The sequence below is a fragment of the Pseudarthrobacter sp. MDT1-40-2 genome, assembly GCF_059383595.1.
The window spans coordinates 57,672-170,702 of the sequence record NZ_JBWZCL010000003.1; the positions used below are offsets into that span (position 1 = coordinate 57,672).

Consider the following 113,031-nt stretch of genomic DNA (forward strand, 5'->3'; position numbering starts at 1 on the left):
GGCAGATTCGCTGCTCATGACGTGATTTCCTCGCTCCTGTAAACCTTGGCCGCAGGTGGGGCCAGCATGTAACTCTACCGGCCGGCCTGCCCGGGTAACTATTTGCGTGCCCCGGGCCTTCCGGTAAGTGCTGACAAAACGGCCGCCTGGCCGAGGAGGCCTGTCACCTGGCCGTGTTCGTTGATGACTGCATATTCCTGCCCTGCCAGCCCTGAAAGATACTGAATGAGCTCCGACCCGTTTGCCTTCTCAGGAACATAGGCACCGGGCGCAAGCGGATAGCTCACAGCGGTGACGGGAGTGGATTCCAGGACCGACGGCGGCACGGCTGATAGCGCTCCCTGGTCCACCACCGCCTGCGGCCGCCCGTCCGGCCCAAAGAGAACCACGGCAGCGCCGCCGGCCGCAGCCGCACGGGCCTGTCCTGCAGTTGCTGACGAGGCCAGCCCCCTGGCAGGGATGGCGAGGGCTCCGGCGCTGACCAGGTAAAGGCGTCCCCGCAGGGTGCCCTGCCGGACAGCTGCGGATGCCCCCATCCAGAGGAATCCGCCCACCAGTACGGTAACCACCACCAGTGTCATGTCCAAGGGCGCACCGCTCGCGTAGGGAAGCGCAATGAACCACACGACGAGGCCGATAACGATGATGCGTCCGGCCCAGCCGGCGGCGACGGTGCCCTTCGCCTGGCTGCCAGTGATGGTCCAGACCAGGGACTCGACCAGTCGGCCACCGTCCAGAGGCAGGCCGGGGAGGACGTTGAAGACGGCGATCAGGAAGTTTGCCCACATAAAGATATTCGTCAGCAGTTCCGCAACGCTGGGCAGGCTGGTAGTGGAGAGCACCAGCCACGCGCCGCCGGCAAGAACAAAGTTGGCCGCGGGACCAGCCATCGCCACTAGGAGGGAGCGCCCCGGAGTGGCCGTAAAATTCTCGAACTGTGTGTGCCCGCCCCACAGCGTGAGGACGATCTTCTGCGTGGGCCAGTCAAAGATCTTTGCCGTCAGGGCATGGGACAGTTCATGGACCAGCACCGAGATAAGGAGCAGCAACGCATAGGCGAAAGCAACGTAGTAGGCCATGATGCCAAGGGCCGGATTGTTTGCCTGCAGGACGGGTCCGTACGCGATGACCGTAAACGCGGCAATGATGAACCACGAGTAGGCCAGAATCACAGGGATGCCGGCGATCCGGCCCAGTGGAATGCCTTCGCGTTTAGTGGCAGGCGCGGGATTGCCGGGCCTGGTTTCAGCCATGGGAGGAGCCTCCGGACAAGGTGGCAGCGGCCTGTCCCGCCGGGAAGACACGCGCTACGGCGGCGGCCTCAAGGTCTGCCACGGTCCGGCCGGCAAGCGTGTCCCAGGTGATTCTTCCGGCGTCCGGCGGCAGCGGGGTGATGTGGGGAACCGCGATCGTTGTGACGCCTGATGCCATGGCCGCGGCCACACCCGGAACGGAGTCCTCCAAAGCAATGCAATGGTGGAAACTCAGGTCAGGGTCAGCAACCTGCAACTGCTCCACGGCGCGCAGGTACGCTTCCGGATGGGGCTTGCCCTGGGTAACGGTGTCTCCGGTGACCAAAAACTCGAAATATGGTTTGTCGAGGCTGGCAACAATTTCGCGGGCCAGGGGCGCCTCCGACATCGTCACCAGAGCGCAGCGGATACCCGCGCCATGAAGTTCGTCAAGCAACTCCCTGGCACCGGGACGCCACGGCACCTCCTCGCGGACATTGGCAATCACCGAGGCTGTCAGGGTGTCAATGATCTCGCGGATCTCCAGTCGGACTCCGGCCTTTTGGAGGAGCCCCGCAGAATAGTCAAGGGATTGCCCAACCAGTTGCATGGCCTGTTCGTGGGACCAGGTTCCGCCGTGATCGGCAACAAGGGCACGTTCGGCTGCCATCCAATACGGCTCCGTATCAACGATGGTCCCGTCCATGTCCCACAGGACGGCACGGAGGGTATTGCCGGACTGGACGGGGTTCAGAGCAGGCAGATGCATATGCTCCACTTTACGGGGGCGCAACCCGGCGGGCCGCCCGGTGTACGCCCTCGGCGTACACCCCCGCAGATCATCATCAGTCTTGGCTCAACCCTGTGCATCCGGCGCCGTCTTGGACGTAGGGTGTTGGAATGAACAGCTTTGACGGAGACACCGTAGATCCCGGCACCCCGCCCGAGCCTGAGCGTCTTTTGCAGCCGGTGGCGGAAGGTGAGCGCATAACGGTCATGCTGGCCGCTTTCGAAGGCTGGAATGATGCAGGAGAGGCCGCCAGCGACGCCCTCCGGTACTTGAACAAGCTATGGGACGGCAAAAAGATTGCTTCGATTGATGCCGATGAGTACTACGACTTCCAGTTCACCCGTCCCACCGTGCGGCGCAATGCTGCCGGCCAGCGGAAGATCAAGTGGCCCTCCACCAGGATTTACAAGGCGACGGCCCCCGGCACGAACATCGATGTAATTTTTGTGCAGGGCACGGAGCCTTCCTACAAATGGCGGGCCTACACGGCAGAACTGCTGGTCCAGGCCGAGGCACTGAACGTGGACTACGTCATACTGGTGGGCGCGCTCCTTGCGGACGTTCCGCACAGCAGGCCAATCCCCGTCAGTACCTCCAGTGACGATGCTGCCCTGCGTGAGCGCCTTAACCTGGAAGCATCCCAGTATGAGGGGCCCGTCGGGATCGTTGGCGTGCTCGCCGAGGTAGCACTGCTGGCAGGATTGCCGTCATTGTCGCTGTGGGCAGCAGTACCCCACTATGTGGCGCAGGCGCCTTCGCCCAAGGCCCAACTGGCTTTGCTGCATCGCGTCGAGGAATTACTCCAAGTTCCCTTGGACACCACTGAACTGGCTGAGGAGGCTGAAGCTTGGGAACGCGGAGTCGATGAGCTTGCCACCGAAGATCCCGAAATTGCCGCTTATGTCCGCCAACTGGAAGAGGCGAAGGACACCGCCGATCTCCCCGAGGCCAGCGGCGAGTCAATTGCGCGAGAGTTTGAGAGGTACCTCAAGCGCCGCGGCAAGGACAAGCCGTAGCTTAAAGTTCCACGCCCAAGAGTGCGCTCAACGCGTCATAGACCAACGCCTCGTCCGTTCGGCTGGGCGTGACTCCCGCGCCGACGAGCGCGCCTTTGGCAAGGGCAGCCACATTCCCGGAATCACTCGCAGCGTTCTCTGCCCAGCGATCCACCGCGGCCAGCGCGGCCGGTGCGTCAAGATCGTTGGCAAGGGCCGATCGCATCTGGTCAATCAAGGGTGCTGCAGAGCCTGCGGGAGCACAGGAAGCAGCTTCGCGCCAGCGCTTGAGGCGGGCCTTGGCGTGCAGGAACGCCTCCTCTGTCCAGGACCAGTCGCTGCGGTAGTGGTGTGCCAAGATGGCCAAACGGATGGCAGTGGGTTCCTCACCGGCGGCCCGTAGCTTGGAGACGAGGACCAGGTTACCCTTGGACTTACTCATTTTCTCGCCGTCCAGCCCTACCATTCCTGTGTGGGCGAAGTGGGTGGCCAGTGGAACCCCGGCGAGAGAGTAGGCGTGTCCTGCCCCCATCTCATGGTGCGGGAAGATGAGGTCGGAGCCACCGCCCTGAACCGTGAAAGGCGCCGGCAGATACTTTTGGGCTATGACGGTACATTCGATGTGCCAGCCGGGACGCCCCTCCCCCAGCGAAGCGCCGGGCCAGCTTGGTTCGCCTTCGCGGGCAACACGCCACAGCAGCGGATCCAGGGCGTTCCTCTTCCCGGGGCGCTCCGGGTCCCCGCCACGTTCGGCGAACAACGCCAACATTTCGCTTTCCGAAAGGTTGGACACCGTCCCCAGCTTCCACGCCTCAGGGTGTTCAGGGTGGTCGCCGGCAGCTACGACGTCGTAATAGACATCCCCGGCAGGCTCACTCGCGGAGGCCCCAACACGGTAGGCGATTCCGACGTCGATGAGCCTCTCAATTTCCGGAACGATAGCCGGCACAGCCTCGACGGCGCCGACGTAATGGTCCGGGGCGAGAACGTTGAGAGCTTCCATGTCCGCATGGAACAAATCAATTTGCTCAGCGGCGAGATCCCGCCAGTCCACTCCGGTAGCGGTGGCCCGCTCCAGCAGGGGGTCGTCAACGTCCGTGACGTTCTGGACGTATTGAACTGACAAACCCGCATCCCGCCAGGCTCTGTTAAGAAGGTCAAAAGCCACGTAGGTGGCGGCATGGCCCATGTGGGTCGCATCGTAAGGGGTGATGCCACAGACATACAGCGACTGCCCGCCATCCCCCGGCAGCGTCACTTCACGGCGCAGCGCAGAATCGAAGATCCGGATAACCGGCATCTTGCCGGGGACTTCGGGAACAGGGAGGGATGACCATGACTTCACACATCAAGCCTAGACCTAGGCGGTGATGACGTTGAAACCGAGCAGCAAATACAGGGCGAGGCCGAGCAGGATCCGGTACCAGACAAACAGCCTGTAGCTGCGGGTAGAGACGTATTTGAGGAACCAGCCAATGATGATGTAACCCACAACGAACGCGATGATCGTGGCCAGCGCTGTCTCCGGCAGGCCATATGGCCCGGTGATTCCTTCAGCCGAGGCGACCTTGTAGAGCTGGTACAGGCCACTGCCGAAGACGGCCGGGATGGCGAGCAGAAACGAGTAGCGGGCAGCAGCCTCCCGGGTATAGCCCATCAGGAGCCCTGCCGTGATGGTGCCACCGGAACGGGAAACCCCTGGAATCAGCGCCATGGCCTGGGCAAGCCCGTAGAGAAGCCCATGCTTGTAGGTCATCCGGGAGAGCTCCCGTTCCTGCTTTCCGACGGCGTCAGCCACTGCCAGCACCAGGCCAAACACGATGAGGCTGGTGGCTACGATCCAAAGACTTCGCAATACAGACTCGATCTGGTCCTGGAAAAGGAGCCCCAGCACAATAATCGGCAGGCTTCCGAGTATTACCAGCCAGCCCATGCGTGCATCGGGGTTGTTACGCTCGACCTTTCCGAACAGGGATCCCCACCATGCTCCAACGATCCTGACGATGTCGCGCCAGAAATAAACCACAACGGCAGTCTCCGTGCCCAGTTGGGTAATGGCTGTAAATGCAGCCCCGGGATCTTCAGCGTTAGGTAGGAATTGCCCCACGATACGCAGATGCGCACTTGAGGAAATCGGCAAAAATTCGGTCAGTCCCTGCACAAGGCCCAAAAAGGCCGCTTCAAACCAGTTCACGCTAAGACCCTACGTCATAGGACCGGCTGTTCAGCCGTAAGCTTGCTGCTATGCAGCAGCGCTATGTCGGAAACAGCGGATTAAGGGTATCCGCCTTGTCCCTTGGAACCATGTCCTGGACTCCGGAAACTGATACCCAGGACGTGGCAGACATGCTGCGGATGTTCCTCGATGCGGGCGGTTCTATGGTGGATACCGCGGCGTGGTATGCGGGAGGTGGCACAGAAGCGTTGCTCGGTTCCCTGATCGGCGACATCGTCTCCCGCACCGAGGTGTCCATCTCCACCCGGGCGGGGCTGCTGACGCGCAGTGGCCGGCAGTCCGTGGACACCTCCCGGCACGCCATGCTGTCAGCGCTTGATGCCAGTCTTGCCCGGCTGGGGACCGACTATGTGGACGTGTGGTTTGCCCAGGCGTGGGACCCGAACGTGCCCTTGGATGAGACGCTGGGGGCCCTGGACTATGCCGTCCGAAGCGGCCGTGCCCGGTACGTGGGCGTTGCCAACTTTTCCGGCTGGCAGACCGCCAAGGCGGCCGCCCTGGCCAACTTTCCGCTCGTCGCCTGCCAGGCAGAGTATTCGCTGCTGAACCGGGCGGTTGAAGCCGAGCTGGTTCCCGCCGTGGACGACGCCGGCCTGGGACTGATGGCATGGGCACCGTTGGGACGAGGCGTGCTGACCGGAAAGTACCGCGGGCATATCCCTGCCGGATCCAGGGCCGCCATGGACGGTACGGCTTCCTACGTCGAGGCGTACCTTTCGGAGAGCTCCTCTGGAGTTGTGGAAGCTGTGGCCATGGCGTCCAAGGGCCTGGGCAGGAGCCCCGCCGACGTTGCACTGAGCTGGCTCCTTGCAGGGGAAGGCGTAGCTACGGCAGTCGTCGGAGCGCGGAATCCTGTACAGCTCAAGGAGATCCTCGATTCCCGGCTCACAGCTTTGCCGGCCGAGATCCATACGGCCCTAAGGGACGTTTCCGCAGTCTCCGCCTAAGCGCAGCGCCGCAAGAAGGAGGTACCGCTACTCGACGATGTCGAGGTCCTCTTCGTCAACTTCATCGGCATCGTCCTCGTCTTCCTCATCCTCAAAGACCTGGAGAGGGGTGACTTCGTTGTAGGCCTCGTACAAGGCGTCCTCGTAAACCTCAAAGGCGTCGGCAACAGCAAAAAATGCCGTTTCCACTGCCGGGTCGCCATCACCACGGCGGTTTGATGCTGCTATAAGGTGTTCTTCCAAGGCGGAAGTCAGGGACTGAAGCGCGACACGCGGATCGATGCTCATGACTTCACGTTAGCCGGAAAAGGACGAAAATGGAGAGCAAATGAAGGAACAATTTCTCACCAGCTCGGTCCAGAGGGAACGGGATTACCTTCGTCAGTACGAGTACCTCGTGCTGACGGTCCGCCCTGACGATTCCCTCCACGAAGCGCGGCGCCGGCTCGTGGAACACTCCGAATACGGCAAGTGGGAACTGGAGCGGAGCATTCTCTATGTGGGCGGCGGCCGGCGCTTCTGGCTGCGCCGGCGGGTGATGCAGGTCCAGCGAACGGTCTAGTCCAGCGGGCCCAGCCAGGCGCTTGCCACTGTGTTGTGGGCTGATTCGTCGTCCGAGGGGTGGAACATTCCCGCCAGCACGTCCCGGTAGAGACGTTCCAGCTCGGATCCGCTGAAATAACTGGATCCGCCGGCCACCCGGATGGCCAGGTCCACGACCCGCCGCGCGGTCTCTGTTGCATTAACCTTCAGTCCCACCAGCTTGGGAAACCACAGTGCCCCGTGATCGGCCAATTCGTCGACGTCGCGGGCTACCTGCGAGAGCTGTGGGTAGAGGTTTTCCATCGCCATTGCAGCCTCTGCCACTTTCCAGCGGATATCCGGATCCTGAGCATAGCTGCGGCCGCCGTTCTTGAAGGACGTGCGTTTCTGGACGGCAGCAACACCGAGGGCCAGCGCCCTCTCTCCGATGCCTGCATAAACAGCCGCCAGGAGGGACTCGAAGCAGGCGAAGATGGCGAAGATCAGCGGATCGGCGTTCGGGCCAACCGGCAGCTTCCGGAAGATCCGGTCGGGCGGAACGATGGCATTCTCCAGGACCGTGGTGTTGGACTGGCTGGCCCTCATGCCCAGGGTGTCCCAATCCTCCAGGATCCGGTAGCCGGGCGAATCCCTGGTGATGAAGCCGTGCACCAGTTCCCCTGCGCCGTCGTGGCCCGCCGGGTCCTTGCCGAAGACTCCCAGCCGGGTCCAGGCCGGCGAAAGGCTCGTGAAGATCTTCGTACCCGTGAAGCTGTAGCCGCCGTCCGGAAGTGGCGTGGCCGTGGTCCTGGAGTCGAACAGGACAGAATCGTTGCCGGCCTCCGAGTTTCCAAAGGCAAAGATCTCACCCCGGCCGGCCTCCTGCAGCACGTACTCCAGGGAGTGGTCTCCCCGGGCTGCCAGGACATGTGCGACGCCGGTCCACACCAGGTGCATGTTGACCGCCAGGGCGGTGGCAGGGGCGGCCGTAGCCAGCCTTCGCTGGCACAGTGCTGCCGCTTCCAGCCCAAGCCCCCGCCCGCCGTCGGCCTTCGGAACAAAAAGCCCGAGGTATCCCGCCTCCGCCAAATCAGCAAGATCCTCGTGGAAGAAGGTGTTTTCCCGGTCGTAACCGGCAGCGCGGGACCGGATCCGGTCCAGAAGGGCGTCGGGCAGGACTTCTTCGGGGGTCATTGCAACAAACTCCGTGGGCTAGTAGTTGGTCAGGAGTGTATTGAGCACCCGGGCGCCGAACTTCAACGAGTCTGCGGGCACCCGCTCGTCGACGCCGTGGAACATTCCTGTGAAGTCCAGGTCATCGGGAAGCTGCAGCGGGGCAAAGCCGTAGCCGGTGATTCCGAGCCGGCTGAGCGACTTGTTGTCAGTGCCGCCTGAGAGTGTGTACGGCAGGACTTTGGCACCGGGGTCCTCGGAGTGGAGTGCATCGATCATGGAATCGACCAGGTTACCCGCGAATGGAACCTCCAATGACACGTCGCTGTGCACATAGCCCACATCAACGCCCCCACCGGCCAGCTCACGCACCACTTCCAGGACATGCTCGGCTTGACCGGGCAGCGTGCGGCAGTCGATCAGCGCCTCCGCGGACTCGGGGATGACGTTGTGTTTGTAGCCGCCCTTGACCAGCGTGGGGTTGGTGGTGTTCTGCAGGGTGGCCCCCACAAACCTGGCCACGGTTCCCAACTGGTTGAGCAGGACGTCCGGATTATCGGCGTCGAACTCCACCCCGGTGAGTTCCGTCACACCGTCCAGGAACTGGCGGGTGGTGGGTGTCAGTTCGATGGGCCACTTGTATTCACCAATGCGGGTGACGGCCGCGGCAAGTCGGGTGACGGCATTGTCTGTGTTGATCTGGGAGCCGTGTCCTGCCCTGCCATGGGCAACCAGCCTGAGCCAGGAGATGCCTTTCTCCGCAGTCTGGAGGAGATAGGTGCGCTGGCCGCCGATAGTGGCAGAAAAGCCGCCTACCTCGGAAATGGCCTCGGTGGCACCTTCGAAAAGCTCCGGCCGGTTGTCTACGGCATACCGTGCGCCGTACTGTCCGCCTGCTTCTTCATCGGCGAAGAAGGCGAAAATGATGTCCCGTTTAGGCTTGCGGCCGGTCCTGGCGAAGTCCCGCAGTACGGACAGGATCATGGCGTCCATGTCCTTCATGTCCACCGCTCCACGGCCCCAGACGAGTCCATCGCGCAACTCGGCGCCGAACGGATCCACCGACCATTGCTCCCTGAGTGCGGGAACAACGTCCAGGTGTCCGTGGACCACCAGGGCACTGGCGGCCGGATCCGTGCCCGCCATGCGGGTGATCACATTGGCGCGGCCGGGTGCCGATTCGAAGATCTCGGCTTCCAGTCCAACCTCGGTTATCAGGCCCGCCGTGTACTCAGCAGCCTTCCGCTCCCCCGGTCCGCTTCCATCACCGAAATTGGAGGTATCGATGCGGATCAGGTCCTGGCAGATCTGAACAACTTCATCCTCAGGGCGGATGTCGGACATGATCACTCCTCGGTGTGGTGGTACACGCGGCAGGGCGGCGGACAATCTTTCAGTCCGGCAATTGCGGGCCTTGACACTCAGCCTACCCATTAGGCCCGATTCCATGTTTACCGAAACTTCGTGTTAGAGTTTTTCTCGCTGCTTCGGAGAAATGCGAAACGCTGCAAAGCAAAATCGTTGTCCGAATTACCACCTGCGCGGGTGGCGGAATGGCAGACGCGCTAGCTTGAGGTGCTAGTCCTCGAAAGGGGGTGGGGGTTCAAGTCCCCCTCCGCGCACAAGTAGAAACCCCTGGAATCCAAGGATTCCAGGGGTTTTTTCTGTCCTACACCACGTCCGCCCGGTTCTTTCCCCTGGCACTAAGACATTCCCTGCGGCGCGCACCCGAAACCGGCAGCGTGGTGCAATAGGACCTATGACAGCCATCATTCTCGGGTGGAATCCTGATCGTTGGAATGCCTGGAATTACGACGCAGTCGTGCGACAGGTTAGCGAAACCGGCCAGGTCCGGGAGCGATGGAGGGTCGGCAGGCGACGCAGCATTCTGCCCGGCAGCGAGGCATGGCTGTTTCTGCAGGGTAGAAGCGAGCATGGCCGGGGCCTCATCGGACATGGCATCGTGACCTCTGAGACATACGGGTCCAGCCATTATTCCGATCCGCACGAGACACTGCGGTTCGTCAGTGTGACGTTCGACGCCCTGCTGCCCCTTGGCTCACAGCTCCCCTGGGACGTCCTCGCCGAGGCGGCACCGGGGATTCCCTGGAGCAGTTTCCGCGGTTCGGAGAGGTCCGTTCCTCCTGCTGAAGAGGCGAACCTGAGGCGTCTGTGGCAGGACGAGGGCCCCAAGGCTAACGGTGACCCGATCAGCCTGGTTCCGGGAACCTATCCCGAAAGCTCCATCGCCCGTGTAGAAGTCAACCGGTATGAACGGAGCCCGGAGGCCCGGCGCGTTTGCCTGGCTTTCCATGGAACCGTCTGTGCGGCGTGCGGGTTCTCTTTCGAGATCCATTATGGCGAGGTGGGCAAAGATTTCATCCACGTCCATCATGTAGTTCCGGTTTCGCAGCTTGGCCCCGGATACCAGCTGGACCCGGTCACCGATCTCGTTCCCCTGTGCGCCAACTGCCACACCGTGGCCCACCTGGGCGTCGGCACACCAAGATCCGTCCCGGAAGTACGGGAACTGATCGCCGCTGCTGGTCACCTAACCGGCCAGCTGGTGGACCAAACCGCCGTAGATGCCCAGCACGATGCGAAAAGGATTCTCGAACAGCAGTAGAGATCATCCGCTCACACGTCGCGCAGTCGGGAACGTTGCACATTCGTGACGCAATCCCTTGCCCCGGCAGCTTATGGCACATAGGCTCGTTCTGTGAGTGGCGGGGACGGTAATCCGACAAGCGGAACCGACTCGCGACCCGTGAAGGAAAACAGCATGGCTCAAGGTACTGTCAAGTGGTTCAACGCCGAAAAGGGCTTCGGATTCATCGCCCCCGACGACGGAAGCGCTGACGTGTTCGCACACTATTCCGCAATCGCGTCCAGCGGTTACCGGTCCCTCGAAGAGAACCAGAAGGTTCAGTTCGACGTCGTACAGGGCCCCAAGGGGCCCCAGGCGGAGAACATCCAGCCCCTCTAAAGGCTCTACTGAAGGCTGGCCGGCAGCACGCCCGGCCAGCCTTTTGCCATGTCCGGGCACGGCATCAGCCTTGGCAGGCATGTTCCGGCATCGACGTACAGAATCTTCTGTCTACAATCGAATGTCAATCAACGTGTGAGGGAATCATGAAGAAAATCACCACGGCCGTATTTGCCGCCGGACTTGTGCTGAGCGCCAGCGCCTGTACAGCCACCACGCAGCTGAGCACGAAGGAAACCTGCGAGCGGGTGCAGACCGTGCTGGCAAACCCGGGCAACAACGTGGGAAAGACCGGCGCCACGCAGCTGGCCAACCAGATCCGCCCCATCGAAACGGTGGCGTCGGATGAGCTGAAGCCGGCTCTCGCCTCCATCATCGAATACACCGATGAGGCCTCCAAGGCAGAGCCCAACGAGGACGTTTTGACGGAGCTCTCAGAAGCTTACGCAGAGGCCACCAGCACCTTCTCAGCATCCTGCAGCTAGTCCCGCCGCAAACCCCGGGTGATCGGCTGCTGGCGGCCTTCGCCCAAGGGCCTGCACCTGAGTTCAGTCCGGGCGTTGTTCTGCTGATCCTTGCGGTCGTCGCCGCGCTGTCCCTGCCCCGCGGCAGCTGGCGGTACGTGGGCCTGTTGACCACTGTGGTTCACGAACTGGGCCATGCGTTCGCGGCGTTGATGAGCGGGCAGCGCCTGCACAGCATTGTCCTCAGGGGCGATCATTCGGGCACCACGACGTCCCTCAGCCGGGGGCGCTGGCCGGCAGTATGGTCAGGGTTCTGGGGCTACCCGACGCCGGCTGTTGCTGGTGCTGCCTTCGTTACGTGCGGTTTCGCAGGCTGGGGCAGCGCCGCGATCGCCGTCGCCAGCGCTGTAGTCCTGGCGTCCCTGCTGTTCATCCGCAACGTCGCCGGGGCGGCCATCACCCTTACGACGGCGGCACTTGGCTTGGGAATCGTCCTGCTGGCACCTGCAGTGTCGACCGGCTACGTCGCGGTTGTCCTGGGGCTCGTGCTCTTGGTGGGCTCCGTTCGCGCCCTCGGAAACCTCATCCATCTTCATATGCACCGCCGCACCTTGTTGCGAACGTCCGACGCTCACCTGCTGCACCGGGCAACGGGCGTTCCTGCGCTGTTGTGGATCCTGCTTTTTGCGGTCATCATCTGCGCGTCCTGGTACATAGCCTGGTTGCCGGCTGCTGCAGTCACCCTCCGCGGAGCATAGGCTGGACGGATGAATGACAGCAGCCAGAATAATGCCGTAGCCGAATACAGCACCCGTGGCGCCTATGTCACCGGCGGTGAAGAGTTCAACCGCGACACCAACTACATCGAAGACCGCATTACCCGTGATGGCCGTCCCGGCGACAACGGTGAGCCCGGTTGGAAGGTCGAACCGGGCAAATACCGGCTTATCGCCGCACGGGCGTGCCCCTGGGCCAACAGGGCGGTCATCGTGCGCAGGTTGCTTGGCCTGGAAGACGCCATCTCGCTGGGCCAGCCCGGCCCCACCCATGACGTGCGTTCCTGGACCTTCGACCTTGACCCGGGAGGAGTGGATCCCGTGCTCGGCATCGAACGCCTGCAGGAGTCGTACTTCCGGCGTTTCCCGGATTACCCGCGGGGAATCACGGTTCCGGCCATTGTTGACATCGCCAGCGGTGCCGTCGTCACCAACAACTTTCCCCAGATCACCCTGGACTTTTCCACTGAATGGACCGATTTCCACCGCCCGGGGGCTCCGCAGTTGTACCCGGAGCACCTCCGCGGTGAAATTGACGCCGTCAATAAGCGCATTTTCACGGAGGTGAATAACGGCGTGTACCGTTGCGGATTCGCTGGGTCCCAGGCAGCTTATGACGCCGCGTATTCACGGTTGTGGGCCGCTATGGACTGGTTGGAGGAACGGCTCGCCGGCCAACGTTTCCTCGTAGGGGATACCATCACCGAGGCCGATGTCCGGCTCTTCACAACGCTGGCCCGCTTCGACGCCGTGTATCACGGCCACTTCAAGTGCAACAGGCAGAAGCTTAGCGAGATGCCTGTGCTGTGGGCCTACGCACGGGACCTTTTCCAGACACCCGGTTTTGGGGACACCACCGATTTCGTCCAGATCAAGCAGCATTATTACATCGTCCATGAGGACATCAACCCTGCAGGAATAGTCCCCCTGGGGCCGGAGCCCGGCACCTGGCTGTCACCCCACGGCCGGGAGGAACTGGGCGGGCGTCCGTTCGGTGACGGCACTCCCCCGGGCCCGGTCGCCCCAAATGAAAAGGTGGCCGCCGGCCACGGCGCAGACGGTTAGGCCGAAAACGCTTTCTTCCTGCCGCCCTCCTGGCTATAGTCTTGGGCCATGCGCACTTCCAGAGGCACAGCCCTGCCCGAATTCTCAGCGGTTCAGGAACTCTTCGAATCGTTCCTGGCGGACGATCCCGAGTACAGCGCCCAGGTTGCTGTTTATCACCACGGCCGCCGGGTGGTGCACCTGGATGGGGGCCCGAACATCACCAGTGACTCGATCACCGGCGCGTACTCATGCTCCAAAGGTATTGCCGGAATGGTTATCGCCCTCATGGTCCAGGACGGTGCCCTCGATCTTGACCTGCCGATGGCTCATTATTGGCCGGAGTTTGCCCAAAGCGGGAAGGGCGCCGTTTTGGTCCGGGAGGCCTTGTCGCATCAGGCGGGTGTTTTAGGCGTTCCCGGCGGCATCCCGCTGGACCGTATCCACACGGCGGAGGCTGCAGCCATGCTTGCTTCAGTGGCACCGCTGTGGCGGCCCGGCAAGGCTTTTGGATACCACGCGCTGACCATAGGCATCATGATGGAAGAACTCTGCCGTCGTATCACCGGGTTCTCCCTTCAGCACAATTACGATGAACTGCTTCGGATTCCCTACGCGCTGGACTTCTTCCTGGGACTTCCAAAAGATGAGGAACCCAGGTACCGCGATGTACTCTACGACGCCGGAGATCAGTGGGTGGATCCCCTCAGTTTCGAGGGCCTTAACTCCAATAGCGCCGTCAGCAGTGTTATGGAACTCCCCAACCGCCGCGAAGTCCGAGCCGGTGGGATGAGTGCAGCCGGTGGCGTGGGGTCCGCTGATGGCCTGGCCCGTGCCTATGCTGCTGTAACGACCGGCGTCGAGGCGCAATCAGGCCTGCTGGCCCCGGCGCTTGACCAAAACACCCTCGGCGTCGTGACCGAGGAACAGGTATGGGGCCTGGATCGGAGTTCAGGGCTGGACAACGCGTTTGCCGTCGTATTCATGAAGCCGCATCCATCGCGCAATTTCGGGAGCCATCGTGCTTTCGGCCATGAAGGAGCCAACGCTGCCCTTGGTTTTGCAGATCCCGCCTACGGTTTGTCCTTTGGTTACATTCCCCAGCGGGCCGAAGAGGGCCGGACGCAGGGACGGGCGCATCTGCTGGCAGCGGCGGCCCGCCGGGCCGCTTGGCACCTCTCCTTGGCTCCTGCCGGCTAAGGCCCTGCAGCCCTGATCCGAGGGGCGCCGTCTTGTACCGGCCTTCGCTGGCACCTAGTGTGGGCGGATGCGTGATAGCGAACCACACGACCGCGGTGCCAGGGCGGCCGGGTTCCTGAGGCGGGCAGTGACAGGTGTTTCCGATGCGTTCAGCCTGTATCGGCTGCAACTGGCGGCCAAGGCTGCCTTGGCCGCCGGCCTTGCTTTCGCGGTCGCCCCGCTGATGCCCGGTTCGGCCGCGGACTACCCGTACTACGCGCCGCTCGGCGCACTCGTAGCGATGTACCACAATGTTGCGGGTTCAGTCAGGCAGGGCCTGCAGGCGCTGGTAGGGCTGGCCCTGGGCGTGGTACTGGCCTTCATGCTGGTCAATCTTGGTGATCCGTCCCCGCTGACCGTAGCGATCGTGATGGGCCTGGGCGTCATCCTGGGCGGACTTCCGCGGATGGAATCGGGCCGGGACTGGATTCCGACGGCGGCACTGCTGGTACTGCTGGTAGGCGGAAACAACCCGAACGACTTTTCCTTCGGCTACCTCATCCAAATGGGCGCCGGAGTGGTGGTGGGCATTGCAGTGAACTTCCTCATCTTCCCACCGCTGCATTTGAGTGCGGCCGCTGCCAGCCTGGATGAGCTTCGGACGGCGTTGGGCAGACAGCTCACTGATATGGGCCAGGCGCTGAAGGAGAAGTGGCCACCCGAAGACGAGGATTGGGCCAGGCGCTCTGACGAGCTTGCCGCGGCGGCCAGGACCGTCCGTCATCTGGTGCAGGAAGCGGATGAAAGCCGCCGGGCCAACCCGCGCCGGAAACTTCATCCCCGGGACGTGGACCTCGACTACCGGAATCTGAGGGAACTCGAACGGGTGACGTTCCACGTCCAGGATATGACCGAGGTGCTGGCCGACGTTATTTGGGAAGAAGACGCGCCTTACACGGTGCCTTATGCAGAAAGCGGTCCCCTGGCCGAAGCCGTGCTGGCAACGGGTGAACTCCTCTCCTCCTTCCGTGGAGAAGACCCCCAAAGGCAGCGCGAGCTCTTTGCTGAGGCCGAGGCCGCGGTGCAGGCGTGCATGGCAGCACCTGCAGCGCGGGAGCCCGGTGATTCGGCAGTGACCGCCACGAAGTCCATTCTCCTCAGCCTCCACCGGATACTTAGGGCTGCGCGGCCCGCATCCTAGAGCCTGCCCACAACTCCACTGAAATGACGGCGTCCGGACCGGGGATTCCAGGCGACAAACGCAGACCGTTGCCATCCGCCGTCGTCCGGTGTTTCCGTGGTGATTTCCAGGGCTACTTTAGCCGGCAGGTAGACAGGAGCCTCAAAGGCGACCTCCCATTTGAAAGGCGCCTCCCTCGGAACTCCAATATCGGCGAGCGCCCGGGAAGCCAGATACATGCCGTGGGCGATGGAACGCGGCATACCCAGGGCTTTGGCGGACAGCATGCTGAGGTGGATCGGATTGTAGTCACCGGAAACGGCGGCATAACTGCGCCCTGTTTCCACTCCCAGCTGCCAGAGCGCCGTAGGGTTGGGCGGCACAAAGTCCTCCTTCGCCTGCCCCTGGGCAATCTTGTCTACTGCGGGCAAATACACCCCCTTGGCAAGATACGTAGATGTGCCCGTCCAGCGGAGGATACCGTCCGAGGTGCCGCGGACTTCCGCCACGACGTCCACTTGGGTTCCCGCCCGATGGCCTCGCAGACCCTGCACACCGGCTGTGATGTCCACGGGTTCATCGAACCTGATGGAAAGGTATTGTTCGATGACGTTCTGCAGGTGGATCATGCCCAGCAGGGGCAGCGGGAAGTCGTCGCGGGCCAGGACGCTCATGGCCACCGGAAATGCCATGGCGTGGACAAAGCCGGCCGGCAGCACGTCACTGGCCGGCTCGCCCAGAAGGTGCTGGAACGACGTCAGGGTCTCAACGTCGCACCGGACGTTCCGAACCTCGTGCTGCTCGCCAGGCAGACGCACGGCGCCGTTACTGCCGCCCAGCCTGCGTCTTGCGGCCATGGCAGCCGCGTTGACATAAAGCCTGGACAGCGATGGCAGTTCGGCCAACACTACGTTCCCGGGGGTACTCATGCCCCCACCAGGTTCTGTCCGCACACCCTGAGCACGTCGCCGGTGATTCCGCCGGCTGCGTCACTGGCCAGGAAAGCAATGGCCTCGGCGACGTCGACCGGCTGGCCGGCCTGCTGCAGGGAGTTCAGGCGCCGGGCTACTTCGCGGGTAGCGAAGGGCATCCGCGCCGTCATCTCTGTTTCGATGAAGCCTGGGGCCACAGCATTGATGGTGCCGCCAGCCGAAGCCAGCAGCGGCGCTGTTCCACGCACCATACCGATCACGGCGCCTTTAGATGCTGCGTAGTTCGTCTGGCCACGGTTGCCGGCGATGCCGCTGGTGGAGGCTACAGAGACGATCCTGGGCGAATTCTGGAACTCCTTCGATGCCAGCAGCACTTCGTTGATCCTCAGTTGGGCTGCGATGTTGATATTGATCACCGAGCTCCACTTTGCCTCGTCCATGTTGGCCAACAGCTTGTCCCTGGTGATGCCGGCGTTGTGGACGACAACGTCAAGGTGGCCATGCCGGCCAATCGCGTGCTCCAGGATCCGGCTGCCGGCGTCATCACTGGTGATGTCCAGCTGCAGCGCCGTGCCCCGGATACTATTCACCACCCGGGCAAGCTGCTCGCCTGCTGCAGGCAGGTCGACGGCCACTACAGTGGCACCGTCACGGGAGAGAGTACGTGCGATGGCTGCGCCGATTCCGCGGGCAGCCCCGGTGACGACGGCCACCTTCCCTGCAAGCGGCTGATCGAAGTCCTCAGGCAGGGAACCGTCCGCTGTGGACACCGTCAGGAACTGACCATCCACGAATGCCGAACGGCCGGACAGATAGAAGCGCAGAGCTCCGAGGGCAGCCGGGCTGGTGGCAGCGGCTTCGGCGGCGAGGAGGATGCCGTTTGCGGTTGCACCCGAGCGCAGTTCCTTGGCCAGCGACCGAACAAAGCCGTCAACTGCCTGCCGCGCCGCGGCCTCAGCCGGACCACCCGAGTCGACAGGGCTTCTGGACAGTGTGACCACGCGGCCATTGCGTGCCAGGTCGCGGAGCGCAGCCCCGGCAGCAAGAACGGGCTTCTCAAGGTCGGCCGGGGAGGAAATGCTGTCCAGTACCAGGATGATGGCGCCCAGCTTTTCTTTGGGAACGGCATGACGGCGGACATCGAGTCCCCAGCCCAGCAAAGTCGATGCAAGGTCTTCGCCCCCTTCTCCGGTTCCCTCCACCAGCACTGGCCCTTCCACCAGCGGCTGGCCCGGCCTGTAGCGCCTGAGCTCCACGGGCTGTGGCAGGCCCAGTCTCCGGGCAAAGTCCCGCCCGGTGCCATGGCTGACGAATTTGGTGTACTTGTCAGTCATCAGTCCCCCTACGCTGCTTCCAGTAGTGCGACGACGCCCTGGCCGCCTGCTGCACAGATGGAGACCAGGCCGCGGGCGGGGCGCCCTTCGACAGTTCCCTTGGCGGCCAGCATCTTGGCCAGCGACGCCACGATGCGGCCACCCGTGGCGGCGAAGGGGTGCCCGGCGGCCAGCGATGAGCCATGAACGTTAAGGCGGCTCCGGTCCACCTTGCCGAAGGCCCCATCGAGGCCCAAGCGGTCACGGCCGAAATCCTCGTCTTCCCAGGCGGCCAGGGTGGTGAGCACGGTACCGGCGAAAGCCTCGTGAATTTCGACGAAGTCCATGTCATCCAAGGTGAGGCCGTTGCGGGCCAGCAAGCGGGGTACGGCAAAGGCGGGCGCCATCAGGAGGCCGTCTTTGCCGTGCACGAAGTCCACCGCCGCCGCTTCACCGTCCACAACCGTGGCGAGCTTGGGCAAGCCGTGAGCGTCGGCCCACTCCGCAGAGGCCAGCAATACGGTGGAGGCACCGTCTGTCAGAGGAGTGGAATTGCCGGCGGTCATCGTTGCCTCGGCGCCGAGGTTGCGGCCGAACACGGGCTTGAGGGACGACAGCTTTTCCATGCTGGTGTCCGGGCGGAGATTTGAATCCTTGCTCAAGCCCCGGTAGGGCGTGATCAGGTCGTCGAAGAATCCTGCGTCGTAGGCAGCAGCCATGTTGCGGTGGCTGTTGAGGGCCAACTCGTCCTGGGCTTCCCGGCTGATCTTCCATTGGGCAGTGGTGAGTGCCTGATGCTCGCCCATGGACAGGCCGGTCCTGGGCTCACCCGTTCCTGGCGCGTCAGGTGCCAGGTCCTTTGGCCTCAGGCGGCTCAGCACCTGCAGGCGCTGCGGCAGAGTCTTGGCCCGGTTGAGGTCCAGCAGTACCGAGCGCAGGCCCTCACTGACGGCTATGGGGGCATCAGAAGCGGAGTCGACGCCACCGGCGATGGCGGATTCAATCTGACCGAGCTTGATTTTGTTGGCCAGTCCCAACACCGTCTCAAGGCCGGTGGCGCAGGCTTCCTGCACGTCGTAAGCCGGGGTTTCGGCCGAAAGGGCCGAGCCCAGGACGGCCTCGCGGGTCAGGTTGAAGTCTCTGGAATGCTTCAGCACTGCACCGGCGGCGACGTGGCCAATCCGCTCGTTCTGCAGGCCAAAGCGGGCAATAAGCCCATCCAGGGCGGCCGTCAGCATGTCCTGGTTGGAGGACTTCGTGTAGGCACCGCCGGAGCGGGCAAAGGGAATCCGGTTCCCGCCAACGATCACTGCCTGACGGAGTCCGGACGCGGGGGCGGGTGAGAGTCCTTCTACGGACATGGGAGTGTCTCCTCTACTTGGCTGGGTTACCAGTACCCAGCGTACCTGATACGCTGGGTATCGTGAACACAATTTCCACGGAGATCCCCGATGGCCGTGCCACACGCTGGCAGAGCCACCGCGAGGAACGCCGCCGCGAACTGATTAAGGCGGCCAGGAAGGCCGTGCACGCCCTGGGCAGCGATGCCTCCATGGACGAGATCGCTGCCGCCGCCGGCACATCGAAGTCCGTGTTCTACAGGTACTTCGGGGACAAAGCGGGGCTGCAGCAAGCCGTAGGTGAGGTTGTGCTGCTGCAGATGCAGCGAAAGATCGCAGAAGCAGCGCAAAGTGCCCAGACGCCCAGGCAAGGACTTTTCGCAATGGTTTCCGCCTACCTCCAGATGGCCGAAACCAGTCCCCATGTCTATGCCTTTGTCACCCAGAACGCGGGCGCCGACGCAGGGACACCGCAAACACTGGCCACAGCGGGGGCCCTGGGCCACTTCTTCGACGCCATCAGGGACATGATCGCAAGGCCCATGCGGACCCACCTCAAGGTGGAGCCGGCTCGGGATGCCGTCCTGGGCTATTGGCCCACAGCCGCAATCGGCCTGGTCCGCAACGCCGGTGAACTGTGGCTCAATTCCCCTCCGGCACCGGGCAAGCCGGCACAGGAAGCCATGGCCCGGCAAATCACTGCCTGGCTGTGCGTCGGCATCGCTCCGGAAATGGATCCTGCGGCCATTGAATAAGGAACTGAAGGACAAGCCGTTGAATAAATGGCCCGCCGCCCGTAAAGACCTCCCCCAGCAACGAAGGATAATTCCAATGACAGAAGTCGTGGCCCCTCGCGTCAGCACCGCTCCCGGCTCCCCTGCCCGCAGCCAGTCCGCTCCCGCCGCCGATGTAGCAGCCGTCGATGTTGCCGCCCTCGGCGAGCAGCTGCTTGGCAAATGGGCTGATATCCGCCGGCAGGCACGGAACCTCGCAGCCCGTCCGGAATTGCACAAGATCGAGGGTCAGACGCACCTGGACCACCGCTCCCGGACGTTTGACCAGCTGAAGTTCCTGGTGGACCATGGCGCGGTCCACAGGGCCTTTCCGGCAGCACTCGGCGGCAACGATGACCACGGCGGCAACGTAGCCGGCTTCGAGGAACTGGTCACGGCTGATCCGTCGCTGCAGATCAAAGCCGGAGTGCAGTGGGGCCTCTTTGGCTCGGCCGTTATGCACCTGGGCACTGCCGAACATCATGCCAAGTGGCTTCCCGGCATTATGAACCTAGATATTCCCGGCTGCTTCGCCATGACCGAGACCGGGCATGGGTCCGACGTTGCGAGCATCGCTACGACTGCCACCTATGACGAGGCCGCCGAAGAGTTCGTCATCAATACCCCCTTCCGAGCCGCCTGGAAGGATTACATCGGCAATGCCGCCAACGACGGCCTCGGCGCGGTGGTGTTTGCCCAGCTGGTCACCAGGGGCGTCAACCACGGCGTCCATGCGTTCTACGTTGATCTTCGGGACCCGGACACCAGGAAGTTCCTGCCTGGTGTGGGCGGTGAGGACGACGGCGTCAAGGGCGGGCTCAACGGGATCGACAACGGCCGGCTGCACTTTACGGCCGTCAGGATTCCCCGCACCAACCTCCTGAACCGCTACGGCAACGTCGACGCTGACGGCACTTACACCTCGCCCATATCCAGTCCGGGACGCAGGTTCTTCACCATGCTCGGCACCCTTGTGCAGGGCAGGGTGTCGCTGGACGGTGCGGCCGTGGCAGCATCGAAGCTCGCCCTCAAGACAGCAATCCAATACGCCAGCGAACGCCGGCAGTTCAACGCCTCTTCACACACAGAAGAGGAGGTCCTGCTCGATTACCAGCGCCACCAGCGCCGGCTCTTCACCCGGCTGGCCACCACCTACGCGGCGAGCTTCGCGCACGAACAGCTCCTGCGGAAGTTCGACGACGTCTTTTCCGGTGCGCACGACTCCGACGAAGACCGCCAGGACCTTGAGACCCTGGCCGCTGCCCTTAAGCCTCTAAGCACCTGGCATGCCCTGGACACCCTCCAGGAATGTCGCGAGGCGTGCGGCGGTGCCGGTTTCCTGATCGAGAACCGTTTTGCCTCGCTGCGCGCCGACCTGGATGTGTACGCGACATTTGAGGGCGACAACACAGTACTGCTCCAACTGGTGGCCAAACGCCTGCTCTCCGACTATGCGCGCGAGTTCCGCAACGTGGATGTCGGGGTGTTGGCCCGCTACGTGGTTGGGCAGGCGGCCGGCGCCGCCATCCACCGCACAGGGCTGCGGCAGGTAGCGCAGTTTGTTGCGGACACCGGACTGGTTCAAAAGGCGGCACTCGCCCTGCGCGACGAAGACAGCCAGCGGGCGCTGCTCACCGACCGCGTGCAGACCATGGTGGCCGAGGCCGGATCGGCCCTCAAGGGCGCCAGTCGACTGCCCCAGGACAAAGCTGCTGCCGTGTTCAACCTGCATCAGGACGAGTTGATCGATGCCGCACACGCCCATGCGGAGTTGCTTCAGTGGGAGGCCTTCACCGAAGCCCTCGCCGAGGTGCAGGACCCGGGCACCCGTAAGATCCTGACCTGGGTCCGCGACCTCTTTGGGCTTTCCCTGATCGAGAAAAACCTGTCCTGGTATTTGATGAACGGCCGGCTGTCCATGCAGCGGGCACGCACCGTTGGCGATTACATCAACAGGCTGCTGGTCAAGATCCGGCCCCACGCGATTGACCTGGTGGACGCGTTCGGGTACGGCCCGGACCACCTGCGGGCTGCGATCGCCACCGGCGCGGAGAGAATCCGCCAGGACGAGGCACGCGCCTATTTCCGGGCGCAACGCGCCAGCGGAACGGCGCCCGTTGAAGAGAAGGTTCTGTTGGCGCGGAAGGCAGCTGCAGGCAAACCACAGCGGTAACAGGAGACCCCGGCCGGTGCTGCGCTGGGCTCAGCGCAACACCGACCGGTAGACATCCAGGGTTGTCTCGGTGATGGTCTGCCAGGAGAAATGCTCCTCGGCCCGACGGCGGCCCGCCTCACCCATAGCGCGGGCCCGCGCGGGATCGTTGACAACCTCCACCAGCGCCTCGGCAAACTGGCGAACGAACTTTTCCGGATCCAGAGGGGTACCGGTGCCGTCGGTCATCTGCTCCAGCTCCACCAGCAGGCCGGTAACGCCATGGTCCACTACTTCCGGTATGCCGCCGGTGGCACTGGCCACCACAGCCGCCCCACAGGCCATGGCCTCGAGGTTCACAATTCCCAGGGGCTCGTAAATGGACGGGCAGGCAAAGGCGGTGGCGTGGCTGAGGACCTGGATGAGTTCGTGACGGGGCAGCATCCGTTCAATGAGGACGACGCCGGTCCGCTGGCTCTGCAGCTCGGCAATCAGACGGGCAGTCTCCGCGGCGAGTTCGGGTGTGTCCGCTGCCCCCAGGCACAGCACGAGCTGCACGTCCGGCGGCAGTTGGGCGGCAGCCCGCAACAGGTAGGGAACCCCCTTCTGCCGGGTGTTCCGCCCTACGAAAACCACGCTGGGAAGGTCCGGATCAATGCCCAGGGCCCTGACGGCGTCGTCGTTTTCATCCCTGGACCAGAGTTCAACGTCTACTCCATTGTGGACTACCCGGACCTTCGCCGGATCCACCTCCGGGTAGCTGCGGAGGATGTCCTGGCGCATACCTTCCGAGACCGCGATGATGGCGGCCGCTGCTTCGTAGGCTGTCTTCTCCACCCACGACGACAGCGCATAGCCGCCGCCAAGCTGCTCAGCCTTCCAGGGGCGTAACGGCTCGAGGCTGTGCGCGCTCAGCACGTGCGGGATGCCGTGGAGCAGGGACGCCAGATGGCCCGCCATGTTTGCGTACCACGTGTGCGAGTGGACCAGGTCAGCTCCTGCCACATCAGGAACAATCCGAAGGTCGACGCCGAGGGTCTGGACAGCTGCATTGGCGCCGGCCAGGTCTTCAGGGACCGCGTAGGAGGTGACCTCCGCCCCGTGATAGTCGGAATCGCGGGGTGCCCCGAAGGCACGGACCCGCAGGTCAACGTGTTTGCTCAACACCCTGGCCAATTCCGCCACATGGACGCCGGCGCCGCCGTAGATCTCCGGCGGGAACTCTTTAGTCACAATGTCTATTCGCACGGTACCCAAGGTAGTCCTTCGGCGGGAACTGTTCTAGTGTGAAGGAATCCGGGTCCTCTGGGCTGTTGGGGAGAAACGAAGACGTGCAGGGAGTTCCATCATGGCTATCAAGAAAGTTTTGGCTATTGTCCTGGCTGGTGGTGAGGGGAACCGCCTGATGCCGCTGACGGCAGACAGAGCCAAACCGGCCGTGCCGTTCGCCGGCAGTTACCGCCTGATCGACTTCGCACTGTCAAACCTGGTGAATTCGCGCTACCTGCAGATCGTTGTGTTGACCCAGTACAAGTCCCACAGCCTTGACCGCCACATCTCCGAGACCTGGCGGATGTCCACCCAGCTGGGCAACTACATCGCCTCGGTACCGGCCCAGCAGCGGGTGGGCAAGAGCTGGTTCCTGGGCAGTGCGAACGCTATCTACCAGTCCCTGAACCTGATCCGTGACGCCAACCCGGACATTGTGGTGGTGGTGGGAGCGGACCACGTCTACCGGATGGACTTCGCCCAGATGGTGGATCAGCACGTTGCCAGCGGAGCCAAGGCCACGGTAGCTGCCGTCCGCCAGCCGCTGCACATGGCCGACCAGTTCGGCGTCATTGAAGTTGATCCCAACGACGCCGGGAAGATTGCGGCCTTCGTTGAAAAGCCCGCCACCACCCCGGGTTTGGAAGCAGACCCCACCCAGTTCCTTGCGTCCATGGGCAACTACGTCTTCGACGCTGACGCGTTGGTTGCAGCACTCCATGTGGATGCCGAGCGTCTGGATACGAAACACGACATGGGCGGCGACATCATCCCCTACTTCGTCAACAACGGCGAAGCGGGCGTGTACGACTTCACCCTGAATGAAATCCCGGGCTCCACCGAACGGGACCGCACATACTGGCGCGATGTCGGCACTATCGATTCGTTCTATGACGCGCACATGGATCTCATCTCACCGCTGCCCGTGTTCAACCTCTACAACTCGGCGTGGCCCATCTACACCCGGCAGAGCATCTCGCCGCCGGCAAAGTTTGTCCGCGGCGAAGACAATACTGTGGGCACCGCGCTTGACTCGATCGTCTCCAGCGGCGTAGTGGTTTCCGGCGGAGTGGTGGAAGGCTCTGTCCTTTCCAACGACGTGTATGTCGACAAGGCCACCCGCGTGCTGGACTCGGTGCTCATGGACAATGTGATCGTCGGTCCCGGCGCCGTGGTCAAGCGCGCCATCATCGACAAAAACGTCAAGATCCCCGCAGGGGCAGCGATCGGACTGGATCCCGCCCTTGACCGGGCCCGCGGCTTCAAGGTCACGGACTCCGGCATCACTGTGCTGTCCAAGGGCCAACTCGTTCCCGAGCCCGACGCCGAGGAGCTCGCGCTGTCCGCGGCCAACCTTCACCTGGTGCCGAATGCCGTCAAGGCGGCAACCGCTAACAATCCGGAAGTTTGGTCCACTGTCAGCAAGGTTGCCAAGGCGCAGGCTGAATCCGTGGTACGCAGCTAGCGGGTAAAATTGGGGCAATGAGCTCCCCCGATCTGACTCCCGAGGAAATTCAGGCCTGCCTGAAGGTCCTGAATACCATCCACGTCTACGACGAGGAGCATCCCGACTACGTTTCCGTGCGTCGCGCCACCGGGAAAATGTTCAAGGCCGTGAAAAGGCACCGGCGTGTTACCAAGCGGGATGAAATCGCAGAATCGGACCGGGCGGTGCTTGCCCGTACCGCCACGGCGGCCCCTGACCGGATCGATGATGAAACACGTGGCAACAAGCTGGAGTCATCGGCCAGTGGCGCGGTTGCCGGTCACCTCATCCGGTCCCGGCCCTGCTACATCTGCAAGCAGCACTACACACAGGTTGACGCCTTCTATCACCAGCTGTGCCCTGAGTGTGCAGTGTTCAGCCACAGCAAGCGCGATGCCCGCACAGACCTCACTGGTCGCCGGGCACTGCTCACCGGCGGGCGGGCGAAGATCGGCATGTACATCGCCCTGAGGCTGCTTCGCGACGGTGCGCACACCACCATCACCACCCGGTTCCCCAAGGATGCCGTGCGTCGGTTCGCCGCCATGGATGACAGCGCGGAATGGCTGCACCGGTTGCGCATCGTCGGGATCGACCTCCGTGACCCCTCCCAGGTGATGGCGCTGACCGATTCCCTCGACGCCGCCGGCCCGCTGGATATCATCATCAACAACGCCGCGCAGACGGTGCGGCGCAGCGGCAATGCCTACAAACCGCTGGTGGACGCGGAAGATGAGCCGCTTCCCGCTGCGTTGGAGGCCGCGAACGGTGGCCCGGAACTGGTAACTTTCGGCCACGCCCACGACAAGCATCCGCTGGCCCTGGCCAGCAGCGTCACGGACCACCCGGTTCTGGCCGGCGATGCCATTACCTCCTTGGCACTTTCCACAGGATCGGCGTCGCTGGAGCGGATCGCGGCAGGGAACGCCATCGACGCCGGCGGCCTGGTGCCGGATCTCGCAGACATCAACAGCTGGACCCAGGTGGTGGACGAGGTGGACCCCCTTGAGATGCTGGAAGTGCAGCTCTGCAACGTCACCGCTCCGTTCCTGCTGGTCAGCCGGCTGCGCGCGGCCATGAAGCGTTCCACAGCCCGCCGCAAATACATCGTCAATGTTTCTGCCATGGAAGGCCAGTTCTCCCGCGCCTACAAAGGTCCCGGCCATCCCCACACCAACATGGCCAAGGCGGCCTTGAATATGATGACCCGCACCAGCGCCCAGGAGATGCTGGAGTCGGACGGCATCTTGATGACCGCGGTGGACACCGGCTGGATCACCGACGAACGGCCGCACTACACCAAGGTCCGGCTCATGGAAGAAGGCTTCCACGCCCCGCTTGACCTGGTGGATGGCGCCGCGCGCGTCTACGATCCGATCGTCCGTGGCGAGGATGGCGAGGACCAGTACGGCGTCTTCCTGAAGGACTACAAGCCCAGCCCCTGGTAAACCCTTCCCGGGCGTCCCGCATTACCTACAGCTAGGCCAGCCGGGTGATCTCAACAGAGACGCTCAGCGCCGAGCCGCCGCCACCGGAGAGAATTCCCTTCAGCGGCGGCACGTCGCGGTAGTCGCGGCCCCGGGCCACTGTGACATGGAAGTCTCCCGCCGGCTTGTGGTTGGTGGGGTCCCAGCTGCGCCATGCCCCGTCCCAGAACTCCAGCCAGGCGTGTGACTGGCCGGCAACCGTCTCGCCGAGTTCCGCCGTCGAACGCGGGTGCAGGTAACCGGACACATAACGCGCCGGGATCCGGCAGCTGCGGAGGGCACCGATGGCAAGGTGTGCCAGGTCCTGGCACACCCCTTGGCGCTGTCCCCAGGCTTCCTCGGCATTGGTGGTGACGGCGGTGGATCCGGACATATAGGTCATTTCGCCGCGCATCCATTCAAAAATGGCCATTGCGGCATCGTGGGGGGCCTTGCCTGCCACGACGCCTGGAACAATGCCAAGCACTTCTTCACCCGGGGCGCTCAGCCGCGACTGCGGTATCCAGTCACTGAACTGGTTTGCGGTTTCCGCCGAATGGATGACGTCCCAGTCCACCAGATCCGCCGGCGTGGGCACCTTCTCGGTACGGTGTACCTCGACGGTGATGCTGGAGAGGACGTCCAGGTGGTCGTGCGGCATTTGCATGTCAAAAGTGGTAACGCGGCTGCCCCAGTAGTCCTTGTAGCTGCTGACGGCCGCCTGCGCCGGGGAGACTTTCACCTGGGACTCAAGCACTACCTGCTGGGCGTCCGACAACGGGGTCATGCGGGCCTCGTTGTAGGAAAGCGTGACGCGCTTGTTGTAGTTGTACGTGGTCCTGTGCTGGATACTCAGCCGGGTCATGAAACTTCTCCCACCCAGGCAAGCTCGTCGGCCTGATTGAAGTACTTACGGGATATGGCGTCGGACGCCTGGGACACTGCCTTCTGCACGCGCTCCATGTGCTCGGGCAGCTCGGCCATGAGATCATCCGTCCGGTGGAACTCCAGGAAGGTCCGCGCCTGGCCCACAATCCGGCGGGCATCATTGATGAACCCGACGCGTTGGGCGGACGGGTCGAGCTTGGCCAGGCATTCGTCGGCATCGCGCAGCGCATACACGATGGAGCGCGGGAACAGCCGGTCCAGCAGCAGGAACTCAGCAGCGTGCTGGTCGCCAAAAGCAGCCCGGCGGGTCCGTAGGAATGACTCGTACGCTCCGGCGCAGCGCAGCATATTCACCCAGGACATGCCCGCGCTGAGGACGTCGCGGGTGCTGAGCATGCGGGCTGTCATATCCGCCCGCTCCAGTGACCGGCCCAGGACCAGGAACAGCCAGCTCTCGTCATGGCTGACCGTAGTGTCGGCCAGGCCACTAACCATGGCCGTGCGTTCCAGTACCCAGTTGCAGTAGCGGTAGGTGCCCACCACATCCTTGCGGTGCTGGTTCAGGCCGTAATAGGTGGTGTTGAGGCTCTCCCAGAGGCCGGAGGAGACAGTTTCCCGCGCCCGGCGGGCATTCTCCCGTGCGGCCCCAAGGGAGCCGGCTATGGAGGTGGCGCTGGTTTTGTCATAAGCCAAGGCGTGGAGCAGTTCGGGTAATCCGAACTCTGCACTGTCCGGGCGTGCGCCCATCACAGCCAGGAGCTCCTGGGCCACTGCCCGGCGCTCTTCCAGCGGGAGGTGGTTCAACCGTTCGAGGTGGACGTCCAGGATGCGTGCGGTTCCATCCGCCCGTTCGACATAACGGCCGATCCAAAAAAGGGACTCGGCAATACGGCTAAGCATTCCTGGCAACCTCCTGCGTGTCCGCAACTACACCACATGGTGCAGAAAAATTCGAAAGGGGAACGATCCGGCCGCAACAGCGCATCACTGCTGCTGCTCCGACTGGCGGTCGCGCCAGATGCTTTCCACAGGCCAAACCGAGACCCGTTCACGGACAGCTATCGATTGGCGCGGCAGGGTTTCAACCGGCACCTGCGGCGAACCCGCCAGGACCCAGGTGTCTTTTGAACCACCGCCCTGGCTGGAGTTGACGATCAGCGAGCCTTCCTTCAGGGCCACCCGGGTAAGGCCGCCGGGCAGCACCCAGACGTCGTCACCGTCGTTGACCGCGAAGGGGCGCAGGTCCACGTGGCGCGGTCCGAACCTGTCTCCGACAAGCGTTGGAACCGTGGAAAGCTGGAGGACGGGCTGGGCGATCCAGCCACGGGGATCGGCGATGATCCGCTGACGCAGTTCATCAAGTTCGGTGCGGGAGGCGTCGGGACCAATCACCAGGCCCTTGCCGCCGGAACCGTCCACAGGCTTGACGACAAGTTCGGCGAGGTTGTCCAGGGTGAATTCCCTGGCCTCCTTCTCCTCGAGCCGGTAGGTGTCCACGTTGGCAATCACCGGCTCTTCATTGAGGTAGTACCTGATGAGTTCAGGTACGTAGCTGTAGACGAGTTTGTCGTCTGCCACGCCGTTCCCTACCGCGTTGGCGATAGTCACTCCCCCGGCCCGGGCGGCGTTTACCAGCCCGGGACAGCCCAGCATGGAGTCGGAGCGGAACTGCAACGGGTCCAGGAACTCGTCATCGATGCGCTTGTAAATGACGTCCACGCGTTGCTCGCCCGCTGTGGTGCGCATGTAGACGCGGTTGCCGCGGCAGATCAGGTCACGCCCTTCCACCAGTTCCACGCCCATCAGTCCGGCCAGCAGGGTGTGTTCGAAGTAGGCGCTGTTGAACACACCCGGGGTGAGGACCACCACCGTGGGATCGTCGACGCCGGACGGTGCCGTCTTGCGCAGTGCGGACAGGAGCCGGCGGGGGTACTCCTCCACGGGACGGATGAGCTGCTGGCCGAAGGCCTCCGGCAAGCCCTTGGCCATGGCGCGCCGGTTTTCAAGCACGTAGCTGACGCCGGACGGTACCCGCACGTTGTCTTCAAGGACGCGGAAGGTTCCGGCAGCATCGCGGACGACGTCGATGCCGGAAATATGCACCCGGACGCCACCTGCGGGTTCGAAGCCGTGCACCTCGCGGTGGAAGTGGGCGCTGGTGGTGATCAGCTGGCGCGGTATGACGCCGTCGCTCACCACGGCCATCTTGTCGTAGACATCGTTGAGGAATGCCTCCAGCGCACGGACGCGCTGCGCGACGCCGCGTTCCAGCACATCCCATTCGTCGGCGGGAATGATCCGCGGCACAATGTCCAGCGGAAAGGGCCGTTCCTCGCCGGCAAAATCAAAAGTCACACCGCGGTCCAGGAAGGTCCGTGCCATCGAATCGGCCCGTGCGGTCACGTCCGTCAGTGACAGCTTCTGCAGGGCATCCGCAACCTGGGTGTACGAGGGCCGGGCCTGCTGCTCCGCGGCAAACATCTCGTCATAGGCGCCGCTTTTGCCGGCGGCCTCGGAGTAATCCTGGAAAAGGTCTGACATGCCCCTTAGCCAATCATTCTTTTGTTTCGAAATCATTACCGTCGCCCATTGTGGCGTGTTGGCCGTTCCTCCCGGAGTTCGTGATTACGCCCGCGGTACTGCAAAGTAGGTGAGTGCGCCACCACGGAACCCCCCGACTGCTGCCTGGCCTTGCCTGCGCCGCACTGTCGCTGGTGGCGGCATTCGCCGTCCATGCGGCGGTGCCGGCCCTGCCCGCCATGACCGTCGCCGTTGCCCTGGGTCTGCTGGCAGCAAACCTCCCTCCCACGGCCGGGGTGATCGCAGGCCGGGCCCGGCCGGGTCTGGATTTCGCCGGAAAAAGCCTGATGCGTGGCGGGATCGTACTGCTTGGCCTCAAAGTCGGAATCGTCGATGTGGTGAATCTCGGTTGGGTATCCCTGGGCCTGATCACCGCCGTCGTCCTTGCCGGGTTCGGCGGTACCTACGTCATCGCCCGGCTCTTCCGGCTGGCTCCTCCGGTGTCCCTGCTCATCGCTACAGGCTTCTCCATCTGCGGTGCTTCCGCAATCGGCGCCATGGCCGATGCCCGCAGGATGAAGCAGTCGGACACCGTGCTCCCCGTCGCCCTCGTGACGCTTTGCGGTACCCTCGCGATCGGAGCGCTGCCGCTGCTGATGCACCCCTTGGGCCTTGACACGGCGACGTTTGGCGCCTGGGCGGGCGCCTCCGTCCATGATGTGGGTCAGGTAGTCGCCACGGCGCAAACAGCCGGTACAGCGGCGCTGGCCGTCGCCGTCGTCGTCAAACTCACCAGGGTGCTGCTCCTGGCACCCGTGATCGCTGCAGCCGGACTGGAACAGCGGCTTATGGCCAGGCGTACGGCCCGGCAACATCAACAGCTTCCGGACGCAGCAGTGCTGTCCGGGCCGGTAAAACTGCCGCCCGTCCTGCCGTTGTTCATCGTCGGCTTCCTGCTCATGGTGGCGCTGCGGTCCTCCGGGGTGTTGGCTGCCGGCTGGCTGGAGGCAGGCGCCGTCCTGCAGGACATCCTCCTTGGCGCCGCGCTCTTCGGCCTGGGTTCAGCTGTCCGGATCCGCACCCTGCTGCATACCGGGTTGCCCGCGCTGGCCGCGGCGTTGCTGTCCTGGCTGCTGCTGGCGCTGTTGGGACTGGCCGCCGCCCTGGGTATCACAGGTCAGGGCACATGATTAGATAGCGGGGTGTCATCTGAGAATCTGCGGCGGGATGAAGCCGCGCACCGGTCCACCCTGATCACCACGCATAGCTACGACGTCTCCCTTGACGTCCGTAACGCGGAGAATCTGGACGTCCCCGGGTATCCAAGCCGGACGATCATAGACTTCTCCGCCGCAGAGCCCGGGGCTGAAACGTTCCTCGATTTCATCCACGGGGACGTCCATAGCGTCTTTCTCAACGGTAAGGAACTGGACCTGGCGGAGGCCGTAGACGGCGCCCGGATCCGGCTGGCCGACCTGCAGGCTGACAACCAGGTGACCGTCACCGGAATTGCGCTCTACAGCCGTTCGGGTGAGGGCATGCATCGGTTCTTCGATCCCGCGGACGGCCAGTGCTACCTGTACACGCAGTACGAACCCGCTGACGCCCGCAGGGTGTTCGCCAACTTTGAACAGCCGGATCTGAAGGCAGAATTCACCTTCCACGTCACGGCGCCGGCCGGCTGGGAGGTTGCCTCCAACGGAGCTGCAGTGAAGCGGACTCCTCTTACCAGCGATCCGAACGCCACACGCTGGGATTTTGAGACCACGCCGCCCATGTCTACGTACATCACCACTGTGCTGGCCGGGCCGTACTACAAGGCGGAGGACTCCTGGAGCGCAACGCTCGACGACGGCACCCGGCTCGAGGTGCCGCTGGCCCTGTATTGCCGAACGTCCATGGCCAAGCATTTCGACACCGACGAACTCTTCAGCCTCACCAAGCGCGGGCTTGCGTTCTTCAATGGACTGTTCGACTACCCCTACCCCTGGGGAAAATACGAGCAGGCCTTTGTTCCCGAGTACAACCTCGGGGCGATGGAAAACCCGGGACTGGTGACTTTTACCGAAAGCTACGTCTTCACTTCCCGGGCCACCGATGCCCAGTACCAGGCCCGTGCCAACACCCTGATGCACGAGATGGCACACATGTGGTTCGGCGACCTCGTGACCATGCAGTGGTGGGACGATCTCTGGCTCAAGGAATCGTTCGCCGACTACATGGGCACCCTGGGCGTGGACCGCGCCACGGACTGGGATACGGCCTGGGTGAACTTCGCCAACAAGCGCAAGGCCTGGGCGTATGTCCAGGACCAACTGCCCACCACCCATCCCATCGTCGCGGATATTCCGGACCTGGAAGCGGCCAAACAGAACTTCGACGGCATCACCTACGCCAAGGGCGCGTCGGTCCTGAAACAACTGGTTGCCTATGTGGGCTTTGACGCCTTCATTTCCGGCGCCCGCCAGTACTTCCGCGACCACGCCTACGGGAACACCACGCTGACGGACCTGCTGGCGGCGCTGAGCAAGTCCTCGGGCCGCGACCTGACTGGCTGGTCACGGCAATGGCTGCAGACGTCCGGCATTTCCACCCTCCATGCAGAAATAGCATCCGACGACGGAACGTACCGTGAGGTGGCCATCGTCCAGGACGCCGTGGACCCGGTCACGGGACGGGATGAGTTCCGCCCGCACCGCCTGCGGATCGGCCTTTACGAGACTGACCCGGCCGGCGCGCTGGTCCGGACGCGAAGCATCGAAACGGATGTTAACGGTGTGCGGACTGTCATTCCGGAACTGGCGGGTGCAGCCCGGCCTGCCCTGCTCCTGGTCAACGACGACGACCTCAGCTATGCCAAAGTCCGGCTGGACCCGCACTCCGAGGAGACGGTACGTGCGTCCCTGGACCGCCTGCAGGACCCAATGGCCCGTGCCCTCTGCTGGACCGCCCTCTGGAACTCAACCCGCGACGCCGTCTCCCCCGCCGGTCTCTACCTGGATGCTGTAGCCCGCTTCGCTGCGTCCGAGTCCGGCGTGGGAGTCCTGCTGAACGTCCTCGACAACGCCTGCGCCGCCGTCGAATACTACGCTTCAGCTGCCAACCGGCCGCAGTTCCGTGCAGACCTTGCTTCCCTGGCCGCCGGCCGCCTCCGGGAAGCACGGCCGGGATCAGACCAGCAGCTTGCCTGGGCGCGGGCCCTTGCCACGGCCAGCCGGCACACAGCAGCGGAACTGCCGCTGGTGCGCAGCCTGCTGGACGTGGAGGGCACCGTGGACGGGCTGAGCGTTGACGCAGAGCTGCGGTGGGCTTTGCTGCATGCACTGGCCGCGCAGGGAGAAGCCGGCGAGGAGGAACTTGATGCCGAGCTCGCCCGCGACAACAGCGCGTCCGGCCGCGCAGGGCACACCACGGCGTTGGCGGCCCGCCCTGACCCCGAAGTCAAAACAGCGGCCTGGCGTGCCGCTGTGGTGGAAACCGAACTGTCCAACCAGCTGCTGGGCGCCACGATCGCCGGGTTCAACACGGCTGTTCCGGAGCTGCTGGCACCGTTCGTCGGACCCTACTTCGCGGCCATCGAGGACACGTGGGAGCAGCGGAGCATCGAGATCGCCAGCCGGATTGTCCGCGGTCTGTACCCGTCCGGACCCTCGCTGCTGCCCGGTCAGGATCCCCTGGAGCAGGCGGTAGTCCAGCAGACGGACGCCTGGCTGGAGGAGCACCGTTCCGCCCCGGCCGCCCTGCGCCGCATCATCGTGGAACAGCGCAGCCACCTGCTGCGTGCACTGAGAGCGCAGTCGCGGGACGTCGGTTAGGGAATCCTGTGCAGCCATTCCTCGGTGGCGAACTTTGCCTGGACCCGCTGCCGGCCTGCCGCTAACTCCGCTTCAGTCAACGTTGTCTCCACGGCGCCGTAGCGTTCGGTGAACACCTGTTGCAGGGCGGCGATGATCTCGGCCCTGGAGCGACCCGACTGCCGGCGCAACGGGTCAACGCGCTTCTTTGCGCTGCGGGTCCCCTTGTCTGAGAGTTTCTCCTTGCCGATCCGCAGTACCTCGACCATCTTGTCCGCATCGATGTCGTAGCTCATGGTGACGTGATGCAGCATGCCGCCGTTGGCCAACCGCTTCTGTGCGGCACCGCCGATCTTGCCCTGCTCCGTGGCGATGTCGTTCAGCGGCACGTAGAAGGCCGTGATGCCGAGCTCCTTGAGGCCGGCCATCACCCAGGCGTCCAGGAAGGCGTAGGAGTCCGCAAAGCTGATGCCGTCAACGAGCGTCTGGGGCAGGTAGAGCGAATAGGTAATGCAGTTGCCCGCTTCCATGAACATGGCGCCGCCGCCGCTGATCCGGCGGGCCACCGTAATTCCGTGCCGCGCCACGCCGTCGGGCTGGACTTCGTTGCGGTAGGACTGGAAGCTGCCGATCACCACGGAAGGCTCGTCCCAGTCCCAGAACCGCAGAGCGGGATTGCGGCGGCCTGCCCCGACCTCCTCTGTGAGGACTTCATCCAGGGCAACGTTTAAGTGCGTGGGCAGGACCGTGGGCGGGATGACTTCCCATTGGTGGTCAGCCCAGCCGGTAGCCTTCGCCAGGCCGCGCCGGATGGCCACTGCTACCGCCTCGGGCGAGAACCCGAACATCACGGTTTCGCTCCCCAGGGAACCTGAAACGGCTGCCGCCAGCTCGCCGGGGGTGGCCTCTGCCGGCAGTCCCTGCAGGGAGGCGTTTATGGCGGGCAGCGCTTCGTCGGGTTCAAGGAAAAAGTCCCCGCTGATGGAGACCCGCGCCAGCCGTCCGGCAACAACATCGAAATCCGCTACCACCAGCTTGCCGCCGGGGACTTTGTACTCGCCGTGGCGGGCCGGCTCGTTTTCTGGAACTTCAGGAATCATGTCTCCATCCTGCCCCATGCGCCCAGCTGAATCGCATCGCATCGACCACGTTAACGAAGAAAGCCCGCACCGGTGAGGTGCGGGCTTTCTGTCAAAGCTTGGAGGAGAAGAACGCTACTTCTTGCCGCCGAAGCCCTTGAAGCGAGCGTTAAAGCGCTCGACGCGGCCTGCGGAGTCCATGATGCGCTGCTTGCCCGTGTAGAACGGGTGGGACTCGGAAGAGATTTCGACGTCGATAACCGGGTAGGTGTTGCCGTCTTCCCACTCGATGGTCTTCTTGGAAGACACGGTGGACTTGGTCAGGAACTTGACGCCGGAAGCCAGGTCGTTGAAAACAACAGCTTCGTACTTCGGGTGGATTTCAGACTTCATAATGGGACCTTTGTTCACACAACTGGATTTTGCCAGTTGTCAGGTATGAATGGGATGGCCTGCCCGCACCGGAAGAATTCCTCCGGAACCACAGCACGGCCAGCTATCAATACTAGCGGATCGGGCGCGTACTGACGAACCGCCTTCAGGGCCGCGGCCGCAGTTCCCAAAACGCCACGGCCGACGCAGCGGCCACATTAAGGGAATCCACGCCATCGCGCATGGGAATCTTCACGGCGAGGTCGACGGCGGCAAGCGTCGCTGCGGACATGCCGGCACCTTCAGTGCCCAGTACCAAGGCAAGACGCTCCGGCCGGCGGGCCGCCAGCACATCCAGGGCCACGGCATCATTCGTCAGTTCCATGGCCGCCACGGTGAACCCGTGCTCCTTGAGCGAGCCCAGGTCCGCGGGCCAGTTTTCCAGCCTGGCCCACGGCACCTGAAAGACCGTGCCCATGCTGACCCTGACGCTGCGCCGGTAAAGGGGATCACCGCAGCGCGGCGAGACCAGTACGGCGTCGATGTCCAGGGCAGCTGCAGAGCGGAAGATCGCCCCGACGTTGGTGTGATCGACGATGTCCTCCAGCACTGCCACCCGGCTGGCACCGGCAAGCAGCGTTGGCAACGGCACCGGTTCCGGCCGGTGCATCGCCGCCATCGCGCCACGGTGCAGATGGAAGCCGGTGATCTCTTCAAGGAGTGGCGCGCTGCCGATGTAGGCCGGCACCTCCGGGAACTGATCGAAGACGTCCTGCAGGTCAGCGACCCATTTTTCCGCCAGGAAGAAGGACCGTGGCCGGTGCCCGGCAGCCAGCGCCCGCCTGAGGACCCGGGATGACTCGGCGATGTACATACCCTCAGCAGGTTCGCGGAGCTTGCGGAGGTGCGCGTCGGTGAGCTGGGTGTAGTCGGCCACGCGGGGATCCTGCGCGGATTCGAGGTAGTGGAAGTTCACCGGCTGATTATTTCAGCAGATTGGCGATCATAAAGCCGAGTGCCATCAGGCCCAGGGCAAAGATCACCATCCGGAGAACCGTGGGTGGAAGCTTCCTTCCCACCTTGGACCCGACCAGCCCGCCGATGGTGGAACTTACCGCGATCAGGAGGACCACCAGCCAGTTGATCCTGTCGAAGGCGAACAACAAGTAGGAAGCGGCCGCCACCAGGTTTACCCCTAGTACCAGGATGTTCTTCATGGCGTTGGCGTTCTGGATGGTGCCTGTCAAAAATACGCCAAGGATTCCGACCAGGAGGATCCCCTGGGCGGCAACAAAGTAGCCGCCATAGACGCCGGCCAGGTAGACGAGCACCACCAGCAGGACACTGTGACTTTTGTCACGGATAGCATGCTCCGGGTTCGATTCCCGCTGGCGGACCCAGGCCTGCAGCTTCGGCTGGAAGAGGACCATCAGCAACGCCAGGACCAGCAGGACGGGTGCCACGTAATGGAACACTTCTTCAGGCAGGTGCAAGAGCAGCCACGCACCTGATATACCGCCGAGCAGCGAGGCCGGGAGCAGCTTGAGCAGTTGCCTGCCCCTGCCGGCCAGCTCTCGCCGGTAACCCCAGACCCCGGCGGCGTTACCGGCCACGAGGCCCATGGCATTGCTCATGGAAGCCACCACCGGAGCGACACCGAGTGCGATGAGGACCGGGAAGGTGACGAGGGTTCCGGAACCGACAACGGCATTGATGGTGCCGGCCCAGAGGCCGGCAAAGAACACAAAAATACTGCCCAGAAGGTCCATTTGCAGCTGCCGCCTAGCGGCGGGCGGTGGCGGTGTAACGGCCTGCGTTGACGCTTACGTCCAGGGGCAGTCCGAACGTGGTGCTCAGGTTCCCGGCGGTGAGGACCTCGGCAATCGGTCCGGAGGCGACGACACTGGCTTCACGCAGCAGCATGGCATGCGTGAATCCGGGCGGTACCTCTTCGAGGTGGTGGGTGACCAGGACCATGGCCGGAGCGGTTTCGTCGCGCGCCAGCTCGCTGAGCCGGTGCACCAGGTCCTCCCGGCCGCCGAGGTCCAGTCCGGCGCCGGGTTCATCCAGCAGCAGGAGCTCCGGGTCTGTCATCAGTGCCCGGGCGATCTGGACACGCTTCCGCTCGCCTTCGGAGAGCGAAGCAAAAGGGCGGTTGAGCAGCATCCCCATGCCCCAGTCATTGAGCAGGGCGAAGGCGCGGCGCTCGTCATCCTTTTCGTAGCCTTCCCGCCAGCGGCCAGTCACTCCGTAGGCGGCGGTGACCACGACGTTCAGGACTTTCTCATGCTCGGGAATCTGGTTTGCCAGCGCTGCTGAGGAAAGGCCGATGCGGGGGCGGAGTTCAAAGACGTCCACTGCGCCGAGGACCTCTTCCAGCACCCCTGCCATACCGGAGGTGGGATGCAGCCTGGCCGCGGCGATCTGGAGGAGGGTGGTTTTGCCGGCACCATTGGGCCCAAGAATGACCCAGCGTTCGCCTTCCTTGACCTGCCAGTCCACCTTGTCCAGCAGGGTCTTGGACCCACGGACGACGCTGACTTTGGCCAATTCAAGAACATCGCTCATAGGAGTAGACATTAGGTCAAAATGCAGGCGGACTGATAACCGGCGCCGGTCACGGGACGTGTCCTTAACCAACCATGGTGAATTCTTAACCAGCTTCTGGCACCGCCGCCGGCTGGATAGGATGGCAGCCATGACGTCGAACGTGACTGCGGTCAGCTATGCCTTGAAACTCTCCCCCGCCGACCTTGCCTCCCTCCGGGCGCTGTACTCGGATTCAGGGGCGGGGATTATCAGCGAATCGCAGGCAGGAGATGACCGCTACCAGGTGTCCATTACCGAACTCCTGATCGACGCCGACGCCGACGCTGAATCCGCCGTGGCCGCCCTTCGCTCTGAACTAAACCGCCGCGGACCTGGTGGGATTGAGACAGCGCTCGTACCGTCCGGGCTGCGGGATGCGGAACGGAAGCTGCTGATCATGGACGTTGATTCAACGCTTATCCAGCAGGAAGTAATCGAACTGCTGGCCGCGTATGCCGGCAAGCGTGAGGAAGTTACTGCCGTGACCGAGGCCGCCATGCGGGGCGAACTGGACTTCACCCAGAGCCTGCACGCGCGGGTGGCCGTGCTGGCCGGGCTGCCCGTCGATGTCGTTAATGCCGTCCGTGCGGAAGTCCGGCTCAGCCTTGGGGCTGCGGAGCTCGTGGCCTCGTTCAAAGCTGCCGGCCATGTGGTAGCCGTAGTGTCCGGTGGATTCAACCAGATCCTCCAGCCGATCGCCGGTGAACTGGGCCTTGACTACTGGCAGGCCAATGAACTGGAAATCGTCGACGGCGTTCTGACTGGAAAGGTCCTTGGCGACGTTGTGGACCGGGCAGCCAAAGAAAAGTACCTCCGCCAGTGGGCAGCTGCGGAGGGCATCGACCTGGCTCACACAATCGCCGTCGGCGATGGCGCCAACGATCTGGACATGCTGGGAGCAGCGGGGATCGGGGTGGCGTTCAACGCAAAGCCCGCTGTCCGCGCTGTAACTCCCGCCGCCATCAGTTTCCCTTACCTGGACGCAGTCCGGCACATCGCCGGCGTCTAAAGGGAATGGCACGGCGGGTGATGTTCGCTGGAACATTGCCCGCCGTGCCATCCTCGACGTTCTTGGAGGAGCTGTTAGACCGCGCTCTTGCCGAAGTAGTCGGCACCGCCAACGTAATGCGTGTAGCCGGTCTCGACGTCGGCAGTCGCCATCTTCACGATCTCGGCGGCGAACTCGGAAACAGAGTACAGCTTCCCGGCCTCGGCGCGGCGGGCCTCGATGGCACCAGGGTTGGACCGATCCAGCAGGGTGGCGGTGACGGTTCCTTCGATCATGTCGCCGGAAACCACCACCAGGGAAATGCCCTGCTCGGCAAGGTTCGGCACCAGTTCCCTCAAAGCGTCCTCGCCGGCACGTTTGCTGCGGGCCACGGGCTCGTATTCCGGCATGGTGGGCACGGTTTCAATGAAGTGCGCCTGGTGGCTGGTGACAAACACCACCTTGGAGCCCTCCGGCATCAGCGGGGCGGCAGCGTTAAGCATGTTGACCTGGGCGTCGCGGTTGAGCTTAAGCGCGTAGCCCTCCTCCATGCCTGATTCCATACCGCCTGAAGCGTTGAGCACCAGAAGATCCAGCGAACCGAAGTTCTCCATGGCAGCACTTGCCAGGGCCTGTACACCCTCGGCAGTGGTGAGGTCTGCACCGACCGCGACGGCACGACCTCCCGCGGCTTCGATCTCCGCCACGACTTTGTTCGCGCGGGGGGCCTTTTGCCGGTAATTCACGACGACGGCGGCGCCTTCGGCAGCAAGGAACTTCGCGACGTCGGCTCCGACGCCCCGCGAAGAACCTGTCACTATCGCAGTCTTGTTATCCAGCAGTCCCATTCGAGCTCCTTCTTGTTGAATACGTCCAAACGCAGTGGGTTCGCTCTTCATCATGCCAGCGGCAGCGGCGAAATCAGTTGTATGACCCCTCCAAAGCTGGGCCTTAACTGCTGGGTCAGTGACCCATGCCCAGGCCGCCGTCCACCGGAATGACCGCGCCGGAGATGTAACCGGCCTCATCGCTGGCCACCCAGCGCACCACATTCGCTACCTCGGACGCCTCAGCAAACCGTGCGGCCGGCACCTTGGCCAGGTAGTCCTTCTGCGTTGCCTCCGGAAGTTCGGCAGTCATGTCCGTGTTGATGAACCCGGGTGCGACAACGTTGGCTGTGATGCCGCGTGAACCGAGTTCACGGGTCAGAGAACGGGCAATGCCCACAAGCCCCGCCTTGGACGCGGAGTAATTAATCTGACCCGGGGCGCCATACAGCCCGGAAACTGACGAGATCAGCACCACCCGTCCCTTGCGCAGCTTCATCATGCCCTTGGTGGCACGCTTGATGACGCGGAAGGCGCCGGTCAGGTTGGTGTCGATGACGGAGGTGAAGTCTTCTTCGCTCATACGCAGCAGCAAGGTGTCTCTGGTAATGCCCGCGTTGGCAACCAGCACTTCAACCGGCCCGTGGGCGGCTTCCACCTCGGTAAAGGCCGCGTCCACAGAGGCCGGGTCGGTGACATCGGCTTTCACCCCCAGGATGCCCTCGGGCAACGGTGACTCGCTCCGGTAGGTCACGGCCACCTTGTCGCCGTTGGCCAGGAAAGACTCTGCGATAGCCAGTCCGATTCCGCGGTTGCCACCGGTGATGAGGACACTGCGGGCGCTCGAAACTGCTTCAGTCATGGGGGTGCTCCGGATCTGCGGCGCAGTGGCGCCGCCGTCGAGGGTTGGGATTGCCTGCCAACGATCTTAGCCCGGGTTTGGGGCCGCACCTCGGAAGGTGAGAGAATTGCAGGAAGCCTTGGGAGCGTGATCCGCCACTAATGACCCCCTTAAACCCCTTCCGAAAGTCCATGTCCGCAGACCATCACGCCCGCAACAATAACCTGACGGATGCGGAGGTGCACAGCATTTCCAATGCTGCCGTGGCGCACTCCACTGACATGCGCAAGCGGATGATCCAGTACGGATTGGCCATGGGAATCCGCATGGTTTGCCTGGTCCTGATCTTCGTCGTCGACGGCTGGTTCAAGTTGGTTATGGTGGCCGGTGCCCTGTTCCTGCCGTGGGTGGCCGTAGTCATCGCGAACGGCAGCGACCAGGCAGCGATCCACAGCGACACTCTCCTGGACACGGCCCCCTACGTGGAACTGGAAGGCCCGGCTGCACAGTCAGCGCCGGAAGCCGCCGCCGACGGCAATGCCTACGGTGACGGCAGCAGCACAGGGACCACGGACAGCGGGCCGGTGATCCTGCAAGGCGAAGTGGTGCCGGACGACGACGGACCCGAGGAACAGGAAAAGCGCGCCTCATGAGTATCTTTGACCTGGCCGGCGGCACTGGAAATGTCGACGGCCCTGCCGAAGCCCGCTGCTCCCGGAAGGGCTGCCGGGCGCCGGCACTGTGGCAACTGTTGTGGAACAACCCCAAGATCCACACCCCGGACCGCCGCAAAATCTGGCTTGCCTGCCCGGAACACCACGGCTGGCTTGAGGAATACCTGCAGCAGCGTGGCCTCTGGAAAGAGACACTGCCCCTGCTGCCGGACAATGGAACTTCAGCCGCCCACCAGGGGAACCTGCCGGCTGACGGGCAGGATCACTGAATGTACCGCTTTCTTTTCTCCAGCAAATGGCTGGGTTACCTTCTGCTCGCAGCCATCTTCGCAGCGGCCTGCGTCTTCCTGGGCCGATGGCAGATGGACCGCCGGGCAGAGACGCTGGCCGAGATCAACCGGGTAACGTCCAACTATTCCGCCGAGCCACTGGACTTCAATGCTGCCCGCGATCAGTTCATCAGCCTCCAGCCGGAGCGCGAATGGACCCAGGTACGGCTGCAGGGCAGCTATGACGTTGAGGGCCAGCGGATCGTGCGGAACCGGCCCCTCAACGGGCAGCCGGGCTATGAAGTGGTGGTGCCGTTCCGCCTCAACACCGGCGAAACGGTCATCGTGGATCGCGGCTGGCTCCCTATTGGCAACAACACGGCCGGCCATCCGGACAGCATCCCTGCCCCGCCTTACGGTGACGTTACCGCCGTCGTCCGCCTTAAAGCAGGCGAGCCGCAGCTGGACCGGACTGCCCCGCAGGGACAGTTGGCTTCCATCGACCTGTCAACCTACGCTGCCGAACTCGGCTACCCGGTGCTGACCGGCGCCTATGGGCAACTGGCCGGTGAGGATCCGGCGCCGGCAGACAAACCCGTAGGGTTCCCCATGCCATCTGTTAACGAGGGAACGCACTTGTCCTACTCGCTGCAGTGGTTTGCGTTCGGTGTGCTGATGTTCGTGGCCTTCGGCTATGCCGCCAGGCAGCAGGCACGGAACGCAGCCATCGACGCTGAGGATGACGAATCCCAGCCCCGCTATGCGGCAGTCCACGGCGCCCGCCCGGGTCCGGCTCCGCGGAAACGGAAAACCCCGACGGCCGAGGAAGAGGAAGACGCCATCCTTGACCGCCAGGGTTTTTAGCCCGCGCGGCTTTTAACCGCCGTCCCGGCTAGGCCAGGGTGATGAGGTCCAGGTAATCCTCGTTCCAGTGGTCCTCAACGCCGTCGGGCAGGAGGACCACCCGCTCCGGGTTCAACGCCTCGACTGCGCCTTCATCGTGGCTGACCAGCACGACGGCGCCGGAATAGTTGCGGAGCGCACCCAGGATTTCGGCGCGGCTGGCCGGGTCCAGGTTGTTCGTGGGTTCGTCCAGGAGCAGCACGTTGGCGCTGGAGGCAACGATCGTGGCCAGGGCCAGGCGGGTCTTCTCGCCACCGGAGAGAACCCCGGCCGGCTTGTCCACATCGTCGCCGGAGAACAGGAACGAACCCAGGATTCCGCGGACCTCTGCGTCCTTCATGTCCGGTGCAGACGAGCGCATGTTTTCCAGGACCGTGCGGTTGACGTCCAGGGTGTCGTGTTCCTGGGCGTAGTAGCCCACCTTAAGCCCGTGCCCCGCGATGACGTCCCCGGTGTCCGGCTTGTCCACGCCTGCGAGCATGCGCAGCAGTGTGGTTTTGCCCGCACCGTTCAGGCCCAGGATAACCACCTTGGAGCCGCGGTCGATGGCCAGGTCCACATCGGTGAAGATCTCCAGCGAGCCGTAGGACTTGCTAAGGCCCTCAGCCGTGAGCGGCGTCTTGCCGCAGGGCGACGGGTCCGGGAACCGCAGGGCTGCCACGCGGTCGTTTTCACGGACGGCCTCCAGCCCGCTCAACAGCCGTTCTGCGCGCTTGGCCATGTTCTGTGCCGCCACTGCCTTGGTGGCCTTGGCCCGCATCTTGTTGGCCTGGTCGAACAGGACCTGGGCCTTCTTCTCGGCGTTGGCCCGCTCGCGTTTGCGGGCGCGTTCGTCCGTTTCGCGCTGCAGGAGGTAGCGCTTCCAGTCCATGTTGTAGAAATCGATCTGGGCACGGTTGGCGTCCAGGAGGAAAACCTTGTTAACAGTGGCTTCGAGGAGCTCGGTATCGTGGCTGATCACGATCAGGCCGCCCTGGTGGTTCTTGAGGAAGTCACGCAGCCAGGCGATGGAGTCGGCGTCGAGGTGGTTGGTGGGCTCATCGAGCAGCATGGTTTCGGCGTCGGAATAGAGAATCCGGGCCAGCTCGACGCGGCGGCGCTGGCCACCGGAGAGCGTTTTCAACGGCTGGTTCAGGATCCTGTCCGGGAGGGCCAGGTTGGAGCAGATGGCGGCGGCTTCGGCCTCGGCCGAGTAGCCTCCGGCCGCCAGGAACTCAGATTCCAGGCGGTCGTACCTGTTCATGGCCTTGCGCTGGACCTCTGGATCCTCGCTGGCCATTTCCTCGTGCGCCAACCGCAGTTTCCCCACGGCGACGTCCAGGCCCCGGGCAGCAAGGATGCGGTCGCGGGCCAGCTGCTCCATGTCCGGGGTGCGGGGATCCTGCGGAAGGTATCCGATTTCGCCACTGCGCGTTACCTTGCCTCCGGCGGGAAGTCCCTCGCCCGCCAGGACCCGGGTGAGAGTCGTTTTCCCGGCACCGTTGCGGCCCACCAGCCCGATTTTGTCACCCTTGTCGATGCGGAAGCTCACCTGGTCCATAAGGAGCCGGGCGCCAGCGCGCAGTTCAAGATCCTGGACAGTAATCACAGCAGGTAAGGCCTTTCACAACAGGGAAGCCGCAGCATGGGTTCAACGCATCGGATTGGACCGATGCCGGGTTGCACCATGGCTGCCGGGCAGTGGCCAGAGACGGCCTAGACCAGTCTACCGGCAGGAGAGCTTGTGCAACGCCTGCAGGATGTGACCTCCGCTTTAGTGGCAGGGCTACAAAAACGCCGCCGCAGGGGGCCCGTATCGTCGAAAGCACATCATCACTCCCGCACCTCCCGCTGCGACAACAGTTGCAGGAACCCACAGGAAAGACCCATGAGCCAAGCAGACACAGTAGTCACCATTCCCGCTGCCCGCCGCCAGCGATGGAACGCCACGGACCTCGGCCTGATCGCCGTCTTTGCAGCCCTCGTCGCGGGCGCCGCCCTGGTACCGGGCATTCCCCTGGCTGTAGGAGTCCCCATCACCCTCCAGACCTTGGCTGTGATGCTCACGGGCATGGTCCTTGGCCCCGGCCGCGCTTTTGCCGCCGTCGGGCTGTACACGTTGTTGGGACTGGCCGGGCTGCCCATTTTCTCCGGTGGCCGCAGCGGACTTGGCATACTGGCGGGCCCGTCAGCCGGTTACATTGTGGGCTTCACGGTGGCGGCCACCCTGGTGGGCTTCCTGACCGTCCAGGTCCTGCGCCGGACCAGGCGGCTTCGCGCTGTGTGGCTGTTCGCTGCTGCCATGTTCACCAGCATCCTCACTATCCACAGCCTGGGCGTGGCCGGCATTGCCCTTAATACCGGTGCCACCATCCAGCAGGCCTTCTTCGCAGACCTGGCTTTCTATCCCGGGGACGTGGTGAAGAACATCCTGGCAGCCCTGATTGCCGTGTCCCTCCACCGGGCGTTCCCGGACATCCTGGTGCGGCGCGCGGCCCGGCAGTAATGATGGCCACTATCTCTTTCACCGGAGCTACGGTCCGGGTACCCATTGACGGTACCGACCAACACAGGACACTTCTGGATCAGGTCTCCCTCACTATGACGGAACACCGGATCGGGGTTATCGGATCAAACGGCTCCGGCAAATCCACCTTCCTCCGGCTCATCAACGGTCTGGCGCAACCAACGTCCGGTTCAGTCACCGTCAACGGAAAGGACACCATCCGCGACGTCCGTGCCGTCCGCCGCTCGGTCGGCTTCGTTTTCACGGACCCGCTGTCCCAGCTGGTGATGCCTACGGGCCGGGAGGACGTGGAGCTATCGCTGCGCCGAACAGTCCGCAACGGGCTTGACCGGCGCCGCCTGGCCGAGGAAGCGCTGGAGCGGTTTGGCCTCCTGGGCCTGGCTGAGCAGAGCATCTACGAACTGTCCGGCGGCGAACGGCAGTTAATGGCGCTCGCGGCCGTCCTGGCGGTCGATCCCGCCGTCCTGGTGCTCGACGAACCGTCCACCCTCCTGGACCTCCGCAACCGTGAACTGCTCCGCCGGACCCTGGACAGCCTGGACCAGCAGATCATTATGTCCACCCATGATCTTGAGCTGGTCACCGGCATGGACCGCGTGCTGGTGATCGACACCGGCCGGGTAGTTTTCGACGGCGGCCCGGTAGCCGCCGTCGAGCATTACCGCGCGCTGGCGCTGGGTGTTCCGGGGATGGGATGAGGGGGCACGGTTTCCTGCTGGCCAATTACGTGCCTGGCGGGTCCTTTCTTCACCGCTGCCCGCTTTGGCTGAAGTTCCTGACAGTGGTTGGCGCCGGTTTTGCATCGTTCCTGATTACCGACTGGCTGGTATCCGGCACCGTACTGGCTGCCATGGCGGCGCTGTTCCTGCTCAGCGGCGCGGGAGCGCGCAGGCTGTTCCGGGCAGTCCGGCCACTGCTTCCCGTGCTGGCGGTGATCGGCCTCTTTCAATGGTGGCAACTGGGCGGACCAACTGCTGCCCGGATCGTCCTGAACATCCTGGTGTGTGTGGTGGCGGCGTCGGTCCTGACGGCAACCACTCCCCTGCAACGGCTGCTCGACGGCGTAACTTCCCTGGCAACGCCTTTCCGGCGTTTCGGCGCGGACCCGGAGCGCTTCGCCTTGACCATCGCCATTATGCTGCGCAGCATTCCATTTATCGCCGGAACGTTCTCCGACGTGCGGGACTCTGCCAAGGCGCGGGGACTGGAACGGAACCCACGGGCGCTGGTGCTGCCGGTATTCATCACCACGGTGGCCTACGCAAGGCAGACGGGTGAAGCGCTCGCCGCCCGCGGCCTTGGCGAACCTGACGACCCAACTGAGCAGCAGTAGTTGCCGTTTACAGCACTGTATACGGCAACTACTGCTACTTACTTTGGGGTAATGCGGACGTACCGGAAGAGGGCCGCAGTACCCAGGCCCCCGGCGCCGCTGATCATCGCCAGCGCCAGGGATCCGCGGCCGGGACTCGTGCGGGCCTGGGCAAGCAGCCTGGTAACGAGGACTGCGCCCGACGCGCCGTAGGCATGGCCCATCGCCAGCGCCCCGCCGTCGAGGTTCGCCCGGGCCGGATCGATACCGAGCCGGGTCAGGCAGGCAAGGGTCTGCGACGCGAACGCCTCGTTGAATTCCACCAGGTCCAGCGCATCGGCCACGAGCTGCCGCTTCCGCAAAAGCCTTTCCGCCGCGGCGGCCGCTCCCATGCCCAGCAGCCTTGGTTCGACGCCGGCCGTTTCCGACCCTTCCACCAGCAAACCGTCGACGGCCCCCAGCTCGCGGGCACGCGCCAACGAGGTGATCACGACGGCGGATGCCGCGTCTGCATCAAAGCACGAGTTCCCGGCGGTGACTGTTCCTCCGGGGACAAACGCCGGCGGGAAACGTGCCAGGATTCCGCCAGTCAGGGCAGGCCGGGGGCCGTCGTCGATGGTTACTGTGCCGGAGGTTGCGGGAACCGGGACAATCTCGTGAGTGAAGGCTCCGGTGACCAAAGCCTGCAGGGCCCGTGTATGGCTTGCCAGGGCGAAATCGTCCTGCTGTTGGCGGCTGGTGCCGTATTCCCGGGCAACGTTCTCTGCCGCGACACCCATGTCCGGATCGCCAAGGCTGTCCGGCGAAAACCGGGCCCGGGCGTAAAACTCCGGTTCGCCGTCGTGATTCCTGATGGCACGCAGTGGCGCCGTGCTGACGCTTTCCGCTCCCCCGGCCAAATACAGCGGGTTTCCGCCGGCCCCTACCAGCCGGCTGGCCAGCACTATGGCGTCCAGGCCGGAGCCGCACTGCCGGTCAATGGTGATGCCGGGCACGTGAACAGGCAGTCCGGCCTCAAGAAGGGAGAGCCTGGCCGCGTTGCCGCCGCCTCCCACAGCGTTACCGATAAAAACGTCGTCAACAGCGCCGCCGGACAGGGCCAGTTCCGCCAGCAAGGCCTCCAGCACCGGTGCCAGCAGCCGCTGTACCGGCACATCGCGAAGGGCGCCTTTCGCCCGGACTACGGGCGTCCGCCGGGCAGCGATAATGACGGGCTGACGCTCCGCGGTGCTTCCGTCAGCCAAGGTGCTTAACCCTGCCGTCGCCGGCCTCGATCCACTCGCGGAGAAGTCCGCGGCTGACTTTCCCGCGGTCCGTCACAGGCAGCCCGTCCAGGAGGTAATACTGCTGCGGTCGCTTTTCCCTGGCTAAAGCATCCGCCAATGCGGTCCTGATTTGCGTCACGGTGATTGCTCCGTTGGCGGGCACAATCCCTGCCACAACTTTCTGGCCGCGGAGGTCATCCGGCATGCCCACTGCCACGGCCGATGCCACGCCTGGAATGGAGGTCAACGCCAGCTCGACCTCGTGAGGGTAGACATTGCGGCCGGCTGCCAGGATCATGTCTGAGCGCCGGCCAAGGATATGCAGCGCACCGTCCTCCAGGTAGCCCTGGTCCCCCACGGTGTACCAGCCGTCCAGGGAACGCAGGGCCTCGCCGTCATCGCCCCACAGGTAGCCATTGCTGACCATGCCGCTGCGGACACAGATCCAGCCTGCCTCGCCGTCGGGAAGTTCCATGCTGCTTGATGTTGTGTCAGAAGCCCCACCATCAGCGTCTGTATCGGCAGCTGTAGCTGTAGCTGTAGCTGTGTCGATACCGCCCAGGATCCTGATGTCCACCCCCGGGAAAGCCTTGCCGATCCTGGTGTTCCCGGCGGCTGCCGGTTCGCCGGGGGCAAGCCCCGAACCGGCCACGAAGCTGAGCTCTGAGGCGCCGTAATACTCAAAAATAGTCGCTGCCGGAGCCCAGCGTCGCGCGGCTTCCAGGGTTCGGGCGTCCAGCTTGGAACCGGCGCAGATGATGCTCCGCAGCCCTGACGCGTCAACTCCCCCGGCCAGTCCTCGTTCGCTGAGGAGCCGGAGCATGGTTGGCACCACGACCAGCCGGGTCACACCATCGAATGCCACGGCTGTGTGGACGTCGGAAATATCGAACGATTCGAGCGTATTGAACTGCGTGCCTGCATACAGGCACTCAGCCAGGGCATACAGATTCAGGCTGGCCGCGAGTGGGCCCGGGGCCAGGGTGATGTCATCCTGGCGCAGGCCAAAGAATGCGATCGACGCTTCGAAGGACAGTTGCCAGGATCGCCGGGAGCGGGTGAAGGCTTTTGGGACCGAGGTGGTACCTGACGTGAGCCCGATCAGGAAAGGCGTGTCCGGCGGCCCATCTGCCAGTTCCTCTGCCAAGGGTCTGGCAGGCTGCACCGCCAGGGCTCCGGCGTAGGACTCAGCCAGATTCTCACTGATGCCGTCCCGGACAGCTTCCGGCCAGGTGGGATCGAGCACCGCGCACTGGCGCGTTCCGGCAATGCCTGCCGCAAAGGAGACCGCGAAATCGACGGAGTTGGGCTGCGCGAGGACGCTCAGGGCCGGCGTCTGCGGGAGGACGGCCGCAGCCGCTTTGCGAAGATCCGACCAGCTGAGGTAACGGCCGGCAACCACAACAGCGGGGGCATCGGGGCGGTCGTCGGCCCAGCGCTGAAGTCGGTCAAGGAATGGCATCACGCCAATTTTAGCGGCCGTATGCACATGCCCCGCATTGTGTGGCGTCTAGAGTTTCACTATGAGCTTCAATGACAACGTTCGCCTGGATCCCTCGCAGGTGCAGGACCGCCGGGGCGGCATGGGACGCGGCACCAAGATCGGCGGTGGCATCGGTGGAGGCATTGTGGTGCTCCTCCTGGTGCTGCTCGGGGTGAACCCGGCCATGCTGGATGGGCTTACCGGTATGGGCACTGACCAGGGCCAAGGGCAGGGGCAGGCCACCGGCCCGGCCTGCGCCATCGGGGCCGACGCCGACGCCCGCCTCGACTGCCGCATTGTGGGGACGGTCAACAGCCTCAACGCCTTCTGGCCGGACTACCTGGACGATTATGGCGTGCAGTACCCCCGGCCGGAAACAGTCATCTTCGACGGCGCCACCAGCACCGGGTGCGGCAACGCCACCTCCGCGGTAGGACCCTTCTACTGTCCGGCTGATTCCACCGCCTACTTCGATCCGGGGTTCTTCCAGGAACTGGTGGACCGCTTTGGTTCCTCCGGCGGTCCCCTGGCACAGGAGTATGTGGTGGCGCACGAATTCGGTCACCACGTGCAAAGCATCATCGGCACCCTGGACCGCGCCCAGCAGGATCCCCAGGGCCCGGAATCCGGCGCGGTCAGGGTCGAACTCCAGGCCGATTGCCTTGCGGGACTGTGGGTACGCTACGCCACGGAGCAACCCGATCCGCAAACGGGCCAGCCGTTCCTTGAACCCCTCACCCAACAGGACCTCAACGACGCTTTGTCCGCGGCGTCGGCGGTGGGCGATGACCGGATCCAGGAAGCAGCCACCGGACGTGTCTCCCCCGAGGCCTGGACCCATGGCTCCAGCGAGCAGCGCCAGAAGTGGTTCTCCGTAGGCTACGACACCGGCGACATCAACCAGTGCGACACCTTCGCGGTGGCCACTCCGTAGTTCCCACTGCCCTTAGGGAAAAGCTCCGGCCGCCGTCGTACTCACGCCAGATCAGATGTTGAAGCCGAGGGCCCGCATCTGGTCCTTGCCATCGTCGGTGATCCGTTCCGGACCCCACGGCGGCATCCAGACCCAGTTCAGCCGCCAGTCATCCACGACGCCGTCCAGCGCCTTGCCTACCTGCTCCTCGAGCACATCCGTGAGGGGGCAGGCGGCGGTGGTCAGTGTCATGTCGATCAGCAGTGCGCCGTCGTCATCGGAATACTTCAGACCGTAGAGCAGCCCGAGGTCAACGATGTTGACGCCCAGTTCGGGGTCGATGACATCCTTGAGCGCCTCCTCGATGTCCTCGAGGCTGGTGCGGGCCACATTTATTTCGGTCATAAGGGATCCTAACTAGGCCTGCACGGCGGGTGCAACGGCAGCGCCTGCACCGGCCGCGTAACGGTCGTAGCCTTCTTCTTCCAGGCGGTCGGCCAGCTCGGGCCCGCCTTCTTCCACAACCTGGCCGTCAACGAAGACGTGGACGAATTCCGGCTTGATGTAGCGCAGGATCCGTGTGTAGTGGGTGATGAGCAGTGTGCCCATCTTGCCTTCGGCCTGGGCGCGGTTGACGCCCTCGGAAACGACCTTCAGCGCATCCACGTCAAGGCCTGAGTCGGTCTCGTCGAGGATGGCAAACTTCGGCTTGAAGAGTTCCAGCTGCAGGATCTCCACCCGCTTCTTTTCGCCGCCGGAAAAGCCCTCGTTGACGTTTCGCTGCGCGAAGTCGGCGTTGATGCGGAGCTGTTCCATGGCCGACTTGACCTCCTTGGTCCAGGTACGCAATGCCGGAGCCTCGCCGTCAATGGCGGTCTTGGCAGTGCGCAGGAAGTTCGTCATGCTGACCCCGGGAACCTCGACCGGGTACTGCATGGCGAGGAACAGGCCGGCACGCGCGCGCTCGTCCACGCTCATTTCCAGGACGTCTTCACCGTCAAGGGTGATGGAACCGCTGGTCACGATGTAGCGCGGGTGGCCGGCGATGGTGGAGGCGAGGGTGGACTTGCCCGAACCATTCGGACCCATGATCGCGTGGGTTTCACCGGTGCGGATCACCAGGCTGACGCCCTTCAGGATCTCCTTGGTGCCCTGCTCCGTCTCAATGCTGACGTGCAGGTCCTTGATCTCAAGAGTTGACATGCTCTTCTTTCTGGTTGTTCTTAAGTCTTATGCAACAGCAGTGCTGGTGGCCTGCGGTATCAGTGCTCGCTGGCGGCGAGTTCGCGCTCAACAGCTTCGGTCAGCCGCTCTTCGAGGGCCGGAATCCCGATCTGCTGGATGATCTCGTTGAGGAAGCCGCGCACGACGAGTCGGCGGGCAACCTTCTCCGGAATGCCCCGGGCCATGAGGTAAAACAGGTGCTCGTCATCGAAACGGCCGGTGGCGCTGGCGTGGCCAGCACCTGCGATAAGGCCGGTTTCGATTTCCAGGTTGGGCACAGAGTCTGCGCGTGCCCCGTCGGTGAGGACCAGGTTGCGGTTCGCCTCGTAGGTGTCGGTGCCTTCGGCCTCTTTACGGATGAGGACGTCACCTACCCAGACGGCGTGCGCGTTTTTGCCCTGCAGTGCACCTTTGTAGAGCACGTTGGACTTGCAGTTGGCCACCGCGTGGTCAACGAACAGGCGCTGCTCCAGGTGCTGGCCGGCGTCGGCGTAGTACAGGCCAAACATTTCGGCCTCGGCTCCCGTTGCCGTGAACCGGGTGGAGGGCGTGACGCGGACCAGGTCCCCGCCCAGCGACACCACGACGTGCTTGAACTTAGCGTCCCGGCCCAGGCGTGCCTGCTGCGAGGAGGCGTGCACTGCGTCGTCGTTCCATTCCTGAAGCGAGATCACGGTGAGCTCGGCGCCGTCTTCAACCAGGATTTCGACGTTCTCGGACACGACTGCGCTGCCCCGGTGTTCCAGGACAACTACCGCCTTGGAAAACCTTTTGGCGATGATCACCAGGTGCTGGGCGGACGGCTGGCTGCCGGTGCCCTCGATGGCGACGGAGATCTCGCCGGCAACCTGCAGTTCAGCGGGAACCGTGATGACGGTGGCCTCTGCGAAGTTTTCCCAGGCGTTGGCCGAAACGCGGTCTTCCGGGATGCCGGCAGAGCCGATGCGGGCGTCGTCGCGGCCCACGGTTTCGAGCACCACACCGGCCGGAGCGACAACGTGCACGGACGGTGCCGCGCCGTTGAGTACCTCGGTGTGGAGGCCGCGAAGGCGCTTGAGCGGGGTGAACCGCCAGTCCTCCTCCATGCCCGTCAGCGGCTTAAAGTCAGCCAGCTTGTACGAGGTCAGGCGGCCGGCGCGTGAGCTGTCCGGCACGCCGGCGCCGCCGCCGTGGGAGTGTGCCTTGACGGCCTCTCCGGCAAGCGGGGCCTTGGAATCAGCGGCATTGATCGGGGAAAGGCTCTCGCCTTCCTCGGTAAAACCGTTGATGAACGGCTGGGCTGAGGGCGCGCCGATGCGCGCTTTTTCGGTAGTGATTTCAGTCATCGTTATCCGACGGACCCTTCCATCTGCAGTTCAATCAGGCGGTTCAGCTCAAGTGCGTACTCCATCGGGAGTTCGCGGGCAATCGGCTCGATGAAGCCACGGACGATCATCGCCATGGCCTCGTCTTCGCGCATGCCGCGGGACATCAGGTAGAAGAGCTGTTCTTCGCTGACCCGGGAGACCGTGGCCTCGTGGCCCATCACAACGTCGTCCTCGCGGATGTCGATGTACGGGTAGGTATCGGAGCGGCTGATGGTGTCCACCAGCAGCGCGTCACAACGTACGGTATTGGCCGAGTGCTTGGCTCCTTCGCGGACCTGGACCAGGCCGCGGTACGCTGCCCGTCCGCCGCCTCGGGCGACAGACTTGGAAATGATGGAGCTCTTGGTGTTCGGAGCGATGTGGACCATCTTTGAGCCGGTGTCCTGGTGCTGGCCCGCGCCGGCAAAAGCGATGGACAAGGTCTCGCCCTTGGCGTGCTCGCCGACCAGGTAGACGGCCGGGTACTTCATGGTCACCTTGGAGCCGATGTTGCCATCCACCCATTCCATGGTGGCGCCGGCTTCGCAGATGGCTCGCTTGGTCACCAGGTTGTAAACGTTGTTGGACCAGTTCTGGATGGTGGTGTAGCGGACGCGGGCGCCCTTCTTCACGATGATCTCAACGACTGCGGAGTGCAGGGAGTCGGACGTGTAGATGGGGGCGGTGCAGCCTTCGATGTAGTGGACGTAGGAGTCCTCGTCGGCGATGATCAGCGTGCGCTCGAACTGCCCCATGTTTTCCGTGTTGATACGGAAGTAGGCCTGCAGCGGGATGTCGACGTGGACGCCCTTGGGAACGTACACAAAGGAGCCACCGGACCAGACGGCCGTGTTCAGCGACGCGAACTTGTTGTCGCCAACAGGGATGACCGTGCCGAAGTACTCCTGGAAGATCTCCGGGTGTTCCTTCAGGGCAGTGTCCGTGTCCAGGAAGATAACACCCTGCTTCTCAAGATCCTCACGCAGCTGGTGATAGACGACCTCGGACTCGTACTGGGCGGCAACACCGGAAACCAGGCGCTGCTTTTCGGCCTCGGGGATGCCGAGCTTGTCGTACGTGTTTTTGATGTCCTCCGGCAGGTCCTCCCAGCTGGTGGCCTGCTTCTCAGTGGAACGCACGAAGTACTTGATGTTGTCGAAGTCGATGCCGGACAGGTCCGCGCCCCAGGTGGGCATCGGCTTGCGGTCAAAGTACTTCAGGCCCTTGAGGCGAAGATCCAACATCCACTGCGGCTCGCTCTTCTTGGACGAGATATCACGGACTACCTCATCGTTGATACCGCGACGTGCGTTGGCGCCGACGTCGTTCTTGTCAGCCCAGCCGTACTCGTACGTGCCGATACCATGGAGCTCAGGATTCTTCTCGAGAATCTCTGAGATCACGGTGTCTTCAGCTACCGGCTTCTCTGATAGTTGGTCCGTCATCACGGCCTTCCTTGCTGGTTGGTGGCTACTGGTGTCAGGTTGCCGGGAACAGGGCCGGAAGCTTCGGGCTTCGCGACCGCCGGACGGCCTGTTGGAATGTGGGTGGTGCAGACATGTCCGCCGCGGGCGAGCGTGGACAACCTGCGGACATCAACACCGACCAGCCTTGAAAACACTTCGGTTTCGGCGTCGCAGAACTCCGGAAACCGGGCTGCTAGGTGCTGGATCGGGCAGTGTCCCTGACAGAGCTGAACGCTGGAGAATGCGGCGGGCAGGGGTGCTTTTGCATCCACCGATGCCGCGGACGCTGCAAATCCGTCGCGGGTCAATGCGGCGGAAAGAGCACGGGCACGGGCGGTGACGTCCTCGCCCGCCTGCTCCATCTCCGGTGCATAGCGGCTCTCCATCTCGGCGAAGCGTTCGGCAGCGAAACGGCGGACAGCTTCTTCCCCGGCCAGGCCCTGGAGTTGACTGAGCGCCGATACGGCAATGTTGAGATAGTCATCACCGAGGGAAGACTGGCCCCGGGAACTCAGCACATAGCGGCGTGCCGGACGACCGGCGCCCGCGCTACCCCTGGCTGCACGTTTCACTTCGATAAGACCGTTACGGGAAAGGCGGTCAAGGTGCCGGCGGACCGCCGCTGGGGTAAAGCCCAGCATGTCGCCGAGCTCGGCAGCGCTGACCGGGCCGTGCTCCAGGACCGCACTCAGTACGCGGTCGCGGGTGCGCTCATCCGTCTCCGCAGCACTTGACGCGGCCGGACGTACGGAACCGCGGACGGCACCATTCGTCCTGGGGCCGGCCAAAGGCACGGATACAGTCTTCGTCACGGAATACACAACACAATCATGTCGTAATTTGTTCCAGGCCTCCAGTAAGGCAAGGCTGACCTTGAGCAGTTGTGGCGGCTAGGGCGCGCTTCCTTCGGTCACGGTTCGAGCCGGTCTACGCATGCCGTTACAGCGGTGCCGTCGGGCGCTCCGCTTGGCCGTACGTCTTCATGCAGAATGGGCATCATGAACTCCGCGGATACCTCTGAACCCCGCAGGCCACGATCATTATCAACCACCCTTGCAACAGTCACTTTCGCAGCGTTAATGGTCCTGACCGGGCCGGTGATGATCGGCGTCGGCAGTCAAATGGCTGATGCAGACGAAGAGCTCGCGCGGAGCGGCATCCACACCACCGGAACGATCGTTGACTTTGATGACCTCAGGAACGCCTCGAAAAGGGACATCAGGGTTCAGTACATGTCAGCGGACGGTGCGAAGCACTCGATCAGTGCCGCCGTGGACCATGAGCAGCATCCCACGGTCGGCGGCGACGTCACGGTGATTTACCGCGAACAGAATCCCGCGCAGGCAGTGGTGGTGGGCTATGAAAGCGACGGCATTTCGGTCCGCGGCATCGGCACCATCTTCACGCTGATCTTCACCCTGCCTGGAATGGTCCTCTTCTTCAAGGGGCTGCGGAAGAAGCGGGTCACCAGCGCGCCGCTGGCCTCGACGCCTGCCTGAGACGGGCCGACAGCTACTACATCACGTAGAATGCTGGGGTGCGATCCCCCAATTCCCCTGTCCTGGCCATCGATGGGCTCGTTAAGGATGTCGGCCCGCTGGCGGCCCTGGACGGCAAGATGCTGCGGGTGGTCAGCGGCGTGTCCATGACAGCGCACGCAGGCCAGGTGACTGCACTGCTGGGAACCAACGGCGCAGGCAAGACCACCACCATAGAGTGCGCCCAGGGCCTGCAGCAACGCTCCGGAGGTCACGTTTCCCTCCTGGGGAGCGATCCGGCCACGGCCAGTGCCGCTTTACGGTCCAGGGTCGGCGTCATGCTCCAGGACGGCGGACTGCCGCCGTCGGCCCGGCCTGTCCCGCTGCTGAAACACATCGCCGGTATGTACCGTAATCCATTGCCCGTGGCCGGCCTGGTCGAGCGGCTGGGCATTGATGCCTTCAGTAAGACAACAGTCCGCCGGCTGTCCGGCGGACAGAAACAGCGGCTGGCCCTTGCGGCCGCACTGATCGGCAATCCCGAGGTCTTGTTCCTCGACGAACCAAGCGCCGGCCTTGATCCGCAGTCGCGCCAACTGGTGTTCGACTACATAGCCGAACTGCGTGATGCCGGCATGGGGATAATCCTGACCACGCACCTGATGGACGACGCTCAGCGGCTGGCCGACTACGTCTACATCATCGACGCCGGCCGCAATGTTGCCGAGGGCACCGTCAGCGAGCTCCTTCAGCACGGCGGATCCACCCAGCCGCCCGGTGAAAGCGTACGGACGCTGTATTTCGAGGCAGCCCCAGGCCTGAAACTCGACGGCGTCCTGCCGGAGGTCATCGAAGTCCGTGAGACCCGCGCCGGAAGTTACACCGCCACCGGCTACCTCACACCGGCCCACCTGGCCGCGCTGGCTGCATTTTGGGAAAGTAAGGACGTTATGCCCGTGTCCATGAGCCTCCAGGCACGCAGCCTGGAGGATGTGTTCCTCGACGTTTCAGCAAGGGATGACGCCCGGTGACCGCCGCGACCCGGCTGCCCGCGCCCCTGCTGCGCCGCATCCTCCTCCAAGGCAGGTATGAAGCCCAGGCCATGTTGAGTAACGGCGAGCAGCTCATCCTCGCGGTGTTCCTGCCGCTCCTGGCCCTCATAGGACTGGTCATGACTCCGCTCCTGGACGGGCTCGGAGGCTCCAGGGTCAACGTGGCGGTGCCCGGCATCCTGGCGCTCTGCGCAATGTCCACGGCCTTCACCGGCCAGGGCATCGCCACCGGTTTTGACCGGCGGTACGGCGTGCTTCGCTTCCTGTCCACCACGCCGCTGGGTCGCACCGGGCTCATCGCCGGCAAGGCCATGGCAGTCCTGGCGGTCCTGGCAATCCAGACGGTGGTGATTACCGCCGTCGCACTTCCCCTGGGCTGGCAGCCGGACGCTGCCGGCATCCTGCCCGGCGCTGTCCTGCTGATACTCGGCGCAGCCGCCTTCACTGCTTTGGGTCTCCTGGTGGCCGGCACGGCCCGGCCGGAAGCCACGCTGGCCGTCACCAACCTGCTGTGGATACTGCTGGGCGCCCTGGGCGGGATTGTCATCCCGGGTGAGCGTCTTCCATCCGCGGCTCAGGCCGTGGTCCCCTTCCTTCCTTCGGGTGCGCTCGGCGATGCCCTTCGGGAAGCATTCGGCGCCGGTACGTTCAACGGCCCGGCTGCCCTGATCCTGCTTCTCTGGACTCTTATTGCCGGAGCAGCAGCCATTCGATGGTTCAAGTGGAATTGAGAACAAAAGTGAGTACCGCCTCCCGCCTCCCGCAGCTTGCCCGCAGGGTCACTTCACGCCTCCCCACCACGGTGAACTCCACGGTGCGCCGGCTTTCCGTACTGTCCCTGATTGGACAGACCATGCTGATTGTCACCGGCGGCGCGGTCCGGCTGACCGCCTCGGGACTGGGCTGCCCTACCTGGCCGAAGTGCACTGAGACCTCGTTGGTGAACACCCCGGAAATGGGCCTGCACGGTTTCATCGAGTTCGGCAACCGGCTGTTGACCTTTGTGCTTGCCACCATCGCCGCGCTGATGCTCGTGTACCTGTGGAACCTGCGCAAGGAACGCAAGGACATGTTCCTCCTGGCACTCGGCCTCCTGGCGAGCATTCCGGCGCAAGCAGTCATCGGCGGGATCACCGTCTGGACCAACCTCAATCCCTGGGTTGTCGGGATGCACTTCCTGGTGTCCATGGCACTGGTGGTTTTTGCCACGCTTCTGGTCAACCGCGCCCACGGGCGCACCGGTCGTTTTATCGCCCAACCCCTTCCCGTACTTCCCGGAGTCATGCGCCCGCTGATGACGGCCGTGGCAGCGTGTGCGGCAGCCGCCGTCGTGCTGGGTGTTGTGGTGACTGGGGCCGGCCCGCACGCCGGAGACGCAGACGCCCCCCGCAACGGCCTGAACTGGGACCTCGTCTCGCACATTCATGCCGTGCCGGCCTACCTGATAACAGCCGGCACGCTGTTCGCGGTGTACCTGGTCTTCCGGAACAGGATCCGCGGCATTTTCAGTACGGCTGTGCTGCTGCTGATCGGCGTCACCCTCCTGCAGGGCGTCATAGGTTTCACCCAGTACTACAACGGTGTCCCGGCGCTCCTGGTGGGCGCGCACATGCTGGCCGCTGCCCTGTTGATGAGTGCCGCCACCAATGCAGCGGACATCGCGCGCTGCAGCCCGGTCCGCTAGGGAGCCCATAGACGGTGCGGTGAGGGTTCGCAGCGCGTCCTCCGGGGGTCCTACGGGTTTCCTATGGGATTGACGGCCGACGACGGCTCCCCCTCAACGGCACTAACGGCAAAGGTCTGGCACCACGGTTCAACCGTGGTGCCAGACCTTTGTGCAGGTGCTTCGTTTGTGGGGAACCGGTGTGTCCCTGATACCGGCAGGGCGGACCCGGTCCCTAGCCAACCACGATGGCGGAGCCCACGAACGGATCCACAGCCAGTGCGATGAACAGCAGGGTCAGGTAGCTGATGGAACCGTGGAAGACTTTCATGGCCCGCTTGTCTTCAATGTCCTCACGGTGGGCCCGGCCGTACAAGGCATGGGATTCGTAGAGGAACCAGGCTCCGGCGCCCACGGCAACAACCGTGTAAACCCAGCCTGCGCCGCCGGCGGGAATCATCAGCAGTGAGCACGCCACCATGGCCCATGCATACAGGACCACCTGGACGGACACGACCCTGGCGCCTGCAATGGCGCCCAGCATGGGTACCTTGGCGTTGCGGTAATCCTCGCCGTAGCGCATGGACAGCGGCCAGTAGTGCGGCGGCGTCCAGAGGAAGATGACCATGAAGAGGATGATGGCCGGCCACTCCACCGTGTTGGTCACGGCCGCCCAGGCGATCAGGACGGGGAAACAGCCAGCCGCGCCGCCCCAGACGATGTTCTGGGCAGTGCGGCGCTTGAGGATCATGGTGTAAATCACCACGTAAAAGAAGATGGCGCCCAGGCCAAGCCAGGCCGAGAGCGGATTGGCCCCGAACCACAGGATGACAATGGCGGCTGCACCCAGGACTGACGCAAAGACGAGGGCTTCACGGGGACTGACTTCACCGGTGACCAGCGGCCGCTTCTCCGTCCGGTGCATCAGTTTGTCGATGTCGCGGTCGATGTAGCAATTGAAGGCACCCGCACTGCCGGCGGCAAAGGCGCCGCCCACCAAAGTAGCAAGGATGAGGCCGATGGACGGGAAACCGCGCTCGGCAAAAATCATGGTGGGCAAAGTGCTGACCAGGAGAAGTTCTATGACCCGCGGCTTGGTCAGTGCCAGATAGGCCTTTGCCTTCCGACCCAAACCCGACCGGCCGCTACCGCTCTTCCCCGTTGCCGGTGAGACGTTCAGCGGGGATTCGGTAGTGCTCACGGTCGCAGTCACCCTGTTCTCTGTTGCGTTCTTTGGTGCGTTTTTCAGCACGCCAGCCGCGAATATCATACCGTGCCGTCATCGTGCGGTTCACCCCGGCAACTGTGTCCGTGATCGCAAGGCCCATGCTTCGAGCACATTAACTCAAGCTCACTTGCCGGGAGCCCCTGAGCGGTTCATATAAGTCAAATTTCCGTCCACTTTATGAGATATGCACTGACCGAAGTGTGGAATCCGGCTAAGCTGTGAACTGATCAGCGCACGCAGCGGGCGGGGTTGGAAACCGCATTCCCGGCCCGCTGGCGCAGGCGACTGAATGATAGATCAACGTTTCAATGGTGGACGGCTGGTACACATCGCGGCGGGCACCATTATGTGCCTTGTTCCGCACTGTGATCACCGGAGGCCGTCAGCACAGAGAGGGGCCCGGTTTTCGTGCCACATTTGGAAGAGCAAGAACTGTCCTGGACCAGTTTGGACCAGCGCGCCGTGGACACCGTCCGCGTCCTCGCTGCGGACGCGGTGGAAAAGGTTGGCAACGGCCACCCCGGTACCGCCATGAGTCTGGCCCCCGCTGCATACCTTCTCTTCCAGAAGCTGATGCGGCATGACCCCCGGAACCCGGAGTGGATCGGCCGCGACCGCTTTGTCCTCTCCCCCGGCCATACTTCCCTCACGCTGTACATCCAGCTGTTCCTCTCAGGTTATGGCCTGGAGCTGGAGGACCTTGAGGCGCTGCGTACCTGGGGTTCGCTGACCCCGGGCCACCCGGAATACAAGCACACCGCCGGTGTGGAGATCACCACCGGCCCGCTGGGCCAGGGCCTGGCCTCGTCAGTCGGTTTTGCCTACTCCCAGCGCCGGCAACGCGGCCTGTTCGACGCCGATGCCGCCGCCGGTACCAGCCCGTTCGACCACACCATCTGGGTCATCGCCTCCGACGGCGACCTTCAGGAAGGCGTCACCAGCGAGGCCTCCTCGCTGGCCGGCCACCAGGAGTTGGGCAACCTTGTTGTTCTCTACGATGAGAACCACATTTCCATCGAAGACGACACGGACATCGCGTTTACGGAAGACGTCCTGAAGCGCTACGAAGCGTACGGCTGGCACGTCCAGCGTGTTGACTGGACCAAGACCGGCGAATACAAGGAAGACGTGCAGGAGCTCTACTCTGCTCTGCTCGCCGCGAAAGCCGAGACGTCCAAGCCCTCTATCGTGTCGCTGCGGACCATCATTGGCTACCCGGCACCGAAGAAGCAGAACACCGGCAAGATCCATGGTTCTGCCCTGGGTGCAGAAGAAGTTGCAGGTTTGAAGTCCGTGCTGGGCTTTGATCCCGAGAAGTCCTTTGACGTTGACCCTGAGGTCCTGGCCCATGCCCGCTCCGTTGCCGACCGTGGCGCTGCCGCCCGCAAGGAATGGGAAGAGTCCTTCAACGCCTGGCAAGCAGCCAACCCGGAAGGCGCGGCGCTTCTGGCCCGCGTCGAGGCCCGCGAGCTTCCAGAGGGCCTCGATGCTGCCCTGCCCGTCTTCGAAGCCGGCAAAGACGTCTCCACCCGCGCGGCATCCGGCAAGGTCCTGAATGCCCTGGGCCCGGTCATGCCTGAGCTTTGGGGCGGCTCCGCTGACCTCGCAGAGTCCAACAACACCACCATCGAAGGCTCCCCGTCGTTCGTTCCGGCGTCGAAGCAGACTAACGCCTGGTCAGGCAACCCCTACGGCCGGGTACTCCACTTCGGCATCCGTGAGCATGCCGCTGCGTCGATCGTCAACGGCATCAGCCTGCACGGTCGGACCCGCGCGTTTTCCGGCACGTTCCTGATTTTCAGCGACTACCAGCGCCCGGCCATCCGCCTGGGCGCACTCATGGGAGTCCCGTCGCTGTATGTCTGGACGCACGATTCCATCGGCCTCGGCGAAGACGGCCCCACGCACCAGCCGGTGGAGCAGCTGTCCTCGCTTCGCGCCATCATCGGACTGGACGTCGTCCGTCCCGGCGACGCGAACGAGGTTGCAGTGGCGTGGAAGACCATGCTGGCCAACCACGAGAATCCGGCCGGCATTGTCCTGACCCGCCAGAACATCCCCACCTACGCCCGCGGCGAAGGCGTTGCCGACGGCGATACTTTCGGCTCCGTGGACGGCGTCACCAAGGGCGGTTACGTACTGGCCGAGGCCTCCAAGGACGGCGTTACGGTCCCGGCCGATGTCATCCTGATCGGCACCGGCTCGGAAGTCCAGCTGGCTGTCCAGGCCCGGGAAGCACTCCAGGCCGAAGGCATTGCCGCCCGCGTTATTTCGATGCCCTGCGTTGAGTGGTTCAACAAGCAGGAGGCCGACTACCGCGAATCCATCCTTCCGGCAGCAGTCAAAGCCCGCGTATCGGTAGAAGCCGGACTTGCGCTGGGCTGGCGCGAGTTCGTTGGTGACGCCGGCCGTTCCGTTTCGCTCGAGCACTACGGCGCCTCGGCCGACTACAAGCGGCTCTTCCAGGAATTCGGCATTACGGCCGAAGCTGTAGTTGCCGCTGCCAAGGACTCCCTCGCAGGCCTGCAGGCCTGACAACCAATTACAGGAGATAAGAACATGACTACTCCCACCCAGCAACTCTCCGACGCCGGTGTCTCCATCTGGCTCGACGACCTCTCCCGCACACGCCTGGACACGGGCACACTGCAGAAACTGATCGACGAAAAGAACGTCGTCGGCGTCACCACGAACCCGTCTATTTTCCATGCCGCCATCACTGCCGGCACAGAATACGACGCCCTGATCGCCGAGAAGGCAGCAGCAGGCGCAAGCGTTGAAGACACCATCTTCGAAATCACCACCACCGACGTGGCAGATGCCTGCGACCTCTTCGCTCCGGTTGCAGCAGCCACCAATGGCGTGGACGGCCGCGTCTCGATTGAAGTTGATCCGCGACTGGCCTGGGATACGGCCGGCACCATCGCCGAAGCCAAGAGCCTGTACGAGAGGGTCAACAAGGACAACGTCCTGATCAAGATTCCGGCAACACTTGAAGGCCTGGAAGCCATCACGGCCACCATCGCGGCAGGCATCAGCGTTAACGTGACACTGATTTTCTCCCTCGAGCGCTACCGCGCGGTCATCAACGCCTTCCAGACAGGCCTGGAACAGGCCAAGGAAAACGGCCACGACCTCTCCAAACTGCACTCCGTGGCGTCCTTCTTCGTCTCCCGCGTTGACAGCGAAATCGACAAGCGCCTTGACGCCATCGGCACCGACGAGGCAAAGGCACTCAAGGGCAAAGCCGCATTGGCCAACGCCCGCCTCGCGTACCAGGTGTATGAAGAACTGTTCTCGACCGAACGCTGGGCGCTGCTGGCCGAGGCCGGCGCACTTCCTCAGCGCCCACTGTGGGCTTCTACCGGCGTCAAGGACCCCGCATACGCGGACACTCTGTATGTGACAGAGCTGGTTGCCCCCGGCGTCGTCAACACCATGCCGGAAAAGACCCTGGACGCCACCTTTGATCACGGTGTCATCACCGGTGACACCGTCACGGGTACCTACGCGGAGTCCAATGCGATACTGGACGCCCTCGAAGGCCTGGGCATTTCCTACAACGACGTCGTCTCAGTCCTGGAAACCGAAGGCCTGGACAAGTTCGTGGCCAGCTGGAAGGAACTGCTGGCCGACGTCGAAGGTGCACTTTCCTCCGCACGGAAGGCTTCCTGACCCACCATGACGTCACTCAGCTTCCACGCCACCGGAGCCGCGCTGCAGGCTATCGAACAGCACCTTCCAGCCCTGGTCGAGGACCGGATCGCTACGCGGATCTTCGCGAAGGACCCCACGCTGTGGGGTCCCGACGCCGAAGCCGAGTCAGCGGTCCGCCTCGGCTGGGTGGAGGCGGCCACCGTCTCCCAGCCCCTGGTGGGCAGCATCCTGGAACTCCGCGATGCCCTCCGGGCGGAAGGAGTCACCCGCATCGTCCTGTGCGGCATGGGTGGATCCTCGCTGGCTCCGGAGGTCATCGCCGGTACCGCCGGCGTGGAGCTGACAGTCCTGGACAGTACGGACCCGGATCAGGTCAGCGCCGCCCTCGCGGACCGGCTGGACGAGACGGCAATCGTAGTGTCGTCCAAGTCCGGCTCCACACTGGAAACCGACTCGCAGCGCCGTATCTTTGAGCAGGCCTTCACCGATGCCGGGCTTGATGCCAAGAGCCGGATCATCATCGTCACGGATCCCGGCTCGCCCCTGGACAAGGCAGCCCGTGAAGCCGGCTACCGCGCCGTCTTCAACGCAGACCCCAATGTGGGTGGTCGCTATTCTGCCCTCACTGCTTTCGGCCTGGTCCCGTCGGGACTGGCGGGCGTGGACATCCAGGCGTTCCTGGACGAAGCCGAGGAAGCCGCCGAAGTCCTCAACGAGGACGCTCCTGAGAACATTGGACTGCGGCTCGGTGCCGTGCTCGGTGGCACCAACCCGCTGCGGAATAAGGTGGTCATCGCCGAGGACGGTTCGGGCATTGTGGGCTTCGCGGATTGGGCCGAACAGCTCATCGCCGAATCCACCGGAAAGCTCGGCACGGGCGTCCTGCCGGTCGTTGCCGGCCCCACGTCCCCTGAAGTCTCAAGCGGCGCCGAGGACGTCCTCGTGGTCCGGCTGGTAGGAGCGGACGCCGACGTCGACTTTTCCGGGGACGAAGCCGCCATTGCCGGCGGTCTTGCCGCGCAAATGATGGCATGGGAGTTTGCCACCGCCGTGGCCGGCCGGTTGCTGGGCATCAACCCCTTTGACCAGCCCGATGTAGAGGCTGCAAAGGTTGCTGCCCGCGGCCTTCTGGATGCACAGCCCGAGCCGACTCCTGCCGCCTTCGTGGACGGCGCCATTGAGGTGCGCGGCGGCGACTGGCTGGGACACGCTTCCTCTGCCTCAGAGGCCGTCAACGCCCTGCTGGGCCAGCTTGGGACGGAAAGCTACCTGAGCGTCCAGGCATACTTCGACCGGGTCGCCTTCGCCTCCCTGGAAGCTGTCCGTGATGAACTTGCCGTCATCAGCGGCCGCCCTGTCACCTTCGGCTGGGGTCCGCGGTTCCTGCATTCCACTGGCCAGTTCCACAAGGGTGGACCGGCTGTCGGCGTGTTCCTGCAGGTCACCGCGGAACCGTCCGGTGACATCGCAATTCCGGACCGGCCCTTCACATTCGGAGAACTTATCTCCGCACAGGCTGCCGGCGATGCCCAGGTTCTGGAAAGTCATGGCCGGCCCGTCCTGCGGCTGCACCTGACAGACCGGAGCGCGGGTACTGAGCAGCTACGGAAAATCGTTGCAGAACTGGCCGCGCAGGCCTCCTCTGTCCCTGAAAGCTAAGGCAGCACCACACACCATGCCAGAAACTGAAAACGGCACCCGGCCACAGGCGCGGTACGGAAAGCCCGGTCGCAATCCGCTCCGGGACCCGAGGGACCGCCGTCTGAACCGGATCGCCGGCCCTTCCTCACTGGTCCTCTTCGGCGTCACAGGGGACCTTGCCCGCAAAAAGCTCATGCCGGCTGTCTACGACCTGGCCAACCGTGGGTTGTTGCCGCCGAGCTTCGCGCTGGTCGGCTTCGGCCGCCGTGCCTGGAATGACACGGACTTCGCGGCCGAGGTCAAGGCCTCGGTGAAGTCCTTTGCACGTACTCCATTCGACGAGGCCGTGTGGAACCAGCTCTCCGAGGGCATCCGGTTTGTCCAGGGCGAGTTCGACGACGACGATGCCTTTGAGCGCCTCGGTGACACCATCGCGGCCTTGGATGAGCAGAGGGGTACGCGCGGTAACCACGCGTTCTACCTCTCCATCCCGCCCAAGGCATTCGAACAGGTCTGCCGGCAGTTGTCCAAGCACGGCCTGGCCCAGGCCGACCACGGCCAGTGGCGACGTGTCGTCATCGAGAAGCCCTTCGGACACGACCTCGAGTCTGCCCGTCAGCTCAACGACATCGTGGAGTCGGTCTTTCCACCCGACGCCGTTTTCAGGATTGACCACTACCTGGGCAAGGAGACGGTCCAGAACATCCTGGCCCTGCGTTTCGCCAACCAGCTGTTTGAGCCGCTCTGGAACTCCAACTACGTTGACCACGTCCAGATCACCATGGCCGAGGACATCGGCACGGGTGGCCGGGCGGGGTATTACGACGGCGTCGGCGCGGCCCGTGACGTCATCCAGAACCACCTCCTCCAGCTGCTGGCGCTGACGGCGATGGAGGAACCAATCTCCTTCAATGCCGATGATCTGCGTGCTGAGAAAGAGAAGGTCCTGGCGGCCGTCAAGCTGCCTGAAGACCTCTCCACGCATTCCGCCCGGGGGCAATTCACCGGCGGTTGGCAGGGCGGCGAGCAGGTTCAGGGTTATCTTGAAGAAGAGGGTATTCCAGCCGATTCGAAGACCGAAACCTACGCTGCCATTCGGCTGGATATCAATACCCGGCGCTGGCACGGCGTGCCTTTCTACCTTCGGGCCGGGAAGAGGCTCGGCCGCCGGGTGACGGAAATCGCCGTCGTCTTCAAGCGCGCACCGAACCTGCTGTTCCGGGACCACAGTGAGGACGATTTTGGCCAGAACGCGGTGGTTATCCGCGTGCAGCCCGATGAAGGCGTCACCATCCGGTTCGGTTCCAAGGTTCCCGGGACCCAGATGGAGGTCCGCGATGTCACCATGGACTTCGGTTACGGCCACTCCTTCACCGAGTCCAGCCCTGAAGCCTACGAGCGCCTCATCCTCGACGTGCTCCTGGGCGAGCCGCCGCTGTTCCCGCGTCACCAGGAAGTGGAGTTGTCCTGGAAGATCCTTGACCCGTTCGAGGACTACTGGGCCGGGCTGGATGAACAACCCGAACCATATGCACCCGGCAGCTGGGGCCCCGCCTCTGCCGATGAACTCCTGTCCCGCGACGGGCGAACCTGGAGAAGGCCATGATCGTAGATCTTCCGGATACAACAACGTCAAAGATCTCCAAGAAGATCATGTCCCTGCGCGAGCAGGGCGGTGTGATCGCCCTGGGCCGGGTTTTGACCTTGGTCGTCGTCACCAAATCCGGTCTTGAGGAAGAAGCGATCGAAGCAGCCAATGAGGCCAGCCGGGAGCACCCCTGCCGCATCATTGTGCTGGCCGATGCCGGAGCATCTGAACCCACACGCCTGGACGCACAGATCCGCGTGGGCGGCGATGCCGGTGCTTCTGAGGTGATCGTCCTCCGCGGCTATGGTGAGCTGGCAGAAGAAAACGAATCCCTGGTGGCGGCGCTGCTGCTCCCGGACGCCCCGATTGTGGCCTGGTGGTCCCACGGCGCACCGAAGAACGCGTGCGACACCTCCATCGGCCGGATCGCGCACCGCCGGATCACCGATTCAGCCAATGAGGCCGACCCGCAGGCGGCGTTGGAGAACATCCGGGCTACCTACAAGGCAGGCGACACCGACCTCGCCTGGACCCGGTTAACCAACTGGCGCATCCAGCTCGCAGCAGTCCTGGACCAGGTGGACCCGGCGCCGGTAACGGCTGTGGCCGTAGAAGGCGCATCCGATTCACCCAGCACCATTCTCCTGGCAGCCTGGTTGACGCTTGCACTTGATGCTCCCGTGACCATTGTGGCGGACCCTGCTGGCACCGGCATCAGGCGCGTGCGCCTGAGCCGTTCCAGCGGTGACGTCCAACTGTTCCGGCCCGGGTTGTCCGTGGCCGAACTCACCCAGCCTGGCCAACCCGCCCAGCGCATCACCCTTCCCCGCCGGAGCCTACGCGATTGCCTGGCGGAGGAACTGCGCCGCTTGGACCCGGATGAAGTGTTCGGCGAAGTGATTACTATTGGACTGCCACGTACCAACCTAAGGAGTGTCCGTCCCAGTGAGCGTTGAGCCACGCGTCAGCATCCATCCCGATTCATCCGTACTGATGGCCGCAATCGCGGCAAGACTGATCACCAAACTGGTGGATGTGCAGGACAAGCACGGTTCAGCCACGGTGGTTCTCACCGGAGGGACCGTCGGCATCGGATCGTTGAAGGCAGTAGCGTCATCAGCCGCTGCGCCTGCCGTGGATTGGTCCAAAGTGAATTTCTGGTGGGGAGACGAACGTTTCGTCCCGGCGGACAGCCCGGACAGCAATGCCGTGCAGGCCTTCGACGCCCTGCTGGCACACATCCCGGTGGATCCGGAGCGCGTCCATCGGGCTGGATCCAGTGACGAGTTCGCGACACCAGAGGAAGCCGCCGCCGATTACGCCGAACGCCTGAGGGCAGCGGCAGCAGCAGAACACGCTGCGGACATGTCCGATGGCCGCCCGGAGCAGCCCGGTTTGCTCCCCCGGTTCGACGTTGTGCTGCTGGGTGTAGGCCCGGACGCGCACGTTGCCTCGCTGTTTCCCGAGCAGGGCGGCGTCCGGGAGAAGGAACTGACGGTAGTCGGCGTGCGCAATTCGCCCAAGCCGCCTCCCGAACGTATCTCCCTGACGCTGCCTGCGATCAATACCGCAGCCGAGGTGTGGATGGTGGTGGCCGGCGAGGACAAAGCAGGGGCCGTCGGTTTGGCCCTGGCGGGCGCCAACCCGGTTCAGGTTCCGGCTGCCGGCCCTTCAGGCACGTCGAGGACGTTGTGGCTTATTGACGGAAACGCCGCCTCACGGGTCCCGGCTCAGCTCGTCCGGAAGGACTTTTCTGGCGCGTAGCCGTTCCAGCGCTCCGGCCAGGACAGCTTCGGCGTCCTGGCCGGAGCGTCGTTCTTTAACGTACTCGAGGTGGCTTTTGTAGCCGTCCTCGGACTGCTCAGCCGGATCAGGTCCGGCTCCATCACGCGAGGCGATGTGCCCGCAATGCCGGCAGTCCCATATCGTGGGGACTTGTTCATCAGGGAGCTCAAGAAAAACAAGCCGCGTTTCGTGGCCCCGGTCGCACCAGTAGGACACACGCATACGCGGCACATTCACTCCCGAGGAGTGATCGGATTCATTTCTGGGCCCGGTACCTTCATTGACACCCACGCGGGTGCCCCGAAACCCTGAGGCGGCATGTACCACGGGCGACTCCTGGCTGCTCGACTGGCGGCTTAACTGACTGTGGCCGTTGGCAAGGCCAACAGCCACAGTCTAATGCGCAGTCTGTTCCGGCGTCAGGGTCGCACCGTGTTTTCCTGAAGTTCCCGGAGCAAGGTCAGGAGTCGCCGGCCCCGGCGAACTTCATGACCAGCCCAAGAGCGATGATCACCACGCCCCAGGTGACTCCCAGAATGACGGTAAATCGGTTCAGGTTCCGCTCAGCCACGCCGGAAGAACTCAGGCCGGAGCTCATGCCTCCGCCGAACATGTCAGAGAGGCCCCCGCCGCGTCCCTTATGGAGCAGGATCAAGAGGGTCAGCAGAAGGCTGGTAACGCCCAGGATAATCTGCAGGATGACATGAAGAACGTCCACGACGGCCTTTCCAAAGTTGGGATGACGGGAGCCGGCTGATTAACCAGCGGTGAGGTGGCTCTCGAACCTGACAATATTAGCAAACTCAGCAGGGTCCAGGCTTGCACCACCGACCAACACGCCGTCTACATCGCGTTCGTTGAGGATTGCGGCAACGTTGCTGGCCTTGACCGAGCCGCCATAAAGAAGCCTGACCTTGGCAGCGACTTCCCCGCCGAAAAGTTTGACCAGTTCAGCGCGGATGGCGGCGCACATTTCCTGGGCGTCATCCGGACCTGCGACTTCACCGGTGCCAATGGCCCAAACGGGTTCATAAGCCACCACGAGGCTTCCCGCCTGTTCGGCGGAAAGGCCTTCGACGTCGGCACGCAGCTGACCGAGGGTGTGCTCCACGTGGGTGCCCGCCTGGCGGACTTCAAGCCCCTCGCCAACGCAGAGGACCGGCGCCAGGCCATGAGTGTAAGCGGCCTTGACCTTGGCGTTGAGCATCTGGTCAGACTCGTTGTGGATAGTCCGCCGTTCGCTATGGCCCACCAGTACGTACGTGCACCCCAGCTTCGCCAGGAACTGACCGGATATGTCGCCTGTATAGGCTCCCGAATCAAACTGGGAAAGGTCCTGGCCGCCGTATTCAATGTCCAGTTCGTCGCCCTGGACCAGGGTTTGCACTCCGCGAAGGTCAGTAAACGGCGGGAACACCGCCACTTCCACCCGGCTGTAGTCGTGTTTGGCGTCGCTGAGGGTCCAGGCCAGCTTCTGCAGGAGGGTGATGCCCTGGACGTGGTCCATGTTCATCTTCCAGTTGCCCGCAATGAGCGGCTTACGATCAAAGGCGCCGTTGGTTGACGTCGTCACATGTTCTCCAAAAGTGTGTGAAATGAAGAGGCCGGCAGGCACCGCAACACTTATTGCTGTATCTACCGGCCTCCCTTGGCTAGCGGTCCAGGACGCTCAGTCCTGGCAGTTCCTTGCCCTCGAGGTATTCCAGGCTTGCGCCGCCACCCGTGGAAATGTGGCCGAACTGGTCATCTGCGAAGCCCAGGGTCCGGACTGCTGCGGCGGAGTCGCCACCGCCCACCACAGTGAAAGCCTCCGATTCCGTCAGGGCCTTGGCCACGGCACGGGTGCCATCGGCAAATGCTTCGAACTCGAACACACCCATGGGGCCGTTCCAGAAGACGGTCTTTGCTGCCTTGATCCGGTCAGCAAATTCCGCGGCTGATTCGGGGCCGATGTCCAGACCCATGCCGCTGGCGCCAAAGCTGCTTTCCTCTATCGCTTCGGCACTGACTGTCTGGTGCCCGGCATCAGCCGCGAACTTTTCGGCAACTACTACGTCAGTCGGAACCACGAATTCGGTTCCGGCTTCAGCAGCACGCTTGAGGTAGTCCTGCACTACCGGAATCTGGTCTGCTTCCAGCAGGCTCGAAGCAACCTTGTGGCCTTGGGCAGCCAGGAAGGTGAAGAGCATGCCGCCACCTACCAGGACGGTGTCTGCCTTGCCCAGGAGGTTGTCGATGACCGCGAGCTTGTCGGACACCTTCGAACCACCAAGGACCACGACGTACGGGCGCTGGGTGTCGGTGGTCAGCTTGCGCAGTACCTCGACTTCCGTGTGCACCAGATCGCCCTGGAAGGACGGAAGCCGGGTGGCGACGTCGTAAACGCTTGCATGCTTACGGTGCACTGCACCGAAGGCATCGTCCACGAAGGCACCGTTACCGGCGGTCAGGCCCACCAGTTCATCTGCCAAGGCGCCGCGTTCGGCGTCGTCCTTGCTGGTTTCGCGTGGATCGAAGCGAACGTTCTCCAGGACCAGCGCTTCGCCGTCCTTGAGGGATGCCGCACGCTCTTTGGCGGAGGGTCCGACCGTGTCCGCGGCAAGGGTTACCGGAAAGCCGGCAAGCTCGGCCAGGCGGGCGGCAGCCGGTTTGAGGGAATACTTGTCCTCCGGGGCGCCCTTGGGGCGGCCGAGGTGGGCAGTTACCAGTACGCGCGCACCGGCGTCCGTTAGCTTTTCCAGCACTGGCAGCGAGGCGCGGATGCGGCCGTCGTCAGTGACGGTAGAGCCGTCGAGCGGCACATTCAGGTCGCTTCGAACCAGAATGTACCGCCCGCGGACACCTTCAGCGATCAGTTCGTTGAGGGTGTGAAAGGTCATGGACCAACCCTAACCCAGCTTGGAAGCAACAAGCTCTGTCAGGTCGACCAGACGGTTGGAGTAGCCCCATTCGTTGTCATACCAGGAAACGACCTTGACCTGGTTGCCGATGACCTTGGTCAGGCCGGCGTCAAAGATCGACGAAGCGGGATCGCCTACGATATCGGACGAAACAATGGGCTCTTCGGTATAAGTCAGGAAGCCCATGAGCTCCTCGGACTCCGAGGCTGCCTTGAGGGCTGCGTTGACTTCCTCCACCGTGGTTTCGCGCGAGACCGTGACGGTCAGGTCAGTGGCGGAACCCGTGGGGACCGGAACCCGGATGGCATAGCCGTCCAGCTTGCCCTTGAGTTCCGGTAGGACCAGCCCGATGGCCTTTGCCGCACCGGTGGAGGTGGGCACCATGTTGATTGCTGCTGCCCGGGCCCGGCGAAGATCCTTGTGCGGGCCGTCCTGCAGGTTCTGGTCCGCGGTGTAGGCGTGGATGGTTGTCATCAGGCCACGCTCGATCCCGAAGGAGTCGTTGATGACCTTGGCCAGTGGTCCCAGGCAGTTGGTGGTGCATGACGCGTTCGAGATGATGTTGTGGGCGTCGGAATCGTAAAGACCCTCATTGACACCCATCACGATCGTGATGTCTTCGTCAGAGGCCGGTGCGGAGATCAGCACCTTTTTGGCGCCGGCATCGATGTGCTTCTGGGCGTCGGCGGCCTTGGTGAAGAACCCGGTGGACTCGATTACGATGTCCACCCCGAGTTCACCCCAGGGCAGCTTCGCTGGATCGCGCTCGGCCAGAACCTTGATGGTGCGGCCGTCAACGATGATATTGCCGTCCTTGACCTCGATGGATTCCTTGAGGCGGCCGCCTACGGAGTCGTACTTGAAGAGGTGGGCGAGTGCCTCCGGGCTGGTGAGGTCGTTGACAGCTACGATCTCAAGGTCTGCACCCTGCGCGAGTGCTGCGCGGAAGTAATTGCGGCCGATGCGGCCGAAGCCATTAATACCAATACGGGTCGTCACTTTTTCAGTCTCCTTGGTGCTCTTGCAAGCACACCTAGTTGAGTCGGGCGTTCAAAGCCAACTAACAGATCCCGCACGCCATTGGGCAGAGATGATTTCAATTTCGGAGGGCGACCAGCCACATTGCTGAAGGCTAACCGCCTTCCGTGATCTATCTTACGTTTAAGAACCTCCGCCCCCGCAACTGCGGGGGCGGAGAGTCCGGATCCCGGTCAGATTCGGCGTGAATGTGACCTTTGTTACAACCAGATGACGCGGAAAAGACTAAGAAACCGTAATCAGGCCGCTGGCGTTCGTGCGTGCGCCCTCGAAGCGCTTGGCGACGTCGGCCCAGTTGACGATGTTCCAGAACGCCTTGACGTAGTCAGCCTTGACGTTGACGTAATCCAGGTAGAAGGCGTGCTCCCACATGTCCAGCATCAGCAGCGGCGTGGTGCCCAAAGCGACGTTGCCCTGCTGGTCATAAAGCTGCTCGATGACCAGGTTGCCGCCGATGGGCTCGTAGGCCAGGAAGGCCCAGCCGGATCCCTGCAGAGCAAGCGCAGCAGCGCTGAACTGTGCACGGAAAGCATCGAAGGAACCGAAAGCGTCCTCGATGGCAGCAGCAAGCTCACCCTCGGGCTTGTCGCCCCCGTCCGGAGAAAGGTTGTTCCAGAAGACCGAGTGGTTGACGTGTCCGCCGGTGTGGAAGGCGAGGTCCTTCGAGAGGCGGTTGATGTTGGCGAAGTCGCCCTTTTCACGGGCATCGGCCAGCTGGGCCAGTGCGTTGTTGGCGCCCGCGACGTAAGCTGCGTGGTGCTTGCTGTGGTGCAGTTCCATGATGCGCGCAGAGATGTGCGGCTCCAGCGCTGCGTAGTCGTAGCTGAGTTCAGGCAGAACGTATTCGGTCACAAAATCCTCCAATGTCGTGGACAGTTGTCCGGTTGGTAACTCTCGGATTGTGCATCCGGATGGCGGTGCATCCGGAAATATAGGGGCGGTCACAGGCCCTGTGCGGCATAACCACCGGGGTCCGGCAGGTATTTCCGCCGCCTGCTCTTGATTCTAGGACGCCGGCTAGTCGTCCAGCATTTCCGGTGTCACATTGGCGTCCGTCCCGGGTATGCCCAGGTCAAGTGCGCGTTTGTCCGCCATGGCCAGCAAGCGGCGGATCCTTCCGGCAATGGCGTCTTTGGTCATCATCGGTTCGGCCAAACGGCCGAGTTCATCGAGGCTGGCCTGCTTGTGCGCTACCCGCAGTTCGCCCGCATACTTCAGGTGATCCGGAACATCATCACCGAGGATCTCCAACGCGCGCTCCACTCTGGCCCCTGCGGCAACTGCGGCCTGTGCGGAGCGGCGAAGGTTGGCGTCGTCAAAGTTGGCGAGCCGGTTTGCTGTAGCGCGCACTTCTTTGCGCATCCGGCGTTCTTCCCAGACCATCAGGGCGTCATGGGCACCCATCCGGGTCAGGAGTTCGGCTATGGTGTCGCCGTCGCGGATCACAACACGGTCCACGCCCCTGACCTCGCGGGCCTTCGCCTGGATGCCAAGGCGCCGGGCTGCACCGACAAGCGCCAGCGCCGATTCAGGGCCGGGGCAGGTCACCTCCATGGCGGACGAACGTCCGGGCTCGGTAAGCGAACCATGGGCGAGGAAGGCGCCACGCCAGACGGCTTCGGCGTCGGCGGCAGAACCGTTGACGACGGCGGATGGCAGCCCCCGGACAGGACGTCCCCTGCCGTCCAGCAGGCCGGTCTGTCGTGCCAGGGCTTCACCGTCACGGACTACACGCACCACATAGCGGTTGCCGCGCCGGAGGCCGCCACCCGAGACCACGATGATTTCGCTCTGGTGTCCATAGACTTCAGCGATGGCAGCCCGAAGCCTGCGGGCCGTGGAAGCCAGATCGACTTCCGCTTCAATCACGATCCTGCCGGAAATAATGTGCAGTCCTCCGGCAAACCGAAGCATGGCCGATACCTCGGCTTTACGGACTGAGGACTTCTTGATGTCCAGCCGGGAAAGCTCTTCCTTAACCGATGATGTCAGTGCCATGGCACCTCTTCCTAACTGTTCCCGAAAATATCGTGGTACGCCGCGGCGAGCCGCAAGGGATCATGGACAGGCCGCCGTCCCGCGGCCCCAACTCTACCCAAGACCACCTCGGCACCGATCATTCCTGCCGCCTTCTCGAATTCCGCCCTGTCCGAAACCGAGGCCGGATCTGCAAGGACGACGTCGACACTGAAGCCGGGTGCGTAATCCCGCAGGGCGTACAGGTGATCAGCGGCAGTCATCCCGCTGGTTTCCTTGGTGTCGGTAGCCAGGTTCATGGTCAGACAGCGCTTGGCAGGTGTGTCACAGAGCGCCTGGCGCATTTCCGGCAGCAGCAGGTGCGGCAGGACCGAGGTGTACCAGGAGCCAGGTCCGAGCACCACCCAGTCAGCCAACTCAATTGCCGTCAGTGCCTCGACGCAGGCCGGCGCGGCTTCCGGCAGCAGCCGGACCCGTTCCAGCGAACCCGCCACAGCACACCGCGCCTGCCCGCTGATAGTCTGCAGGGCCCATTCTCCGTCCGGGGCTGTCACTCTGACATCGCCTTCGATGGTCAGCGGAACAGTGGACATGGGCAGCACCTGGCCTCGGGCACCCAGAAGGGCGCCGGCCCATTTGAGGCCGTCGACGGCGTCGCCCAGCAATTCCCAGAGAGTCACAATGAGGAGATTCCCCATGGCGTGCTCATCCAGGGCGCCCGGTTTTCCGTTCGCAGGGCGGAACCTGTGCTGCATGACATCGCGCCAGGTACGGCCCCAGTCGGTGTCGTCGCACAAAGCGGACAGCGCCATGCGAAGATCACCAGGAGGCAGGACACCGTATTCCTCGCGCAGGCGACCCGACGATCCGCCGTCGTCTGCCACCGTCACAATCGCAGTCAGCTCCGACGTCAGCAGCCGCAGGGCCGACAGAGAGGCCGACAGCCCGTGTCCGCCGCCGAGGGCAACTACGGTAGGGCCTTTGGACTGTTGGTTCGCGGAGGACTTGGCAGGCGGAATGAGCGGCAGCGGCCCGGTCAGCATTCCCATTATTCCCTGCCCAGGTCCCGATGAGTGGTGGTTACCGTGACGCGCGGAAACTGCGCCAGCCGTTTCGAAAGTTCAGCGGCGACCGCCACCGAGCGGTGCTTTCCGCCGGTACAGCCGACGGCGATCGTCGCGTAATGCTTGTTCTCACGCCGGTAGCCGTCCAACACCGGTTCCAACGCCAGGACGTAGCGGTCCACGAACTCGGCGACGCCCTCGGCTTCCAGGACGTAATCGCTGACAGGCTTGTCGAGACCGGTGTGCGGGCGAAGCTGGGGCACCCAGTGCGGGTTGGGGATGAACCTGACATCAGCGACGTAGTTGGCGTCCACCGGCAGGCCGTACTTGAAACCGAAGCTCATCACGTTTAGCCGCAGTGCCACCGGTCCAGAGTCGCTGAAGAGCTCCGTAATGGCGGTCGCGAGCCCGTGAACATTGAGGGTCGAGGTGTCCAACACCAGGTCGGACGAGTCCTTCAACTCCTTCAGTACTTCACGTTCGGTGGCAATGCCATCCAGGATCCGCCCTCCGCCCTGGAGCGGATGGGGGCGCCGGCCCTGTTCGAACCGGCGCACGAGGACGTCGTCCTTGGCATCGAGGAACAATACCCTGAACTTCACCCCACTGGCTTCCAGGGCGCCGAGGGAGGCCCGGATATCCGCGAAGAGGCCCTTGCTGCGGACATCCATCACCACAGCCAGCCTGGGAATGGACTGCGGCGCATGCGAAACCAGCCCTGCCAGGGTTCCGAGCATCTGTGGCGGCAGGTTTTCGACTACATACCAGCCATGGTCCTCCAGGGCATCGGCGGCGGTGCTGCGGCCGGCCCCGGACATTCCCGTGACCACGAGCAGTTCGGATTCGAGGGGCTTGACCGGCCTGAGGCCGTTGTGCCCAGTCCCGGAATCCGCCGTCGTCTCTGCCATGAATCGTGCTCCGTCTCTGCAATGTCTTTGCGATGTCTTTGCGATGTCTCTGCGATACCAACAAGCCCGGGCGCGAGCTGCGCCTGACCCGTTCCTTACCCTAGCTAAGATTCAATGATTTCGCCGGTGGTCATGTTGACGGCGGGAGCCGGTTCCACCTGGTCACCCGAAAGATGACCGGCGATGGCAGCCGCCAGCGAAGGGCCAATGCCCCGGACCCGGGTCAGCTCTTCCACCGGCGCTGCCTTGATGGCCTTGACAGAACCAAAATGCTCCAGCAGGGCCTTCCGTTTGGAAGTGCCAAGGCCCGGTACGCCATCAAGGACTGAAACGGTCATGGCCTTGCCGCGCTTCTGTCGGTGGAATGAGATGGCGAAACGGTGGGCTTCATCCCGGATGCGCTGCAACAAGTACAGGCCCTGGGAGCTCCTCGGCAGGATCACCGGGAAGTCGCTGTCCGGCAGCCATACTTCCTCGAGCCGCTTGGCAAGGCCCACTACATAGACGTCGTCAATTCCCAGTTCAGCCAACGCCCGTGCCGCGGCATTAACCTGGGGCTTTCCGCCGTCGACCACTACCAGGTTCGGCGGATAGGCAAACTTCGCCCGCGGCGCAGGGGTGGTCGAGTCAAGGACAGCACCTGCGCCATCGGTCTTGCCGGCTGATTCAACGGAGGCATCGAGGGCATCCTGTTTATCGCTTTGGTCCTGCAGGTAATGCCGGAAGCGGCGCGTCAGCACATCGTGCATCGCCGCAGTATCGTCCGCAGCAGCAGGCCCGGTGACTGAGAACTTCCGGTAGTCGGACTTTTTGGGCAGGCCATCCTCCACTACCACCATCGAGGCCACAACGTTGGTTCCCTGAACATGGGAAATATCGAAGCATTCGATCCGAAGCAGGGCTACCGGCAGGTCCAGCGCCTCCTGCAACTCCTGAAGCGCCTGCGAGCGGACCGTAAGGTCGCCGGCGCGGCGGGTTTTGTGAAGCTTGAGGGCGTGCTCGGCATTATCACGCACAGTGCCGAGCAGGGCAGCCTTGTCGCCCCGCTGCGGCACACGCACGTCCACCCTGGCGCCCCGCAGGCCACCGAGCCAGACGGCCAGCTCGGCGCTGTTGCTGGGCATCACCGGCACCAGCACCTCCCGCGGCAGCCTGCCATGCTTCCCGTCGTCCTCGCCATAGACCTGCTGCAGCAGATGTTCCACGAGGTCCGGCGTCGTGGAGTCCTCAACCTTTTCCACCACCCAGCCGCGCTGTCCGCGCACGCGTCCGCCACGGACATGGAACACCTGGACGGCCGCCTCGAGATCGTCCTCGTGCAGGGCGAAGATGTCGGCGTCGGTATCCTCGGCAAGCACCACTGCGTTGCGTTCAAAAACCTTGCGCAGGGCGCTGATGTCATCGCGGATCCGGGCTGCCCGTTCATAATCGAGTTCAGCCACCGCGGCAGCCATGTCTTTTTCCAGCCGCGAAATGAAGCGCGTGGCCTCACCGCCCATGAAAGCGCAGAAATCCTCTGCCAGTGCACGGTGGTCTTCCGGGGAGATCCGTCCCACGCACGGCGCGGCACATTTGTCGATGTAGCCCAGGAGGCAGGGCCTGCCACTGGCTTCTGCCCGACGGAATACACCGGCGCTGCAGCTCCGGACAGGGAAAACCCGCAGGAGCGTGTCCATCGTTTCCCGGATGGCCCCGGCGGTGTAGGGACCGAAGTACCGGGTGCCCTTGCGGCGGTCACCGCGCATGACCTGGACACGCGGGAATTTCTCACCCATGGTCAGCGCAAGGTAGGGGTAGGTCTTGTCGTCCCGGAACACCACGTTGAACCGTGGCTTGAATTCCTTGATCCACGTAAACTCAAGCTGCAGGGACTCAAGCTCGCTGCCCACCACAGTCCATTCGACGCTGCTCGCCGCGTGCACCATCGCGTGCGTCTTGGCCAACAGGCCGGCAGGGTTGGCAAAGTAGCTGTTCAGCCGGGAACGGAGGTTCTTGGCCTTACCGACGTAGATGACCCGTCCCTGGGCATCACGGAACCGGTAGACCCCGGGGTTGGTTGGTATCTCGCCCGGCTGGGGGCGGTAACTAGCTGGGTCTGCCACGGTTCCAGTCTACTGAGGGCATGCCGGTGCGCCGGACCGGTCAGTCAATCGTCTTGTTCTGGTTATAGCTGGTGGACCGTTCCTGGCCAGTCAGCTCGGCGATCGAGTCCATGATCGTGTCCGTAACCGCGCGGCGCGCCGGCAGCGAGTGATCAGGACCCGTCTTGTCGAAATAGAGCGGCTCTCCGACTTTCATCAGGAAGTGCTGGGGTTTGACAGAGTTCTGGCCCGCGGGCTGCAGGTTCTCCGTGCCAATCAGGCCAACCGGAATGACGGGGGCGCCCGTGGTCAGGGCGAGCCAGCCCACGCCGGTCCGGCCGCGGTAGAGGATACCGTCCCTGGACCGTGTGCCTTCCGGGTAAATGCCAATCCCTTTGCCTGCCTCCAGGATGTCCAGGAGTGACCTCAGCGCCTGGACGCTGGCGGCCTGCTCGCCGCGCTCAACCGGAATGGAACCGACGCCCTCGAAGAAGGACTTCATCACGCGGCCTTTGACGCCACTGGTGGTGAAGTATTCGGCTTTGGCAAAGAATGCCACCGGACGCGGCATCAGGGCCTGCACAATGACGCTGTCCAGGAAGGAAAGGTGGTTGGGTGCCACGATGAACGGCCCGTCCTTGGGCACGTTCTCCAGGCCGACGACGGTAGGCCGGCAGGTTGTGGAAATCAACCCCCGCGTGGTCCAGCGGATTGCATCAAACAGCGCCATTGGTCTCCTTCTGAACGGCAATCGCAGCGGGGCCGGTGAGGCTGGCAACGGCGGGGAGCACTTCGGATGGCAGGTCCACGGTGACAACAGCGCCCGCGGCCTCAAGCTCCCCAAGGGCCGCGAAACCCCAACGGACGCCAATGCAGCCAATCCCGTTGGCCAGTGCCCCCGCGACGTCCTGCGCCCGGTCCCCCACCATGACAGCTTCTGTAGTCGAAAGACTCGCCAGCGCGCTGCCGATAATCTCCTTCTTGCCCAGATGGACGCCAGTCAACGTCTCGTCGTCAGCGGAACCATGGATACAGCTGAAGTAGCGGCTCAGCCCGTGGTATTCCAGGACGACATGAGCGAGGGCCTGCGGCTTTTGGGTTGCGACGGCCAGGGGGTGCCCGGCAGCCAGCAGGCTTTCCAGCAGTTCCCTGACGCCCGGGTAGACGGCTCCCTGCCCGATACCGGTTGAGCGGTAGTACGCGCGGTAGAGCGCTATGGTTTGGTCCAGCAGGTGAGCTGGAACTCCGGCAATGTTCAGGAGGGCGTCACTAAGCTTCGGCCCGATCATCGACTGAAGGGCAGCCGGTGCGGGCACGGGTAGGCCCACAGCAACAAGTGCACTGGCGATTCCGTCCTGGATTCCTCCCGCTGGATCGACAAGAGTGCCGTCTAGGTCAAAAATCACGGGCACTGTTGAGGAAGTCACCGGCTTAGTTTCTCATGAGAGCACTCGTGCCGGAAACTCGCATTCCGCAAAAGGAATATTTCCCCCCCGGGATGCGGTCCTCAGTGCAGCAGTTCTGCCAAAAAGGCGGCAGTATGGCTCTCTGTTGACTTGGCCAGCTGTTCCGGCGTACCGGTTGCCACAACGCGGCCACCACCGGACCCACCGTCAGGACCGAGGTCCACGATCCAGTCAGCACTCTTAATAACGTCCAAATTGTGCTCGATGGTAATGACTGTGTTGCCTTTGTCCACCAGGCCTTGCAGAACCATCAGGAGCTTTCGGATGTCCTCGAAATGCAGTCCCGTTGTGGGTTCATCCAGGACGTACACGCTGCGGCCGTTGGACCGTTTCTGCAGTTCCGCCGCGAGCTTGACGCGCTGGGCCTCCCCGCCGGACAACGTCGTGGCAGGCTGGCCCAGGCGCACGTAGCCCAGACCGACGTCCACCAGCGTGTTCAGGTGCCGGGCAATGGGTGAGAAGGCGGCAAAGAATTCCGCGCCTTCCTCGATAGGCATGTTCAGCACATCGGCGATGGTTTTTCCCTTGTAGTGGACCTCAAGGGTTTCCCTGTTGTACCGGGCACCGTGGCAGACCTCGCAGGGCACGTAGACGTCAGGCAGGAAGTTCATTTCGATCTTGAGCGTGCCGTCGCCCGAGCACGCCTCGCAACGGCCGCCCTTAACGTTGAACGAGAAGCGGCCGGGCAGGTACCCGCGGACCTTGGCTTCCGTGGTCTCCGCGAAGAGCTTCCGGATATTGTCAAAAACGCCTGTGTAAGTGGCCGGGTTGGACCGCGGCGTGCGCCCGATGGGGCTTTGGTCCACGTGCACTACCTTGTCCAGGTGCTCCAGGCCCTGGACGGTTTTGTGCCGTCCCGCCACCTGCTTGGCACCATTGAGCTTATTGGCCAGGACTTTGTAGAGGATCTCGTTAACCAAGGTGGATTTACCAGAGCCGCTGACACCCGTTACCGCAGTGAAAAGGCCGAGCGGGAAGGACGCCTCAACATTCAGCAGGTTGTTCTCGCGGGCCCCAACTACCTTCAGTTCGCGTTTTTTGTCGTACTTGCGCCGCTTGGCGGGAACCTCGATCTTTCGGCGGCCTGAGAGATAGTCGCCGGTCATCGACTCCTCGTTTGCCAGGAGTTCCTTGTAGGTTCCGGAGTGAACCACCTTGCCGCCGTGCTCGCCCGCTCCGGGCCCGATGTCCACCACCCAGTCCGATGCCTGGATGGTGTCTTCATCGTGTTCGACCACAATGAGGGTGTTGCCGAGGTCCCGCAGGCGGGTCAGGGTGTCAATCAGCCGGCGGTTATCCCGCTGGTGCAGGCCGATGGAGGGCTCGTCCAGGACATACAGCACACCCACCAGGCCCGAACCGATCTGGGTTGCCAGGCGGATCCGCTGGGCTTCTCCGCCGGACAGGGTACCGGCCGGGCGTTCCAGGTTCAGGTATTCAAGGCCCACGTCCAGCAGGAAGGTCAGCCGGGCCTGGATCTCCTTCAGAACCTGGTGCGCAATCTGGGCTTCGCGACCGGTAAGCACCAGCTCGTTAAGGAACTCCGCGCACTGGCGCAGCGGCAGCGCGGCCACGTGGGCAATCGATTTGCCGTTGATCAGGACGGACAACGAAGCCGGATTCAGCCGGGCACCATTGCAGGCCGGGCACGGAATCTGGCGCATGTATTCCTCGTACCGGTCGCGGGCCCATTCCGAATCGGTTTCACCGTGCTTGCGATGCACATACTGGATGGCGCCTTCAAAGCCGGTGCTGTACTTGCGTTCACGACCGAAGCGGTTCTTGTACTGGACGACGACTTTGTGGTCCTTGCCGTGCAGCACCGTCTGGCGGATGTCCTCGCCCAGCTTTTCCCAGGGGGTTTTCATGGAGAAGCCGAGCTCCGAGGCCAGGCCCTCCAGCAGCCTGTTCCAGTACTCGGTGGTGGCAGTGCCCAGGGACCAGGGCGCAATGGCCCCTTCGGCCAGTGAGAGCTCCGGGTTTGGGATGATGAGTTCCTCATCCACCTCCAGGCGGGTGCCGATGCCGCTGCAGACAGCGCAGGCGCCGAACGGGTTGTTGAAGGAGAAGGACCGTGGCTCAATTTCATCAATGGCCAGCGGGTGTTCGTTGGGGCAGGCCAGGTGCTCGGAGAAAGCACGGAGCCGGGCAGGATCCTTTGCGTCGACGTCAACAAACTCGGCCAGGACGCGCCCCTCGGCCAGGCCCAGCGCAGTCTCCACCGAGTCGGTCAGCCGCTGGCTGATCCCCTCCTTGACCACCAGCCGGTCCACTACTACCTCGATGGTGTGCTTGTACTGCTTGCCCAGCTTGGGCGGTTCGCTGAGCTGGACCAGTTCGCCGTCCACCCTGGCACGTGAATAGCCCTTTGCGGTCAGTTCCTTGAACAGGTCAACGAACTCGCCCTTCCGGCCGCGGACAACGGGGGCCAGAATCTGGAAGCGGGTGCCCTCCTCCAGTTCAAGGAGCTGGTCCACGATCTGCTGCGGCGTCTGCTTGGTGACCGGCTCCCCGCAGACAGGGCAGTGCGGACGGCCCACGCGGGCCCAGAGCAGGCGCAGGTAGTCGTAAATCTCCGTAATGGTGCCCACCGTGGAACGGGGGTTCTTGCTGGTGGACTTCTGGTCGATGGAGACCGCCGGCGAAAGGCCTTCGATGAAGTCGACGTCCGGCTTGTCCACCTGGCCCAGGAACTGCCGGGCGTAGGCGGACAGCGACTCGACGTAGCGGCGCTGGCCTTCGGCAAAGATGGTGTCGAACGCCAGCGACGACTTTCCGGAACCTGACAAGCCCGTGAAGACGATCATTGCGTCCCGCGGCAGGTCCAGGTCCACATTGCGAAGGTTATGCTCGCGGGCACCCTTAACCACCAAACGCGTGAGGTCCGGGCGATGGGAGGCTGCATTCAGGGTGGACCCGTTGGCGGGCATGGCTTCGACTGCTGTTTCTTCAGCTACGGCTTTAGGCACGAACTAATGCTAATCGAAAACTTCTTCGAATTTCTATTGACTGGATCACACCCGCCGCTAGCCGGCGTCGTAGGCCGCCGCAAGCAACTGGACTGCTTCCGCGAAGGAGACCCCCTGCTCCCGTGCAGTCGCCGCGTACCGCGCCGCAGCCTCAACCAAAGCCACCCGGCGGCTGTCACGGGCAGTGATCAGGGTCCCATTGCGCCCTTGGGTTGCCACTACCCCGGCCAGTTCCAGTTCCTTGTACGCCCTCGCCACTGTATGGGGCGCGACGCCAAGTTGAGTGGCAAGGCTGCGGACGGCGGGCAGCTTTGCCCCGGCCGGCAGGGTGCCGTCGTCGGCAAGCTGAATGATCCGCAGCCGCAACTGCTCGAAAAGCGGGACGCTGCTGCCCGTATTCGGCAGCCAGGTCCCCGGGAACGGACTGACGCCAGTCACAGCTCAGCCGGCTTTCCGGGCGACGGCAAAGATCCGGCGGAACGGGAAGACCGTCCCGTGCACCGTGGGCGGATAAGCCTCAGCTACAAGCCGGGCATACTCATGTTCAAACTCCGTTCCCTCCTCGGGCGTCAGCGCGGCCAGCACCGGGCGCAGGGCCGTGCCCCGAACCCACTCGAGGACAGGGCTCTCCCCCGTCAGGACCTGCTGGTAGCTGGTTTCCCAGACATCGGCCGAGCACCCGGCGTCGAGCATGATTTCAAGGTATTCGGCAGGTTCGGCCACAACGTCGTCATGCCGGAGCACGTCCTGGAGCGTAGCGGCCCACCGCTGCGAGGCAGCGAGTTCACGCATCAGCACGTGTGAGGGAGCACCGAAGTTTCCCGGGACCTGCATGGCGAACCACCCTCCCGGCCGCAAGGCTTCCAGCCATTTAGGCAGCAGGACCGTGTGGCCGGGTACCCACTGAAGCGCAGCGTTGGTAACCACTACGTCAGTTTCCTGATCCGGCAGCCACGTGCCGGCGTCGGCCAGTTCAAAGGCCAACCGGGGGTTTGCGCCGGCGTGATGTGCCGCCTGGGCAAGCATCTCGGGTGAGGAGTCCAGGCCCACCACCCGGGCTGAAGTCCAGCGCTGGGCAAGGGTGGCCGTGAGGTTGCCCGGCCCGCAGCCGAGGTCTACTACCTTGCTGGGATCGGTGGCGTGGATCCGCGCAGTGAGATCGAAGAACGGCCGGTTCCGGTGGTCGCCGAACTGAACGTACTTTGTGGGATCCCATTTCACTGCCTGCTCCTTGGCCTCGGGTAATTAATCGCTACCCGGAGCTTAACCCGCTGTCGGCCCGCCGTGCTGTACCAACAGGGGCACTAAGCTGGAAATCAATGAATCTTGTTGACCAGCTCCCTTCCGCAGCCGCTGCTGACCCCGATGTGCTTTACTCCAGCTTTTTGGACTGGACGTTGTCACGGGGCATCGACCTGTACCCGGCCCAGGATGAAGCAATCATGGAACTGGCCACCGGAGCGAACGTCATCCTGGCCACGCCCACCGGATCCGGAAAGTCTCTCGTGGCGATCGCCGCGCATTTCCAGGCCTTGGCACGGGGCCAGCGCAGCTACTACACGGCACCCATCAAGGCGCTCGTCTCGGAGAAGTTCTTTGCCCTGTGTGAAATCTTCGGGGCCTCCAACGTGGGCATGATCACGGGGGACTCCGGGGTGAACCAGGACGCGCCGATCATCTGCTGCACGGCAGAGATTCTGGCCAACATCGCGCTGCGTGAAGGAGCTGCAGCGGAACTCGGCGCCGTCATCATGGACGAGTTCCACTTTTATTCGGATCCGCAGCGGGGCTGGGCATGGCAGGTGCCGCTGCTGGAACTCCCCCAGGCCCAGTTCCTCCTGATGTCCGCTACGCTCGGCGATGTCAGCAGGTTTGAGAAGGGCCTTACCGAACTGACCGGGCGGCCCAGCAGCACCGTCAGCTCGGTGGAGCGTCCCATTCCACTGCATTATTACTACCAGCAGACTCCCGTCCACGAAACGCTTGAAGAGCTGCTGAGTACCCGGCAGGTCCCTGTCTACGTGGTGCACTTCAGCCAGATCGAAGCCATCGACCGTGCACAGACCCTGATGAGCATTAACGTCTGTACACGCGAGGAGAAGGACAGGATCGCCGAGCTGATCGCCAACTTCCGCTTCGCGGCCGGTTTCGGCAAGACGCTCAACCGCCTGGTGCGGCACGGAATCGGCGTGCACCATGCCGGCATGCTGCCCAAGTACCGCAGGCTGGTGGAGCAGCTGGCACAAGCCGGACTGCTGAAGGTCATCTGCGGAACGGACACGCTGGGCGTCGGCATCAACGTTCCCATCCGTACCGTCCTGCTCACCGCCCTGAGCAAGTACGACGGCGTACGCACCCGGCTGCTGAACTCCCGTGAGTTCCACCAGATTGCCGGACGGGCCGGCCGCGCCGGTTACGACACCGCCGGAACCGTGGTGGTGCAGGCCCCCGAGCACGTGATCGAGAACGTCAAAGCGATGGCGAAGGCCACGGCCAAGTTTGGTGACGACCAGAAAAAACTCCGCCAGGTAGTCAAAAAGAAACCGCCAGAGGGTTTCGTCTCATGGGGTGAACCTACCTTCAAGAGGCTGGTCGAGTCGGTGCCAGATCCCTTGACGTCCAGTTTTACCGTGACCCATTCCATGTTGATGAACCTGATGGAACGTCCCGGCGATCCCTTCACGGCCGCCCGGCGGCTGCTGACTGAGAACCACGAGTCGCGGCCTGCGCAGCTGCGGCTCATGAAAAAGGCGCTGGGCATTTACCGTGAGCTGCTGGCCGCTGAGGTCGTTGAGCGTATACCGCCTGAACAGCAGGGACCGGACGGGCGGACAGTCCGGCTCACCGTCCACCTGCAGGCTAACTTCGCCTTGAACCAACCCCTCTCGCCCTTCGCTCTTGCCGCCCTCGAGCTCCTGGATCCGGAGTCGCCGTCGTATGCGTTGGACGTGGTGTCCGTGATCGAGTCCACGCTGGAGAAACCGCGCCAGATCCTGTCCGCCCAGCTCAAGAAGGCCCGCGGCGAGGCAGTGGCCGCGATGAAGTCCGAAGGCATCGAGTACGACCAGCGAATGGCTCTCCTGGACGAAGTCAGCTACCCCCAGCCGCTTGCGGAAATGCTGGGCGAAGCGTTTGAGGTCTACCGCCGCGCCGCTCCGTGGATTGGCGACTTTGAACTGGCCCCGAAGTCGATTGTGCGCGATATGTACCAGCGCGCCATGAACTTCGGCGAGTTCGTCCAGTTCTACAGCCTGGCCCGTTCGGAGGGCATAGTGCTCCGGTACCTTGCGGACTGCTTCAAGGCCCTCCGCCAGACCGTGCCGCAGGACATGCTGCGCGAAGACCTGGAAGACCTCATTGCCTGGCTGGGCGAGCTGGTCCGCCAGGTGGACTCCAGCCTGCTTGACGAATGGGAGGAGTTGACCTCCGGCGCGGCACCCACACCCCATGACGCACCGCCGCCGCCCCCGCCGTCGCTGACGTCGAACACGCGGGCGTTCCGCGTGATGGTCCGCAACGAGATGTTCCGCCGGGTGGAGCTTTTCGCGGACGAGGACGCAGCGGCCCTGGGAGAGCTCGACGGCGGATCCGGCTGGGATGCCGGGCGCTGGGAGGACGCCCTGGACGACTACTTCGATGAACACGACGACATCGGCACCGGCCCCGATGCGCGCGGGCCGGGCCTGCTGATCATCACGGAAGAGCCGGGCCTGTGGAAGGTGCGGCAGATTTTCGAGGACCCGGCCGGGAATCACGACTGGGGTATTTCCGCGGAAGTGGACCTGGCGGCATCGGATGAGGCGGGCACCGCGGTGGTCCGGGTGATCGACGTTAACAGGCTCTAGGAGCCCTAGTAAGCTTTTCACCATGAGTGTAATCCGCCCGGCAACCGTAGAAGACGTGCCCGCAATCCTGTCGATGATCCACGATCTGGCCGTCTACGAGAAGGAACCGGACGCCGTCCGGAACACCCCCGAGATGCTCACCGAAGTCCTCTTCGGCGACAGCCCGCGCGTCTATGCAACCATGGCGGAAAACGCGGCCGGAGAGGTCCAGGGCTTCGCCATGTGGTTCCTGAACTATTCGACGTGGGAGGGAGTCCACGGTATTTACCTGGAGGACCTCTACGTCACCCCTGAATCCCGGGGCGAAGGGCACGGAACGGCGCTGCTGGAGTATCTCGCCGGAACCGCCGTCGAACGTGGGTATGCCCGCGTTGAGTGGAGTGTCCTGGACTGGAATGAACCCTCCATCAAGTTCTACAGGAACCTTGGTGCTTATCCCATGGATGGCTGGTCAACTTTCCGGCTGACGGGTGAAGCACTGCAGCAGGTCGGCAGCCGCGCAACGGTTGACACCCGTGCCTGAGCGGCACCCCGGGCCGGGCGGTACCGCTGAAAGTGTCACACGGCCGGGCCTTCAGGCCGGCGCAGACCATGAGGTACGGGCCCGCCATGAATTCCGCGGGCTCCGAACAGCCGAGCACTATTTCACGGTTCCACTAAATCACTTCACCAAATCCGACGCCGGAGCCGATTCCGAAACCATTACCGTCTTTGCCCGTGAATACGTCTCCAGCAATCACACCCCCGCAGAGGCCGGGCAACTCCCCTGGCTCCTGTACCTGCAGGGCGGCCCGGGAGGCCGCGGCAACCGCCTCACCTCCCTGGCTGGGTGGGCGAAGGCCGCGGCAAAGCACTTCAGGATCCTGATGCTGGACCAGCGCGGCACCGGACTCTCCACGCCCTTGGACCGCAACACCCTTCCCCTGCGTGGTGACGACGCCGCGCAGGCGGCCTATCTGGAGCACTTCCGCGCCGACTCCATCGTGGCCGATGCCGAACTCATCAGGACGGCCCTGGGTTCCGGGCCCTGGAGCATCTACGGGCAAAGTTATGGCGGATTCTGCGCCCTAAGCTACCTGTCCTTCGCCCCGGAGGGACTGCGCGAGGTGCTGATCACCGGTGGGCTGGCGCCCCTCGCGGGATCCGCTGACCAGGTGTACCGGGCAACGTTTGCCCGGGTGGAAGCCCGGAATGCGGAATACTTTGCCCGCTACCCCCAGGACCACGCCGTGGTGAACCGGATCGGCGCCCATCTGCGGGAGACCCCGGAATACCTGCCCGACGGCGGCAGGCTCACCGTCGAGCGTTTCCAAATGGTGGGCGCTTTCCTGGGCGGCAATACAAGGATGGATGCACTGCATTATCTCCTCGAGGACGCTTTCACGCCGGCACCCGGCGGCGAACGGCTCAGTGATACTTTCCTTGAACAGGTGTACGGCTTGGTTTCCCGGGCGGCGAACCCGCTCTACGCCCTGATGCATGAATCCATCTACGGCCAGGGACAGGCCACGTCCTGGGCCGCCTGGCGGATTCTGGAGGAATTTCCGCAGTTCTCACCAGAGGCGCCGGAGACCCTGCTGACCGGGGAGATGATCTACCCCTGGTACTTCGAGCAGGATCCGGCACTGCGCCCGCTGCAAGGCGTGGCAGAACTCCTGGCGGCAAAAGACGACTGGCGGCAGCTCTACGATCTGGAGCAGCTTGCCGCCAACGAGGTCCCGGTAGCCGCCGCCGTGTACACGGAGGACATCTACGTGGACCGCGACCTCTCACTGGCGACTGCCGGCTCCGTAGCCGGCCTCAAGGTCTGGGAGACAGCAGACTTCCACCACGACGGAATTGCCGATGACGGCGAGGCGATCTTCGGCCGGCTCCTTGGCATGGCGAGGTCAGCTGCCGGTTGAGGCGGGAGTTGCCTGCCCTGTCCTGGAGGCCACCGAAACGACAACAGCAATGATGAGCCCGGCTATGGCCAGGGCAACCATATTCAGGCCCTGGTATCCGATCCAGCTCAGTACCAGGCCTGCGGTGCCGGCTCCAACGGCGCCGGCACCGCTCATTAAGGTGTCCGAGACGCCCTGGACAAGCACCTTGTCCCCCTCGCTGACGCTCTCTGCGAGAAGGGTTGATCCTGCGATGGTTGCTGCCGACCAGCCCAGGCCAAGCAGGACCAGGCCTACTGTGACCAATGCCGGTGTGGCAGCTCCGAATCCCGCACAAGCCGTTGCTGCGAGGATGAGCCCGTGGCCCAGCAAGATGGTAGGAATGCGGCCTGCGCGGTCCGTCAGCCAGCCCATTACGGGCGACAGGGCATACATTCCGGCAATATGCAGCGAGATAGTGAAGCCGATCAAGGCGAAGGTGTCGGTCCCGGTTCCGGCGGAATGGTCATGGCCGCCGGCAACGCCATGCTCGCCAAGAATCTGCAGGTGCAGTGGCGTCATGGACATTACCGCAGCCATGCAGGCATGCGCCGTTACGACGGCAATCAGGGCCAGCCTGGCTTTGGGAGACTCCCGGATGGCCCGCAGGCCGTTCCGCAATGACTGGCGTTTGGCTACGGGCGGGCCGGAACCGGCCGCGGCAAGCTTTTCGTTACGCAGCGTGGCGGCATAGAGCAACGGATCGGGGCGCAGCCCGGCCAGAATGAGCAAGGCGGCGAAGAACAACCCCGCCGTCGAAAAGAGGAAGGGACCGGAGATCGCCGGCAGACCCAAGGCCTCGCCAACAATGGCGCCCGGCTTGATCAGATTGGGGCCGGCCACAGCGCCAACGGTGACAGCCCACACCACTATGGCCAGCGACCTGCCACGCTGCCCGGTTTCGGCAAGGTCGACGGCGGCGAAACGGGCCTGAAGATTAGCCGCCGTCGCGATTCCCAGAAGCGCAGCCCCGGCGAGCAGGAGGACGAAAGCTTCCGTGACCGTGGATGCCACCACCAGCAGGGCGCCTATCATTCCGGCCACCAGACCGGACAGAAGTCCGACCCGCCGGCCCCGCCGCCCGGCAAGTCCTGCCAAAGGCATCGCGGCGATAGCGGTTCCCAGCGTCATCACTGTGGTGACTGAGCCGGCCCAAGCGTCCGACCCCGACAGTTGAACGGCCAGCAGGGAGCCCACGGACAAAGTGGCTCCGTTTCCGATGCCGCTCAGGAGCTGGGCGCTGCTGAGGACCAAAACAGTACGGCGCTGGACCTTTTTCAGGTCCAGCGCCGTAGCAAGAGATGTAGTCATTCCTTGAGCATAGCCAAGTGGTTACTCGGTGTCGCTCATGCTCTTCTTGGCGTCCTCTTCCAAGCGCGAGTCCAAGTGTGCTTCCTTGGCCTTGGAGCTGAGGAGGCTTGCAATCACCGCGATGATGATGGTGCCCACGATGACAGCCAACGAGACAAAGGTGGGGATTTCCGGGGCCCACTCGATGTGCTGTCCACCGTTGATGAACGGCAGTTCGTTGACGTGCATCGCGTGGAGCACCAGCTTCACGCCGATGAAGGCCAGGATGAAGGACAACGCGTGCTTCAAGTAGATGAGTCGGTTCATCAGCCCACCCAACAGGAAGTACAGCTGGCGCAGGCCCATCAAAGCAAACAGGTTCGCTGTGAAGACAATGAACGGGCTCTGTGTCAGGCCGAAGATCGCCGGGATGGAGTCCACGGCGAAGAGCAGGTCAGTCATGCCGATGGTAATAAAGACGATCAGCATGGGGGTGAAGACCCTCTTGCCGTCCACCGTGGTGCGCAACTTGCCGCCGTCGAACTTCTCCGACATGGGAATAACCTTGCGGATCTTGGCGATCAGCGGGTTCTCGCGGTCCTCTTCGTCCTCGCCCTCATCCTGGGCCTGCTTCCAAGCGGTCCAGAGCAGGAACGCACCGAAGATGTAGAACACCCAGCTGAACTGCTCAATCACAATAGCGCCGAGCAGAATGAAGATGCCGCGCAGGATCAGCGCAATGATGATGCCCACCATCAGCACTTCCTGCTGGTACTTACGGGGCACCGAGAACCGGGCCATGATGATGATGAAGACGAACAGGTTGTCAATGCTGAGGCTGTATTCCGTCACCCAGCCAGCGACGAACTGTCCACCGTATTCGGGGCCGGTGAAGGCAAACATGGCGCCGGCAAAGACCAAGGCGAGGCTGACGTAGAACGCCACCCACAGGCCTGCCTCCTTCATGGAGGGTTCGTGGGGTCGGCGGATCACCAGGAGCAGATCGATCAGGAGGATCAGGCCGAGGACGACAAACGAGCCGACCTCAAACCAGACAGGTAATTCGAGCACAGGGATGTTACCTTTCGCAGGGTACGAGTTAGCGGTGTAAGTCTCTCCGGCCTGCCTGTGCACTTGGTGCTGAAAATGGCGGCCCGCTACGCCCGGCCGGGCAACTGTGCCTGGCGTGTTGACGATCGTAGCGCTCGGGATACTCCCCTACGTGACGTTAACTGTAACCTAGGCGTGCCCGGCAGCCTGCATCTGACGCAGTTCCTTCTTCAGTTCGCTCACTTCGTCACGGATCCGGGCAGCAATTTCGAACTGGAGTTCGGCGGCGGCCCCATGCATTTGTTCGGTCAGCTGTTCGATCAGCCCAACGAGGTCTTCGGCTGGCGCTGCAGCCAGGCCGTCGCTCCTGACCTTGGCCGAACCCTTGGAACCGCTTCCGCGCTTTGCACCCTTGGCCAGACGGTTGTTGTTCAGCAGCTCCTGGGTGTCGGCGTCTTCCTTGGCCAGCTGGTCGGTAATGTCGGCAATCTTCTTCCGCAACGGCTGTGGATCGATGCCCTTTTCCGTGTTGTAGGCCACCTGGATGGCACGGCGGCGGTTGGTCTCGTCGATGGCATGTGCCATCGAGTCAGTGATCCGGTCCGCGTACATGTGCACCTGCCCGGAGACGTTTCGGGCGGCACGGCCGATTGTCTGGATCAGCGACGTGGAGGAACGCAGGAACCCTTCCTTGTCCGCGTCCAGGATGCTCACCAGCGAGACCTCAGGCAGGTCCAGGCCCTCACGGAGCAGGTTGATGCCTACCAGGACGTCAAAGACGCCCATCCGGAGTTCGCGGAGCAGTTCCACGCGGCGCAGGGTGTCGACGTCGGAGTGCAGGTACTCAACCTTGATGCCATGGCCCAGCAGGTAGTCGGTGAGATCCTCCGCCATGCGCTTGGTAAGCGTGGTGACCAGGACGCGTTCGTTCTTCGCTGTCCGGGTCTTGATCTCACCAAGCAGGTCATCGATCTGGCCCTTGGTGGGTTTGACCACCACTTCGGGATCGATCAGGCCGGTGGGCCGGATGATCTGCTGGACAAAGCCGTCGGCCTTGCCCAATTCGTACTTGCCGGGAGTGGCCGACAGGTAGACGGTCTGACCGACGCGGTCCAGGAATTCATCCCATTTAAGCGGGCGGTTGTCCATCGCCGAGGGCAGGCGGAAGCCAAAGTCCACAAGGTTCCGCTTACGGGACATGTCGCCCTCGTACATGGCGCCAATCTGCGGCACAGTTACGTGGGATTCGTCGATCACCAGCAGGAAGTCATCCGGGAAGTAGTCGATGAGGCAGTGCGGAGCTGTTCCACGGGCGCGGCCGTCAATGTGCGATGAGTAGTTCTCGATGCCGTTGCAGAAGCCCATTTGCTGCATCATTTCAAGGTCATAAGTGGTGCGCATCCGGAGCCGCTGGGCTTCCACCAGTTTGTTCTGGCTTTCCAGGACCTGCAGCCGATCGGCGAGCTCATCCTCGATCCGCTTGATGGCCCGGGCCATCCGCTCGGGGCCTGCCACGTAGTGCGAGGCCGGGAAGACGTACATTTCCTCTTCATCCCGGATCACCTCACCGGTCAGCGGATGGAGCGTATGGATGTTCTCAATCTCGTCCCCGAAGAACTCGATCCGGATGGCCAGTTCCTCGTACATCGGAATGATCTCCACGGTATCGCCCCGGACCCGGAACGTTCCGCGGTGGAAATCCATGTCGTTGCGTGCGTACTGCATGGCGACAAACTTCCGCAGCAGGGCGTTCCGGTTCATCTCCGCCCCCTTGCGGAGCGTGACCATGCCGGCGATGTATTCTTCCGGGGTGCCCAGGCCGTAGATGCAGGACACCGTGGCAACTACGATGACGTCCCGGCGGGTCAGCAGGGCGTTGGTGGCGGAGTGCCGAAGGCGCTCCACTTCCTCGTTAACCGATGAGTCCTTCTCGATGAAAGTGTCCGTCTGCGCGACGTACGCCTCAGGCTGGTAGTAGTCGTAATACGAGACGAAGTACTCCACCGCGTTGTTCGGCAGGAGCTCGCGGAATTCGTTGGCCAGTTGGGCCGCGAGCGTCTTGTTCTGGACCATGACAAGCGTAGGCCTCTGAACCTGTTCGATCAGCCAGGCAGTGGTGGCGCTTTTTCCGGTACCAGTAGCACCGAGCAGTACCACGTCCTTCTCACCGTTCCTGATCCGCTCCGTCAGCTCCGCGATCGCGGCGGGCTGGTCGCCTGCCGGCTTGAACTCGCTGATGACTTCGAAGGGGGCTACAACGCGGTTGATTTCCTGCGCAAGACTCATGCTTCCAATTTACCCCCGGGCACTGACAAGGAAGGGCCGGATTCACCGCGGGCGTAAGCTCAGGCGCTCCGACCGGCCTGACCGTCACTCCCCGTCACTGCGGCCAGCGGAACCAGCCTCGACTCCCATAGGGTGTCCACTTGCTCGATGAGTGAGTCGACGGTGCTGGAATTGACCAGGATGATATCGGCGGCGGCCAGTCGCTCCGCCCGGCTGGCCTGGGCCGCCATCCGGGCCCGCGCATCCTCCTCGCTCATGCCGCGGCGCGTCACCATGCGCTGCATCCGGACATGATCGGGGGCATCCACCACCACTACAACATCGAAGGACGAGGCCTGTCCGGTTTCCACCAGGAGGGGGATGTCCTGGACCACGATGGACCCGGGTCCGGCTTTCCCCGCCTCCGAGAGCATTTCAGCGGCACGCGCCCTGACCAACGGGTGGATGATGGCATTCAGCTTCTCGCGGAGCGCCGGGTCCTTGAACACCAGGGCCCCGAGTTTCGCGCGGTCCAGACTGCCATCCCCGCTGAGGATAGTGTCACCGAATTGATCGACGACGGCGGCAAGGCCCGAAGTGCCACGTGCTACCACCTCACGGGCCAGGGCATCAGCATCGATAACCACCGCGCCCAGTTCACCGAACCTTGCAGCCGCTACTGATTTGCCGGACGCGATGCCGCCCGTGAGTCCGATCTTCAGCATTCCACCAGATTAGACTGAACAGGTGCCGGACGTTGATGCCACTCCGAGGAGCCAGGAAAGCCGCGCCTCCAGCTATACAACCCTCGAAGCGGGGCAGGACGTCCGCAGTGAGTTGGATATCAAGCACTCCAGGTTCATTACGGTCCTGCGCCGCACGGACAGTGAAACGGCTGCCCGGGCCCTGATGGCGGAACTCCGCCGGGAATTCCCGGATGCACGTCATCACTGCTCGGCATTCGTTCTGGGGCCTGACCGGGACATACAACGTGCCAGCGACGACGGGGAACCCTCTGGAACCGCGGGATTACCCATGCTGGAGGCGATCACGAAGCGGGAAACCAACCCCGGGGTGACCGACCTCAGCGACGTCACTGCCGTCGTCGTCCGCTATTTCGGCGGGATCCTGCTCGGTGCGGGAGGTCTGGTGCGGGCCTATTCGGAATCCGTTTCCACAGCCCTGGTCACCGCTCCCCTGGTTCGGCGCAGGCGGCTGCGGATCTGTTCCACTGAAGTCCCGCACGTACAGGCCGGACGGCTGGAGAACGAACTCCGCGCTGCGGGCTTCGTCATGGCGACATCCAGTTACGGAGGGGAGAATACCGTCCTCCGACTGGCGTTGCCGGATGCCGCGGCCGGAATTTCCGCCGCCGCGGACCGCTTGCTGTCCCTCACTGCCGGCACCGCCATACTCACCCCCGAAGGAACGGAGTGGGTGGATGCTCCGCTCCCCTGAAGTGTCTCTGGCTTACATCGATGAAGCCATTCTGGGGCAGCTGCTTGCACTGGCCCTTCACGACGCATCCCCCAACGAAGTAACCCCGCCACTGGGTGACTCAAGCTGGAACCAGGAGCGCGAGGACTGGTTCCGCGCCTATCACCGCGCCGCCGCTGCCGGCCTGAACGGACCGGTTGCGGAAAAGACCTGGGCCGTGCTCTGTGACGGGACCCCGGCCGGCTCGATCAGGCTGAAACGGGCCGGGAAGTCAGCGCTGGAAACAGGCATCTGGCTCGGCCGCAGCTTCCGCGGCCGCGGGACCGGCAGCGCCGCGTTAGGTCTGGTCCTGATTGAGGCGAGGCGGGCCGGGGCGGCCCGGATCATCGCCCACACCACGGCAGGGAACACACAAGCCCTGCGTCTCCTCCTCGCGGCAGGAGCCCTGCTGAAGCACGACGACGGCGGCGCGGTGTGTGCCGCCGTCGCGCTTGTCGAATAACCGCAGCCGGAACCTAAGAAGCGGTCCCGGGAATCATCTCCTGCAAGGCAGGTCTTCCGTTAACGCAACAGGCCCCTGCCATCCGGCAGGGGCCTGTTGCGTTGGCCCGGACAAGTCCGGACCGGTGGCAATTAGTTGCCGGTCAGCTTCTCGCGGAGAGCCGCAAGAGCCTCATCGGAAGCCAGGGTACCGGCTCCGACGTTGGCCTCCGGAGCGGGCTCCGAGGAGTAGCTGGTGGTACCCGAGTCGCTCTCACCGGACGTTGCAGCGGCAGCGTCGTCGGCAGCGTGCTGGGCAACCTGCTTCTTGTGGGCTTCCCAACGGGTCTGGGCGTCAGCGTACTGCTGCTCCCAGGTTGCGCGCTGGGTCTCGTAGCCTTCAAGCCACTCGTTGGACTCCGGATCGAAGCCCTCCGGGTACTTGTAGTTGCCTTCTTCGTCGTACTCTGCGGCCATGCCGTAGAGAGCCGGATCGAATTCAGTGCTCTCGGCGTCGACGCCCTCGTTGGCCTGCTTGAGGGACAGCGAGATCCGGCGGCGCTCGAGGTCGATGTCGATGACCTTGACGAACAGCTCGTCACCAACGGAGACAACCTGCTCCGCCAGCTCCACGTGGCGCACGGCCAGTTCGGAGATGTGGACCAGGCCTTCGATGCCGTCTTCGACGCGGACGAACGCACCGAACGGAACCAGCTTGGTGACCTTACCCGGAACAACCTGGCCGAGGGCGTGGGTGCGGGCGAAGGTCTGCCACGGATCTTCCTGCGTAGCCTTGAGCGACAGGGAGACGCGCTCGCGGTCCAGATCGACCTCGAGAACCTCGACGGTGACTTCCTGGCCAACCTCGACAACCTCGGACGGGTGGTCGATGTGCTTCCAGGACAGCTCGGAAACGTGAACCAGGCCGTCTACGCCGCCCAGGTCCACGAAGGCACCGAAGTTGACGATCGAGGAAACGACGCCGGGACGGACCTGGCCCTTTTCCAGCTTGTTGAGGAACGTGGAGCGGACCTCGGACTGGGTCTGCTCGAGCCAGGCACGGCGGGACAGAACCACGTTGTTGCGGTTCTTGTCCAGCTCGATGATCTTGGCTTCGATCTGCTGACCGATGTACGGAGCCAGGTCGCGCACACGGCGCATCTCGACGAGGGATGCGGGCAGGAAGCCGCGCAGGCCGATGTCGAGGATAAGACCACCCTTGACAACCTCGATGACGGTTCCGGTGACGACACCGTCTTCTTCCTTGACCTTCTCGATGTCGCCCCAGGCACGCTCGTACTGAGCGCGCTTCTTGGAGAGGATCAGACGGCCTTCTTTGTCTTCCTTGGTGAGCACCAGTGCTTCGACCTGATCGCCGACGGAGACGACGTCTCCGGGATCAACATCGTGCTTGATGGAAAGCTCACGGGAGGGGATGACACCTTCGGTCTTGTAACCGATGTCGAGCAGGACTTCGTCGCGGTCGACCTTGACGACGGTACCTTCGACGAGGTCTCCGTCGTTGAAGTACTTGATGGTGGCGTCGACAGCTGCGAGGAAGTCCTCAGCGGTACCGATGTCGTTAATGGCGACTACGGGGGTACCGGGCTTCTCGGTGGAGGTGATGGTCATGTAGTAGGGGCTCCGTTGTGGATAGTGAGTCGGTCAGGCTGACCGCCACTCCTGCGCATGGGCGCGGAAGCAGAACACGGCAAAGCGCCGGATCATCCTGATTTGTGGATTATGGTGAAAATAAAAGATGCGTGCACGTAGTACACGCCCGTTCATTCTAGTGGAGCCGGGCAACCCGGGTCAAAGCGCCTAGAAATGCGTGAGGCAGTGGGCAGGACGTTCGACGGCGAACATTTGGGCGGCGCGGAACGCCGCCCCCGGCTGATGCTCCCGGATGACTCCCGCGGCCGCGAGCGTCACCGGGCTGACGCCGCCGAGGTAGATGGAGGACAACGCCGAGATGTCCAATTCCAGATCGGGAGCCTGCGCAGCCGGGCTGGCAGGTCCGCGCACGACGCCAGCGCCGCCGTCGACCTCCAGAACATACGTGCCCTCCGCGAAACCCAGCGGATCGGAAATCTTGAGCACCAGGGAGCCATCGGCAGGGTAATGCCGCGCTTCCAGCGCCTTTCCGGCGTCCAGAATCCGCAGCCACAGCATGTCCCGGGGCTCGGAAGCGGACACGCAGCGCGCGTCGTTCAGTGCCCAGCGCAGCGGATCATCGACCGGGGCCTCCGCCCAGGTCACCTGTTCCACGAGGTCAATCGCCGCCAGATATTGCCAGAGTTCCAGGTAGGCGTCGTTGCTGGCGGCCACCAGGTCCACAATTTCCATGGTTGGCGGTGTCTCCGTCCAACCGCCGAACTTGTAGGAAACATAACCGTCGACCATACCGTCCGGGGCATAGTGCAGCGCAACCTTCACCTTCGGGTCTTCGCCGCCCTCCCGGCTGACAGACCCAGAGGCGAGCTGCCGGTAAAACTCCTGCCGTCCCACTGACCCCGGGGTAAGCGCATGAAGGCGGTCAAAAACCGCAGGCGCCAGCTCCAACAACACCTTCGGGTCCGCCACTTCCACGGTCCCCGTGGGCACATGGTTGAGGACAAACCGGGCGCTGGTGTCCACCTTGATGGACTGCTCCAGTGTTGCAACGCCAAAGCCGAACCGCCCGTAAATCGACGCCTCGGAGGCCGTGAGGGCAGCGATCGCCATCCCTTCTTCACGGGCCGTTGCCAGATCCTGTCCCATCATGGCCCGAAGCAGCCCCCGGCGACGGTGGGATGTGCGGACCGTTACAGAAGTCACGAGCTGGGCGTCAAGGAATCGGCCGAAGCCGACATTCAAAGTCTTGCGGAATGTGGCAAAGGTGGCCACAGGAACGTCAGCACCCAGCGAATGCTTCGCAACGTCACCCTTCTGGTAGACGCCGGTATAGACGCGCTGATCAACGCGGTTGAACGCGATGACCCTGTCCACATCTTCCTCGGACCGGCGCGGGTCATGGAAACCGAAGGTCACCGCGCGCGTCCATGCTGCCGATTGCCCGTAACCCGGCTCGTCCTTTGATGCCGGCGAAAACCGGCGGATCTCGTAGTCCCCACTCATTTCAGCCACGCATTGCAGCCTAGTCAAAGTCCACGATTGCCACCACTCGGCACTCAAAGAAGCAGCTGGCCATCCGGACGGGCTACGGTCGTGCCTCCCTGCTGTGCTTTCAGTACCTAGTGGCCGGCGTCGTACCAGGTGCGGCCGACGCCGATCTGCACCTCGAGCGGAACGGTCAGGTCCGCGGCGGCGCCCATCTGCTCGGTAACCAGCTTCTCCACGGCAGCCCGCTCCCCCGTGGCCACCTCAAGGACCAGTTCATCGTGGACCTGCAGCAGCATCCGGGACTTCAGGCCCTGGGCCGAGAGTTCGGCATGGACGCCAAGCATTGCGCGCTTGATGATGTCCGCCGCAGAACCCTGGATGGGCGAGTTCAAAGCGATCCGCTCGGCGTTTTCGCGCAGCTGACGGTCCGTGCTGGTGAGATCCGGAAGGTACCGCCGGCGGCCCTCAATGGTGGAGGTGTAGCCGTCGATCCGGGCCTGGTCCACCACGCCGCGGAGATAATCGCGCACGGCTCCGAACCGATCGAAGTATTCCTTCATCAACGTTCGTGCCTCGTCCACCGAAATCTCCAATTGCTTGGAGAGCCCAAAGGAGGTCAGGCCATACGCGAGGCCATAGGACATGGCCTTGACCTTGGACCGCATGGCACTGGTGACTTCCTCGGTGGGCACATGGAAGATGTTTGAACCCACGAAGCGGTGCAGGTCCTCCCCGTCCTGGTAGGCCTGGATCAGGCCCTGGTCGCCGGACAGGTGGGCCATGATCCGCATTTCGATCTGCGAATAGTCGGCGGAGAGCAGGCACTCATAGCCCTCGCTGACCACGAAGATGCCCCGGACGCGGCGCCCCTCCTCACTGCGGATCGGGATGTTCTGCAGGTTAGGGTTGTTGGACGAGATTCGGCCTGTAGCGGCAACATTCTGCGCGTAGGTGGTGTGGATCCGGCCATCCTCAGCAACAGATTTCTTGAGCGTTTCGATCATTTGCCGCAGCTTGGCAGATTCCCGGTGCGCCATCAGCTGGACCAGGAACTCATGGCCGGTCTTCTCCAGCAGGTTTTTCAGGGAAGCGGCGTCGGTGGTGTAGCCGGATTTGATCTTCTTGGTCTTGGGCAACTGGAGTTCCTCGAACAATACCGTCTGCAGCTGCTTGGGCGAGCCGAGATTCACCTCGTGGCCAATGGCGGCGAACGCCAACTCCTGCGCATTGTCGATCACTTTTGCGAGGTCTGCCATCTGCTCGTCCATACGGGCCGGGTCTATCCCGATGCCGGCCATCTCCATGTCCGCCAGGACACGGCTGACGGGCAGTTCCAGCGTAGACAGCAGTTTGGTTGCCTTGCGTTCCTGGAGTTCAGCTTCAAAAAAGCGGCTCAGGGCGAGGACGACGGCCCCGGTGTGGACGAGTGCGTCCGCTGCGGCGGCGGCGTCGCCGTCGAAAGCGAGCTCGAGCTGGCCTGCCTTGGTGGCGGGTGTGGAGACGACGACGTTCAAGTGGTGCTGGGCCAGTTCCGCCAATTCGTAGGTCCGGCGGTCGGGCTGGATGAGATAGCCGGAGATCGCGGTGTCATCCACCACGCCTTCCAGTTCCAGGCCCCGGGCAGCCAGTGCCTTGAGTGCGCCCTTGTAACCGTGCATCACCTTGGGAGCTTCGGGGTCCCGGAGCCAGGCGGCCAGGATGTTCTCCGACTCGGCATCCTGTGCGGACAGGTCCACATATGCTGCTTCGCCATCCCGGACAATGGCCAGGGCGCCCGCGTCCTCGCCGATCCGTCCGGGAACGAGGTCGACGGCGACGGCGGAGCGCTGCCCCGTCCCTGCGGCCAGGAAGGCGGCCAGTTCCCCGTGGCCGGCAGGGGTGATGTACCCAGGGGTTTGGATGATCTCCCGTTCCGCCTCCTCCACGTCGCTGCCGTACAGGGCGAACAGCCGGCTCCGGATGGTCTTGAATTCCAGTTCGTCGAAGAGCTCTTCCAGTGCGGCCTGGTCCGGGCGGGGATCGGCCAGTTCCTCAAGGGTCACCGGAAGGTCCAGATCGGTGTGCAGCCTGTTGAGCTTACGGTTCCGTTTTACGGATTCCACGTGTTCACGCAGGGCGTCGCCCACTTTGCCGCCTATGGAATCAAGGTTGGCCAGCACACCTTCGAGCCCGCCATAGAGGTTGATCCATTTGGCAGCGGTTTTGGGTCCCACACCGGGCACGCCCGGGAGATTGTCCGCAGACTCGCCGACCAACGCAGCCAGGTCCGAATACTCGGCCGGAGTGACGAAGTACTTTTCCTGGATGGCTGCGGCGTCCATGCGCGGAATGTCACTGACGCCTTTTCTGGGGTAAAGCACAAAGACGTTGTCGGTAATGAGCTGGAAGGCATCCCGGTCGCCCGAGACCAGCAGGACCTCAAAGCCTGCTTTTTCGCCCATGGTTGCGAGGGTGGCGAGGATGTCGTCTGCCTCGTAGCCAGGCATCTTGATGGTCTTGATGCCCCATGCGCCCATGACTTTGTCAATGAGGTCGATCTGGCCGCTCATCTCCCGCGGAGTTTCATTCCGGCCGCCTTTGTACTCGCTGTACTCAGTCTTCCGGTGGGTGGTGTCGTCGGAGACATCAAAGGCGACAGCCACGTGCGTGGGCTTCTGCTCCTTGATGAGGTTGATCAGCATTGAAGTGAACCCATGGATGGCGTTGGTGTGCTGGCCGCTGGCGGTGGAGAACTTGTCCGCAGGGAGGGCGAAAAAAGCCCGGAATGCCATGGAATGGCCATCCAGCACCAGCAGCCGCGGCTGCTCGGTCAGCGGAATAACCGGTGCTTCGGTGGCCGAAACCCCTGCGCCGGGCGGGGAAACCGCCGGATCCTGTGCGGCAGCATCCTCCAGCGGGGAAAGAGTCTCAGAAGGAAGGGGTGCCGGTTTGGTAGTTTCACTCACAACTGCAAGCCTAGTTGCCATGATGGACAATTTCACGCCCGCGCCCTTTGCCGCGGAGCTGGCTGCGGCCGGCGTCCCCGAACATCTCCACGACTGGCTGGGCCACCGCGGAGTCGGATCCTTGGTGGTCAAGCTTGGAATCCGCTTCAGCGAGCTGGGCCCCGCGCGCTCCGTGGCCACCATGCCGGTCGAGGGCAACACACAGGTGGCCGGCATTCTTCACGGCGGGGCACATGTGGTGTTGGCCGAGACTCTGGGTTCCTTCGCGGCAGCGATCCATGCCGGTCCGGGACGGCATGCCGTGGGCATTGAGGTGGGGGCCACCCATCATCGCGCCATCGCCGCAGGCACCGTGACCGGAACCTGCACAGCCATCCGCTTGGGTAAAACGCTCACCACCCACGAGATTGTGATGACGGATGAGCAGGGCCGGAGACTTTCGACGGCGCGCATCACCAACATGCTGCGGGACAACGTCCCCTCAAGCTGAGGACGGGAACCTGTACCGGTTCTCCACGATTCCGCTGCCAAGCTGCCGTGAGGACGTCAGCTGCAGCGGCGCCGTCGGATTTGTCAACGGCAGCAGCCGCTTTCCGCTGCCCAGCACCACAGGGATAACGGAAAGAATCAGTTCGTCCAGTTTGCCGGCCGCGGCGAACTGGGCGGCCAGGTCCCCGCCGCCCACCACCCAGACGTTGTTCCCTGCAGCAGCCTCTGCCAGGTCGGGAATGAATTCGGCCACATTGCCGCGCACGAACTTCACGTCCGCCTTTGCCGGCACCCGGTACTCATGATGCGTGAACACCCAGCATGGGGTGCGGGGATAAGGCCAGGCTCCCGGCTCGTGGTCTATAAGCCACTGGAATGTGGCCCCGCCCATAGCGATGCAACCGACACCGGCCATAAACGAGTCGTAACTTTCGCCGCCGCCTTCGAAACCGTCAAACTGCAAGAGCCAGCTGAGGTCGTCGGTTTCCGTTGCGATGAATCCGTCCAGCGAGGCCGCCACAAAGTATTGAAAATCAGCCATGGCGCCATCCTAGCTGCGAACGGCCTCCCCGGCGCCTGCTATTTACTGAAGTACGGAATGATCAGGTAAAGGCCGAACAGGACGGCAAGGCCGCAGAGACCGAAACACACACCTGCCAGGACACGGAAGGCGGTAGGGGATTGTTCCTTGACGGTGCCGGCGATCGCAGTCAGCCGGACCCCCAGGGAATAGAGGACGACGACGGTGACGGCAGCGCTCAGGGTGGCTCCGGCTACGATCAGCAGTTCCATCCACTTCATTATTCTTCGCCTCCTGTGGTGCCTGCTCCAGTTGTCCGTGCCTTCTTTTTCTTCTGGAACCTGACGGCTTCCCCGGCTTCCTCGACCTCCACGGCATTATGGTGGCCCACAGCCGATTTCCGTGAGTGCAGGAACATGTAAAGGACCGCCGAACTTCCGGCAACAGCAGCAATGACCACGCCGACGATGCCGGTCTTCACCAGCAGGGCGGTCAACGCGCCGACCACGCCGGCGGCAGGAAGGGTAAACAGCCAGCCCAGTGCAATCCGGCCGGCCGTTCCCCAGCGCACTGAGGTTCCTCGGCGGCCCAGCCCTGACCCAATGACGGAACCGGAGGCGACCTGCGTTGTGGACAGGGCAAAGCCCAGGTGTGAGGACGCAAGGATCGCAGATGCCGTGCTCGCCTCGGCGGCAAAGCCCTGTGCGGGCTTGACCTCTGTCAGTCCCGATCCCATGGTCCGGATGATGCGCCAGCCGCCTGCGTAGGTTCCGATGGCGATGGCGAACGCACACGCCGCTATGACCCAGAACTGCGGGCCGGACCCGGGCTCCTGGGTGCCCGCGGCGATCAGTACAAGGGTGATAATGCCCATCGTCTTCTGCGCATCATTGGTGCCATGGGCCAGGGCTACCAGGCTTGACGTGAAGATCTGCCCGGTGCGGAATCCGCCACGCTTCTGGGTCAGCTTGGTGCCCGTTTCCGGGTCATGGCGCGAGGTGAGTGCGTAGGCCAGGCGCGTGCAGATGTAGGCCACCAGGGCGGCAATCAAGGGAGCGAAGAGCGCGGGCAGGATGACTTTCTGCATCAGCGTCTCGAGGTTAACCGAATGGAAACCGATGCCCGCTATTGCGGCTCCGATCAACCCGCCAAACAAGGCATGCGATGAGCTTGAGGGAAGTCCCTTCAGCCAGGTGATCATATTCCAGAGGATCGCCCCCATCAGGCCGGCGAAAATGATGTCCGGAGTGATCTGGATGCCGTCATTGCCTTCGCGGATGATTCCGCCGGAGACGGTCTTGGCCACCTCCGTGGACAGGAACGCGCCCACCAGGTTGAGGATCGCGGCGAGCGTCACGGCGGCCTTGGGCTTGATCGCGCCGGTGGCAATCGGAGTCGCCATCGCATTCGCGGTGTCGTGGAACCCGTTGGTGAAATCGAAAAAAAGTGCAAGCGCTATGACCAGCGCCACCATGAAGGTGATATCCACCTGTGCTCCATCTGCAGAGTCGACGTTCAGAGGTTTCGCTCCCCCGCCTGACAGGCGCCACAAGTTCACCAAAAATTTACCGAGGATGAGTTGTAGAGTTCAGATGCCAGCGTGAAACCCTATAGATCGTACGCGCATGGAGGTGCAGACCCAAACAGTGATCAGGGTCAGGGCGCAGTTCCAGTGGACCCGCCGGGTCCGGGGTTCCCTGCGTCAAGCCGTCCGGCCACCCGCTGCTCGATGGCTGCAATGGCCGCGTCGGGCAGTACAAGGAGGCCATCCAGTTGGCGGCGCGCGCGGCGGTAGGCGCTCTGGCGCTCGGCCGGAGTGGCAGCGTTGTCCCCGGCAAGCCTCAGCAGCTTCCGTGCAGTTGCAAGCCGTTGCCGCTCAACTTCGGTGAAATTCACGTCTTTAACGCGTCTGGCTTCACGTTCGGCGACGTCAAAGGCGGTTTCAAAATTCCGCACGGCTTCCCGGTAGCGGTCCGCCGCCCGCCCCGTAAGCTCGCCTGAGTCCTGGGGCCGGAGGCCATCGGCGTCGCGCTTAGCACGGAGGAAAGCAACAGTCAGGGGCTCCCGGACATCGGTCATCATTGGATAGTCGATCAGCTTCCCCACATCCAGCTCATAATCCAGCCAGCGGCGGTTTACGGCATCGTGGGACGTGACCAGGGCTTCGACCTCGGCCTCTGTGGCACGCTCCTGGTCCTGCACGTGGTTCTTCAGCTGATACAGCTGGACCCTTCGCTCATGGCGGCGTTCGACTGCCTTGGACCAAGCCTTTGCCCAGCCGCCGACCACGCCGCTCAGCGGAAAAGCAAGCCACCAGTAATGTCCGAGGAACTCAAGGATCGGCTCCACGGCGGCTCAGTCGCTCCCCTAGCTGACGGTATCTGCGGCGGAAGCCCCGGCCGCAGGTGCAGCGATGTTGACCATCCAGGCCACGCCGAACGGATCGGTCAGCATTCCGAACGTTGCACCCCAAGGGGCAGTCTCCAGGGGAACGGTGACGCTGCCGCCATAAACAAGCTTCTCCCAGTAGCCGCGCAGGGCCGTTTCGTCATCACCACTGAGCGAGATAGTGACAGCACTTCCCGGGGAATACTCCATGCCGTTCGGGGTGTCTGCACCCATCAGCACCATTCCGTTAGGGGCGGTGAGCATCCCGTGCATGATCTTGTTCGCTTCAGCTGGATCGTCGCTGGCATGGGAATCCCCGAAGGTGTTGAGCTCCAGGTCGCCGCCAAAAACACCCTGGTAGAAGGTCATGGCGTCACGGGCGTTGTCGCGGAAACCGAGGTAGGGATTCAGTAAAACAGTCATGGCTGGACTCCTGGTTTTCTGTTGCTCATGAGTGTCGATGGGAGTTTATGGAGTTCGTGGTGTAACACCACCATCGTGCCGCAGTACAGCCGGGCTGCCTAGCCTTCCATCAGCAATACAACACACGTTCTTGCAGGACAGGCGGCTGGCGTAGGCTCGATGCATGGCCCGTTACTTTGATGTCCATCCGCAGGATCCGCAGCCGCGCACCATCGCGCAGGCGGTAGCAATCATCCGTGACGGCGGCCTGATCGCCTATCCCACAGACTCCTGCTATGCCTTGGGCGCCCAACTCGGAAACAAGGAAGCTCTGGACCGGATCCGCACCATCCGCCACCTCGACAGCAAGCACCATTTCACGCTGGTCTGCAAGGACTTTGCGCAGCTGGGGCAGTTCGTCAATATCGGCAACGACGTCTTCCGCCATATCAAAGCCGTCACACCGGGCAGTTATACATTCATTCTTCCGGCCACCAAGGAAGTGCCGCGGCGCCTGCTGCACCCCAAGAAGAAGACCGTGGGGGTCAGGATTCCGGACAACCGGGTAGTGCAGGCCCTGCTCGCTGAACTCGGTGAACCGATCCTGTCCAGCACCCTGCTGCTGCCGGACGAGGACGATCCGCTGACCCAGGGCTGGGAGATCAAGGAACGCCTGGACCACGTGCTGGACGCCGTGGTCGATTCGGGCGACTGCGGACCGGAGCCCACAACCGTGGTGGATTATTCAAGCGGAACCGCCGAAGTAGTCCGCAGCGGAACAGGTGACCCCTCAAGGTTTGAGTAGCCTCTTGCGGCATGCTGACGGGACCGGCATATGCCTCTTATGCCGGCTTCTTCGCGCGGCTTGGCTGCACGCGCGGCGGTTCACCGGGCATCTTGGGGTAGTCCGGCGGGAACGGCAACTCCCCCAGTCCGGCAGCGAGATCCCTGTCCCACCACTCCAGCAGCGTGCTGATGCTGCCGGGGTTCTCATGCATACCGCTCCAGGGATCGCCGCTGGATTTGAGCCTGTCCGGGACGGTAAGGATAGTGAATGCCTTCGGATCCGTGCTGCCCAGTTCATCCCACGTCACCGGGCACGAGACCGGGGCGTGCGGGAGCGGCCGTGGACTGTAGGCACCGGCCATGGTGCGGTCGCGGTTTGCCTGGTTGAAGTCCAGGAAGATCCTGGTACCGCGTTCCTCCTTCCACCAGTTCGTGGTGACTTTGTCCGGCATCCGCCGTTCCAGCTCCCGGCAGGCAGCGATGACCGCGTGCCGTACATCCAGAAACTCATATTCCGGCTTGACGGGAGCGAAAACGTGCAGCCCCCGGTTTCCTGACGTCTTGACAAAGGTGGCCAGGCCGGCCTCTGCAAGGACGTCCCTGAGGGCAAACGCGACCGGAACGGCGTCGTCGAAGTCCGTGCCGGGCTGGGGATCGAGATCGATACGCAACTGGTCCGGATTGTCCGTATTGGCCGTCCGCGAAGGCCAGGGGTGGAAGACGACGGTGTTCATTTGCACGGCCCAAACGGCTGCGGCCGGCTCATCAAGCACCAGCTGGGGATGGGAACGGGCGCTGGGGTAAACCACTTTGACGGAGCGGATGAAATCCGGCGCGCCCTTGGGCGGATTCTTGGAGAAGAAGAAGTCGCCGTCGACGTTCTCCGAATAGCGCTGCAGCGACACCGGGCGGTCGCCGTTCGCTTCGATGAAGGGGCCGCCCACTGCCACCATGTAAGAGGCCAGATCGAGTTTGGTAAGGCCCAGTTCCGGCCAGAGGACCCTGCTGGGGCTGGAAAGCCGCACGTCACGGTCACCATGTGGTCCGGGGACTGTCAGGATGGTCTGCTCACTCGCCATGATGACAAGCTACACCCCGGCACTGGGAGGCGGTACCTTCCTGCACAGCTGCAGGCCGCCAAACGGGCATGATGAGTGCATGCCCGTTTCCGAATCGCAGTTGACCATTCCCATGGCAGAGACGCCACTTTCCGCCACTTACCTCCGTCCGGGCCAACCCGTGGCCATGCTGGTCCTTGCGCACGGTGCCGGTGCCGGCAAGGAGCACCCGTTTATGGCCGGCTTGGCTGCAGCCCTGGCTGACCGGGGCGTCGCCACGCTCCGGTTAAATTTCCCTTACCGGGACGCAGGACGGAAATTTCCGGACCGTCCGCCCGTTGCCATTGCCGCCTGGCGCGCGGCCATGGCTGTTGCCGAAGGGCTCGAACCCGGGTTGGCCCGCTGGGCCGCGGGCAAATCATTTGGCGGGCGCATGGCCTCTATGGCAGTTGCCGAGGGGATGGAGGCTGCCGGGCTGGTGTACCTGGGTTACCCGCTGCACCCGCCGGGCAAGCCGGAGAAGGTGCGGGACGAGCACCTCTACGGGCTGACCCTGCCCATGCTGTTCCTGCAGGGCAGCCGAGACACTTTCGCCACCCCGCAGATCCTGGAGGACGTGGTGCGCCGGATCGGGCCCACCGCCAGGCTGCAGTGGCTACCAGGCGGGGACCATTCGTTTGCCGTTGCGGGCACGAAGCGCAGCGCAGAAGACGTGGGGGCTTCAGTGGCAGGGTTGGCCGCGGACTTCGTCCTGGCCAACAGCTGACGTTGGATCCCGCCCGGCCGGCAACTCTGCCGACCGGGCGGGGAGTCTTGGACTGGACGGGACTAGGAGGCGTTTTCGTGCCACCAGCCTTCCCAGGCTGCGGAGGTCAGCTGCCCCTCAGGAAAGTTCGTTGTGGCCGTACCGGAGCCAAAGGAGCGGCTCTCGTCATTGGAGTCGGAATCAAGCAAAAGGTTACGGGTGTTCAGGAGAAACATCTTTACGTCCTTTCAGGTCAGTGGAGGACTTCTTTGTCCAGGTGCTGATCAGCCTAGCCCTGCCATGTTTCAGGGCATCGACGTGAGGTTTCCATCGTGTATCGAACATCTCACGCGACTTCGGTCCGTAGTTGAGCTTCCCTGGAACCGGGCTATTTGCGACCTTTGGTCCGTGCGGTTGCCGGCGCCGTCCAGGGGTCCTCCGGCCAGGGATGCCGGGGGTAGCGCCCGCGCATCTCGGCCCGTACCTGCGTATAGGGTCCGGACCAGAAGGATGTCAGGTCATCAGTTACGGCCAGCGGCCGGCGCGCGGGCGAGAGCAGGTGGAAGAGTACGGGCACGCGTCCGTCCACAAGGCGCGGCGTCTCTGCCAGCCCGAAACACTCCTGCAGCTTGACGGCCACAACGGGACGGCCGGCGTCGTGCGGGGAATGAGCAGGATCCGCGGATCCATCAGCGGGCCGGTAATCCTCCATTGCCGGGTAGATGACGGCGGCACGGGTGCCACTGGGCACCTGGAGGCGCTCCGGGGCGAGCTCCGCCAGCCGGCCGGCCTCCGGCCAAGGCAGGAGCCTCCGCAGCGGATCCGCAAGGTCGATGCTGCCCGTCGGCGCCCCACTGGCCATGGCCGCCAGCTCCGGGGCCAGCCACTCGTCCAGCCGTCCCAGCAGGGCCCTGTCAGAGACGTCCGGCCACGGTTCCCCCAGCTCACCACGGATAAAGGCCAGGCGCCGCCGCAAGGCATCTGCCGCCGTCGACCAGCCAATGACGTCCAGGCCCTCCTTCAGGAGTGCAGCCGCCACCGCTGCACGGCCTTCCTCCGGCGAAGGCTTGACGGAGGTGGAGGCCAGCACGATGGCGCCCAGCCGCCGGACACGTTGTGCGGTGACGCGGCCCTGACTGAAGCGGGCTTCGACGGCGTCGGTCACAAGCTCCCGGGCAGCCGCTTGTGCGGTCTCCAGCGAAATGGGTGCGGCCGCACGGATCACGGCTCCTGTTCCTGCGGCATCGCGCCCCTGCGCTCGCGATACGTCAGCTACCGCCAACCATTCATGACCGGTGAGGCTGCTGCCGGCAGGCAGCCCGGCGCGCGTTCCCGAGGACAGCAGGTAACTCTCCTGACCGCCGCCGGAAACGCGGCGTGCAACCCGGTCCGGGAACGCGAGTGCGACGACAGCGCCCACCGCTTCCCTGTCCGGAACGGATTCTCCGGCGGTACGTTCAGGAGAAACAGAATCTGCGACGCCGGGAGCCTCCTGGCGTGCCATGGTCTCAAGACGACGGACTTCTTCTGCCCAGCGCCGGGATGCGGGGTCCTTGCCGGCGCGAAGTGACGCGACCAGCCGTGGCAGATCGGCTCCGGGGGCGCGCTGGTCCCCGGCCACCAGGGCGACCGCTTCCGCGGCACGGCGAGCGCCGACGGACGCCGCACCATCGAGCAGCGCGCGGGCAAGGCGCGGATCCGCCGGGATCCTGGCCAGAGCCTGGCCAAGGCCAGTAGCTGCGCCATCGGCCCTGATGGCCCCCAGTTCACGAAGAATCTCAACGGCATCTGCCATGGCCGAAGGGGGCGGCGCGTCAGGAAAATTAAGGCCCTGCCCGCCGGGCGTGCCCCAGCAGGCCAGGATCAGCGCCGCACTGGTCAGGTCTGCCACGGCAATTTCCGGGGTGACATGGGCAGGCGCCGATCCATACGTCCTTTGGTCGTAACACCGCACGGCCGTACCCGGGCCCTGGCGGGCAGCCCGTCCGGCACGTTGTTCCGCCGAAGCCCGCGAACAGGAGACGGTGACCAGGCCGGACATGCCGCGGCTGGCATCCCGCCGCGGCTCCCGGGACAGCCCGGAGTCGATGACCAGCCGAACGCCGGGAACAGTCAGCGACGATTCCGCAAGATCGGTGGAGACGATGATCCGGGGCGGCTCCCCCGGCGTGCGTCCGGACACGGCGCGGTCCTGTTCGGCAGGGCTGGCCTGGCCATGGAGTTCGAGGATTTCGACGGCGGAACCCAGGCGGCCGCGGAGCCGCGCCGCAACGTGCTGTACTTCCCGCGCTCCCGGGACGAACACCAGGGCGTCAGAGGCCGGGCTGCCAGTGAGCGCCCGGCCGTGTGCTGCCGCTGCGGTGTCCGCCACGTGGTTGAGGAAGTCGCGCGTCACTCCCCTGGCGTCCAACCGGGGAGCGCGAGCGGGTTCCCACTGGACATCGAGGGGGTACAGGGCGGAAGGGCAGTCGACGACGGGAGCTGGCCTGCCGCCGTCGTGATCTGCTGTTGTTGTTTCCGCTCTTCCTGCAGTTTCTGCGCTTCGGGTCCCCAGCAGCGCGGCGAAGCGGGGCGCGTCCAGGGTGGCGGACATCGCCACAAGGATCAGATCGCCTCGGAGCTCACGGACCTCGCCGAGCAGGCCAAGAAGCAGGTCCGTTTCCAGTCCGCGCTCGTGAACCTCATCCAGGATGACTGCGGCAGTGGATTCCAGGCCGGGGTCCGCCAGTAGCCGGCGCAGCAGGATCCCGGGGGTAACAAACTCCACGAGGATATTGGGGCCCGACTTGCGCTCGCCACGCACTGAGTAGCCAACGCGCCCGCCAAGCTGGCTCCCGTCCAGGAAGGCAAGCCGCCGTGCCGCAGCGCGCACAGCCACCCGCCGCGGCTGGGTAACCACCACCCGCTGTTGGCCGGACCTGGCCGTGCTGTTGGCAAGAAGCGGCGGAACCAGGGTGGTTTTGCCGGTACCCGGTGGTGCCTGCACCACTACTGCGGCTGAGGGACCACCTGATTGCAGCGACAGCTCAAGGTCCCGCAGTGAGGACGCGAATGCCAGGCCCCTGCCAATAACGCCAAGGTCAAAGTCTTCGCCCGTCAAGGCAGCGTGCGGGGCGGGGTCCATGGGAGATGTCACCCATCCATTGTGCTGGCAACAGCCGCCTGCCGGGTTATCCGACGCCGGTCAGGCACCTTTGCCGTTTGATCCGTCGATCTCCTGTTGTGCCGCAGCCCGGATCAGTTGCCGCGTGCCTTGCGGGTGGCAGCATCGTTGGCCTTCTGCAGCGCCTTGACCAGTTGGTCCTTGGTCATGGTTGAGCGGCCCTTGATGTCCAGTTCCTTGGCACGCTGATACAAGTGCTCCTTCGACGCGTTCGCGTCCACACCTCCGGCGGTGGGCGCCTTGGACGCTGCGCCGCCCTCGGCACGCTTGTCCGAAGGCCCGCGATCCTCTTTTGGCTCCCAGTGATCGCCAACCTTCTCATAGCTGTGCTTGAGCGAAGCGTAGGCCGCCCGGGCAGCCCGCTGTTCGTCGTTGTCGTAGGACTCAAGCGCGGAATCGTAGGTTTTGGCGAATGTGTTCTGCGCCTTACGGTCAGAACGCTGCAGGGTGGAGGGCAGCTCGCTTTTCACTGCGTGGTTATTCCTGCCGGTTTTTGGCATGGCACCCACACTCCTTTTCATCAGCAGGCTGATTATTGGGTGGCACCAGCTTAGCGATCATCCAGCGCCTTGAGCAGCCGTTTCACCGAGCTGCCCAAGTTCCATTCAACGGCCAGCCGCTCAAGCTCCTGACGCGGTCCGCCCTTCACCGGGTGCAGTTCCGCTCCGGCCTCCTCCAGCGAGGGCAGTGCCAGGTCCCGGACAAGCCTGACGACGGCGGGTGCCACCTCGAGATAGCCAGCGGCGGCAACAAGCTTGGACCGCAAGGAACGCGGCAGCCCGCTTCCCTGATCCGCCACCGCTTCCAGCAGGAAATCAAGGGTTCCATGATCGGCGAGCAAGGAAGCCGCAGTCTTCTCGCCAATGCCGGCGACTCCGGGCAGGCCGTCCGAGGCGTCGCCGCGGAGCGTGGCGTAGTCAGCATACTGCTCCGGCAGCACCCGGTACTTCCCCACCACGACGGCGTCAGTCACCTCTTCGAGGTTCCTCATGCCACGCGCTGTATAGATCACCCGCACCCCGCGGTCGTCGTTGACCACCTGGAAGAGATCGCGGTCTCCCGTCACAACGTCCACCGGCATCCGGGCGTGGCTCGCGTAGGTGCCAATGACGTCGTCGGCCTCATGCTCAGCAGCCCCCACAACGGCGATACCCGCGAGATCCAGGATCCGCCGGATCATGGGAAGTTGCGCGTCCAGGGCGTCGGGGACCACTTCCACATCCGGGGCGTCGGATAGTGCCTCACTGACGCGGTGCATCTTGTAGCTCGGAAGGAGGTCCACCCGCCACTGCGGCCGCCAGTCGTTGTCCCAGCAGGCAATGAGATGGGTGGCGTCATAGTCCGTGACCAGGCGGGCGATCATGTCCAGCAGACCGCGGACGGCATTTACGGGGGTGCCATCGGAGCGGCGGAGCGTATCCGGAAGGCCGTAGAAAGCACGGAAGTACAGGGACGCGGTATCGAGCAGCATCAGGCGGTTGGACATAGCTGATCTTGACACGTTCGCGGCATGTTCGCCGCCCATCTTCTGCAGGCCTGCGGCCGGTTCGCCGCTGGTTTGCCAGAGTCCAAGGTCTACCTTCGTGCCACACTTGATGAATGGACCTGGAGGTATCGCCTGAGCTCACGATTCCCGCGGTGGAGCTGAGCTGGCGTTTCTCCCGCTCTTCCGGCCCCGGCGGCCAGCACGTGAACACCTCGGACACCCGGGCCGAGCTGTCCTGGAACGTGGCAGGCTCTGCGGTGCTCTCCGACGAGCAGCGTGCCCGGTTGATGGCGCGCCTTGGCCGTCGCCTGCTTGCCGGCACGGTCACCGTTACGGCCTCGGAAAACCGGTCTCAGCTCCGAAACCGAGAAATAGCCTTGCGCAAACTTGCGGAGCTCATCGCTGAGGGGCTTGCCCCCGAGGCAGCCGCGCGCCGCCCGACCAAACCCACCCGGGGTTCGAAACGGCGGCACCTCGCCGCAAAGCAACAGCGCTCAGCAACCAAACGCCAGCGGCAGCGGCCCCCGGCGGAGTAGCGCTGCCGTCTTCGAACCGGCGGTTGTAGCGCAGCAGGTCTGGCCGGGGCATCCGATCGTTGCTAGCGTGGCGGCATGAGCCCCTCGAAGACCCCGGCCGAGATCCTGGACATTGCCGGCTCTGAGGTGCGCGTCTCAAGCCCGGACAAGGTGGTGTTCCCCGAGGCCGGCCTGACGAAGCTCGATCTGGTTCACTACTACCTCGCTGTCGCGGAGGGTGCCTTGCGTGGGGCAGGCGGCCGGCCGATGGTGCTCAAACGCTTTCCAAAAGGCATCGGCACTGAACCGTTTTTTCAGAAGCGTGTGCCCGAAGCCCATCCGGATTTCATCGACACTGCGACGCTGCACTACGCCTCGGGCACGTCCGCCGAGGAAGCCGTGATCCGCGATGCTGCTGGCCTGGCCTGGGTGGTGAATCTTGGTTGCCTGGACCTTAATCCACATCCTGTGCGCGCGGAGGACCTCGAGCACCCCGACGAGCTCCGGGTGGACCTTGATCCCATGCCGGGAGTCGGCTGGTCGCAGATCGTCGACGTCGCCTACGTCGCGGGTGAGGTGCTCGAGGACGTCGGGCTGGTGGGGTGGCCGAAGACGAGCGGCTCCCGCGGGCTTCACATCCTGGTGCGGATCTCGCCGCAGTGGTCCTACCGCGAGGTGCGGCTCGCCGCCGAAACGCTCGCCCGCGAAGTCGAGAACCGCGCTCCTGGCCTGGCCACCGCGCGGTGGTGGAAGGAGGAGCGCGGCGAGAGTGTATTCGTCGACTTCAACCAGAACGCCAAGGACCGTACCGTGGCTTCCGCCTATTCTGTGCGGCCGCTGCCCGACGCCCGGGTTTCAACTCCGCTCACGTGGGATGAAGTCCGCTCCGCCCGGCCTGAGCAGTTCACGGTGCTGACAGTGCCGGAACGCTTCGCCGACCTCGGCGACGCGCACGCGGGGATCGACGAGGCCCCCGGTTCATTGGACGGGCTACTCGCGTTGGCAGCCGAACTTGGCCCCGACGAGAAACCACCGCGCAGCGGCGACGGCTCGGGCCGCCGGCAGTCGGTGATGCCGCTCATCGAGGTTGCCCGTACCAAGACCAAACCCGAGGCGCTCGCAGCCCTTGAGGAG

The 113,031-nt window shown here is 63.6% G+C and carries 107 protein-coding genes and 1 tRNA gene (2 of these 108 running past the window's edge); 45 read left to right on the forward strand and 63 right to left on the reverse strand.

Features of this window, described 5'->3' with window-relative positions; all coding sequences use genetic code 11:
* From AC50X5_RS10930 to AC50X5_RS10940, 3 genes are all read right to left on the reverse strand, one after another.
* Positions 1 to 18 carry the 5' portion of a tRNA (adenine-N1)-methyltransferase gene (locus tag AC50X5_RS10930; RefSeq protein ID WP_494976137.1) on the reverse strand. The gene continues 1,038 nt to the left of window position 1, outside the view, so only the first 18 of its 1,056 coding nucleotides appear in the window; its start codon is at positions 16 to 18; its stop codon lies off the left edge, out of view.
* A gap of 80 nt (positions 19 to 98) precedes the next feature.
* Positions 99 to 1,253, reverse strand: a complete 1,155-nt coding sequence (locus tag AC50X5_RS10935; RefSeq protein ID WP_494976138.1) for a site-2 protease family protein — start codon at positions 1,251 to 1,253, stop codon at positions 99 to 101.
* Positions 1,246 to 2,001 (reverse strand): HAD family hydrolase, encoded by a 756-nt coding sequence (locus AC50X5_RS10940; RefSeq protein ID WP_494976139.1) that lies wholly within the window; start codon positions 1,999 to 2,001, stop codon positions 1,246 to 1,248. Before AC50X5_RS10940 ends, AC50X5_RS10935 begins: the two co-directional genes overlap by 8 nt.
* A 131-nt stretch (positions 2,002 to 2,132) precedes the next feature.
* Between AC50X5_RS10940 and AC50X5_RS10945 the strand changes: the two genes are divergently transcribed.
* A complete protein-coding gene (locus tag AC50X5_RS10945) occupies positions 2,133 to 3,038 on the forward strand; it encodes a PAC2 family protein (protein WP_494976140.1) in 906 nt (301 codons plus the stop codon).
* Position 3,039: 1 nt separating this feature from the next.
* Here AC50X5_RS10945 and mshC read toward each other — a convergent pair whose 3' ends face one another.
* Together mshC and AC50X5_RS10955 are read right to left on the reverse strand one after the other, a co-directional pair.
* Complete coding sequence (gene mshC / locus AC50X5_RS10950) at positions 3,040 to 4,362, reverse strand: cysteine--1-D-myo-inosityl 2-amino-2-deoxy-alpha-D-glucopyranoside ligase (RefSeq protein WP_494976141.1); 1,323 nt, start codon at positions 4,360 to 4,362, stop codon at positions 3,040 to 3,042.
* A gap of 15 nt (positions 4,363 to 4,377) precedes the next feature.
* Positions 4,378 to 5,211 (reverse strand): undecaprenyl-diphosphate phosphatase, encoded by an 834-nt coding sequence (locus tag AC50X5_RS10955; protein ID WP_494976142.1) that lies wholly within the window; start codon positions 5,209 to 5,211, stop codon positions 4,378 to 4,380.
* Between the two features lie 50 nt (positions 5,212 to 5,261).
* Between AC50X5_RS10955 and AC50X5_RS10960 the strand changes: the two genes are divergently transcribed.
* The gene (locus tag AC50X5_RS10960; RefSeq protein WP_494976143.1) at positions 5,262 to 6,200 is read left to right on the forward strand and encodes an aldo/keto reductase; all 939 of its coding nucleotides are present in this window, start codon (positions 5,262 to 5,264) and stop codon (positions 6,198 to 6,200) included.
* A 27-nt stretch (positions 6,201 to 6,227) separates the two neighbouring features.
* Here AC50X5_RS10960 and AC50X5_RS10965 read toward each other — a convergent pair whose 3' ends face one another.
* Positions 6,228 to 6,488: a hypothetical protein gene (locus AC50X5_RS10965; RefSeq protein ID WP_494976144.1), complete on the reverse strand. Its 261-nt coding sequence runs from the start codon at positions 6,486 to 6,488 to the stop codon at positions 6,228 to 6,230.
* A 40-nt stretch (positions 6,489 to 6,528) separates the two neighbouring features.
* On the opposite strand from AC50X5_RS10965, the gene AC50X5_RS10970 reads away from it, so the two are divergent.
* Positions 6,529 to 6,762, forward strand: coding sequence for a DUF5703 family protein (locus AC50X5_RS10970; RefSeq protein ID WP_494976145.1), 234 nt, complete (start codon positions 6,529 to 6,531; stop codon positions 6,760 to 6,762).
* Here AC50X5_RS10970 and AC50X5_RS10975 read toward each other — a convergent pair.
* On the reverse strand, positions 6,759 to 7,916 hold the full coding sequence (locus tag AC50X5_RS10975; RefSeq protein ID WP_494976146.1) for an acyl-CoA dehydrogenase family protein: 1,158 nt from the start codon (positions 7,914 to 7,916) through the stop codon (positions 6,759 to 6,761). The two genes, AC50X5_RS10970 and AC50X5_RS10975, sit on opposite strands and share 4 nt — an antisense overlap.
* 18 nt (positions 7,917 to 7,934) lie before the next feature.
* Positions 7,935 to 9,239: a M20/M25/M40 family metallo-hydrolase gene (locus tag AC50X5_RS10980; protein ID WP_494976147.1), complete on the reverse strand. Its 1,305-nt coding sequence runs from the start codon at positions 9,237 to 9,239 to the stop codon at positions 7,935 to 7,937.
* A gap of 195 nt (positions 9,240 to 9,434) precedes the next feature.
* On the opposite strand from AC50X5_RS10980, the gene AC50X5_RS10985 reads away from it, so the two are divergent.
* The 8 genes from AC50X5_RS10985 to AC50X5_RS11020 all read left to right on the forward strand — a co-directional run bounded on the left by AC50X5_RS10985 (position 9,435) and on the right by AC50X5_RS11020 (position 15,545).
* Positions 9,435 to 9,517 (forward strand) — tRNA-Leu (locus tag AC50X5_RS10985).
* Between the two features lie 341 nt (positions 9,518 to 9,858).
* A complete protein-coding gene (locus AC50X5_RS10990; RefSeq protein WP_494976148.1) occupies positions 9,859 to 10,521 on the forward strand; it encodes an HNH endonuclease in 663 nt (220 codons plus the stop codon).
* Positions 10,522 to 10,677: 156 nt separating this feature from the next.
* Positions 10,678 to 10,881 carry a cold-shock protein gene (locus AC50X5_RS10995; RefSeq protein WP_463937778.1) on the forward strand — a complete coding sequence of 68 codons (204 nt, stop codon included), beginning with the start codon at positions 10,678 to 10,680 and terminating at the stop codon, positions 10,879 to 10,881.
* A gap of 146 nt (positions 10,882 to 11,027) precedes the next feature.
* Positions 11,028 to 11,366, forward strand: coding sequence for a hypothetical protein (locus tag AC50X5_RS11000; RefSeq protein WP_494976149.1), 339 nt, complete (start codon positions 11,028 to 11,030; stop codon positions 11,364 to 11,366).
* A gap of 29 nt (positions 11,367 to 11,395) precedes the next feature.
* Positions 11,396 to 12,103, forward strand: a complete 708-nt coding sequence (locus AC50X5_RS11005) for a M50 family metallopeptidase (RefSeq protein WP_494976390.1) — start codon at positions 11,396 to 11,398, stop codon at positions 12,101 to 12,103.
* Positions 12,104 to 12,112: 9 nt separating this feature from the next.
* The gene (locus tag AC50X5_RS11010) at positions 12,113 to 13,186 is read left to right on the forward strand and encodes a glutathione S-transferase family protein (RefSeq protein WP_494976150.1); all 1,074 of its coding nucleotides are present in this window, start codon (positions 12,113 to 12,115) and stop codon (positions 13,184 to 13,186) included.
* Between the two features lie 48 nt (positions 13,187 to 13,234).
* Entirely contained in the window at positions 13,235 to 14,365 is a 1,131-nt protein-coding gene (locus tag AC50X5_RS11015; RefSeq protein WP_494976151.1) for a serine hydrolase domain-containing protein, read from the forward strand.
* A 67-nt stretch (positions 14,366 to 14,432) separates the two neighbouring features.
* A complete protein-coding gene (locus tag AC50X5_RS11020; RefSeq protein ID WP_494976152.1) occupies positions 14,433 to 15,545 on the forward strand; it encodes an FUSC family protein in 1,113 nt (370 codons plus the stop codon).
* On the opposite strand, the gene AC50X5_RS11025 is transcribed toward AC50X5_RS11020, so the two are convergent.
* The 3 genes from AC50X5_RS11025 to AC50X5_RS11035 are packed head-to-tail and all read right to left on the reverse strand — an operon-like array spanning position 15,542 to position 19,130.
* Positions 15,542 to 16,453 carry a MaoC family dehydratase gene (locus AC50X5_RS11025; RefSeq protein WP_494976153.1) on the reverse strand — a complete coding sequence of 304 codons (912 nt, stop codon included), beginning with the start codon at positions 16,451 to 16,453 and terminating at the stop codon, positions 15,542 to 15,544. The two genes, AC50X5_RS11020 and AC50X5_RS11025, sit on opposite strands and share 4 nt — an antisense overlap.
* Complete coding sequence (locus AC50X5_RS11030) at positions 16,450 to 17,790, reverse strand: 3-oxoacyl-ACP reductase (RefSeq protein ID WP_494976154.1); 1,341 nt, start codon at positions 17,788 to 17,790, stop codon at positions 16,450 to 16,452. Before AC50X5_RS11030 ends, AC50X5_RS11025 begins: the two co-directional genes overlap by 4 nt.
* A gap of 8 nt (positions 17,791 to 17,798) precedes the next feature.
* A complete protein-coding gene (locus AC50X5_RS11035) occupies positions 17,799 to 19,130 on the reverse strand; it encodes an acetyl-CoA C-acetyltransferase (protein ID WP_493985520.1) in 1,332 nt (443 codons plus the stop codon).
* Positions 19,131 to 19,192: 62 nt separating this feature from the next.
* Here AC50X5_RS11035 and AC50X5_RS11040 point away from each other — a divergent pair, with 62 nt between their 5' ends.
* Complete coding sequence (locus AC50X5_RS11040) at positions 19,193 to 19,864, forward strand: TetR/AcrR family transcriptional regulator (RefSeq protein ID WP_494976155.1); 672 nt, start codon at positions 19,193 to 19,195, stop codon at positions 19,862 to 19,864.
* Between the two features lie 76 nt (positions 19,865 to 19,940).
* Positions 19,941 to 22,055: an acyl-CoA dehydrogenase family protein gene (locus tag AC50X5_RS11045; RefSeq protein ID WP_494976156.1), complete on the forward strand. Its 2,115-nt coding sequence runs from the start codon at positions 19,941 to 19,943 to the stop codon at positions 22,053 to 22,055.
* A gap of 30 nt (positions 22,056 to 22,085) precedes the next feature.
* On the opposite strand, the gene glgA is transcribed toward AC50X5_RS11045, so the two are convergent.
* Complete coding sequence (gene glgA / locus AC50X5_RS11050) at positions 22,086 to 23,282, reverse strand: glycogen synthase (RefSeq protein ID WP_494976157.1); 1,197 nt, start codon at positions 23,280 to 23,282, stop codon at positions 22,086 to 22,088.
* Between the two features lie 100 nt (positions 23,283 to 23,382).
* Here glgA and glgC point away from each other — a divergent pair, with 100 nt between their 5' ends.
* Positions 23,383 to 24,768, forward strand: a complete 1,386-nt coding sequence (gene glgC / locus AC50X5_RS11055; RefSeq protein ID WP_494976158.1) for a glucose-1-phosphate adenylyltransferase — start codon at positions 23,383 to 23,385, stop codon at positions 24,766 to 24,768.
* Positions 24,769 to 24,785: 17 nt separating this feature from the next.
* Positions 24,786 to 26,237 (forward strand): SDR family oxidoreductase, encoded by a 1,452-nt coding sequence (locus AC50X5_RS11060; RefSeq protein ID WP_494976159.1) that lies wholly within the window; start codon positions 24,786 to 24,788, stop codon positions 26,235 to 26,237.
* A gap of 31 nt (positions 26,238 to 26,268) precedes the next feature.
* Here the strand turns inward: AC50X5_RS11060 and AC50X5_RS11065 are convergent, their stop codons facing one another.
* The 3 genes from AC50X5_RS11065 to AC50X5_RS11075 form a co-directional block, all read right to left on the reverse strand.
* Positions 26,269 to 27,120 carry a transglutaminase family protein gene (locus AC50X5_RS11065; RefSeq protein WP_494976160.1) on the reverse strand — a complete coding sequence of 284 codons (852 nt, stop codon included), beginning with the start codon at positions 27,118 to 27,120 and terminating at the stop codon, positions 26,269 to 26,271.
* On the reverse strand, positions 27,117 to 28,043 hold the full coding sequence (locus AC50X5_RS11070; RefSeq protein ID WP_494976161.1) for an alpha-E domain-containing protein: 927 nt from the start codon (positions 28,041 to 28,043) through the stop codon (positions 27,117 to 27,119). Before AC50X5_RS11070 ends, AC50X5_RS11065 begins: the two co-directional genes overlap by 4 nt.
* Before the next feature lie 84 nt (positions 28,044 to 28,127).
* Entirely contained in the window at positions 28,128 to 29,684 is a 1,557-nt protein-coding gene (locus AC50X5_RS11075) for a circularly permuted type 2 ATP-grasp protein (RefSeq protein WP_494976162.1), read from the reverse strand.
* A gap of 113 nt (positions 29,685 to 29,797) precedes the next feature.
* Here AC50X5_RS11075 and AC50X5_RS11080 point away from each other — a divergent pair, with 113 nt between their 5' ends.
* Positions 29,798 to 30,853, forward strand: coding sequence for a YeiH family protein (locus AC50X5_RS11080; protein ID WP_494976163.1), 1,056 nt, complete (start codon positions 29,798 to 29,800; stop codon positions 30,851 to 30,853).
* Positions 30,854 to 30,865: 12 nt separating this feature from the next.
* Positions 30,866 to 33,478, forward strand: a complete 2,613-nt coding sequence (gene pepN, locus AC50X5_RS11085; RefSeq protein WP_494976164.1) for an aminopeptidase N — start codon at positions 30,866 to 30,868, stop codon at positions 33,476 to 33,478.
* On the opposite strand, the gene lplAB is transcribed toward pepN, so the two are convergent.
* The 5 genes from lplAB to AC50X5_RS11110 form a co-directional block, all read right to left on the reverse strand.
* Positions 33,475 to 34,557: a lipoate-protein ligase LplAB gene (gene lplAB / locus AC50X5_RS11090; protein ID WP_494976165.1), complete on the reverse strand. Its 1,083-nt coding sequence runs from the start codon at positions 34,555 to 34,557 to the stop codon at positions 33,475 to 33,477. The two genes, pepN and lplAB, sit on opposite strands and share 4 nt — an antisense overlap.
* Positions 34,558 to 34,671: 114 nt before the next feature.
* Positions 34,672 to 34,929 carry a type B 50S ribosomal protein L31 gene (locus AC50X5_RS11095; protein ID WP_493985532.1) on the reverse strand — a complete coding sequence of 86 codons (258 nt, stop codon included), beginning with the start codon at positions 34,927 to 34,929 and terminating at the stop codon, positions 34,672 to 34,674.
* A gap of 145 nt (positions 34,930 to 35,074) precedes the next feature.
* Positions 35,075 to 35,884 carry a TrmH family RNA methyltransferase gene (locus AC50X5_RS11100; RefSeq protein ID WP_494976166.1) on the reverse strand — a complete coding sequence of 270 codons (810 nt, stop codon included), beginning with the start codon at positions 35,882 to 35,884 and terminating at the stop codon, positions 35,075 to 35,077.
* Positions 35,885 to 35,891: 7 nt separating this feature from the next.
* Entirely contained in the window at positions 35,892 to 36,677 is a 786-nt protein-coding gene (locus AC50X5_RS11105; protein WP_494976167.1) for a sulfite exporter TauE/SafE family protein, read from the reverse strand.
* Positions 36,678 to 36,690: 13 nt separating this feature from the next.
* Entirely contained in the window at positions 36,691 to 37,476 is a 786-nt protein-coding gene (locus AC50X5_RS11110) for an ABC transporter ATP-binding protein (RefSeq protein ID WP_494976168.1), read from the reverse strand.
* Positions 37,477 to 37,606: 130 nt separating this feature from the next.
* Between AC50X5_RS11110 and serB the strand changes: the two genes are divergently transcribed.
* A complete protein-coding gene (gene serB / locus AC50X5_RS11115) occupies positions 37,607 to 38,506 on the forward strand; it encodes a phosphoserine phosphatase SerB (protein ID WP_494976169.1) in 900 nt (299 codons plus the stop codon).
* A 74-nt stretch (positions 38,507 to 38,580) separates the two neighbouring features.
* Here serB and AC50X5_RS11120 read toward each other — a convergent pair whose 3' ends face one another.
* Both AC50X5_RS11120 and AC50X5_RS11125 read right to left on the reverse strand, forming a co-directional pair.
* A complete protein-coding gene (locus AC50X5_RS11120) occupies positions 38,581 to 39,333 on the reverse strand; it encodes an SDR family oxidoreductase (protein ID WP_494976170.1) in 753 nt (250 codons plus the stop codon).
* 115 nt (positions 39,334 to 39,448) lie between these two features.
* Positions 39,449 to 40,174, reverse strand: a complete 726-nt coding sequence (locus tag AC50X5_RS11125; protein WP_494976171.1) for a beta-ketoacyl-ACP reductase — start codon at positions 40,172 to 40,174, stop codon at positions 39,449 to 39,451.
* 170 nt (positions 40,175 to 40,344) lie between these two features.
* Between AC50X5_RS11125 and AC50X5_RS11130 the strand changes: the two genes are divergently transcribed.
* Genes AC50X5_RS11130 through AC50X5_RS11140 form a run of 3 tightly spaced genes read left to right on the forward strand, consistent with a single transcriptional unit; the run spans position 40,345 to position 41,960 of the window.
* Complete coding sequence (locus AC50X5_RS11130; RefSeq protein ID WP_494976391.1) at positions 40,345 to 40,806, forward strand: DUF3099 domain-containing protein; 462 nt, start codon at positions 40,345 to 40,347, stop codon at positions 40,804 to 40,806.
* Positions 40,803 to 41,096 (forward strand): hypothetical protein, encoded by a 294-nt coding sequence (locus tag AC50X5_RS11135; RefSeq protein WP_494976172.1) that lies wholly within the window; start codon positions 40,803 to 40,805, stop codon positions 41,094 to 41,096. The genes AC50X5_RS11130 and AC50X5_RS11135 overlap by 4 nt, the downstream gene beginning before the upstream one ends.
* Positions 41,097 to 41,960, forward strand: coding sequence for an SURF1 family cytochrome oxidase biogenesis protein (locus AC50X5_RS11140; RefSeq protein WP_494976173.1), 864 nt, complete (start codon positions 41,097 to 41,099; stop codon positions 41,958 to 41,960).
* 28 nt (positions 41,961 to 41,988) lie between these two features.
* Here AC50X5_RS11140 and AC50X5_RS11145 read toward each other — a convergent pair whose 3' ends face one another.
* A complete protein-coding gene (locus tag AC50X5_RS11145) occupies positions 41,989 to 43,587 on the reverse strand; it encodes an ABC-F family ATP-binding cassette domain-containing protein (protein ID WP_493985544.1) in 1,599 nt (532 codons plus the stop codon).
* 279 nt (positions 43,588 to 43,866) lie between these two features.
* Between AC50X5_RS11145 and AC50X5_RS11150 the strand changes: the two genes are divergently transcribed.
* From AC50X5_RS11150 to AC50X5_RS11160, 3 genes are read left to right on the forward strand one after another with little or no spacing between them, the layout of a single operon-like run.
* A complete protein-coding gene (locus AC50X5_RS11150; protein WP_494976174.1) occupies positions 43,867 to 44,484 on the forward strand; it encodes a biotin transporter BioY in 618 nt (205 codons plus the stop codon).
* A gap of 2 nt (positions 44,485 to 44,486) precedes the next feature.
* Positions 44,487 to 45,203 (forward strand): energy-coupling factor ABC transporter ATP-binding protein, encoded by a 717-nt coding sequence (locus AC50X5_RS11155; RefSeq protein WP_494976392.1) that lies wholly within the window; start codon positions 44,487 to 44,489, stop codon positions 45,201 to 45,203.
* Complete coding sequence (locus AC50X5_RS11160) at positions 45,200 to 45,838, forward strand: energy-coupling factor transporter transmembrane component T family protein (RefSeq protein ID WP_494976175.1); 639 nt, start codon at positions 45,200 to 45,202, stop codon at positions 45,836 to 45,838. The genes AC50X5_RS11155 and AC50X5_RS11160 overlap by 4 nt, the downstream gene beginning before the upstream one ends.
* 38 nt (positions 45,839 to 45,876) lie before the next feature.
* On the opposite strand, the gene AC50X5_RS11165 is transcribed toward AC50X5_RS11160, so the two are convergent.
* Both AC50X5_RS11165 and AC50X5_RS11170 read right to left on the reverse strand, forming a co-directional pair.
* Positions 45,877 to 47,061 (reverse strand): thiolase family protein, encoded by a 1,185-nt coding sequence (locus AC50X5_RS11165; protein ID WP_494976176.1) that lies wholly within the window; start codon positions 47,059 to 47,061, stop codon positions 45,877 to 45,879.
* Positions 47,054 to 48,544 carry a class I adenylate-forming enzyme family protein gene (locus tag AC50X5_RS11170; RefSeq protein ID WP_494976177.1) on the reverse strand — a complete coding sequence of 497 codons (1,491 nt, stop codon included), beginning with the start codon at positions 48,542 to 48,544 and terminating at the stop codon, positions 47,054 to 47,056. The genes AC50X5_RS11165 and AC50X5_RS11170 overlap by 8 nt, the downstream gene beginning before the upstream one ends.
* Positions 48,545 to 48,605: 61 nt before the next feature.
* Between AC50X5_RS11170 and ypfJ the strand changes: the two genes are divergently transcribed.
* Positions 48,606 to 49,499, forward strand: a complete 894-nt coding sequence (gene ypfJ, locus AC50X5_RS11175; RefSeq protein ID WP_494976178.1) for a KPN_02809 family neutral zinc metallopeptidase — start codon at positions 48,606 to 48,608, stop codon at positions 49,497 to 49,499.
* 51 nt (positions 49,500 to 49,550) lie between these two features.
* Here the strand turns inward: ypfJ and AC50X5_RS11180 are convergent, their stop codons facing one another.
* Genes AC50X5_RS11180 through AC50X5_RS11200 form a run of 5 tightly spaced genes read right to left on the reverse strand, consistent with a single transcriptional unit; the run spans position 49,551 to position 54,335 of the window.
* On the reverse strand, positions 49,551 to 49,883 hold the full coding sequence (locus tag AC50X5_RS11180) for a metal-sulfur cluster assembly factor (protein ID WP_494976179.1): 333 nt from the start codon (positions 49,881 to 49,883) through the stop codon (positions 49,551 to 49,553).
* Between the two features lie 12 nt (positions 49,884 to 49,895).
* Entirely contained in the window at positions 49,896 to 50,681 is a 786-nt protein-coding gene (gene sufC / locus AC50X5_RS11185) for a Fe-S cluster assembly ATPase SufC (protein WP_494976180.1), read from the reverse strand.
* 59 nt (positions 50,682 to 50,740) lie between these two features.
* Positions 50,741 to 52,027 carry a Fe-S cluster assembly protein SufD gene (gene sufD / locus AC50X5_RS11190; RefSeq protein ID WP_494976181.1) on the reverse strand — a complete coding sequence of 429 codons (1,287 nt, stop codon included), beginning with the start codon at positions 52,025 to 52,027 and terminating at the stop codon, positions 50,741 to 50,743.
* 2 nt (positions 52,028 to 52,029) lie between these two features.
* On the reverse strand, positions 52,030 to 53,493 hold the full coding sequence (sufB, locus tag AC50X5_RS11195; RefSeq protein ID WP_494976182.1) for a Fe-S cluster assembly protein SufB: 1,464 nt from the start codon (positions 53,491 to 53,493) through the stop codon (positions 52,030 to 52,032).
* On the reverse strand, positions 53,493 to 54,335 hold the full coding sequence (locus AC50X5_RS11200) for a helix-turn-helix transcriptional regulator (protein ID WP_494976183.1): 843 nt from the start codon (positions 54,333 to 54,335) through the stop codon (positions 53,493 to 53,495). The genes sufB and AC50X5_RS11200 overlap by 1 nt, the downstream gene beginning before the upstream one ends.
* Before the next feature lie 177 nt (positions 54,336 to 54,512).
* On the opposite strand from AC50X5_RS11200, the gene AC50X5_RS11205 reads away from it, so the two are divergent.
* From AC50X5_RS11205 to AC50X5_RS11220, 4 genes are read left to right on the forward strand one after another with little or no spacing between them, the layout of a single operon-like run.
* Entirely contained in the window at positions 54,513 to 55,013 is a 501-nt protein-coding gene (locus AC50X5_RS11205) for a DUF3592 domain-containing protein (RefSeq protein ID WP_494976184.1), read from the forward strand.
* 38 nt (positions 55,014 to 55,051) lie between these two features.
* The gene (locus AC50X5_RS11210) at positions 55,052 to 56,023 is read left to right on the forward strand and encodes an ABC transporter ATP-binding protein (RefSeq protein ID WP_494976185.1); all 972 of its coding nucleotides are present in this window, start codon (positions 55,052 to 55,054) and stop codon (positions 56,021 to 56,023) included.
* Entirely contained in the window at positions 56,020 to 56,775 is a 756-nt protein-coding gene (locus tag AC50X5_RS11215) for an ABC transporter permease (RefSeq protein WP_494976186.1), read from the forward strand. The genes AC50X5_RS11210 and AC50X5_RS11215 overlap by 4 nt, the downstream gene beginning before the upstream one ends.
* An 8-nt stretch (positions 56,776 to 56,783) precedes the next feature.
* On the forward strand, positions 56,784 to 57,728 hold the full coding sequence (locus AC50X5_RS11220; protein ID WP_494976187.1) for a COX15/CtaA family protein: 945 nt from the start codon (positions 56,784 to 56,786) through the stop codon (positions 57,726 to 57,728).
* Between the two features lie 214 nt (positions 57,729 to 57,942).
* On the opposite strand, the gene AC50X5_RS11225 is transcribed toward AC50X5_RS11220, so the two are convergent.
* On the reverse strand, positions 57,943 to 58,920 hold the full coding sequence (locus AC50X5_RS11225) for a heme o synthase (RefSeq protein ID WP_494976188.1): 978 nt from the start codon (positions 58,918 to 58,920) through the stop codon (positions 57,943 to 57,945).
* 432 nt (positions 58,921 to 59,352) lie between these two features.
* On the opposite strand from AC50X5_RS11225, the gene tkt reads away from it, so the two are divergent.
* From tkt to pgl, 6 genes are read left to right on the forward strand one after another with little or no spacing between them, the layout of a single operon-like run.
* On the forward strand, positions 59,353 to 61,470 hold the full coding sequence (gene tkt / locus AC50X5_RS11230; RefSeq protein WP_494976393.1) for a transketolase: 2,118 nt from the start codon (positions 59,353 to 59,355) through the stop codon (positions 61,468 to 61,470).
* Positions 61,471 to 61,494: 24 nt separating this feature from the next.
* Positions 61,495 to 62,610 carry a transaldolase gene (gene tal / locus AC50X5_RS11235; protein ID WP_494976189.1) on the forward strand — a complete coding sequence of 372 codons (1,116 nt, stop codon included), beginning with the start codon at positions 61,495 to 61,497 and terminating at the stop codon, positions 62,608 to 62,610.
* A gap of 6 nt (positions 62,611 to 62,616) precedes the next feature.
* A complete protein-coding gene (locus AC50X5_RS11240) occupies positions 62,617 to 64,251 on the forward strand; it encodes a phosphoglucose isomerase-related protein (protein WP_494976190.1) in 1,635 nt (544 codons plus the stop codon).
* 16 nt (positions 64,252 to 64,267) lie between these two features.
* The gene (gene zwf, locus AC50X5_RS11245; protein WP_494976191.1) at positions 64,268 to 65,839 is read left to right on the forward strand and encodes a glucose-6-phosphate dehydrogenase; all 1,572 of its coding nucleotides are present in this window, start codon (positions 64,268 to 64,270) and stop codon (positions 65,837 to 65,839) included.
* Positions 65,836 to 66,777 carry a glucose-6-phosphate dehydrogenase assembly protein OpcA gene (locus AC50X5_RS11250; RefSeq protein WP_494976192.1) on the forward strand — a complete coding sequence of 314 codons (942 nt, stop codon included), beginning with the start codon at positions 65,836 to 65,838 and terminating at the stop codon, positions 66,775 to 66,777. The genes zwf and AC50X5_RS11250 overlap by 4 nt, the downstream gene beginning before the upstream one ends.
* Positions 66,767 to 67,585 carry a 6-phosphogluconolactonase gene (gene pgl, locus AC50X5_RS11255; protein ID WP_494976193.1) on the forward strand — a complete coding sequence of 273 codons (819 nt, stop codon included), beginning with the start codon at positions 66,767 to 66,769 and terminating at the stop codon, positions 67,583 to 67,585. The genes AC50X5_RS11250 and pgl overlap by 11 nt, the downstream gene beginning before the upstream one ends.
* On the opposite strand, the gene AC50X5_RS11260 is transcribed toward pgl, so the two are convergent.
* The 15 genes from AC50X5_RS11260 to AC50X5_RS11330 form a co-directional block, all read right to left on the reverse strand.
* A complete protein-coding gene (locus tag AC50X5_RS11260) occupies positions 67,538 to 67,999 on the reverse strand; it encodes an RNA polymerase-binding protein RbpA (RefSeq protein WP_494976194.1) in 462 nt (153 codons plus the stop codon). The two genes, pgl and AC50X5_RS11260, sit on opposite strands and share 48 nt — an antisense overlap.
* A 67-nt stretch (positions 68,000 to 68,066) precedes the next feature.
* A complete protein-coding gene (gene secG, locus AC50X5_RS11265) occupies positions 68,067 to 68,324 on the reverse strand; it encodes a preprotein translocase subunit SecG (protein ID WP_494976195.1) in 258 nt (85 codons plus the stop codon).
* Between the two features lie 39 nt (positions 68,325 to 68,363).
* Positions 68,364 to 69,179, reverse strand: a complete 816-nt coding sequence (tpiA, locus tag AC50X5_RS11270; protein WP_494976196.1) for a triose-phosphate isomerase — start codon at positions 69,177 to 69,179, stop codon at positions 68,364 to 68,366.
* 79 nt (positions 69,180 to 69,258) lie between these two features.
* Positions 69,259 to 70,485 (reverse strand): phosphoglycerate kinase, encoded by a 1,227-nt coding sequence (locus AC50X5_RS11275; RefSeq protein WP_494976197.1) that lies wholly within the window; start codon positions 70,483 to 70,485, stop codon positions 69,259 to 69,261.
* Between the two features lie 9 nt (positions 70,486 to 70,494).
* On the reverse strand, positions 70,495 to 71,505 hold the full coding sequence (gene gap, locus AC50X5_RS11280) for a type I glyceraldehyde-3-phosphate dehydrogenase (RefSeq protein ID WP_494976198.1): 1,011 nt from the start codon (positions 71,503 to 71,505) through the stop codon (positions 70,495 to 70,497).
* 264 nt (positions 71,506 to 71,769) lie between these two features.
* Complete coding sequence (locus AC50X5_RS11285) at positions 71,770 to 72,396, reverse strand: superoxide dismutase (protein ID WP_494976199.1); 627 nt, start codon at positions 72,394 to 72,396, stop codon at positions 71,770 to 71,772.
* Between the two features lie 165 nt (positions 72,397 to 72,561).
* Positions 72,562 to 73,542, reverse strand: coding sequence for a DNA-binding protein WhiA (gene whiA, locus AC50X5_RS11290; protein ID WP_494976200.1), 981 nt, complete (start codon positions 73,540 to 73,542; stop codon positions 72,562 to 72,564).
* An 11-nt stretch (positions 73,543 to 73,553) separates the two neighbouring features.
* A complete protein-coding gene (locus tag AC50X5_RS11295; RefSeq protein WP_494976201.1) occupies positions 73,554 to 74,570 on the reverse strand; it encodes a gluconeogenesis factor YvcK family protein in 1,017 nt (338 codons plus the stop codon).
* Positions 74,570 to 75,493: an RNase adapter RapZ gene (gene rapZ, locus AC50X5_RS11300; protein ID WP_494976202.1), complete on the reverse strand. Its 924-nt coding sequence runs from the start codon at positions 75,491 to 75,493 to the stop codon at positions 74,570 to 74,572. The genes AC50X5_RS11295 and rapZ overlap by 1 nt, the downstream gene beginning before the upstream one ends.
* 104 nt (positions 75,494 to 75,597) lie before the next feature.
* Positions 75,598 to 77,595 carry an excinuclease ABC subunit UvrC gene (gene uvrC, locus AC50X5_RS11305; protein ID WP_494976203.1) on the reverse strand — a complete coding sequence of 666 codons (1,998 nt, stop codon included), beginning with the start codon at positions 77,593 to 77,595 and terminating at the stop codon, positions 75,598 to 75,600.
* 40 nt (positions 77,596 to 77,635) lie between these two features.
* On the reverse strand, positions 77,636 to 78,304 hold the full coding sequence (locus tag AC50X5_RS11310) for a lysophospholipid acyltransferase family protein (protein WP_494976204.1): 669 nt from the start codon (positions 78,302 to 78,304) through the stop codon (positions 77,636 to 77,638).
* A complete protein-coding gene (locus tag AC50X5_RS11315; RefSeq protein WP_494976205.1) occupies positions 78,291 to 79,001 on the reverse strand; it encodes an HAD hydrolase-like protein in 711 nt (236 codons plus the stop codon). Before AC50X5_RS11315 ends, AC50X5_RS11310 begins: the two co-directional genes overlap by 14 nt.
* A gap of 80 nt (positions 79,002 to 79,081) precedes the next feature.
* Complete coding sequence (uvrA, locus tag AC50X5_RS11320; protein ID WP_494976206.1) at positions 79,082 to 82,009, reverse strand: excinuclease ABC subunit UvrA; 2,928 nt, start codon at positions 82,007 to 82,009, stop codon at positions 79,082 to 79,084.
* Between the two features lie 57 nt (positions 82,010 to 82,066).
* Positions 82,067 to 82,447, reverse strand: coding sequence for a GntR family transcriptional regulator (locus tag AC50X5_RS11325; RefSeq protein WP_494976207.1), 381 nt, complete (start codon positions 82,445 to 82,447; stop codon positions 82,067 to 82,069).
* Between the two features lie 3 nt (positions 82,448 to 82,450).
* Complete coding sequence (locus AC50X5_RS11330) at positions 82,451 to 83,230, reverse strand: trans-aconitate 2-methyltransferase (RefSeq protein WP_494976208.1); 780 nt, start codon at positions 83,228 to 83,230, stop codon at positions 82,451 to 82,453.
* A gap of 98 nt (positions 83,231 to 83,328) precedes the next feature.
* Between AC50X5_RS11330 and AC50X5_RS11335 the strand changes: the two genes are divergently transcribed.
* Genes AC50X5_RS11335 through AC50X5_RS11345 form a run of 3 tightly spaced genes read left to right on the forward strand, consistent with a single transcriptional unit; the run spans position 83,329 to position 87,758 of the window.
* The gene (locus AC50X5_RS11335; protein ID WP_494976209.1) at positions 83,329 to 85,854 is read left to right on the forward strand and encodes a DEAD/DEAH box helicase; all 2,526 of its coding nucleotides are present in this window, start codon (positions 83,329 to 83,331) and stop codon (positions 85,852 to 85,854) included.
* Positions 85,855 to 85,876: 22 nt separating this feature from the next.
* Positions 85,877 to 86,377, forward strand: coding sequence for a GNAT family N-acetyltransferase (locus tag AC50X5_RS11340; RefSeq protein WP_494976210.1), 501 nt, complete (start codon positions 85,877 to 85,879; stop codon positions 86,375 to 86,377).
* Positions 86,370 to 87,758, forward strand: coding sequence for an alpha/beta fold hydrolase (locus tag AC50X5_RS11345; protein ID WP_494976211.1), 1,389 nt, complete (start codon positions 86,370 to 86,372; stop codon positions 87,756 to 87,758). The genes AC50X5_RS11340 and AC50X5_RS11345 overlap by 8 nt, the downstream gene beginning before the upstream one ends.
* Here the strand turns inward: AC50X5_RS11345 and AC50X5_RS11350 are convergent.
* The 4 genes from AC50X5_RS11350 to coaE form a co-directional block, all read right to left on the reverse strand.
* A complete protein-coding gene (locus AC50X5_RS11350; protein WP_494976212.1) occupies positions 87,744 to 89,087 on the reverse strand; it encodes an MFS transporter in 1,344 nt (447 codons plus the stop codon). The genes AC50X5_RS11345 and AC50X5_RS11350 overlap by 15 nt on opposite strands.
* A gap of 21 nt (positions 89,088 to 89,108) precedes the next feature.
* Positions 89,109 to 90,137: a TerC family protein gene (locus tag AC50X5_RS11355; protein ID WP_494976213.1), complete on the reverse strand. Its 1,029-nt coding sequence runs from the start codon at positions 90,135 to 90,137 to the stop codon at positions 89,109 to 89,111.
* Between the two features lie 168 nt (positions 90,138 to 90,305).
* On the reverse strand, positions 90,306 to 92,402 hold the full coding sequence (gene uvrB, locus AC50X5_RS11360; protein ID WP_494976214.1) for an excinuclease ABC subunit UvrB: 2,097 nt from the start codon (positions 92,400 to 92,402) through the stop codon (positions 90,306 to 90,308).
* Positions 92,403 to 92,461: 59 nt separating this feature from the next.
* Entirely contained in the window at positions 92,462 to 93,106 is a 645-nt protein-coding gene (coaE, locus tag AC50X5_RS11365) for a dephospho-CoA kinase (RefSeq protein WP_494976215.1), read from the reverse strand.
* Positions 93,107 to 93,128: 22 nt separating this feature from the next.
* Between coaE and AC50X5_RS11370 the strand changes: the two genes are divergently transcribed.
* Positions 93,129 to 93,839 carry an IMPACT family protein gene (locus AC50X5_RS11370; RefSeq protein ID WP_494976216.1) on the forward strand — a complete coding sequence of 237 codons (711 nt, stop codon included), beginning with the start codon at positions 93,129 to 93,131 and terminating at the stop codon, positions 93,837 to 93,839.
* A complete protein-coding gene (locus tag AC50X5_RS11375) occupies positions 93,823 to 94,320 on the forward strand; it encodes a GNAT family N-acetyltransferase (RefSeq protein WP_494976217.1) in 498 nt (165 codons plus the stop codon). The genes AC50X5_RS11370 and AC50X5_RS11375 overlap by 17 nt, the downstream gene beginning before the upstream one ends.
* A gap of 131 nt (positions 94,321 to 94,451) precedes the next feature.
* Here AC50X5_RS11375 and rpsA read toward each other — a convergent pair whose 3' ends face one another.
* From rpsA to polA, 3 genes are all read right to left on the reverse strand, one after another.
* Positions 94,452 to 95,930: a 30S ribosomal protein S1 gene (rpsA, locus tag AC50X5_RS11380; protein ID WP_463937703.1), complete on the reverse strand. Its 1,479-nt coding sequence runs from the start codon at positions 95,928 to 95,930 to the stop codon at positions 94,452 to 94,454.
* Between the two features lie 189 nt (positions 95,931 to 96,119).
* On the reverse strand, positions 96,120 to 97,415 hold the full coding sequence (locus tag AC50X5_RS11385; protein ID WP_494976394.1) for a GNAT family N-acetyltransferase: 1,296 nt from the start codon (positions 97,413 to 97,415) through the stop codon (positions 96,120 to 96,122).
* A 116-nt stretch (positions 97,416 to 97,531) separates the two neighbouring features.
* Entirely contained in the window at positions 97,532 to 100,171 is a 2,640-nt protein-coding gene (gene polA, locus AC50X5_RS11390; RefSeq protein ID WP_494976395.1) for a DNA polymerase I, read from the reverse strand.
* Between the two features lie 193 nt (positions 100,172 to 100,364).
* Here polA and AC50X5_RS11395 point away from each other — a divergent pair, with 193 nt between their 5' ends.
* Positions 100,365 to 100,835, forward strand: coding sequence for a hotdog fold thioesterase (locus AC50X5_RS11395; RefSeq protein ID WP_494976218.1), 471 nt, complete (start codon positions 100,365 to 100,367; stop codon positions 100,833 to 100,835).
* On the opposite strand, the gene AC50X5_RS11400 is transcribed toward AC50X5_RS11395, so the two are convergent.
* The 5 genes from AC50X5_RS11400 to AC50X5_RS11420 all read right to left on the reverse strand — a co-directional run bounded on the left by AC50X5_RS11400 (position 100,827) and on the right by AC50X5_RS11420 (position 104,165).
* Positions 100,827 to 101,375, reverse strand: coding sequence for a dihydrofolate reductase family protein (locus tag AC50X5_RS11400; protein WP_494976219.1), 549 nt, complete (start codon positions 101,373 to 101,375; stop codon positions 100,827 to 100,829). The genes AC50X5_RS11395 and AC50X5_RS11400 overlap by 9 nt on opposite strands.
* A gap of 38 nt (positions 101,376 to 101,413) precedes the next feature.
* Entirely contained in the window at positions 101,414 to 101,635 is a 222-nt protein-coding gene (locus AC50X5_RS11405) for a hypothetical protein (RefSeq protein ID WP_494976220.1), read from the reverse strand.
* On the reverse strand, positions 101,635 to 102,843 hold the full coding sequence (locus AC50X5_RS11410; protein ID WP_494976221.1) for an inorganic phosphate transporter: 1,209 nt from the start codon (positions 102,841 to 102,843) through the stop codon (positions 101,635 to 101,637). Before AC50X5_RS11410 ends, AC50X5_RS11405 begins: the two co-directional genes overlap by 1 nt.
* Before the next feature lie 167 nt (positions 102,844 to 103,010).
* Entirely contained in the window at positions 103,011 to 103,703 is a 693-nt protein-coding gene (locus AC50X5_RS11415) for a hypothetical protein (RefSeq protein ID WP_494976222.1), read from the reverse strand.
* Positions 103,704 to 103,721: 18 nt separating this feature from the next.
* Positions 103,722 to 104,165 carry a VOC family protein gene (locus AC50X5_RS11420; RefSeq protein WP_494976223.1) on the reverse strand — a complete coding sequence of 148 codons (444 nt, stop codon included), beginning with the start codon at positions 104,163 to 104,165 and terminating at the stop codon, positions 103,722 to 103,724.
* Between the two features lie 163 nt (positions 104,166 to 104,328).
* Here AC50X5_RS11420 and AC50X5_RS11425 point away from each other — a divergent pair, with 163 nt between their 5' ends.
* Entirely contained in the window at positions 104,329 to 104,949 is a 621-nt protein-coding gene (locus tag AC50X5_RS11425; protein ID WP_494976224.1) for an L-threonylcarbamoyladenylate synthase, read from the forward strand.
* 37 nt (positions 104,950 to 104,986) lie between these two features.
* Here the strand turns inward: AC50X5_RS11425 and ligD (AC50X5_RS11430) are convergent, their stop codons facing one another.
* Positions 104,987 to 106,009, reverse strand: a complete 1,023-nt coding sequence (ligD, locus tag AC50X5_RS11430) for a non-homologous end-joining DNA ligase (RefSeq protein ID WP_494976225.1) — start codon at positions 106,007 to 106,009, stop codon at positions 104,987 to 104,989.
* A gap of 79 nt (positions 106,010 to 106,088) precedes the next feature.
* Between ligD (AC50X5_RS11430) and AC50X5_RS11435 the strand changes: the two genes are divergently transcribed.
* Entirely contained in the window at positions 106,089 to 106,754 is a 666-nt protein-coding gene (locus AC50X5_RS11435) for an alpha/beta hydrolase family protein (RefSeq protein ID WP_494976226.1), read from the forward strand.
* Between the two features lie 62 nt (positions 106,755 to 106,816).
* Here AC50X5_RS11435 and AC50X5_RS11440 read toward each other — a convergent pair whose 3' ends face one another.
* From AC50X5_RS11440 to AC50X5_RS11455, 4 genes are all read right to left on the reverse strand, one after another.
* Complete coding sequence (locus AC50X5_RS11440; RefSeq protein WP_494976227.1) at positions 106,817 to 106,969, reverse strand: hypothetical protein; 153 nt, start codon at positions 106,967 to 106,969, stop codon at positions 106,817 to 106,819.
* A gap of 152 nt (positions 106,970 to 107,121) precedes the next feature.
* The gene (hrpB, locus tag AC50X5_RS11445) at positions 107,122 to 109,857 is read right to left on the reverse strand and encodes an ATP-dependent helicase HrpB (RefSeq protein ID WP_494976396.1); all 2,736 of its coding nucleotides are present in this window, start codon (positions 109,855 to 109,857) and stop codon (positions 107,122 to 107,124) included.
* A gap of 113 nt (positions 109,858 to 109,970) precedes the next feature.
* Positions 109,971 to 110,396, reverse strand: coding sequence for a ChaB family protein (locus AC50X5_RS11450; protein ID WP_494976228.1), 426 nt, complete (start codon positions 110,394 to 110,396; stop codon positions 109,971 to 109,973).
* 50 nt (positions 110,397 to 110,446) lie between these two features.
* On the reverse strand, positions 110,447 to 111,382 hold the full coding sequence (locus AC50X5_RS11455; RefSeq protein ID WP_494976229.1) for a 5'-3' exonuclease: 936 nt from the start codon (positions 111,380 to 111,382) through the stop codon (positions 110,447 to 110,449).
* 113 nt (positions 111,383 to 111,495) lie between these two features.
* On the opposite strand from AC50X5_RS11455, the gene arfB reads away from it, so the two are divergent.
* Together arfB and ligD (AC50X5_RS11465) are read left to right on the forward strand one after the other, a co-directional pair.
* Entirely contained in the window at positions 111,496 to 111,918 is a 423-nt protein-coding gene (gene arfB, locus AC50X5_RS11460; protein ID WP_494976230.1) for an alternative ribosome rescue aminoacyl-tRNA hydrolase ArfB, read from the forward strand.
* Positions 111,919 to 111,993: 75 nt separating this feature from the next.
* Positions 111,994 to 113,031 carry the 5' portion of a non-homologous end-joining DNA ligase gene (gene ligD, locus AC50X5_RS11465; protein WP_494976231.1) on the forward strand. 207 nt of this gene lie beyond the right edge of the window, so 1,038 of the gene's 1,245 nt are visible here — the first part of the coding sequence; it begins with the start codon at positions 111,994 to 111,996; its stop codon lies beyond the right edge, outside the window.

Excerpts from the sequence above, each read along its gene's own strand:
- AC50X5_RS10935 (WP_494976138.1), bottom strand. The coding sequence starts at position 1,253 with ATGGCTGAAACCAGGCCCGGCAATCCCGCGCCTGCCACTAAACGCGAA.
- AC50X5_RS10940 (WP_494976139.1), bottom strand. The coding sequence starts at position 2,001 with ATGCATCTGCCTGCTCTGAACCCCGTCCAGTCCGGCAATACCCTCCGT.
- AC50X5_RS10945 (WP_494976140.1), top strand. The coding sequence starts at position 2,133 with ATGAACAGCTTTGACGGAGACACCGTAGATCCCGGCACCCCGCCCGAG.
- AC50X5_RS10960 (WP_494976143.1), top strand. The coding sequence starts at position 5,262 with ATGCAGCAGCGCTATGTCGGAAACAGCGGATTAAGGGTATCCGCCTTG.
- AC50X5_RS10965 (WP_494976144.1), bottom strand. The coding sequence starts at position 6,488 with ATGAGCATCGATCCGCGTGTCGCGCTTCAGTCCCTGACTTCCGCCTTG.
- AC50X5_RS10970 (WP_494976145.1), top strand. The coding sequence starts at position 6,529 with ATGAAGGAACAATTTCTCACCAGCTCGGTCCAGAGGGAACGGGATTAC.
- AC50X5_RS10975 (WP_494976146.1), bottom strand. The coding sequence starts at position 7,916 with ATGACCCCCGAAGAAGTCCTGCCCGACGCCCTTCTGGACCGGATCCGG.
- AC50X5_RS10980 (WP_494976147.1), bottom strand. The coding sequence starts at position 9,239 with ATGTCCGACATCCGCCCTGAGGATGAAGTTGTTCAGATCTGCCAGGAC.
- AC50X5_RS10995 (WP_463937778.1), top strand. The coding sequence starts at position 10,678 with ATGGCTCAAGGTACTGTCAAGTGGTTCAACGCCGAAAAGGGCTTCGGA.
- AC50X5_RS11000 (WP_494976149.1), top strand. The coding sequence starts at position 11,028 with ATGAAGAAAATCACCACGGCCGTATTTGCCGCCGGACTTGTGCTGAGC.
- AC50X5_RS11010 (WP_494976150.1), top strand. The coding sequence starts at position 12,113 with ATGAATGACAGCAGCCAGAATAATGCCGTAGCCGAATACAGCACCCGT.
- AC50X5_RS11015 (WP_494976151.1), top strand. The coding sequence starts at position 13,235 with ATGCGCACTTCCAGAGGCACAGCCCTGCCCGAATTCTCAGCGGTTCAG.
- AC50X5_RS11020 (WP_494976152.1), top strand. The coding sequence starts at position 14,433 with ATGCGTGATAGCGAACCACACGACCGCGGTGCCAGGGCGGCCGGGTTC.
- AC50X5_RS11025 (WP_494976153.1), bottom strand. The coding sequence starts at position 16,453 with ATGAGTACCCCCGGGAACGTAGTGTTGGCCGAACTGCCATCGCTGTCC.
- AC50X5_RS11030 (WP_494976154.1), bottom strand. The coding sequence starts at position 17,790 with ATGACTGACAAGTACACCAAATTCGTCAGCCATGGCACCGGGCGGGAC.
- AC50X5_RS11035 (WP_493985520.1), bottom strand. The coding sequence starts at position 19,130 with ATGTCCGTAGAAGGACTCTCACCCGCCCCCGCGTCCGGACTCCGTCAG.
- AC50X5_RS11045 (WP_494976156.1), top strand. The coding sequence starts at position 19,941 with ATGACAGAAGTCGTGGCCCCTCGCGTCAGCACCGCTCCCGGCTCCCCT.
- glgC (WP_494976158.1), top strand. The coding sequence starts at position 23,383 with ATGGCTATCAAGAAAGTTTTGGCTATTGTCCTGGCTGGTGGTGAGGGG.
- AC50X5_RS11060 (WP_494976159.1), top strand. The coding sequence starts at position 24,786 with ATGAGCTCCCCCGATCTGACTCCCGAGGAAATTCAGGCCTGCCTGAAG.
- AC50X5_RS11065 (WP_494976160.1), bottom strand. The coding sequence starts at position 27,120 with ATGACCCGGCTGAGTATCCAGCACAGGACCACGTACAACTACAACAAG.
- AC50X5_RS11070 (WP_494976161.1), bottom strand. The coding sequence starts at position 28,043 with ATGCTTAGCCGTATTGCCGAGTCCCTTTTTTGGATCGGCCGTTATGTC.
- AC50X5_RS11075 (WP_494976162.1), bottom strand. The coding sequence starts at position 29,684 with ATGTCAGACCTTTTCCAGGATTACTCCGAGGCCGCCGGCAAAAGCGGC.
- lplAB (WP_494976165.1), bottom strand. The coding sequence starts at position 34,557 with ATGATTCCTGAAGTTCCAGAAAACGAGCCGGCCCGCCACGGCGAGTAC.
- AC50X5_RS11095 (WP_493985532.1), bottom strand. The coding sequence starts at position 34,929 with ATGAAGTCTGAAATCCACCCGAAGTACGAAGCTGTTGTTTTCAACGAC.
- AC50X5_RS11105 (WP_494976167.1), bottom strand. The coding sequence starts at position 36,677 with ATGGACCTTCTGGGCAGTATTTTTGTGTTCTTTGCCGGCCTCTGGGCC.
- AC50X5_RS11110 (WP_494976168.1), bottom strand. The coding sequence starts at position 37,476 with ATGAGCGATGTTCTTGAATTGGCCAAAGTCAGCGTCGTCCGTGGGTCC.
- serB (WP_494976169.1), top strand. The coding sequence starts at position 37,607 with ATGACGTCGAACGTGACTGCGGTCAGCTATGCCTTGAAACTCTCCCCC.
- AC50X5_RS11120 (WP_494976170.1), bottom strand. The coding sequence starts at position 39,333 with ATGGGACTGCTGGATAACAAGACTGCGATAGTGACAGGTTCTTCGCGG.
- AC50X5_RS11125 (WP_494976171.1), bottom strand. The coding sequence starts at position 40,174 with ATGACTGAAGCAGTTTCGAGCGCCCGCAGTGTCCTCATCACCGGTGGC.
- AC50X5_RS11130 (WP_494976391.1), top strand. The coding sequence starts at position 40,345 with ATGTCCGCAGACCATCACGCCCGCAACAATAACCTGACGGATGCGGAG.
- AC50X5_RS11135 (WP_494976172.1), top strand. The coding sequence starts at position 40,803 with ATGAGTATCTTTGACCTGGCCGGCGGCACTGGAAATGTCGACGGCCCT.
- AC50X5_RS11140 (WP_494976173.1), top strand. The coding sequence starts at position 41,097 with ATGTACCGCTTTCTTTTCTCCAGCAAATGGCTGGGTTACCTTCTGCTC.
- AC50X5_RS11150 (WP_494976174.1), top strand. The coding sequence starts at position 43,867 with ATGAGCCAAGCAGACACAGTAGTCACCATTCCCGCTGCCCGCCGCCAG.
- AC50X5_RS11155 (WP_494976392.1), top strand. The coding sequence starts at position 44,487 with ATGGCCACTATCTCTTTCACCGGAGCTACGGTCCGGGTACCCATTGAC.
- AC50X5_RS11160 (WP_494976175.1), top strand. The coding sequence starts at position 45,200 with ATGAGGGGGCACGGTTTCCTGCTGGCCAATTACGTGCCTGGCGGGTCC.
- AC50X5_RS11170 (WP_494976177.1), bottom strand. The coding sequence starts at position 48,544 with ATGCCATTCCTTGACCGACTTCAGCGCTGGGCCGACGACCGCCCCGAT.
- ypfJ (WP_494976178.1), top strand. The coding sequence starts at position 48,606 with ATGAGCTTCAATGACAACGTTCGCCTGGATCCCTCGCAGGTGCAGGAC.
- AC50X5_RS11180 (WP_494976179.1), bottom strand. The coding sequence starts at position 49,883 with ATGACCGAAATAAATGTGGCCCGCACCAGCCTCGAGGACATCGAGGAG.
- sufC (WP_494976180.1), bottom strand. The coding sequence starts at position 50,681 with ATGTCAACTCTTGAGATCAAGGACCTGCACGTCAGCATTGAGACGGAG.
- sufD (WP_494976181.1), bottom strand. The coding sequence starts at position 52,027 with ATGACTGAAATCACTACCGAAAAAGCGCGCATCGGCGCGCCCTCAGCC.
- sufB (WP_494976182.1), bottom strand. The coding sequence starts at position 53,493 with ATGACGGACCAACTATCAGAGAAGCCGGTAGCTGAAGACACCGTGATC.
- AC50X5_RS11205 (WP_494976184.1), top strand. The coding sequence starts at position 54,513 with ATGAACTCCGCGGATACCTCTGAACCCCGCAGGCCACGATCATTATCA.
- tal (WP_494976189.1), top strand. The coding sequence starts at position 61,495 with ATGACTACTCCCACCCAGCAACTCTCCGACGCCGGTGTCTCCATCTGG.
- AC50X5_RS11240 (WP_494976190.1), top strand. The coding sequence starts at position 62,617 with ATGACGTCACTCAGCTTCCACGCCACCGGAGCCGCGCTGCAGGCTATC.
- zwf (WP_494976191.1), top strand. The coding sequence starts at position 64,268 with ATGCCAGAAACTGAAAACGGCACCCGGCCACAGGCGCGGTACGGAAAG.
- AC50X5_RS11250 (WP_494976192.1), top strand. The coding sequence starts at position 65,836 with ATGATCGTAGATCTTCCGGATACAACAACGTCAAAGATCTCCAAGAAG.
- AC50X5_RS11275 (WP_494976197.1), bottom strand. The coding sequence starts at position 70,485 with ATGACCTTTCACACCCTCAACGAACTGATCGCTGAAGGTGTCCGCGGG.
- whiA (WP_494976200.1), bottom strand. The coding sequence starts at position 73,542 with ATGGCACTGACATCATCGGTTAAGGAAGAGCTTTCCCGGCTGGACATC.
- AC50X5_RS11295 (WP_494976201.1), bottom strand. The coding sequence starts at position 74,570 with ATGGGAATGCTGACCGGGCCGCTGCCGCTCATTCCGCCTGCCAAGTCC.
- rapZ (WP_494976202.1), bottom strand. The coding sequence starts at position 75,493 with ATGGCAGAGACGACGGCGGATTCCGGGACTGGGCACAACGGCCTCAGG.
- AC50X5_RS11310 (WP_494976204.1), bottom strand. The coding sequence starts at position 78,304 with ATGGCGCTGTTTGATGCAATCCGCTGGACCACGCGGGGGTTGATTTCC.
- AC50X5_RS11335 (WP_494976209.1), top strand. The coding sequence starts at position 83,329 with ATGAATCTTGTTGACCAGCTCCCTTCCGCAGCCGCTGCTGACCCCGAT.
- AC50X5_RS11340 (WP_494976210.1), top strand. The coding sequence starts at position 85,877 with ATGAGTGTAATCCGCCCGGCAACCGTAGAAGACGTGCCCGCAATCCTG.
- AC50X5_RS11350 (WP_494976212.1), bottom strand. The coding sequence starts at position 89,087 with ATGACTACATCTCTTGCTACGGCGCTGGACCTGAAAAAGGTCCAGCGC.
- uvrB (WP_494976214.1), bottom strand. The coding sequence starts at position 92,402 with ATGAGTCTTGCGCAGGAAATCAACCGCGTTGTAGCCCCCTTCGAAGTC.
- coaE (WP_494976215.1), bottom strand. The coding sequence starts at position 93,106 with ATGCTGAAGATCGGACTCACGGGCGGCATCGCGTCCGGCAAATCAGTA.
- AC50X5_RS11375 (WP_494976217.1), top strand. The coding sequence starts at position 93,823 with ATGCTCCGCTCCCCTGAAGTGTCTCTGGCTTACATCGATGAAGCCATT.
- rpsA (WP_463937703.1), bottom strand. The coding sequence starts at position 95,930 with ATGACCATCACCTCCACCGAGAAGCCCGGTACCCCCGTAGTCGCCATT.
- AC50X5_RS11385 (WP_494976394.1), bottom strand. The coding sequence starts at position 97,415 with ATGAGTGGGGACTACGAGATCCGCCGGTTTTCGCCGGCATCAAAGGAC.
- polA (WP_494976395.1), bottom strand. The coding sequence starts at position 100,171 with ATGGCATTCCGGGCTTTTTTCGCCCTCCCTGCGGACAAGTTCTCCACC.
- AC50X5_RS11395 (WP_494976218.1), top strand. The coding sequence starts at position 100,365 with ATGATGGACAATTTCACGCCCGCGCCCTTTGCCGCGGAGCTGGCTGCG.
- AC50X5_RS11400 (WP_494976219.1), bottom strand. The coding sequence starts at position 101,375 with ATGGCTGATTTTCAATACTTTGTGGCGGCCTCGCTGGACGGATTCATC.
- AC50X5_RS11405 (WP_494976220.1), bottom strand. The coding sequence starts at position 101,635 with ATGAAGTGGATGGAACTGCTGATCGTAGCCGGAGCCACCCTGAGCGCT.
- AC50X5_RS11420 (WP_494976223.1), bottom strand. The coding sequence starts at position 104,165 with ATGACTGTTTTACTGAATCCCTACCTCGGTTTCCGCGACAACGCCCGT.
- AC50X5_RS11425 (WP_494976224.1), top strand. The coding sequence starts at position 104,329 with ATGGCCCGTTACTTTGATGTCCATCCGCAGGATCCGCAGCCGCGCACC.
- ligD (WP_494976225.1), bottom strand. The coding sequence starts at position 106,009 with ATGGCGAGTGAGCAGACCATCCTGACAGTCCCCGGACCACATGGTGAC.
- AC50X5_RS11435 (WP_494976226.1), top strand. The coding sequence starts at position 106,089 with ATGCCCGTTTCCGAATCGCAGTTGACCATTCCCATGGCAGAGACGCCA.
- AC50X5_RS11440 (WP_494976227.1), bottom strand. The coding sequence starts at position 106,969 with ATGTTTCTCCTGAACACCCGTAACCTTTTGCTTGATTCCGACTCCAAT.
- hrpB (WP_494976396.1), bottom strand. The coding sequence starts at position 109,857 with ATGGACCCCGCCCCGCACGCTGCCTTGACGGGCGAAGACTTTGACCTT.
- AC50X5_RS11450 (WP_494976228.1), bottom strand. The coding sequence starts at position 110,396 with ATGCCAAAAACCGGCAGGAATAACCACGCAGTGAAAAGCGAGCTGCCC.
- AC50X5_RS11455 (WP_494976229.1), bottom strand. The coding sequence starts at position 111,382 with ATGTCCAACCGCCTGATGCTGCTCGATACCGCGTCCCTGTACTTCCGT.
- arfB (WP_494976230.1), top strand. The coding sequence starts at position 111,496 with ATGGACCTGGAGGTATCGCCTGAGCTCACGATTCCCGCGGTGGAGCTG.